The organism is Candidatus Fonsibacter ubiquis, from assembly GCF_002688585.1.
Lineage (GTDB): Bacteria > Pseudomonadota > Alphaproteobacteria > Pelagibacterales > Pelagibacteraceae > Fontibacterium > Fontibacterium commune.
This window is the reverse complement of the sequence record NZ_CP024034.1, coordinates 57672-169505: the sequence shown is the minus strand read 5'-3', so window position 1 is coordinate 169505 and position 111834 is coordinate 57672. Positions and strand designations below refer to the sequence as shown.

Annotated in this window: 135 protein-coding genes and 1 riboswitch (2 of these 136 running past the window's edge); of the genes, 53 read left to right on the top strand and 82 right to left on the bottom strand. The window is 30.9% G+C overall.

The genetic code is table 11. The annotated features are described in order from the left end of the window. The 4 genes in view from prmC to CR143_RS00935 are tightly spaced (at most 6 nt apart) and all read right to left on the bottom strand, a layout consistent with a single transcriptional unit that may run on beyond the window. Nucleotides 1-651, bottom strand: the 5' portion of a protein-coding gene (prmC, locus tag CR143_RS00950) for a peptide chain release factor N(5)-glutamine methyltransferase (protein WP_099339987.1). 198 nt of this gene lie to the left of the window's left edge; 651 of the gene's 849 nt are visible here — the first part of the coding sequence; its start codon is at nt 649-651; its stop codon lies beyond the left edge, outside the window. 4 nt (nt 652-655) lie between these two features. Beyond that, nucleotides 656-1732 (bottom strand): peptide chain release factor 1, encoded by a 1077-nt coding sequence (gene prfA, locus CR143_RS00945; RefSeq protein WP_099339986.1) that lies wholly within the window; start codon nt 1730-1732, stop codon nt 656-658. Nucleotides 1733-1738: 6 nt separating this feature from the next. Beyond that, on the bottom strand, nt 1739-2845 hold the full coding sequence (gene ispG / locus CR143_RS00940) for a flavodoxin-dependent (E)-4-hydroxy-3-methylbut-2-enyl-diphosphate synthase (protein WP_099339985.1): 1107 nt from the start codon (nt 2843-2845) through the stop codon (nt 1739-1741). Between the two features lie 5 nt (nt 2846-2850). Beyond that, entirely contained in the window at nt 2851-4062 is a 1212-nt protein-coding gene (locus tag CR143_RS00935) for an aspartate kinase (protein ID WP_099339984.1), read from the bottom strand. A 73-nt stretch (nt 4063-4135) separates the two neighbouring features. Between CR143_RS00935 and ubiG the strand changes: the two genes are divergently transcribed. Further along, the gene (ubiG, locus tag CR143_RS00930; protein WP_420886323.1) at nt 4136-4870 is read left to right on the top strand and encodes a bifunctional 2-polyprenyl-6-hydroxyphenol methylase/3-demethylubiquinol 3-O-methyltransferase UbiG; all 735 of its coding nucleotides are present in this window, start codon (nt 4136-4138) and stop codon (nt 4868-4870) included. Here ubiG and CR143_RS00925 read toward each other — a convergent pair. From CR143_RS00925 to CR143_RS00915, 3 genes are read right to left on the bottom strand one after another with little or no spacing between them, the layout of a single operon-like run. Continuing rightward, a complete protein-coding gene (locus tag CR143_RS00925; protein ID WP_099339982.1) occupies nt 4867-5301 on the bottom strand; it encodes a DUF1178 family protein in 435 nt (144 codons plus the stop codon). The two genes, ubiG and CR143_RS00925, sit on opposite strands and share 4 nt — an antisense overlap. Before the next feature lie 38 nt (nt 5302-5339). Continuing rightward, complete coding sequence (locus tag CR143_RS00920) at nt 5340-5897, bottom strand: DUF3833 domain-containing protein (RefSeq protein ID WP_099340991.1); 558 nt, start codon at nt 5895-5897, stop codon at nt 5340-5342. After that, nucleotides 5869-6279 (bottom strand): (deoxy)nucleoside triphosphate pyrophosphohydrolase, encoded by a 411-nt coding sequence (locus tag CR143_RS00915; protein WP_099339981.1) that lies wholly within the window; start codon nt 6277-6279, stop codon nt 5869-5871. The genes CR143_RS00920 and CR143_RS00915 overlap by 29 nt, the downstream gene beginning before the upstream one ends. Before the next feature lie 73 nt (nt 6280-6352). Here CR143_RS00915 and CR143_RS00910 point away from each other — a divergent pair, with 73 nt between their 5' ends. After that, on the top strand, nt 6353-7453 hold the full coding sequence (locus CR143_RS00910; protein WP_099339980.1) for an alkene reductase: 1101 nt from the start codon (nt 6353-6355) through the stop codon (nt 7451-7453). 4 nt (nt 7454-7457) lie between these two features. Here the strand turns inward: CR143_RS00910 and CR143_RS00905 are convergent, their stop codons facing one another. Then, the gene (locus CR143_RS00905) at nt 7458-8342 is read right to left on the bottom strand and encodes a cation diffusion facilitator family transporter (protein WP_099339979.1); all 885 of its coding nucleotides are present in this window, start codon (nt 8340-8342) and stop codon (nt 7458-7460) included. Nucleotides 8343-8441: 99 nt separating this feature from the next. Here CR143_RS00905 and CR143_RS00900 point away from each other — a divergent pair, with 99 nt between their 5' ends. Next, nucleotides 8442-8864, top strand: a complete 423-nt coding sequence (locus CR143_RS00900; protein ID WP_099339978.1) for a DUF4149 domain-containing protein — start codon at nt 8442-8444, stop codon at nt 8862-8864. Here CR143_RS00900 and CR143_RS00895 read toward each other — a convergent pair. From CR143_RS00895 to CR143_RS00880, 4 genes are all read right to left on the bottom strand, one after another. Then, nucleotides 8861-10309 carry a sodium:solute symporter family transporter gene (locus CR143_RS00895; protein ID WP_099339977.1) on the bottom strand — a complete coding sequence of 483 codons (1449 nt, stop codon included), beginning with the start codon at nt 10307-10309 and terminating at the stop codon, nt 8861-8863. The genes CR143_RS00900 and CR143_RS00895 overlap by 4 nt on opposite strands. Next, a riboswitch (TPP riboswitch) is annotated at nt 10296-10386 on the bottom strand. It overlaps the preceding gene by 14 nt. Before the next feature lie 70 nt (nt 10387-10456). Then, complete coding sequence (locus CR143_RS00890; protein WP_099339976.1) at nt 10457-11173, bottom strand: TorF family putative porin; 717 nt, start codon at nt 11171-11173, stop codon at nt 10457-10459. Nucleotides 11174-11296: 123 nt separating this feature from the next. Next, entirely contained in the window at nt 11297-12040 is a 744-nt protein-coding gene (locus CR143_RS00885) for a TorF family putative porin (RefSeq protein ID WP_099339975.1), read from the bottom strand. A 148-nt stretch (nt 12041-12188) separates the two neighbouring features. Next, the gene (locus CR143_RS00880) at nt 12189-12647 is read right to left on the bottom strand and encodes an Lrp/AsnC family transcriptional regulator (protein WP_099339974.1); all 459 of its coding nucleotides are present in this window, start codon (nt 12645-12647) and stop codon (nt 12189-12191) included. A 159-nt stretch (nt 12648-12806) separates the two neighbouring features. Here CR143_RS00880 and CR143_RS00875 point away from each other — a divergent pair, with 159 nt between their 5' ends. From CR143_RS00875 to CR143_RS00855, 5 genes are all read left to right on the top strand, one after another. Continuing rightward, entirely contained in the window at nt 12807-13724 is a 918-nt protein-coding gene (locus CR143_RS00875) for a sulfurtransferase (RefSeq protein ID WP_099339973.1), read from the top strand. Between the two features lie 114 nt (nt 13725-13838). Beyond that, entirely contained in the window at nt 13839-15023 is a 1185-nt protein-coding gene (locus CR143_RS00870; RefSeq protein WP_099339972.1) for a YeeE/YedE family protein, read from the top strand. 8 nt (nt 15024-15031) lie between these two features. After that, nucleotides 15032-16012 carry a cysteine synthase A gene (locus tag CR143_RS00865; RefSeq protein ID WP_099339971.1) on the top strand — a complete coding sequence of 327 codons (981 nt, stop codon included), beginning with the start codon at nt 15032-15034 and terminating at the stop codon, nt 16010-16012. After that, entirely contained in the window at nt 16009-17142 is a 1134-nt protein-coding gene (gene metX, locus CR143_RS00860; protein ID WP_099339970.1) for a homoserine O-acetyltransferase MetX, read from the top strand. The genes CR143_RS00865 and metX overlap by 4 nt, the downstream gene beginning before the upstream one ends. A gap of 5 nt (nt 17143-17147) precedes the next feature. Further along, nucleotides 17148-17549: an OsmC family protein gene (locus tag CR143_RS00855; protein WP_099339969.1), complete on the top strand. Its 402-nt coding sequence runs from the start codon at nt 17148-17150 to the stop codon at nt 17547-17549. A 40-nt stretch (nt 17550-17589) separates the two neighbouring features. Here the strand turns inward: CR143_RS00855 and CR143_RS00850 are convergent, their stop codons facing one another. Beyond that, the gene (locus CR143_RS00850) at nt 17590-18423 is read right to left on the bottom strand and encodes a glycosyltransferase family 2 protein (protein ID WP_099339968.1); all 834 of its coding nucleotides are present in this window, start codon (nt 18421-18423) and stop codon (nt 17590-17592) included. Between the two features lie 41 nt (nt 18424-18464). Continuing rightward, nucleotides 18465-19769, bottom strand: coding sequence for an O-acetylhomoserine aminocarboxypropyltransferase/cysteine synthase family protein (locus CR143_RS00845; RefSeq protein ID WP_099339967.1), 1305 nt, complete (start codon nt 19767-19769; stop codon nt 18465-18467). Nucleotides 19770-19943: 174 nt separating this feature from the next. Between CR143_RS00845 and CR143_RS00840 the strand changes: the two genes are divergently transcribed. From CR143_RS00840 to CR143_RS00825, 4 genes are all read left to right on the top strand, one after another. Beyond that, a complete protein-coding gene (locus CR143_RS00840; RefSeq protein ID WP_099339966.1) occupies nt 19944-20273 on the top strand; it encodes a hypothetical protein in 330 nt (109 codons plus the stop codon). Nucleotides 20274-20449: 176 nt separating this feature from the next. After that, complete coding sequence (locus tag CR143_RS00835; protein WP_099339965.1) at nt 20450-20755, top strand: DUF1476 domain-containing protein; 306 nt, start codon at nt 20450-20452, stop codon at nt 20753-20755. A gap of 6 nt (nt 20756-20761) precedes the next feature. Next, nucleotides 20762-22060, top strand: coding sequence for an NAD(P)H-dependent oxidoreductase (locus tag CR143_RS00830; RefSeq protein ID WP_099339964.1), 1299 nt, complete (start codon nt 20762-20764; stop codon nt 22058-22060). Further along, entirely contained in the window at nt 22053-22808 is a 756-nt protein-coding gene (locus tag CR143_RS00825; protein ID WP_099339963.1) for an LOG family protein, read from the top strand. The genes CR143_RS00830 and CR143_RS00825 overlap by 8 nt, the downstream gene beginning before the upstream one ends. Here the strand turns inward: CR143_RS00825 and CR143_RS00820 are convergent. Beyond that, on the bottom strand, nt 22805-23749 hold the full coding sequence (locus CR143_RS00820; RefSeq protein WP_099339962.1) for a 2-hydroxyacid dehydrogenase: 945 nt from the start codon (nt 23747-23749) through the stop codon (nt 22805-22807). The two genes, CR143_RS00825 and CR143_RS00820, sit on opposite strands and share 4 nt — an antisense overlap. Before the next feature lie 64 nt (nt 23750-23813). Here CR143_RS00820 and CR143_RS00815 point away from each other — a divergent pair, with 64 nt between their 5' ends. Genes CR143_RS00815 through CR143_RS00805 form a run of 3 tightly spaced genes read left to right on the top strand, consistent with a single transcriptional unit; the run spans nt 23814 to nt 26807 of the window. After that, nucleotides 23814-24950 carry an MBL fold metallo-hydrolase gene (locus tag CR143_RS00815; RefSeq protein WP_099339961.1) on the top strand — a complete coding sequence of 379 codons (1137 nt, stop codon included), beginning with the start codon at nt 23814-23816 and terminating at the stop codon, nt 24948-24950. A 43-nt stretch (nt 24951-24993) separates the two neighbouring features. Beyond that, a complete protein-coding gene (gene rlmN, locus CR143_RS00810; RefSeq protein ID WP_099339960.1) occupies nt 24994-26061 on the top strand; it encodes a dual-specificity RNA methyltransferase RlmN in 1068 nt (355 codons plus the stop codon). Between the two features lie 11 nt (nt 26062-26072). Further along, nucleotides 26073-26807: an FkbM family methyltransferase gene (locus tag CR143_RS00805; protein ID WP_099339959.1), complete on the top strand. Its 735-nt coding sequence runs from the start codon at nt 26073-26075 to the stop codon at nt 26805-26807. Nucleotides 26808-26813: 6 nt separating this feature from the next. On the opposite strand, the gene CR143_RS00800 is transcribed toward CR143_RS00805, so the two are convergent. Beyond that, nucleotides 26814-27104 (bottom strand): TIGR02300 family protein, encoded by a 291-nt coding sequence (locus CR143_RS00800; RefSeq protein WP_099339958.1) that lies wholly within the window; start codon nt 27102-27104, stop codon nt 26814-26816. A gap of 92 nt (nt 27105-27196) precedes the next feature. On the opposite strand from CR143_RS00800, the gene aroA reads away from it, so the two are divergent. From aroA to CR143_RS00750, 10 genes are read left to right on the top strand one after another with little or no spacing between them, the layout of a single operon-like run. Then, entirely contained in the window at nt 27197-28495 is a 1299-nt protein-coding gene (gene aroA, locus CR143_RS00795; RefSeq protein WP_099339957.1) for a 3-phosphoshikimate 1-carboxyvinyltransferase, read from the top strand. Continuing rightward, the gene (gene cmk, locus CR143_RS00790) at nt 28492-29178 is read left to right on the top strand and encodes a (d)CMP kinase (RefSeq protein WP_099339956.1); all 687 of its coding nucleotides are present in this window, start codon (nt 28492-28494) and stop codon (nt 29176-29178) included. The genes aroA and cmk overlap by 4 nt, the downstream gene beginning before the upstream one ends. Then, the gene (locus CR143_RS00785) at nt 29153-30883 is read left to right on the top strand and encodes a S1 RNA-binding domain-containing protein (RefSeq protein WP_099339955.1); all 1731 of its coding nucleotides are present in this window, start codon (nt 29153-29155) and stop codon (nt 30881-30883) included. Before cmk ends, CR143_RS00785 begins: the two co-directional genes overlap by 26 nt. A gap of 57 nt (nt 30884-30940) precedes the next feature. Next, nucleotides 30941-31276: an HU family DNA-binding protein gene (locus CR143_RS00780; RefSeq protein ID WP_099339954.1), complete on the top strand. Its 336-nt coding sequence runs from the start codon at nt 30941-30943 to the stop codon at nt 31274-31276. Further along, nucleotides 31276-31962 carry an orotidine-5'-phosphate decarboxylase gene (pyrF, locus tag CR143_RS00775; RefSeq protein WP_099339953.1) on the top strand — a complete coding sequence of 229 codons (687 nt, stop codon included), beginning with the start codon at nt 31276-31278 and terminating at the stop codon, nt 31960-31962. The genes CR143_RS00780 and pyrF overlap by 1 nt, the downstream gene beginning before the upstream one ends. Then, a complete protein-coding gene (locus tag CR143_RS00770; RefSeq protein ID WP_099339952.1) occupies nt 31963-32571 on the top strand; it encodes a phosphoribosylanthranilate isomerase in 609 nt (202 codons plus the stop codon). After that, complete coding sequence (trpB, locus tag CR143_RS00765) at nt 32568-33806, top strand: tryptophan synthase subunit beta (protein WP_099339951.1); 1239 nt, start codon at nt 32568-32570, stop codon at nt 33804-33806. Before CR143_RS00770 ends, trpB begins: the two co-directional genes overlap by 4 nt. Then, the gene (gene trpA, locus CR143_RS00760; protein ID WP_099339950.1) at nt 33799-34599 is read left to right on the top strand and encodes a tryptophan synthase subunit alpha; all 801 of its coding nucleotides are present in this window, start codon (nt 33799-33801) and stop codon (nt 34597-34599) included. The genes trpB and trpA overlap by 8 nt, the downstream gene beginning before the upstream one ends. Then, a complete protein-coding gene (locus CR143_RS00755) occupies nt 34596-35537 on the top strand; it encodes an acetyl-CoA carboxylase carboxyltransferase subunit beta (protein ID WP_099339949.1) in 942 nt (313 codons plus the stop codon). Before trpA ends, CR143_RS00755 begins: the two co-directional genes overlap by 4 nt. After that, nucleotides 35509-36768, top strand: coding sequence for a bifunctional folylpolyglutamate synthase/dihydrofolate synthase (locus CR143_RS00750; RefSeq protein WP_099339948.1), 1260 nt, complete (start codon nt 35509-35511; stop codon nt 36766-36768). Before CR143_RS00755 ends, CR143_RS00750 begins: the two co-directional genes overlap by 29 nt. On the opposite strand, the gene trxA is transcribed toward CR143_RS00750, so the two are convergent. From trxA to gloA, 9 genes are all read right to left on the bottom strand, one after another. After that, entirely contained in the window at nt 36765-37085 is a 321-nt protein-coding gene (gene trxA, locus CR143_RS00745; RefSeq protein ID WP_099339947.1) for a thioredoxin, read from the bottom strand. The genes CR143_RS00750 and trxA overlap by 4 nt on opposite strands. 90 nt (nt 37086-37175) lie before the next feature. Beyond that, nucleotides 37176-37769 carry a protein-methionine-sulfoxide reductase heme-binding subunit MsrQ gene (locus tag CR143_RS00740; RefSeq protein ID WP_099339946.1) on the bottom strand — a complete coding sequence of 198 codons (594 nt, stop codon included), beginning with the start codon at nt 37767-37769 and terminating at the stop codon, nt 37176-37178. 6 nt (nt 37770-37775) lie between these two features. Beyond that, nucleotides 37776-38741 (bottom strand): protein-methionine-sulfoxide reductase catalytic subunit MsrP, encoded by a 966-nt coding sequence (gene msrP / locus CR143_RS00735; protein ID WP_099339945.1) that lies wholly within the window; start codon nt 38739-38741, stop codon nt 37776-37778. Nucleotides 38742-38748: 7 nt separating this feature from the next. Further along, nucleotides 38749-40173 (bottom strand): exonuclease domain-containing protein, encoded by a 1425-nt coding sequence (locus tag CR143_RS00730; RefSeq protein ID WP_099339944.1) that lies wholly within the window; start codon nt 40171-40173, stop codon nt 38749-38751. After that, nucleotides 40170-41063, bottom strand: a complete 894-nt coding sequence (gene rmuC / locus CR143_RS00725; protein WP_099339943.1) for a DNA recombination protein RmuC — start codon at nt 41061-41063, stop codon at nt 40170-40172. Before rmuC ends, CR143_RS00730 begins: the two co-directional genes overlap by 4 nt. Before the next feature lie 112 nt (nt 41064-41175). Further along, complete coding sequence (locus CR143_RS00720) at nt 41176-41682, bottom strand: hypothetical protein (protein ID WP_099339942.1); 507 nt, start codon at nt 41680-41682, stop codon at nt 41176-41178. Continuing rightward, the gene (locus CR143_RS00715; RefSeq protein ID WP_204524608.1) at nt 41679-42257 is read right to left on the bottom strand and encodes a hypothetical protein; all 579 of its coding nucleotides are present in this window, start codon (nt 42255-42257) and stop codon (nt 41679-41681) included. The genes CR143_RS00720 and CR143_RS00715 overlap by 4 nt, the downstream gene beginning before the upstream one ends. A gap of 246 nt (nt 42258-42503) precedes the next feature. After that, nucleotides 42504-42887, bottom strand: a complete 384-nt coding sequence (locus CR143_RS00710) for a DUF3568 family protein (RefSeq protein WP_099339941.1) — start codon at nt 42885-42887, stop codon at nt 42504-42506. 9 nt (nt 42888-42896) lie between these two features. Then, nucleotides 42897-43397, bottom strand: coding sequence for a lactoylglutathione lyase (gene gloA, locus CR143_RS00705; protein ID WP_169696834.1), 501 nt, complete (start codon nt 43395-43397; stop codon nt 42897-42899). Nucleotides 43398-43503: 106 nt separating this feature from the next. Here gloA and CR143_RS00700 point away from each other — a divergent pair, with 106 nt between their 5' ends. Beyond that, nucleotides 43504-43791, top strand: coding sequence for a DUF1330 domain-containing protein (locus CR143_RS00700; protein WP_239923100.1), 288 nt, complete (start codon nt 43504-43506; stop codon nt 43789-43791). On the opposite strand, the gene CR143_RS00695 is transcribed toward CR143_RS00700, so the two are convergent. Both CR143_RS00695 and CR143_RS00690 read right to left on the bottom strand, forming a co-directional pair. Beyond that, nucleotides 43788-44147 (bottom strand): DUF2784 domain-containing protein, encoded by a 360-nt coding sequence (locus CR143_RS00695; RefSeq protein WP_099339938.1) that lies wholly within the window; start codon nt 44145-44147, stop codon nt 43788-43790. The genes CR143_RS00700 and CR143_RS00695 overlap by 4 nt on opposite strands. Nucleotides 44148-44175: 28 nt before the next feature. Then, nucleotides 44176-45060 (bottom strand): dienelactone hydrolase family protein, encoded by an 885-nt coding sequence (locus CR143_RS00690; RefSeq protein WP_099339937.1) that lies wholly within the window; start codon nt 45058-45060, stop codon nt 44176-44178. Between the two features lie 103 nt (nt 45061-45163). Here CR143_RS00690 and CR143_RS00685 point away from each other — a divergent pair, with 103 nt between their 5' ends. Then, entirely contained in the window at nt 45164-46105 is a 942-nt protein-coding gene (locus CR143_RS00685; protein WP_099339936.1) for a sodium-dependent bicarbonate transport family permease, read from the top strand. A gap of 25 nt (nt 46106-46130) precedes the next feature. Here CR143_RS00685 and CR143_RS00680 read toward each other — a convergent pair whose 3' ends face one another. The 4 genes from CR143_RS00680 to CR143_RS00665 all read right to left on the bottom strand — a co-directional run bounded on the left by CR143_RS00680 (nt 46131) and on the right by CR143_RS00665 (nt 47856). After that, nucleotides 46131-46661: a hypothetical protein gene (locus CR143_RS00680; protein WP_099339935.1), complete on the bottom strand. Its 531-nt coding sequence runs from the start codon at nt 46659-46661 to the stop codon at nt 46131-46133. A gap of 73 nt (nt 46662-46734) precedes the next feature. Next, nucleotides 46735-47151 (bottom strand): bactofilin family protein, encoded by a 417-nt coding sequence (locus CR143_RS00675; protein ID WP_099339934.1) that lies wholly within the window; start codon nt 47149-47151, stop codon nt 46735-46737. Between the two features lie 2 nt (nt 47152-47153). Next, nucleotides 47154-47486 carry a bactofilin family protein gene (locus tag CR143_RS00670; RefSeq protein ID WP_099339933.1) on the bottom strand — a complete coding sequence of 111 codons (333 nt, stop codon included), beginning with the start codon at nt 47484-47486 and terminating at the stop codon, nt 47154-47156. A 97-nt stretch (nt 47487-47583) separates the two neighbouring features. Beyond that, nucleotides 47584-47856: a hypothetical protein gene (locus tag CR143_RS00665; protein ID WP_099339932.1), complete on the bottom strand. Its 273-nt coding sequence runs from the start codon at nt 47854-47856 to the stop codon at nt 47584-47586. A gap of 37 nt (nt 47857-47893) precedes the next feature. On the opposite strand from CR143_RS00665, the gene CR143_RS00660 reads away from it, so the two are divergent. Beyond that, nucleotides 47894-48628, top strand: coding sequence for a ceramidase domain-containing protein (locus tag CR143_RS00660; RefSeq protein WP_099339931.1), 735 nt, complete (start codon nt 47894-47896; stop codon nt 48626-48628). Here the strand turns inward: CR143_RS00660 and CR143_RS00655 are convergent. The 4 genes from CR143_RS00655 to CR143_RS00640 form a co-directional block, all read right to left on the bottom strand. Next, a complete protein-coding gene (locus CR143_RS00655; protein ID WP_099339930.1) occupies nt 48625-49482 on the bottom strand; it encodes a DUF6279 family lipoprotein in 858 nt (285 codons plus the stop codon). The genes CR143_RS00660 and CR143_RS00655 overlap by 4 nt on opposite strands. Before the next feature lie 124 nt (nt 49483-49606). Continuing rightward, the gene (locus tag CR143_RS00650; protein ID WP_099339929.1) at nt 49607-51211 is read right to left on the bottom strand and encodes an MFS transporter; all 1605 of its coding nucleotides are present in this window, start codon (nt 51209-51211) and stop codon (nt 49607-49609) included. Between the two features lie 47 nt (nt 51212-51258). After that, complete coding sequence (locus tag CR143_RS00645) at nt 51259-51981, bottom strand: gamma-glutamylcyclotransferase family protein (RefSeq protein ID WP_239923099.1); 723 nt, start codon at nt 51979-51981, stop codon at nt 51259-51261. Nucleotides 51982-52038: 57 nt separating this feature from the next. Further along, nucleotides 52039-52773: a hypothetical protein gene (locus CR143_RS00640; RefSeq protein ID WP_099339928.1), complete on the bottom strand. Its 735-nt coding sequence runs from the start codon at nt 52771-52773 to the stop codon at nt 52039-52041. Nucleotides 52774-52943: 170 nt separating this feature from the next. Here CR143_RS00640 and CR143_RS00635 point away from each other — a divergent pair, with 170 nt between their 5' ends. From CR143_RS00635 to CR143_RS00625, 3 genes are read left to right on the top strand one after another with little or no spacing between them, the layout of a single operon-like run. Further along, nucleotides 52944-53852 (top strand): histone deacetylase family protein, encoded by a 909-nt coding sequence (locus tag CR143_RS00635; RefSeq protein WP_099339927.1) that lies wholly within the window; start codon nt 52944-52946, stop codon nt 53850-53852. Beyond that, nucleotides 53842-54987, top strand: coding sequence for an FAD-binding domain-containing protein (locus CR143_RS00630; protein ID WP_099339926.1), 1146 nt, complete (start codon nt 53842-53844; stop codon nt 54985-54987). Before CR143_RS00635 ends, CR143_RS00630 begins: the two co-directional genes overlap by 11 nt. Before the next feature lie 55 nt (nt 54988-55042). Continuing rightward, complete coding sequence (locus tag CR143_RS00625; protein ID WP_099339925.1) at nt 55043-55633, top strand: superoxide dismutase; 591 nt, start codon at nt 55043-55045, stop codon at nt 55631-55633. Nucleotide 55634: 1 nt separating this feature from the next. Here CR143_RS00625 and CR143_RS00620 read toward each other — a convergent pair whose 3' ends face one another. Both CR143_RS00620 and CR143_RS00615 read right to left on the bottom strand, forming a co-directional pair. Beyond that, nucleotides 55635-56708, bottom strand: coding sequence for a PQQ-dependent sugar dehydrogenase (locus CR143_RS00620; RefSeq protein WP_099339924.1), 1074 nt, complete (start codon nt 56706-56708; stop codon nt 55635-55637). Then, nucleotides 56705-56980, bottom strand: a complete 276-nt coding sequence (locus CR143_RS00615; protein WP_099339923.1) for a hypothetical protein — start codon at nt 56978-56980, stop codon at nt 56705-56707. Before CR143_RS00615 ends, CR143_RS00620 begins: the two co-directional genes overlap by 4 nt. Nucleotides 56981-57195: 215 nt before the next feature. Here CR143_RS00615 and CR143_RS00610 point away from each other — a divergent pair, with 215 nt between their 5' ends. Then, a complete protein-coding gene (locus CR143_RS00610) occupies nt 57196-57579 on the top strand; it encodes a phosphate-starvation-inducible protein PsiE (RefSeq protein ID WP_099339922.1) in 384 nt (127 codons plus the stop codon). Between the two features lie 56 nt (nt 57580-57635). Here CR143_RS00610 and CR143_RS00605 read toward each other — a convergent pair whose 3' ends face one another. Next, nucleotides 57636-58088 (bottom strand): Hsp20 family protein, encoded by a 453-nt coding sequence (locus tag CR143_RS00605; RefSeq protein ID WP_099339921.1) that lies wholly within the window; start codon nt 58086-58088, stop codon nt 57636-57638. A gap of 174 nt (nt 58089-58262) precedes the next feature. Between CR143_RS00605 and CR143_RS00600 the strand changes: the two genes are divergently transcribed. Further along, nucleotides 58263-58838 (top strand): FMN-dependent NADH-azoreductase, encoded by a 576-nt coding sequence (locus tag CR143_RS00600; protein WP_099339920.1) that lies wholly within the window; start codon nt 58263-58265, stop codon nt 58836-58838. 20 nt (nt 58839-58858) lie between these two features. Here CR143_RS00600 and CR143_RS00595 read toward each other — a convergent pair whose 3' ends face one another. The 11 genes from CR143_RS00595 to katG form a co-directional block, all read right to left on the bottom strand. Next, nucleotides 58859-60070 carry a SulP family inorganic anion transporter gene (locus CR143_RS00595; RefSeq protein ID WP_099339919.1) on the bottom strand — a complete coding sequence of 404 codons (1212 nt, stop codon included), beginning with the start codon at nt 60068-60070 and terminating at the stop codon, nt 58859-58861. 404 nt (nt 60071-60474) lie between these two features. After that, nucleotides 60475-61233, bottom strand: coding sequence for an SDR family NAD(P)-dependent oxidoreductase (locus tag CR143_RS00590; protein ID WP_099339918.1), 759 nt, complete (start codon nt 61231-61233; stop codon nt 60475-60477). After that, nucleotides 61230-61877 carry a tetratricopeptide repeat protein gene (locus CR143_RS00585; RefSeq protein ID WP_099339917.1) on the bottom strand — a complete coding sequence of 216 codons (648 nt, stop codon included), beginning with the start codon at nt 61875-61877 and terminating at the stop codon, nt 61230-61232. Before CR143_RS00585 ends, CR143_RS00590 begins: the two co-directional genes overlap by 4 nt. Further along, nucleotides 61877-62554, bottom strand: coding sequence for an iron-containing redox enzyme family protein (locus tag CR143_RS00580; RefSeq protein WP_099339916.1), 678 nt, complete (start codon nt 62552-62554; stop codon nt 61877-61879). The genes CR143_RS00585 and CR143_RS00580 overlap by 1 nt, the downstream gene beginning before the upstream one ends. 13 nt (nt 62555-62567) lie before the next feature. Next, nucleotides 62568-63971 (bottom strand): AMP-binding protein, encoded by a 1404-nt coding sequence (locus CR143_RS00575; RefSeq protein ID WP_099339915.1) that lies wholly within the window; start codon nt 63969-63971, stop codon nt 62568-62570. Further along, nucleotides 63943-64539, bottom strand: coding sequence for a thermostable hemolysin (locus tag CR143_RS00570; RefSeq protein WP_099339914.1), 597 nt, complete (start codon nt 64537-64539; stop codon nt 63943-63945). The genes CR143_RS00575 and CR143_RS00570 overlap by 29 nt, the downstream gene beginning before the upstream one ends. A gap of 46 nt (nt 64540-64585) precedes the next feature. Next, nucleotides 64586-65623 carry a sensor histidine kinase gene (locus CR143_RS00565; RefSeq protein ID WP_099339913.1) on the bottom strand — a complete coding sequence of 346 codons (1038 nt, stop codon included), beginning with the start codon at nt 65621-65623 and terminating at the stop codon, nt 64586-64588. After that, nucleotides 65620-66291 (bottom strand): response regulator transcription factor, encoded by a 672-nt coding sequence (locus CR143_RS00560; protein WP_099339912.1) that lies wholly within the window; start codon nt 66289-66291, stop codon nt 65620-65622. Before CR143_RS00560 ends, CR143_RS00565 begins: the two co-directional genes overlap by 4 nt. 55 nt (nt 66292-66346) lie before the next feature. Further along, on the bottom strand, nt 66347-66571 hold the full coding sequence (locus CR143_RS00555) for a DUF6552 family protein (RefSeq protein ID WP_099339911.1): 225 nt from the start codon (nt 66569-66571) through the stop codon (nt 66347-66349). Nucleotides 66572-66601: 30 nt separating this feature from the next. Continuing rightward, nucleotides 66602-66796: a hypothetical protein gene (locus tag CR143_RS00550; RefSeq protein WP_099340988.1), complete on the bottom strand. Its 195-nt coding sequence runs from the start codon at nt 66794-66796 to the stop codon at nt 66602-66604. A gap of 109 nt (nt 66797-66905) precedes the next feature. Next, a complete protein-coding gene (gene katG, locus CR143_RS00545) occupies nt 66906-69086 on the bottom strand; it encodes a catalase/peroxidase HPI (protein WP_099339910.1) in 2181 nt (726 codons plus the stop codon). Nucleotides 69087-69208: 122 nt separating this feature from the next. Here katG and CR143_RS00540 point away from each other — a divergent pair, with 122 nt between their 5' ends. Further along, on the top strand, nt 69209-69565 hold the full coding sequence (locus tag CR143_RS00540) for a thiol-disulfide oxidoreductase DCC family protein (protein WP_099339909.1): 357 nt from the start codon (nt 69209-69211) through the stop codon (nt 69563-69565). Here the strand turns inward: CR143_RS00540 and CR143_RS00535 are convergent. The 4 genes from CR143_RS00535 to CR143_RS00520 form a co-directional block, all read right to left on the bottom strand. After that, nucleotides 69562-70569: an asparaginase gene (locus CR143_RS00535; protein ID WP_099339908.1), complete on the bottom strand. Its 1008-nt coding sequence runs from the start codon at nt 70567-70569 to the stop codon at nt 69562-69564. The genes CR143_RS00540 and CR143_RS00535 overlap by 4 nt on opposite strands. 20 nt (nt 70570-70589) lie before the next feature. Further along, nucleotides 70590-70775 (bottom strand): PspC domain-containing protein, encoded by a 186-nt coding sequence (locus tag CR143_RS06445; RefSeq protein ID WP_420886328.1) that lies wholly within the window; start codon nt 70773-70775, stop codon nt 70590-70592. A 64-nt stretch (nt 70776-70839) separates the two neighbouring features. Continuing rightward, complete coding sequence (locus CR143_RS00525) at nt 70840-71760, bottom strand: ATP-grasp domain-containing protein (protein WP_099339906.1); 921 nt, start codon at nt 71758-71760, stop codon at nt 70840-70842. 36 nt (nt 71761-71796) lie between these two features. Continuing rightward, a complete protein-coding gene (locus CR143_RS00520; RefSeq protein ID WP_157780294.1) occupies nt 71797-72174 on the bottom strand; it encodes a thioredoxin family protein in 378 nt (125 codons plus the stop codon). Between the two features lie 212 nt (nt 72175-72386). Between CR143_RS00520 and pyk the strand changes: the two genes are divergently transcribed. From pyk to copM, 3 genes are read left to right on the top strand one after another with little or no spacing between them, the layout of a single operon-like run. Beyond that, nucleotides 72387-73799: a pyruvate kinase gene (gene pyk / locus CR143_RS00515; RefSeq protein WP_099339904.1), complete on the top strand. Its 1413-nt coding sequence runs from the start codon at nt 72387-72389 to the stop codon at nt 73797-73799. Continuing rightward, nucleotides 73799-73996, top strand: a complete 198-nt coding sequence (locus CR143_RS00510; protein WP_099339903.1) for a DUF2905 domain-containing protein — start codon at nt 73799-73801, stop codon at nt 73994-73996. The genes pyk and CR143_RS00510 overlap by 1 nt, the downstream gene beginning before the upstream one ends. A gap of 17 nt (nt 73997-74013) precedes the next feature. Beyond that, complete coding sequence (copM, locus tag CR143_RS00505) at nt 74014-74355, top strand: CopM family metallochaperone (protein WP_099339902.1); 342 nt, start codon at nt 74014-74016, stop codon at nt 74353-74355. 5 nt (nt 74356-74360) lie between these two features. Here copM and CR143_RS00500 read toward each other — a convergent pair whose 3' ends face one another. Together CR143_RS00500 and CR143_RS00495 are read right to left on the bottom strand one after the other, a co-directional pair. After that, a complete protein-coding gene (locus CR143_RS00500; RefSeq protein ID WP_099339901.1) occupies nt 74361-75437 on the bottom strand; it encodes an ATP-dependent 6-phosphofructokinase in 1077 nt (358 codons plus the stop codon). A 50-nt stretch (nt 75438-75487) separates the two neighbouring features. Continuing rightward, complete coding sequence (locus CR143_RS00495; protein WP_099339900.1) at nt 75488-75787, bottom strand: hypothetical protein; 300 nt, start codon at nt 75785-75787, stop codon at nt 75488-75490. A 236-nt stretch (nt 75788-76023) separates the two neighbouring features. On the opposite strand from CR143_RS00495, the gene CR143_RS00490 reads away from it, so the two are divergent. The 3 genes from CR143_RS00490 to CR143_RS00480 all read left to right on the top strand — a co-directional run bounded on the left by CR143_RS00490 (nt 76024) and on the right by CR143_RS00480 (nt 77869). Further along, complete coding sequence (locus CR143_RS00490) at nt 76024-76797, top strand: class I SAM-dependent DNA methyltransferase (protein ID WP_099339899.1); 774 nt, start codon at nt 76024-76026, stop codon at nt 76795-76797. Nucleotides 76798-76887: 90 nt separating this feature from the next. After that, entirely contained in the window at nt 76888-77376 is a 489-nt protein-coding gene (gene pal / locus CR143_RS00485) for a peptidoglycan-associated lipoprotein Pal (RefSeq protein ID WP_099339898.1), read from the top strand. A gap of 247 nt (nt 77377-77623) precedes the next feature. Continuing rightward, nucleotides 77624-77869: a hypothetical protein gene (locus CR143_RS00480; RefSeq protein ID WP_204524607.1), complete on the top strand. Its 246-nt coding sequence runs from the start codon at nt 77624-77626 to the stop codon at nt 77867-77869. Nucleotides 77870-77931: 62 nt separating this feature from the next. Here the strand turns inward: CR143_RS00480 and CR143_RS00475 are convergent, their stop codons facing one another. Both CR143_RS00475 and CR143_RS00470 read right to left on the bottom strand, forming a co-directional pair. Continuing rightward, entirely contained in the window at nt 77932-78942 is a 1011-nt protein-coding gene (locus CR143_RS00475) for a class I SAM-dependent methyltransferase (protein WP_099339897.1), read from the bottom strand. 57 nt (nt 78943-78999) lie between these two features. Beyond that, on the bottom strand, nt 79000-80226 hold the full coding sequence (locus tag CR143_RS00470; protein ID WP_099339896.1) for a cation:proton antiporter: 1227 nt from the start codon (nt 80224-80226) through the stop codon (nt 79000-79002). Nucleotides 80227-80374: 148 nt separating this feature from the next. On the opposite strand from CR143_RS00470, the gene CR143_RS00465 reads away from it, so the two are divergent. Then, nucleotides 80375-81121, top strand: a complete 747-nt coding sequence (locus CR143_RS00465) for a D-alanyl-D-alanine carboxypeptidase family protein (RefSeq protein WP_099340986.1) — start codon at nt 80375-80377, stop codon at nt 81119-81121. Nucleotides 81122-81130: 9 nt separating this feature from the next. Here CR143_RS00465 and CR143_RS00460 read toward each other — a convergent pair whose 3' ends face one another. After that, on the bottom strand, nt 81131-81508 hold the full coding sequence (locus CR143_RS00460) for a hypothetical protein (RefSeq protein WP_099339895.1): 378 nt from the start codon (nt 81506-81508) through the stop codon (nt 81131-81133). Then, a complete protein-coding gene (locus CR143_RS00455) occupies nt 81508-81882 on the bottom strand; it encodes a Fur family transcriptional regulator (RefSeq protein ID WP_099339894.1) in 375 nt (124 codons plus the stop codon). The genes CR143_RS00460 and CR143_RS00455 overlap by 1 nt, the downstream gene beginning before the upstream one ends. Nucleotides 81883-81977: 95 nt before the next feature. Between CR143_RS00455 and CR143_RS00450 the strand changes: the two genes are divergently transcribed. Together CR143_RS00450 and CR143_RS00445 are read left to right on the top strand one after the other, a co-directional pair. Further along, nucleotides 81978-82463: an arsenate reductase ArsC gene (locus CR143_RS00450; RefSeq protein ID WP_099339893.1), complete on the top strand. Its 486-nt coding sequence runs from the start codon at nt 81978-81980 to the stop codon at nt 82461-82463. Further along, entirely contained in the window at nt 82456-83100 is a 645-nt protein-coding gene (locus tag CR143_RS00445; protein ID WP_099339892.1) for an aquaporin, read from the top strand. Before CR143_RS00450 ends, CR143_RS00445 begins: the two co-directional genes overlap by 8 nt. Before the next feature lie 112 nt (nt 83101-83212). Here the strand turns inward: CR143_RS00445 and CR143_RS00440 are convergent, their stop codons facing one another. The 6 genes from CR143_RS00440 to CR143_RS00415 all read right to left on the bottom strand — a co-directional run bounded on the left by CR143_RS00440 (nt 83213) and on the right by CR143_RS00415 (nt 87170). Further along, nucleotides 83213-83407: a hypothetical protein gene (locus CR143_RS00440; protein ID WP_099339891.1), complete on the bottom strand. Its 195-nt coding sequence runs from the start codon at nt 83405-83407 to the stop codon at nt 83213-83215. 533 nt (nt 83408-83940) lie between these two features. Beyond that, entirely contained in the window at nt 83941-84456 is a 516-nt protein-coding gene (locus CR143_RS00435) for an SOUL family heme-binding protein (protein ID WP_204524606.1), read from the bottom strand. 49 nt (nt 84457-84505) lie between these two features. Continuing rightward, nucleotides 84506-85111, bottom strand: coding sequence for a YjbE family putative metal transport protein (locus CR143_RS00430; protein ID WP_099339889.1), 606 nt, complete (start codon nt 85109-85111; stop codon nt 84506-84508). A 10-nt stretch (nt 85112-85121) separates the two neighbouring features. Next, a complete protein-coding gene (locus CR143_RS00425) occupies nt 85122-85727 on the bottom strand; it encodes a YjbE family putative metal transport protein (RefSeq protein ID WP_099339888.1) in 606 nt (201 codons plus the stop codon). 28 nt (nt 85728-85755) lie between these two features. Further along, nucleotides 85756-86448: a formylglycine-generating enzyme family protein gene (locus CR143_RS00420; protein WP_099339887.1), complete on the bottom strand. Its 693-nt coding sequence runs from the start codon at nt 86446-86448 to the stop codon at nt 85756-85758. Further along, nucleotides 86448-87170 (bottom strand): SDR family NAD(P)-dependent oxidoreductase, encoded by a 723-nt coding sequence (locus tag CR143_RS00415; RefSeq protein ID WP_099339886.1) that lies wholly within the window; start codon nt 87168-87170, stop codon nt 86448-86450. Before CR143_RS00415 ends, CR143_RS00420 begins: the two co-directional genes overlap by 1 nt. Nucleotides 87171-87196: 26 nt before the next feature. On the opposite strand from CR143_RS00415, the gene CR143_RS00410 reads away from it, so the two are divergent. Continuing rightward, nucleotides 87197-87568, top strand: a complete 372-nt coding sequence (locus CR143_RS00410; RefSeq protein ID WP_099339885.1) for a hypothetical protein — start codon at nt 87197-87199, stop codon at nt 87566-87568. 3 nt (nt 87569-87571) lie between these two features. Here CR143_RS00410 and CR143_RS00405 read toward each other — a convergent pair whose 3' ends face one another. Genes CR143_RS00405 through CR143_RS00395 form a run of 3 tightly spaced genes read right to left on the bottom strand, consistent with a single transcriptional unit; the run spans nt 87572 to nt 90724 of the window. Next, on the bottom strand, nt 87572-89071 hold the full coding sequence (locus tag CR143_RS00405) for a cryptochrome/photolyase family protein (RefSeq protein ID WP_099339884.1): 1500 nt from the start codon (nt 89069-89071) through the stop codon (nt 87572-87574). 11 nt (nt 89072-89082) lie between these two features. Further along, nucleotides 89083-90360 carry a Y-family DNA polymerase gene (locus CR143_RS00400; protein WP_099339883.1) on the bottom strand — a complete coding sequence of 426 codons (1278 nt, stop codon included), beginning with the start codon at nt 90358-90360 and terminating at the stop codon, nt 89083-89085. Next, nucleotides 90347-90724, bottom strand: coding sequence for a LexA family protein (locus CR143_RS00395; protein WP_099339882.1), 378 nt, complete (start codon nt 90722-90724; stop codon nt 90347-90349). Before CR143_RS00395 ends, CR143_RS00400 begins: the two co-directional genes overlap by 14 nt. 138 nt (nt 90725-90862) lie before the next feature. Between CR143_RS00395 and CR143_RS00390 the strand changes: the two genes are divergently transcribed. From CR143_RS00390 to CR143_RS00380, 3 genes are read left to right on the top strand one after another with little or no spacing between them, the layout of a single operon-like run. Continuing rightward, on the top strand, nt 90863-91414 hold the full coding sequence (locus tag CR143_RS00390; RefSeq protein WP_099339881.1) for a YeeE/YedE thiosulfate transporter family protein: 552 nt from the start codon (nt 90863-90865) through the stop codon (nt 91412-91414). Nucleotides 91415-91416: 2 nt separating this feature from the next. Next, nucleotides 91417-91947, top strand: a complete 531-nt coding sequence (locus tag CR143_RS00385) for a YeeE/YedE thiosulfate transporter family protein (protein WP_017943663.1) — start codon at nt 91417-91419, stop codon at nt 91945-91947. Nucleotides 91948-91964: 17 nt separating this feature from the next. Continuing rightward, nucleotides 91965-92150, top strand: a complete 186-nt coding sequence (locus tag CR143_RS00380) for a YgaP family membrane protein (protein WP_099339880.1) — start codon at nt 91965-91967, stop codon at nt 92148-92150. A 35-nt stretch (nt 92151-92185) separates the two neighbouring features. Here CR143_RS00380 and aceA read toward each other — a convergent pair whose 3' ends face one another. Continuing rightward, entirely contained in the window at nt 92186-93460 is a 1275-nt protein-coding gene (gene aceA / locus CR143_RS00375) for an isocitrate lyase (protein WP_099339879.1), read from the bottom strand. Continuing rightward, a complete protein-coding gene (locus CR143_RS00370) occupies nt 93453-93689 on the bottom strand; it encodes a hypothetical protein (protein WP_099339878.1) in 237 nt (78 codons plus the stop codon). The genes aceA and CR143_RS00370 overlap by 8 nt, the downstream gene beginning before the upstream one ends. A 135-nt stretch (nt 93690-93824) precedes the next feature. On the opposite strand from CR143_RS00370, the gene CR143_RS00365 reads away from it, so the two are divergent. Beyond that, nucleotides 93825-95240, top strand: a complete 1416-nt coding sequence (locus CR143_RS00365; RefSeq protein WP_099339877.1) for a helix-turn-helix domain-containing protein — start codon at nt 93825-93827, stop codon at nt 95238-95240. Here CR143_RS00365 and CR143_RS00360 read toward each other — a convergent pair. The 5 genes from CR143_RS00360 to CR143_RS00340 all read right to left on the bottom strand — a co-directional run bounded on the left by CR143_RS00360 (nt 95230) and on the right by CR143_RS00340 (nt 99438). Beyond that, nucleotides 95230-96117, bottom strand: a complete 888-nt coding sequence (locus tag CR143_RS00360) for an alpha/beta hydrolase (RefSeq protein ID WP_099339876.1) — start codon at nt 96115-96117, stop codon at nt 95230-95232. The two genes, CR143_RS00365 and CR143_RS00360, sit on opposite strands and share 11 nt — an antisense overlap. A gap of 4 nt (nt 96118-96121) precedes the next feature. Further along, complete coding sequence (locus tag CR143_RS00355) at nt 96122-96871, bottom strand: enoyl-CoA hydratase/isomerase family protein (RefSeq protein ID WP_099339875.1); 750 nt, start codon at nt 96869-96871, stop codon at nt 96122-96124. Between the two features lie 6 nt (nt 96872-96877). After that, complete coding sequence (locus tag CR143_RS00350) at nt 96878-98074, bottom strand: acetyl-CoA C-acetyltransferase (protein WP_099339874.1); 1197 nt, start codon at nt 98072-98074, stop codon at nt 96878-96880. Nucleotides 98075-98109: 35 nt separating this feature from the next. Further along, entirely contained in the window at nt 98110-98832 is a 723-nt protein-coding gene (gene phbB, locus CR143_RS00345) for an acetoacetyl-CoA reductase (RefSeq protein WP_099339873.1), read from the bottom strand. Nucleotides 98833-98982: 150 nt separating this feature from the next. Next, on the bottom strand, nt 98983-99438 hold the full coding sequence (locus CR143_RS00340) for a phasin family protein (RefSeq protein WP_099339872.1): 456 nt from the start codon (nt 99436-99438) through the stop codon (nt 98983-98985). A 197-nt stretch (nt 99439-99635) separates the two neighbouring features. Here CR143_RS00340 and CR143_RS00335 point away from each other — a divergent pair, with 197 nt between their 5' ends. Both CR143_RS00335 and CR143_RS00330 read left to right on the top strand, forming a co-directional pair. Next, complete coding sequence (locus CR143_RS00335) at nt 99636-101501, top strand: PHA/PHB synthase family protein (protein WP_099339871.1); 1866 nt, start codon at nt 99636-99638, stop codon at nt 101499-101501. After that, nucleotides 101498-101980, top strand: a complete 483-nt coding sequence (locus CR143_RS00330) for a polyhydroxyalkanoate synthesis regulator DNA-binding domain-containing protein (protein ID WP_099339870.1) — start codon at nt 101498-101500, stop codon at nt 101978-101980. The genes CR143_RS00335 and CR143_RS00330 overlap by 4 nt, the downstream gene beginning before the upstream one ends. A 1-nt stretch (nt 101981) precedes the next feature. Here the strand turns inward: CR143_RS00330 and CR143_RS00325 are convergent, their stop codons facing one another. The 3 genes from CR143_RS00325 to CR143_RS00315 are packed head-to-tail and all read right to left on the bottom strand — an operon-like array spanning nt 101982 to nt 106154. Continuing rightward, nucleotides 101982-102944 carry an NAD(P)/FAD-dependent oxidoreductase gene (locus tag CR143_RS00325; protein WP_099339869.1) on the bottom strand — a complete coding sequence of 321 codons (963 nt, stop codon included), beginning with the start codon at nt 102942-102944 and terminating at the stop codon, nt 101982-101984. Nucleotides 102945-102988: 44 nt separating this feature from the next. Then, nucleotides 102989-105505, bottom strand: coding sequence for an ABC transporter permease (locus CR143_RS00320; RefSeq protein ID WP_099339868.1), 2517 nt, complete (start codon nt 105503-105505; stop codon nt 102989-102991). After that, nucleotides 105489-106154, bottom strand: coding sequence for an ABC transporter ATP-binding protein (locus tag CR143_RS00315; protein WP_099339867.1), 666 nt, complete (start codon nt 106152-106154; stop codon nt 105489-105491). Before CR143_RS00315 ends, CR143_RS00320 begins: the two co-directional genes overlap by 17 nt. Here CR143_RS00315 and CR143_RS00310 point away from each other — a divergent pair. Then, nucleotides 106153-106764 carry an arylesterase gene (locus CR143_RS00310; protein WP_099339866.1) on the top strand — a complete coding sequence of 204 codons (612 nt, stop codon included), beginning with the start codon at nt 106153-106155 and terminating at the stop codon, nt 106762-106764. The two genes, CR143_RS00315 and CR143_RS00310, sit on opposite strands and share 2 nt — an antisense overlap. Before the next feature lie 2 nt (nt 106765-106766). Here CR143_RS00310 and CR143_RS00305 read toward each other — a convergent pair whose 3' ends face one another. Then, on the bottom strand, nt 106767-108203 hold the full coding sequence (locus CR143_RS00305) for a protein adenylyltransferase SelO (protein ID WP_099339865.1): 1437 nt from the start codon (nt 108201-108203) through the stop codon (nt 106767-106769). Nucleotides 108204-108254: 51 nt separating this feature from the next. Here CR143_RS00305 and CR143_RS00300 point away from each other — a divergent pair, with 51 nt between their 5' ends. After that, nucleotides 108255-108875 carry a DsbA family oxidoreductase gene (locus tag CR143_RS00300; protein WP_099339864.1) on the top strand — a complete coding sequence of 207 codons (621 nt, stop codon included), beginning with the start codon at nt 108255-108257 and terminating at the stop codon, nt 108873-108875. Between the two features lie 18 nt (nt 108876-108893). On the opposite strand, the gene CR143_RS00295 is transcribed toward CR143_RS00300, so the two are convergent. From CR143_RS00295 to CR143_RS06355, 3 genes are all read right to left on the bottom strand, one after another. After that, on the bottom strand, nt 108894-109556 hold the full coding sequence (locus tag CR143_RS00295; RefSeq protein WP_204524604.1) for a 3'-5' exonuclease: 663 nt from the start codon (nt 109554-109556) through the stop codon (nt 108894-108896). 16 nt (nt 109557-109572) lie between these two features. Then, entirely contained in the window at nt 109573-111039 is a 1467-nt protein-coding gene (locus tag CR143_RS00290; protein WP_204524603.1) for a DUF294 nucleotidyltransferase-like domain-containing protein, read from the bottom strand. Nucleotides 111040-111191: 152 nt separating this feature from the next. Next, nucleotides 111192-111365 (bottom strand): hypothetical protein, encoded by a 174-nt coding sequence (locus tag CR143_RS06355; RefSeq protein ID WP_169696833.1) that lies wholly within the window; start codon nt 111363-111365, stop codon nt 111192-111194. Nucleotides 111366-111470: 105 nt separating this feature from the next. Between CR143_RS06355 and CR143_RS00285 the strand changes: the two genes are divergently transcribed. After that, on the top strand, nt 111471-111834 hold the 5' end (the start) of the coding sequence (locus tag CR143_RS00285) for a lipid A deacylase LpxR family protein (RefSeq protein ID WP_099339862.1). The gene runs 749 nt beyond the window's last position; the window shows 364 of its 1113 coding nt (coding positions 1-364); the start codon lies at nt 111471-111473; its stop codon lies beyond the right edge, outside the window.

Below are 111834 nucleotides of genomic sequence, written 5' to 3'. Positions count from 1 at the left end.
GACCCCGCCTTGTAAAGCAATTTTTGGTTCATAAAGCTTAATATCTAAATTTAAATTCTTTAATGAAACATCTGGTAAATATGGAGGGTTTGATACAATAATATCAAATTTTATATCAAATTTTATCTCTTCTAAATTAATGTTTTTAAACAATGCACGAGTGTTAACTTTTTGAGAGACAGAATTAATCTTTGCAATTGCAATTGCTTTTTTTGATTTATCTATTCCAATTCCTTTAGCTTTAATTAACTCTTTTAATAAAGATATTAAAATACATCCAGAACCTGTTCCTATGTCTAAAATATTTAAAAAAATTTTCTTATTATTTAAATGAGATAATATTAAATCGATTAACACCTCTGTTTCAGGTCTTGGTATTAGAACGGAGCGATCAACATAAAAATTTGTACTCCAAAATTCTTTATTATTAAGTATATAGGCAATGGGCTCTTTATTTACCCTTCTATTTATTAATTTCTGCAGTTCTTCAGTTTTATTATGTGAAAAATTTTCTTTTAATTTAGAATAAATACTTTCCCTTGGAATATTTATTAAATGTGAGACTAATATCTCAGAATCTAATCTAGAGTTTAAATTGTTACTTTTTTTTAACTCTTGTTCTGCAAAAGCTATTGCCTCATTAACTAACATAAATTTATATCTTTAAATTCTCTAGTTGCTCCTCTTGGAATTGAATTTGAATGGCATCAGATAATTCTTTAAATGCATCGCCAGCTAAAAAATCTGTTAACTTATAAAGCGTCATATTGATCCTATGATCCGTTACTCTTCCTTGTGGAAAATTATAAGTTCTAATTCTTTCAGATCTATCCCCTGTTCCAATCTGACTCTTTCTCGCCTTAGCTCTTTCACTTTCCTGCTCTGATCTTTGTAAATCGTAAAGTTTTGATCTTAAAATTTTTAAAGCTTTAGCTTTATTTTTATGTTGTGATTTTTCATCTTGTTGCGAGACAACTATTCCTGATGGAATATGCGTTACTCTAACTGCACTATCCGTTGTATTTACTGATTGTCCGCCTGGACCGCTCGATCTAAAAACATCTATCCTTAAATCCGCATCATTAATTTTCACATCAACTTCTTCAGCTTCTGGTAAAACTGCAACAGTTGCTGCTGACGTATGAATTCTTCCTTGCGTTTCTGTATCAGGAACTCGCTGGACTCTATGAACGCCTGACTCAAATTTTAGTTTTGAGAAAACATTTCGTCCTACGATAGATGCAATAATTTCTTTGTAACCACCCCCCTCGCTGTTTGATAAATTTATAATTTCAACTTTCCAACCATTTAACACTGCAACTTTTTGGTACATATTGAATAAATCAGCCGCAAATAAAGCAGCTTCCATACCGCCTGTTCCTGCTCTTATTTCAATAATAGCGTTCTTTTCATCTGCTTCATCTTTTGGAAGTAAGAAAACTTTTAATCTTTTTACACACTCTTCCTCTTGTTCCTTCAAATCCTTAAGTTCTTTTTCAGCCATTTCATAAAATTCTTTGTCCGTAGATTTATCCTCTAAAATATTTTTCGTACTCTTTAAGTCTTCTAAAACCTTTAAATAATTTTTGGCATAACTTATTATCTCATTAAGATTTGAGTATTCTTTTGAATTACTAACAAACTCATCTTTTTTAAGATCAGGCTTTGCTAAAATACTTTCTAGCTCATTGAATCGACTTACAATGTTCTCAACTTTATCTATGGGGATCATTTAAATTTAAAGGGCTTGATTTCTAATTTGCTCAGCTTTTTTTTCAACAAGACCTACAATGTGCTCAATAATTTTTTCACTTGGGACTTTATGATCTTGAAGGCCCGATAAGTAAATCATATTATTTCCCTTGCCTCCTCCCGTTAACCCAATATCTGTTTGTGATGCTTCACCTGGTCCATTTACAACACAGCCGATGATGGACAATGTTAAAGACTCTTTAATGTGTGACAACCTTTGCTCTAATATTTCAACTGTTTTAATAACCTCAAATGCTTGTCTTGCGCAAGATGGACAAGAAATTATTTTAACTCCTCGATTTTTTAAATTTAAACTTTTTAATATCTCAAGTCCTGCCTTAACTTCATTTACCGGATCTGATGAAAGTGAAATTCTAATTGTATCACCAATCCCTTCACTTAATAACATTCCAATTCCAATTGAAGACTTAATTGTTCCTGCAAAATAACTGCCAGCCTCTGTTATTCCAAGATGAAGTGGATAATCACATTTTTTTGAAAGCTGTCTGTAGGCATTAACGGCAAGGAAAATATCTGAAGCTTTAACGCTTATTTTAAAATTAAAAAAATCTAAGTCTTCTAAAATTTTAATATTACGATCTGCACTTTCAACTAATGCCTCAGGACATGGCTCTTTATATTTTTCCAATAAATCTTGCTCTATGGATCCACCATTAACCCCAATTCGAATTGAACAATTAAAATCCTTTGCCGCTTTAACAATTTCTTTTACTCGATCTTTTGATCCAATGTTTCCAGGATTTATTCTAAGACAACTTGCGCCTGCTTCTGCAGCCTCAATTGCCCTTTTATAATGAAAATGAATATCTGCAACGATTGGAACGTTTGCATGCTTTACAATCTCTTTTAATGCTTTTGTAGATTCCTCATCTGGGCAAGAAACTCTAACAATATCAGCTCCAGCTTCAGCAATTTGATTTATTTGTAAAATTGTCGCTTTTGCATCGGTTGTTAAAGTATTTGTCATGGATTGGACTGATATTGGAGCGTCACCACCAACATAAACGTTACCAACTTTAATTTTTTTTGTCTTTCTTCTTTTAATTTCCCTGAAAGGTCTAATGCTACTCATAAAATTTAATCTAAATCGAATGCAGTATGAATAGCAACCACAGCTTTTTGCGTTTGCGTTTCATCTATTAAAACAGAAATTTTAATTTCTGAAGTTGATATCACTAAAATATTTATATTTTGATCTGATAATGCTTTAAACATTTTAAAAGCAACACCTGGATGTGTAATCATTCCAGCTCCAACAATTGAAACTTTAGCAACCTTGTCATCAAAATTAATTTTTTCAAATTTTAAATTACTATTTTTTTTTATAAGATTTACTGATTTATCTAAATCTTCTCTTTTAATAGTAAATGTAACATCAGTTTTTTTATTATCAGCCGATACGTTTTGTACAATCATATCAACGCTAATATTATTCTCATACAAAGGCTTAAAAATACTCGCTGCAATTCCTGGTCTGTCCTCAACGCCAATTAAGGTTATTTTTGCATCATCTTTTGAATAGGCAACTCCAGTAATTACTTTATCGTATGAGATTTTATCATCACTTGTAATGCTTGTGCCTTTATTATTTGTAAAAGTTGAGCGCACATGAATTTCAACATCATTCATCATTCCTTGCTGTACAGAATTACTTTGCATAACTTTTGCTCCTAACGATGCCATCTCCAACATCTCTTCATAGGAAATTTTATCAATTTTTTTTGCTTTAGGATTAATAGCTGGGTTAGTTGTGTATACTCCATCTACATCTGTATAAATTTCACAATAATCAGCTCCAATACATTTTGCTAAAGCTACCGCTGAGGCATCAGATCCACCTCTGCCTAATGTTGAAAGCCTAAAATCTTTTGAAACTCCTTGAAATCCTGGAACCACGGGAGTCTCACCTTGCTGCAATGACTTGTTAAGTTTTGTAGTTTCTATTGAAACAATTCTTGAGTTAGAGTGAAAACCCTCTGTTACAATTGGAATCTGCCAGCTTAGCCATGATCTCGATTTAAGACCCATTTTTTTTAGGGCACCCGCAAATAAAGTCGATGTCACTTGCTCCCCTGTTGAAAGCAAAGCATCATATTCTTCAACATCAAAATTTTGATCTATTTCTTTTGATTTTTTTATTAAATCATTAGTAACACCTGACATTGCAGACACCACCACCACAACTTGATGACCTTCATCGACCTTACTTTTAATGAGTTTTGCGGCGTTCAAAATTCTTTCTATATTTGCAACCGACGTGCCACCAAACTTAACTACAATTTTACTCATGAAAGCTAATTAATATCTTAAAAATTTAGATTTATAATTACTCCTATGTTAAATATTTCGCAACAAAATGAACATAGATAATAAAAATAATCAAACGGCCGATCTTCAGGAAATAAATAAGTTCTCAAAAATGGCTTCTGAATGGTGGGATCCAAATGGAAAATTTGCGCCGCTTCATAAATTTAATCCTATTAGACAAGAATTTTTAGTTGATAAAATTAAAAATCATTTTGGAATATTACCGAATGGCTCTTATCCATTTAAAAACTTAAAATTATTAGACGTTGGATGTGGTGGTGGATTGATTGCAGAACCCATGACTAGACTTGGCGCAAAAGTAACTGGCATCGATGCCTCTGAAAAAAATATTAACGTTGCAAAATTTCATGCTGAACAAATGAATTTGAAAATTAATTATTTAGCAACAACTCCTGAAAATTTAAACGAGCAGTTTGATGTTATTTTATGTTTAGAAATTATTGAACACGTTGCAGATGTAGATTTATTTATTCAATCTTGCGCTAAATTATTAAAAAAAAATGGGATCATATTCTTTGCAACACTTAATAGAACAGCTAAATCATTTTTATTTGCAATTGTAGGGGCTGAATACATATTAAATTGGCTACCTAAAGGAACGCATGATTGGAATAAATTTTTAAAACCTAGTGAGATCATTTCAACAGCTTTGAAATATCAATTAGAATTCAAAGAAAAAATAGGTTTTAAGTTTAATATTTTTTCAAGGGAGTGGCAAAAAAGTAAAGATATGGATGTTAACTACGCAGTAAGTTTTAAAAAAAATTAAGCGTTTTCTTTTGGAACCCAAGGAATAGTTGCAACATCAATTCCTTCCTCTTGTAACTCTTTAGTTTCCTCTAACGTTGCATTACCATAAATATTTCTTTTCTGCTTTTTATCATAATGAATGGATCTAACTTCAGATACAAACTTATCACCAACATACTCAGCATTTTTTGCGACATAATCATTTAACTCTCTAATTTTACTTTTTACATTTTTTAAAAATTCTTTTTTTTGCTCAGTATCTTTTTGAGTTGCAGATGTTTTGGAAGTTGCAATGCTTGGGGCCATTATACTTTTTTTTACAGTTTTTGAGCTTCCGCAGACGTAGCAATTAATTAAATTCTTCTTTAGTAATTTTTCATATTCACTAGAATTTTGAAACCAACTTTCAAAAGTCTCACCGCATGAACATTCAAGATTATATTTAATCATATCTCTAATGTAGGTACGTTCGTGTTAATTTCAATATGTTAATTTTTATTGAAGAATAGAATTACTTTGCCCAAGGTAATTCCAAATTTAGACATGGTTGCAATATTCACTAAATAATTATTATCTTGTAAAAACATCCAATCATCAAAACTTACTTTATATTTACTGTTACCGATTTGGAGAGCAAAATCATACTTCCAGTTAAAAGCGTTGCCAGAAGTTGCCCCTGATGCAAGACCTATAACTCCATCTGCATACCCTTGATATTGATTGGTGCCAATTTTTTCTAACTTCCATTCACGGTATTCCTTAGTACCATCATCATAAATAAAATTTTCTTTCATCACTAAGTATTTTCCATCCCAAGTTCCATCAATATCTACTTTAAAACTTTTTTTAATGTTACCAAATCGATCTTCAAATACACCACGTGCTACAGTTTTTCCTTTAAAATATTCCTCTAGCTTAAATACAGGTTTATTATTTTGAAATTGTTCTAATTTCATAGATGAAGAACATTGTGTTACACTAAAAAAAACAAAAAATATAAATAATATTTTAAGATTTTTATTTAAAAATTTTGTAATAATTTTCATAAATTCTATCAAAAATAATCTGACTGCCTGGTAAATATTTAAACTGTTTAATATCTTTGCGATTTAACCAACGCAATTGTTGTTTTTCTTTAAGTTTAATCTTTCCTGTCCAAAATTCTACCAGATAAATCATCATTATAATTGCAGTATTTTTATAACGATGAGTAACAAGATCAATATTGTCCAAATTGTCTTTTTCTATTTTAATACCTATTTCCTCATATAGTTCTCTTACTGCACAATCCTCGAAAGACTCATGGGTTAACAATTTTCCTCCTGGCAATTCCCAATATCCACTTAAAAATTTACCCTTTGGTCTGCTAGTAATTAAAATCTTATTAGACTTTTTAAGCAAACAACATGAGACAAAAGTTTTTTTCATAAATATTTAATTATAACAAAATTGACATTCTTCACTATGCTACTTATATAACATTTCAATCTAACAAAAACATATGCCAACAATCTTTGATAATTTAAAAATAGGCAATCTAACACTTCCAAATAGAATTATTATGGCTCCGCTTACTCGGATGCGAAGTAAACAACCGGGTAATATTCCTTGGGAATTAAATGCAACTTATTATGCACAACGAGCATCGGCAGGATTTATTTTAACAGAAGCAACTCAAGTTTCTCAGCAGGGTCAGGGCTATCCTGGAACTCCTGGAATTCACAGCAAAGAACAAGTGCAAGGATGGAAGTTAGTAACTGATGCAGTTCATAAAAATGGTGGTCATATTTTTTTACAGTTGTGGCATGTGGGAAGAATTTCTCACTCATCTCATCAACCGAATAATAGTTTACCAGTTGCACCATCTGCGATAGCTGCGAAAAATTCTGGAACATTTACCGCAGATTGGAAACCAACTGCTATCTTAACTCCACGAGCATTAGAAGCATCTGAGCTTCCAGGAATTATTCAAGATTATGTAAATGCTGCAAAAAATGCAAAGGACGCTGGTTTTGATGGAGTGGAAGTTCACATGGCAAATGGATATTTACTTGATGAATTTTTGCAAGATGGAAGTAATAAAAGAACAGATGAATTTGGTGGTTCCATTCAAAATAGAGTTAAATTTCCAATGCAAGTATTAGATGCTGTTATTAATGTTTTTGGAAAAGATAGAGTTGGCGTGAGGCTTTCTCCCTATGGAACATTTAATGATATGAGCGACTCTAACCCTATTGAATTATTTACCTACGTTATTGATGAATTAAATCAAAAACAAATTGCATTTCTTGATATGATTGAACCTAGAGCAACTTCAGCTGGAGGTGGTGATGATGTAAATGAAAATGCGCCATCAACCACAAAATTATTTAGAAAAAAATTTAAAGGAATTTTTATCTCTGCTGGCGGCTATAAGACGGAAGATGCAAAAAAAGCAATTGAAACTGGCGAAGTAGATGCCGTGGCATTTGGTAGAATTTTCATTGCAAATCCAGATTTGCCAAAACGTATTAAAACGAATGCAGCTTTAAATCCCTATGACCGCTCAACATTTTATGGTGGTAATGAAAAAGGTTATACGGATTATCCAGCTCTAAGCTAAAATTTTAAACAGGATCAATGTGAGTCATTAGGTTTAAAACCCTAGAACTGCGCATCACTCTATTTCTTGCTTCAACTGCAATGGCATGGCCCTCTGCAACTGTCAGGTCACCTTTAACCTCAATATGAACATCTGCAATGATGCTATCTCCAACTTTTCTTGTTCTTAAATCATGGACATTTATAACTCCTGGAGTTTCTAAAATTATTTTTTTAATTCTTTCAACTTCATCAGTGTCAGCTGCCTTATCGGTTAAAGCATGGATGGCTTCATAACTAAAAGACCAGCCCATTTTTAAAATCATCACACCTACAATGATTGCGGCAATTAAATCAAAACTATGATAACCCAGTAAATTAAAAATAATTCCAATTGCAACAATTAAAGATGATGCAGCATCAGAACGAGCATGCCAAGCATTTGCCATAAGCAAACTTGATTTAGCTCTTTTTGCAATATTTAAAAGATAACGAAATAATAATTCTTTAACTGCTAAACAAATAATTGAAGCATATAAGGCTATGATATGAACTGTAGCAATTTCATCTGCACTATCAAGTTTTTTACCAGCACTCCAGATCATTGCGCTACCCACAAACAATAAAAGTAGACCCAAAAATAAACCTACAGCATTTTCATATCGATAATGACCATAATTGTGATCATCATCTGGGGGATTTAAAGATTTTTTGCTAGTAATTAAAACCAGCAAATCAGAAAACATATCAGCTAAAGTATGAAGTCCATCTGCAATCAGCCCTGAAGATTTAGAAAATAAACCTACAACAATTTGGAAAATAACTAAAAAAAAATTAACAATAACACTGGTCCAAGTGCTTTTATTTGCAACTTTTCTTTTTCTTACATAGTTGGATAAAGATTCAGACATGAGTAATGCAGTATAAAATATAGAATATTAATAAACTATTTTATTTATTTGATTAAATAAAGTTTGCTCTATAGGGTTTATTTTTAATTTAATATTTAAATGCCAACTTTCATCGACTATCTACTACTAACAATCATAACGATTTTTCCAGTTTTAAGCCTTGGTATAATGTTATTTTTTTCATTTGTAATTGCACCAACTGTTCATAAATTTTTACCGAAAATAGAATCTGGACCATATATTAGAAAAATCTTTCCTATTTATTATATTCTTAATGGATTTTTATCTTTAGGTTCTTTATTAGCAATTGCTTACCTTGGAGTTTTTAATGCAATCTTTTATGCAAATGGAGTTATTCTAGTTCTTTTTATATTTTCTTATTTTTATTTAATGCCAGCAATTAACAAACAAAAAATAAAAGATAATAGTAAATTTAAATTCTTACATGGAAGTTCTGTTGCAATAAATTTCATTCAAATAATCCTGCTCATATCAATTACATTTATTTTATTGGATTTTTAAAATTTTTTCACTCGTCGATAAATTATATCAAAGAACATTGGTGAAAAAGTTGCAAATAAGAAAGACCAAAATAATAAAGAATTAGTAAAAATTTCATTAAAATTACTTTTATCAAAAATAACTCCAATTAATAAAGACTTAGAAAAATCTATACTTGGAAAAAATAATAAACCTAAAGAAAGTCCAGTGATAATTAAAATAAATGACTGATTAGGATAAATTTTATTCTGATATAAACCTTTAAATATTACATAGACACATGCACAACAAAGAAGATCAGCTAGTAAAAATAAATAAAGAACACTTAATTGATAAAGAGCAATAACTAAGCATAAAATCGACAGAAGTATTAATATAATATTTGAAAGTTTTTTATCTTTTAAATATTTAAAATTAAAAAAATCTTTGCTGTGAACAATTGTAAGACTGGATATAGAGTTTAGCAAAGTATCAACGGTGCTAATCGTCAAACATAGGGAAAAGATAAGAACAATTAATGAAACAAAAATATCACTTTTGTTTAAAATAATAGAAAAGAAAGCAAGATCTTCATTAAATTTGAAACCATTCAATTTAGAAATACTCCCAGTCAAACCCAAGCTTAAAACAATTACAAAAATAATAACAAAAGAAATAAGTAAACTTTTAACTAAAACTTTATCATTTTTAGCTGCATACACCCTTTGCCAATTTCCTTGATGAAATAAATTTGTTGCAGCAACCGCTATAAAAAAAACAAAACCAAATTGAAAAGATGTTATTAAAGATTTGCTATCAAATTTAATAAAATTTTCCTCAAAAATATTAAGGTTTAGATTGTTATTATTTTGAAAAAAAAGTGCAAAAATTAAGTAAAAAAATAATAATAAAATTACAATAATTTGAATACCATCACTTCTAATAGTTGCTTTTAAACCGCCAAATAAAACATAAATTAACGTAAAAGATAAAATAATAGTTGCAGAAATCCAAACATCTAGACCAGAGATATAATAAATTAGTTTTGAAATTGCAGTGACTTCTGCGCATAAAAATATGAATAAATAAAAGATCATTAAAGAGAAAATTAATTTAAATAAATTTTTTCCAAATTTTTTTAAGACCAACTCAGTTAATGATCTGCCTTTAGGCAGCAATACTCTTAATTTTTTTCCAAAGAATATAAGAGCAATCATAGGAAATGCAGTCCCTAATGCATAACCAATAACAGAACCAAAGCCTCCCCAAGTTGCAGCTGTGGGCGGGCCAAATAATATCCAAGCACCAAGGGATGAGGCTATAAGAGTAGCACTTAAATTAAATACACCAACATTACGATTTGAAACTAAATAATTATTTAAGCTAACTTTTTTTCTAGAATAAAATATTCCAATAAATAAAAATAAAGTTGAAACAAAAACAACAACGCTTAAGGCTAGATTTAAACTTAAGAAACTATTTATCATTTTTCCCTAATTGAATTACCAATCCAGGTTTGAAGGGTCTAATCTCAGCCTCTTACGAAGCACCCCTAAAACTTAGTTAGAGAAATACTAAATCAGCATTTAGAGATTTACAATCCCTAAATACTGAATAGTAATAATATTATTTAATTAAAATACTTTCTTAGCTGTAAGAATTGCGTAATCTCTATTCCTGTCCAAACCTGACAGGGAACCCTCTCTATCAGCACTAATATATGATGCCGTAAAACCAACTCCTACTAGCTCCTTTGATAATGAAAGTGTAGTAGTTTTTGTTTCTTTATCCCATACTCCATAACTAGCAAAACCTTGAACTGGACCAAAATTATAGCCAGCATTAAATTCATAATAGTTTCTATCAACTTTTGAAGTTCCATTTTTTTGTCCATCAGTGTCATCAACGTAATAAGCCAAGCCAAAAGTGTAAGGTTGTTTATCAGGCGCTATAGTTAATTTACCGTAAAATTCAGCTGTAGCCTTTGTAGCTTTTGTGTCTGCGCCTGGATAAGTAAAAATACCATAACCTAAATCAAACGTTGCCGAACCAAAAGATTTTGTAATTCCAGCATAGTAGTCAATTTCTTTTCCACCAGCACCTGCTACGCTATCTTGTGCTCCAGTCCATGCCCCTAAATATAAGTTAAAGTCTCCTACTGGATGAGAGAGATCAGTTCCTACAAATGCGGATGTATTATCTTTATTTTGATCAATTCCTCTAAAAATATATTGGCTAGAAACACCGACATTGAAAGTTAATGTTCCTTTGCCAATTTTAACCTCTGCATTTACATCCTCTGCTAAAAAAATTGAACAAGCAAAAAGAGAAAGTAAAATTTTTTTTATCATTTTTTTAATTAATATTAAGTTAAACGAGAATTTTTTAGTAGTCCTTTTGATTTTTTTAAAATCCTATTTCAGTATTTAGAGACTTACAATCTCTAAATACTGAATATTAATAATGTTATTTAATTAAAATGTTTTTGATACGTTCAAAAAGAAATCTTTTGAAGTATTAACTGAAGTGGCTGCTATACTATTGTTTAGTTTTTTTGCATCAACAAGAGTAGCTCCAAAATTCATATCAAATAAAGACTTTGATATTGTGAGTGTACTAGTTTCGGTTTCACCCTTATATTCTCCATAGCTAGCAGAGACTGTAAACGCTGGAAAATTATAGGAAGCAGAAATTTCTTGATAATTTTTTCCTTTATCACTTACGGTTGCACTTGATTTTTGACCATCAGTATCATCTTGAAAATATGCAATCTGAATACTGTATGGGGCCTTATCAGGTGCAAATTTTAATTTGCCATAAAACTCTAAAAAATTAAGTGGGGATGTTCTTTTATCATTGCCTGGATATCTGTACTCTATAACTCCGACATCTACAGTAATAGCACCAAAAGATTTCGCAATACCGGCATAAATGTCTATTTCTTGATTTGTATTTGTGGTGCTATCAACTCCACCTGTTGAAGCAGCTGTCCAAGTTCCTATATATAAACCGATTGGAGTTGTAAGATCTGCACCAATATATGGAGAACCAGATCCTGAGTTTTGATCCATTCCTCTCCAAATATAATTAGTGTTATAACCAGCATTGAAACCTATTGTTCCTAAACTTCCTTTATCACCTAATTTTATTTCCGCATTAGCTACCTGCGAAATCAAAAGCACAGAAGCAAAAGAAGAAAGCGCAATTTTTTTAATCATTTTTTTTTCCTTAATTATTAAATTTATTTGTTAGAGTGATGATATGCTCTTTTTTTTATGACTTAAACATCTTATATCAAATATCAGTAATGTGTTGCTTGCATGACACGCTATGCGGTGAAAGCATTATGCGTTTCATGCATAATTACTAAACGTAATTTAATGGCAAGCTTGAGGTTTGTTTTATCTCTTCCATAGAGAAAGAAGTCGCAACTGAAAAAATATCTATTTGACTAGTAAGCTTTGTGTAAAATGTATTATATTCATCCATACTTGGGACTAGCACTTTTAGTAAGTAATCAATGCTTCCACTTAACCTATAAAACTCAACAACTTCAGGCATAGAGCTTAGGATGCTGATAAATTTCTTAGCCCATTCCATGTTATGTTGATTGGTTCTAATTGAAACAAAAGCTACAGTTTTTAGATTTAGCTTATTTCGATCTGCAACAGCTACCTTCTTCTTTATATACCCCTCTTTATATAACTTATTAATTCTGGCCCAACATGGGGTAGCAGAAAGGTTTACTTTCTTTGATAATTCAGCAATTGGGATATCTGCATCCTCTTGAAGTTGGGATAATATTTTTTTATCTATGTCATTCATACAATTTTATTCTAATTTAATTAACATATTTAAAATAAAATACTAGTTTTTATATTTAAAAAGTCAATTTTTAACTTATTTTTCTACAAATATTGAATTCTATAGAAATAAATACTAAATCAGCAGCACATTAAAAATTAATACAAAAGGAAATATAAAATGAAATTAATAAAAAAAGTTGTTCTACTTTGGGCTTTACTATTTGCAGCGCCAGCAATTGCGGCTCCAAGTAATTTTTTAGTAAGCACAGATTGGTTAGAAAAAAATCTTAACAATCCTAAACTTAAAATAATTGAAGTTAGTGTTGATACAGGAGTTTATGAAAGAGGTCATATTCAAGGTGCGGTAAATTTTAAATGGCATACTGATTTAGTGGATCCTGTAAAAAGAGATATCGCTAGCAAAGAAAATTTTGAAAAATTACTCCGACAGGCAGGCATTAACAATGACAGCACAATTATAATCTATGGTGATAGTAATAATTGGTTTGCTGCATGGGGTGCTTGGGTGTTTGATATTTACGGAGTAAAAAATGTTAAGTTGCTTGATGGTGGCAGAAAAAAATGGGAAGCAGAAAAAAGACCTTTAACTCCACTTGCAACTCAAGTTGCAGCTGGAAATATAAAAGTATCAGATGCTAACAACGCTTTACGTGCAAGATTAATTGACGTTGTTGCAGTTGCTAATAAAAAATCTGATACAGCATTAGTCGATATTAGATCTAATGATGAATTTACTGGAAAGATTTTTGCCCCAGCAGGTGTTCAAGAGTTAGCAATTAGAGCTGGTCATATTCCAGGAGCGGTAAACGTTCCTTGGGGACAAGCTGTTGCTGAAGATGGAACATTTAAATCAGCAGAAGAACTTAGAAAAGTTTACGCTGCAGTTGGTATTGATGGAAAAAAACCAATCATAACATATTGCAGAATTGGAGAACGTTCTAGCCATACTTGGTTCGCACTAAGTAAAATCCTAGGTTACAATGTTAGAAATTACGATGGTTCATGGACAGAATATGGAAACTCTGTTGGCAACCCTGTAATTAATACAGCTGGAACCGTGTGGGGTGGAAAATAATAACTAATAAGCGAATTAAATCGCTACTTGTTATCTTCAAAAAATAAAGTTAATTCACTCCCTTATGAAATAGCGGTACAATTTGTACCGCTATTTTTTTATTTTTAATCTAAAATGACAAAAACAAATTACCAGCTTAATAATAATATTCCTGCTTTTAAAAATTTTTTAGGAATAGTTGTAATACTTATTATTGCTTTCATTTTAAATGCTAAGATTGAAAATTTACAAGGAGGTACTGCCCTTTCATTATCATTATGGCTTGGAATTGCCTTTGGCGCAATTTTGCAAAAAAGTAGATTTTGTTTTTATTGTTTAAGTAGAGATTTTATTGAACTAAAAAATGCAAAAGGATTGCTTGGAATTATTGTTGCTCTTATAGTTGGAACACTAGGCTATCATTTAATATTTGGTGCTTTCCTTATTGATCCAGTATCACCACGACTTCCACCAAACGCACATATTGCCCCAGTTAGCTGGGTTTTAATATTAGGTTCATTTAGCTTTGGCCTTGGAATGGCCATTGCTGGATCTTGCATCAGCGCTCAACTTTATCGATTAGGTGAAGGGCTTTTGTCAGCATTTATTTCATTCTTTGGAATATTAATTGGATTTATTTTAGCTTTTTTAAGTTGGAATTTTCTTTATTTAAAAGCCATTCAACAAGCGCCTCTGATTTGGTTCCCACATTATTTTGGGTACAAAGGATCAATCATTTTGCAAATTATATTATTAATTTTCTTATCATTATTACTTTTAAAATTTCATAAAAAACAAAAAGCAGAAAGTACAATACAAAGATGGTGGCAAGTAAAGTGGCCAACTTATGTTGGTGGAATTTTAGTTGCACTAATTGCAACCATTGCATTCTTAAGAGTCTCTCCCTTAGGCGTTACTGCTGAGATTGGAAGTATAGCTAGAACAAGTGCTAACCATTTTAATATTTTACCAACGCGTCTTGAAGGCTTAGATACTTTGAGGGGATGTTTAACAATTATTAAAGAAACATTTTGGTCTAATAATGGTTTATTTATTTTTGGTTTAGTACTTGGATCATTTGCTCTTGCAACTTTCTCTGGTGATTTTAAAATTCAAATTCCAAAAATTAAAGAAAGTATTCGATCTTTGGTTGGTGGAATATTAATGGGCTTTGGGTCTATGATCGCGCTTGGTTGCACTGTTGGAACATTATTATCAGGAATTATGGCAGCTTCATTATCTGGCTGGATATTTCTAATTTTTTGTGGGTTAGGTTTATATTTAGGTTGGTTACTTAGAAAAAAATATAAATTAAATTAAAATTTAAAATGAACTCAACAAGTTTAATAGATAAAATTGGCAATACTCCTTTAATTTATTTAAAGAAAGCATCAGAGATTTCTGGATGTAAGATTTTTGGAAAAGCAGAATTTTTAAATCCTGGAGAATCTGTAAAGGATAGAGCTGCACTTTATATTTTAAATGATGCTATTAAAAATGGTAAATTAAAAAAAGGCGGGACGATTGTTGAAGGAACTGCTGGAAATACTGGAATTGGAATTGCAATAATTGCAAAAGAACTTGGTATTAAAACTGTGATTGTTATTCCTGAAACACAATCTAAAGAGAAAAAAGATACTTTAAGAAAATTAGGAGCTGAACTCATTGAAGTTCCAGCAGTCCCTTATGATAATCCAAATAATTATGTAAAATATGCAAAAAAGGTTGCAGATGACATTGGTGGGTATTGGGGAAATCAATTTGATAATACTATTAATCAATTTGCTCATATCGAAACAACTGCTGAAGAAATTTGGACACAAACTAATGGCGAAGTGGATGGATTTGTGTGCGCTTCAGGAACGGGCGGCACAATTTCTGGTGTTTCAATAGGTTTAAAAAAACATAATAAAAACATAAAAATTGCTGTGTCGGATCCATTAGGTTCTGCTCTTTATAGTCATTTTCAAACAGGAAAATTAATCATGAATGGCACTTCGATAACGGAAGGTATTGGAACATCAAGAATTACTAAGAATTATGAGGGCGCTTTGCTTGATGAGGCCTTTCAAATTAATGATACGGATGCTTTAAATATTGTATTTGATTTACTACATGATGATGGATTATGTCTTGGCAGTTCCTCTGGAATTAATGTTGCAGGCGCAATTGAACTTGGAAAAAAAATGGGTCCAAACAAAATTATAGTCACAATTTTATGTGATATTGGAACGCGTTATAGTAGCAAATTATTTAACCGTGAATTTTTAAAATCAAAAGGGCTACCGTGTCCAGATTGGATTAAATGATTATAGATAAAAGCAAAGTCAAAAATATAGACATTAAAAAACCACTAAGACTGGAGTCCGGTCAAACTTTAGATAATTTTACAATTGCCTATGAAACCTATGGAACTTTAAATGCAAATAAAGACAATGCAATTTTAGTATTTCATGCATTAAGTGGAGATCAGTTTGCAACTGGAACTAATCCAATTACTGGAAAAGATGGTTGGTGGGTTACTGCAATTGGTCCAAACAAAGCAGTTGATACAAATAAATATTTTATAATTTGTGCAAATGTTTTGGGAGGTTGCATGGGAACATCTGGTCCAACATCTATTAATCCAAAGACTAATGAACTTTATCAAAATACTTTTCCATTAGTGACCATAAGAGATATGGTTAATGCGCATGTCTTATTACTAGATCATTTACAAATTGAAAAAACTTTATGTGTATTAGGTGGCTCTATGGGTGGAATGCAAGTTTTACAATTTTGCTCATCTAATCCTGGAAGAACTTATTCTGCAATTCCAATTGCTTGTACTGCAAGTCATTCAGCACAAAATATTGCATTCAATGAACTATCACGCCAAGCAATTATGGCAGATCCTGAATGGTCCAATGGAGATTATTTAAAACTAAATAAAAATCCAAGAAAAGGATTGTCAGTGGCGCGTATGGCAGGTCATATTAGTTACTTGTCTGAAGAAGGATTACAAGAAAAATTTGGAAGAAAACTTCAAAAGACTGGTGACTTTAAATTTACTTTTGATGCTGACTTTCAAGTGGAGAGTTATTTAAAATATCAAGGCAATGCTTTTGTTGATCGCTTTGATGCTAATAGCTATTTATATTTAACACGCGCAATGGATTATTTCGATTTATACCGCGAAAATAATGGTGTGCTTGCAAACGCTTTTAAAGATACAAAAATTAAATTTTGTATAATTTCTTTCTCCACAGATTGGTTATATCCAACAGCTGAGAGTAAAAAAATTCTTATCGCACTCAACTCTATTGGTGCAGATGTCAGCTTTGTAGAAATTATAACAAATAACGGGCATGACTCTTTTCTTTTAGATGAAGCAGAATTTTTAAGAAGCGTTAAGGGATTTTTAGACTCTGCTTACGAGGAGTTTAAAGCATCTAAGTAACGACCATGAGTGATGTTAAAAAAGATAATACTGTTACTGTTTCTGAGGTGGGTCCTGGTCCTTTTGTTCAAAGCGTGACTGTAAGAGGCCATAAGCTTTTAGCAGATGAGCCATTATCTTTTCCTGAAGGGACTGACAAAGGCTTAAGTCCAAATGATTTTTTACTTTCCTCCCTTGGATCATGCACTTCAATTACTCTTAGAATGTATGCTCGTCTTAAAAAATTACCACTTGATAAAATTATCATCACATTAAATAGAAATGAGAGTGGTGATATCGATAGAAAAATTGAGCTTATTGGTAACTTAACGGATGAGCAAAAAAACCGATTATTTGAAATATCAAACAAATGTCCTATTCATAAAGCCTTAACAAATACCGTTAAAATTAATTCTAAATTAGTATAAAAAATTTTAGCAACTATTCGAGTAATTAATTATTGTTGTTTTATTTTATAAAAATTCTTTGTAATAATGATTTAAATAAGTAATAAAAATAAAAAAAATCTTTTTTTATTGATCTTCGAGTTTCAAACTTTTTTCCAGTTTCTAAATAATATTTTCTAACAATAAGAGGTGATAATCCCCATTTTTTAATAAATGTATTTCTTCCTTTATTAAGTTTTAAACCTTCCTTTTTTCGTGTTGTTACTGAACCAAAATGATAAACTTTAAAACTTCCTAAACACTTAAAATATCTAACACCTTCATTCCACAATTTTAATACTAAATCAGGATCAGAACCATCACCTGGATTAAACTCTTCACTAAAACCTAGTACTTTATTCCATAAATCTTTATGGATTAAATGTGGGGATAAGTGATTAGCATTACAATCTTGAAAATTAAGATTTTTATAATTACTTAGAAGTTTTTTTTCGTCAAAATTTATAAAACTATCACCACAATCAAATTTAATATGAGCACCATTAACCCCTATTTCTACAGCGTGAATATAAAAAAAATTATGTCCTATATTCTCAAGTTCTTTTTTTAATCCTAAGTCCCATTCTGGTAAAAAATACATATCGTCATGCGCATAAAGAATGTAATTTGTTGTTACATTTTTTGCAGCTATATTAACGGCGCTGCAAAGACCTATATTCAGATTTGTGTATGTAAATTTTAAATTATTTTCTTTTACAAATTCAAGAGTTCCATCATCACTAGAGTTAACGTGAATAATTATTTCATTATTTAATGCAGAATTTTTTTTTAGACTAGCCAAACATATTTTTAAAAAGTTTATATTATTGAAAGTAGGTATTATTATTGAAAACATGATTTTTTTAAACTTTTGAACTTATTAAAAAATATTACTTATTAACTTATATTTTTTAATGCTTGTTCAATGTCAGCCAAAATATCATCTGGATGTTCAATTCCAATTGATAATCTTACATATCCTGGCGTCACTCCTGCTTTTAATTGCTCTTCAGAAGAAAGTTGTGAATGGGTAGTTGAAGCTGGATGAATTGCAAGACTTCTTGCATCTCCAATATTTGCAACATGATATAAAAGTTTTAATGCATTAATAAATTTTTTACCTGCATCAATTCCACCTTTTAATTCAAGTCCACACAATGCCCCAAATCCACCGGATAAATATTTTTTCGCACGATTTCCAATTTCACCAGCATGTAAACTTGGATAAATTACTTTTTGAACTTTACTGTGTTTAGTTAAGTATGAGACAACTTTTTCTGCATTAGAACAATGTTGCTTCATACGTAACGCTAAAGTTTCTAATCCTTGAATAATTTGCCATGCATTAAAAGGTGATAAAGGAGCTCCCAAATCTCTAAGTAACACAACTCGCGCTCTTATAATAAATGGAATGTTAGCTCCTGTTAATTGAGGAACAACCTCGCCCCACACCGCTCCTCCATAAGATGGATCTGGTTCATTATAAAAGGGTTGTCTTTTTTTATTTGCAGTCCAATTAAAATTTCCACCATCAACAATAATTCCCCCAATTGAATTTCCATGACCGCCAATAAACTTTGTTAAAGAATGCATCACAATTGCAGCACCATGTTCTAAAGGTTTGCAAATGATAGGTGATGCTGTGTTATCCATAATTAATGGAATTCCAAATTTTTTACCAATTTCAGCAACCTCTTTTATTGGAAAAATTCTAAGATAAGGATTTGGACAAGTTTCACCATAATATCCTCTCGTCTTATCATCTGTTAGTTTTTCAAAATTTTTTGGATCAATTGGATCTGCAAAACGAACTTCGATCCCTTGATCTTTTAAAGTATTTTTAAATAAATTTACCGTCCCACCATATAAATCTGTAGAAGCTACAATATTGTCTCCTGCTTTACATAAATTTTGAATGCAGAATGCTGATGCGGCCTGCCCTGATCCAACTGCTAAAGCTGCAACACCGCCTTCTAAAGCAGCTACTCTTTTTTCAAGAACATCTACCGTTGGATTCATAATCCTTGTGTAAATGTTTCCAAATTCTTTTAAGGCAAATAAATTTGCTGCATGATCAGTGTTATTAAATTGATAACTAGTTGTTTGATAAATTGGTACAGCAACCGAAGTTGTGGTTGCATCACTTCTATAATCTCCCCCATGTAAACCAATAGTTTCTGGATGTTTACTAGATGTAGTCATTTATTTTTATTTATTAAAAAATTATTTTTTCTGTAATTTATATAATTGTTAATTCAGTTCAATAACGCGCTGGTTGTTAAAACTTAAAATAAATGACTTAATTTAAGGAGGTTTACAACATAATTAAGCCTCACATATTTAAGAAATATATGAAAACTAACCGAAAGAAAAATAATGAAAACACTGGGTAAAATTGTAATCACAACTCTGTTGCTAAGTATTGTTACATTAGCACAAGCTGACGATGACAGAAGAAAATATGGCCGCGATCATGATGAATACGAGCATCATAATTGGTACAAAAATGAAACTATTTCAAAAGCTGAATATTTAAAAAAATATGAAGAGATATTCGATAAAATGGATACTAATAAAGATAAGATCTTAACTAGAGATGAAAGAAAAATTTTCTGGGAATCTCAAGAAAAGAAATACAAAAATAAAAGTAGAGATGGTGAAAAAAGAGGTTATTGGGAATCTGACGATAACAAATATAAAAGATAATTAGAATTATCTTAAGATTACTTTTTTCTATAAAGCAAAATTAAAAGTACGATAATAACAACTAATAACGCTATAAAAATTAAAGGCATTTAGTTATTATATCGTACTTTTAATTAAATTTACAAATTAATATACGACCTCTTTATTCAACTCAAATTTAAGCTTATATTATCTTTATGAATAATTTTAAGGATAGAGAAAAATCTTTTGAAAAAAAATTTGCTAATGATCAGGAGACTGAATTCAAAATTAATGCAAAAAGGAACAAGCTTTTAGGAACTTGGGCTGCAAGTATTTTAAAATTAGATGAAGAACAAAAAAAAAATTATATTACTGAAGTTATAAAGTCAGATTTTCAAGAGGCGGGAGATGAAGATGTTTTTAAAAAAATAAAAAAAGATTTAGAGGGCAAAAGTATTCAAGATACTGAGATTAGAAAGAAAATGTCCGAATTTTTAGAGGCGGCAAAAAAAGAAATATAAATACAAATGTATTTATATTCTAAGCTTCAAAGTTTAAATAAAGATATTTCAATTTGTTTTATTGGATGTGGAAAATTTATTTCCATGTTTTTATCTCAATATAATCAATTACAAAAAATTAAAATTAGTACCATCGTTGATATTAATATTGAGAAAGCAAAATTAAATTGCACAAATAGCGGTCTTAGCCAAAAAACAATTGACTCTATAAATTTTACTAATTCTTTGGACGATGCATTAAAACAAAATATTGATATTTTTATTGAAGCAACAGGAGATCCAATAATTGGAACAGAGCACGCTGTTAAAATAATTAATAATAAAAAAAATATAATAATGGTGAATGTTGAAGCAGATGTTCTCTGTGGAAAGTATTTATCAGATCTAGCAAAAAAAAATAATGTAATCTACAGCATGGCCTATGGGGACCAGCCTGCACTGATTATGGAACAAATTGAATGGGCAAAATTAAATGGGTTCTTAGTTGTTGGCGCTGGTAAAGGAACCAAATACCATCCAAGTTTTGAATACTCTACCCCTGATACGGTTTGGAAAAATTATGGAATGACAGATGAACAAGCCAAAAAGGCTGGGATGAATCCTAAGATGTTTAACTCTTTTACAACGGGAGATAAATCCTCCATTGAAATGGCTGCAGTTGCTAATGCATCAGGTCTTCGCTGTCCAAATAATGGTTTAACTTATCCAGCTGTTGGCGTTTATGATATTGCAAATAAACTCATTCCAAAATCTGCTGGTGGAGTTTTGGATTATGAAGGTCAAGTTGAGGTTATTTCATCCATTGATGAAAATAAAAATAATATCGCCAATGATTTAAGGTGGGGCGTTTACATAGTAATTAAAGCACAAAATGAATATTCAAGAAATTGTTTTAAAGAATATGGAATGATTACGGATAAATCTGGAAATTATTCTGCTATTTGGCGACCGTACCATTATATTGGCCTTGAACTTGCTCAATCCATGTATGTGATCGCAATGGATAAACGAGCAACGGGACAGACGAATTATTTTAATGCAGATGTTGTTTGTGTTGCAAAAAAAGACATAAAAATTGGTGAAGTTTTAGATGGTGAAGGCGGATTTGCTGCAAGGGGTAGACTATTTACTGCTAAACGAAGTGTTAAAGAAAACCTTCTACCCTTAGGTCTTTCAAGTGGAGCAATTGCTAAAAAAAATATTAATAAGGATGAATTAATTAGTATGAATGATGTAGAAATTAATTGGAATAAAGAAGTATTAAAAGCAAGAGAATATCAAAAAAATTTAATAGTTAATGAATAAACCAAAAGAGGCTTTTAAAGATAAAAAATTTTTAGAAAGTCCTGAGGGAAGATCTATTAGAATTTTATCAGAATATGAAAAAGTAAAGTCAGTTTTTGAAATACATAAAATTATTGATACGATAACTTTTTTTGGCAGTGCTAGAGTTAAATCAAAAGAAGATAATAATAATTTAGCTGATGAAAATACAGAATGTTATGAACAAGCAAGAGCGCTAGCGTTTAAATTTACAAAGTGGGCAAATGAATATTCAAAAGATCACAACCGTTTTGTAATTGCAACAGGAGGTGGCCCTGGAATAATGGAAGCTGCTAATCGTGGTGCTTTGGAAGCGGGTGGAAAAAGTATTGGACTTGGTATTAAATTACCTGAGGAACAAAAAAATAATAAATATATCACCCCAGAATTAAGTTTGCAGTTTTATTATTTTTTTATGAGAAAATTTTTTCTTGTTCAACCTGCAAAAGCAACTGTTATGTTCCCAGGTGGATTTGGCACCTTAGATGAATTAACTGAAATTTTAACATTGAAACAAACTGAAAAAATTCAAAAACCAATGCCCATTGTTTTAATTGGTAAAAAATTTTGGAATACCACATTAAATTTTAATTATTTACTAGAGAGAAATATGATTAAAAAAGAAGATTTAAATCTTTTTCTTGTTACTGATCATATTGAACAGGCTTTTGATTTTGTATCTTGTGTTTTGAGAGATCACTGCGTGGATAATCCAGAAAAGATTATTTAATATCCTCTTTGTAAATCAACAGATTTTGGAATTTTTTTCTTTAACTTAAATAATCTAAGATTTTTAGCTACAATATCGGAAGCACTTTCAAAGTCAGTATTTGCAGAAATATGAGGAAGAATTGTAACCTTTTTATGTTTCCATAAAATACTTGTTTTAGGTAATGGCTCTTGTTCAAAGACATCTAAGACTGCATGTTTAATATTTCCAGAATTTAAATGTTTAACTAAATCTTTCTCATTAATAATTGCGCCTCTTGCAAAATTAACAATGCACGCACCTTTTTTTAAAAAAGATAAAGTTTTATAATTTAATAAATATTTAGTCTTATCTGTTAAAGGAATGAGACTAACTAAAATATCAGTCTGTCCTAACATTTTCTTAAGTCCAAAATGTCCTGTAAATGATTTTACTTTTTTAATATTCTTTTTACTTCCACTCCAGCCGCAAACCTTAAAGCCATTTTCTATCAATTTTTTAGCTGCTGCTTTGCCAAGTTCACCTAAACCTATAAAGCTGACAACTTTTTTAGAAGGCTTTATATAATCTAATTCAATCCAAGCTTTTTTACCTTGCTGTACCCGATAAGAATACATGTCGCGGTGAAGATATAATACCCATGATAACACAGCCTCAGCCATTGTGCGGTTCATCTCAGGATCAACAAGTCTTACAATCTTAACCCCGCTCCCTTTAAAAGTTTGAACTAATTTTTCAACTCCAACCCAAATACTTTGTACCCATTTTAAATTTACTAATTTTTCAACCTCACTTGGGTTTGGATTTGCAACCACTGCTACCTTAACTTTTGAATATTCAGATTTTTTAAGATCAGAAAACTTTACAATTCTAGCTCCTTTAAGTTTTTTTTTTAATACCTTTACCCACTTATCAATTTCAGATTTTTCAAGTTTGGCTACGAATGGAACGATTGATTTCATTGATAATATTTATTTAATATAATTGACAACAAAATAACATAAAATTAGTTTACAAACTCTACCTATGGACGTCTTTAATAATAAACGAAATTTCTTCAGATTTATAAAAGACAAATCCTATTCTGCATTATTAATGTTTCTTGCAAGCTGTACCTCCGTTCCAGTTACAAACCGGGATGGTAAAAAAACTGAGGATACAAGTACAGTATTTAAAACTGAAGAGTCTTATATTAGACCCTATCACCACTTGCCCGATGGAACCTTCAGAAATCCTGAAGGAAGCGTTGAACAATTAGATTATGAATTTCCTTGGTTTAAGTTCAATAAGGAGCGGCAAAAAATAAAAGTTAAAATTCCTGAAGAACATGTTGTGCCAAAAGAAAATGTACTCAGTGAATTAACTGCACTTGAAAATGAAGATACTGTTACTTGGATTGGGCATACAACTTTTTTAATTCGCTTAGGTGGCAAAACTATAATTACTGATCCGTTCTTTTCTCCCAATGCAGGTCCGCTTGCTTTCGGTCCAAGAAGATACATTGATCCTGCCATAAAATTATCAGAACTTCCAAAAATTGATTTATTACTGCTCACTCATAATCATTATGATCACCTAGACACTGAAGCTACAAAAAATTTTCCACATAAAAAAGCAGCAGTATTATGTCCATTAAAACTTTCAAAATTTTATAAAGATTTTCGTTTTAAAGATGTTACAGAAATGGATTGGTATCAAGAAAAGCAGTTGGAAGATTTAAAAATAACTTTTCTTCCAGCTATCCACTGGTCTAGACGCGAAGTATTTGATCGTAATCGAACATTGTGGGGAAGCTTTTTAATTGAATATCAACGAAAGAAAATTTTATTCTGCTGCGATACAGCAACAGGTGAAGTTTATAAAAAACTAGGCAAAGAATATGGACCAATTGATATAGTGTTTGTAAATATCGGCGCATATGAGCCGGTTGATATTATGAAATACTCCCATGCTAATCCTGCAGAAGCTTTGGATATTGCAAAAAACTTAAAAGCAAAAAAAGTAATCGGCACGCATTGGGGAACTATTTTAATGTCCTTAGAGGACCCCTTTGAACCTCCAACTAAATTTTTAGTAAATGCTAAAAACTATGGCTATCAAGAAAAAGATGCCATTCTTTTTAAAATCGGTGAAACTAAAACGATAAAACAGATTTTAAGTTAAAATTTCAAAGTAATTTAAAAAATTTCTAGTAAAACTAACGGTCATGAGTTTAAAAAACTTCTTTGATTTTAATCTGCAAACTTTAAAGCAGTTTTTAACTACTGATTTAAATATCGAGGAAAAAAAAACATCTATGCGTGCTAAACAACTTTGGCAAGCCGTGTATAAAAAAGGACTTTCAGAGTTTAATCATTTAACAAATTTACCCATTGAGCTTAGAGGAGAATTATCCTCAAACATTTCTTTAGAAAAACCAAAAATTGCAAATACACAAAAATCATCGGATGGGACTATCAAATGGCTAATTCAATTATTAGATGGAAATAAAGTAGAATGTGTTTTTATTCCTGAAAAAACCAGAGGAACCCTTTGTATTTCTTCACAAGTTGGCTGCACTCTAAACTGTAGGTTTTGTCATACCGGAACTCAAAGATTGGTAAAAAATTTAAATTTTTCTGAAATTGTTAATCAAGTAATGATTGCTAAAGAACAATTAAATGACTGGCAGGAACAAAAAATAATTACCAACATTGTATTAATGGGAATGGGTGAGCCTTTTTATAACTATGACAATGTTAAAATGGCTGTTGAAATTTTAAAAGATAAGGACGGTCTTAATTATGGATCTAAAAAAATAACCGTATCAACCGCTGGAATTGCAGATAAAATTCCGCAAGCTGCGAGAGAAATTAGAACTTATTTAGCATTATCTTTACATGCACCCACTGATGAAATTCGTGAATTAATTATGCCAATTAATAAAAAATTTAAAATTAAAGATCTTATAGAACAATGCAAATATTATGCAAAAACTGTAAATGAAAAGATTACCTTGGAATACGTTATGTTAAGAGGCATTAACGATAGTAAAGAATGTGCAAAACAACTTACAAAAATAATGGCCCAGTTTCCTTGTAAAGTTAATTTAATCGAATTTAATCCGTGGCCTGGAGTTAATTATATGCCAACTGAAAGAAAAGAGATGGAAAGTTTTTCTAAAATTATTCAAGACGCAGGTTATGTTTCAACAATTAGAAGATCACGCGGACAAGACATTTTAGGAGCTTGTGGTCAACTTAGAACTGAAAGTCAAAAAAGAAAGTTTAACTAATAAGCTCACAAATGTTTAAAAAAAGGTTCTTTTTGTCTTTAGCCATAAAAAATAAAATATTATATAAAATTTACCTATACTACAATTTATATATTAGAAACTTTAGATATATTTATCAGAAAAGCTATTCTCAGTTTAGTGACGATATTTTTATTGAAAAATTTTTTAAAAAAAAAAAACTAGGTAATTATATTGATATTGGCTGCAATCATCCTTTTAAGCTTAATAATACTTACCTTCTTTATAAAAAGGGATGGAGCGGTCTAAATATAGATCTTATGAGGATTAATATCGATTTATTTGATATTTGGAGACCAAGAGATATAAATATATGCTCTGCAATATCTAATAAAAACAAAATCGGAATAGTTTACATTCCAAATAATAATATTCTAAGTACGGAAATATCTATTCATAAGAATTATTCTGATATGATAAAAAAATATCATAAAAATTCTTATATTAAAAAAAAAATAAAAATTTTTACTTTTGAAAAAATTATCAAAAATTTTAAAATTAATTTAAAACAATTCGATTTTTTAAAAATCGATATTGAAGGAGAGGATTATAAAGTATTAAAAAATATTAACTTAAGAAAATATAACCCTGAATTAATATGTATAGAAAATGGTATAGGAAAAAATATAAACCAAAATAACATTGATAAATATCTGAAATCTTTAAGATATAAATTAATATTTAAAAGTCCTATAAACCTATTTTTTAAGAAATTGAATAAAAAATAATACTTTCTAATTTTCTTGTTCTTTTTCTAAAGTTTCTTCGATCTCTTTTTGATCATCTAAAGAAATAACCATTTCTTCAGTTTGATCTTCTTTCGCTACAAAATCTTCTCCATCTGCTATTGCATCTGGATCAATTTCTTTTTTCTTATCTACTGGTTTTGCAGCTACAAGTTTTGCAAATTTATCTTCGTAGGTTTGAACTTTTCCACAAGGACAAAGGATTGGGTTTTTATTAAAATCGTAAAATTTTTTACCACACTCACAAAGTCTTTTAGTTCCCCAGTTTTTTTTATCCAATGTAGCCTCTAAATATTGTTAAATTTGATCGATTAATTTTTGCTTGTATATAAAGTTTAATGTAATTATCAACTTAATAAAAAATCAGCAAAATGGATAAAAAATTGCCAAAATTTGTCGGAACTATCAATATCCCAGGCGATAAATCTATTTCACATCGGGCACTCATCATTGGCTCACAAGCAACAGGAATTGTTAAAGTTACAAATCTTTTAGAGTCTGCGGATGTTTTTAGCACCATGAATGCTTTAAGAAAATTTGGTGTAGATATAATTAAGCGAGGAAAAGATTATTATGTTTATGGTTTAGTGGTTGGCGGACTTAAAGAATATAATGGCACCATTAATTGTGGAAATAGCGGAACCACAGCTAGATTGCTAATGGGATTGCTTTCAACATATCCAATCACAATAAATTTTACAGGGGATAAGTCTTTATCCAAAAGACCTATGGGTAGAGTGATTAATTTACTTAGAGAATTTGGTGCAAATGCGCTGCCAGAAAATAAAAATACCATGCCTTTTAAATTTTTAGGCTCTTACGTTGGATTGCAAAATGATCAAAAATTAAATGTGCCAAGTGCACAGTTAAAATCGGCTTGGTGTTTAGCAGCATTAAATACAAAAGGAATTTCAACTTTAGAAGAGCGTTTTGAAACCCGTGATCACACTGAAATCATGCTCAAATATTTAAATGCTAATATTAAAATCAAAAAATCAAAAAATAAAAAAATTATTTCAATCTTTGGTAAAACGCCAATTGATGCAAAGGATATTTCTGTTCCAGGAGATATCTCCTCTGCAGCTTTTATGATCATACTTGCGTTAATTTCTAAAAATTCAAAGGTTATTATTAAAAATGTTTTACTCAACCCAACCCGAACTGGAATTTTAGATGTGCTTAAGAAAATGAAAGCTAAGATAAAAATTAAAAATAAAAAAATAATTTGTGGTGAATTGGTTGGTGATATTGAGGCAAAAAGTTCTAATTTAAAAGCAGCTATAGTTCCTGAAAAAATGGCACCACGTTTAATTGATGAATACCCTATTCTTTTCATTGCTGCATGTTTTGCAAAAGGAACTTCACAATTTAAAGGTATAGAAGAACTTCGAGTAAAAGAATCCGATAGAATTCAATCAATGGAACTAGGTCTTAAACCACTAGGTGTTAAGATTAGCTCTACAAAAAATTCTGTAAAAATTACAGGAACAAATTCCTTTAAACTTAATAAAAAAATTAAAATTGATGCAAAAGGCGATCATCGAATTGCCATGTCCTTCTACATTCTTTCCCAAGTTTTAAATAAACCTTTTAAAATTAAAGATTTTAATTATGTAAAAACAAGTTTTCCAAGTTTTACAAAAACCATTAACAAAATTAAAAAAAATTGAAAAACAAAGTAGATCGATTACGTGTTGCAATTGATGGACCAGCGGCTTCTGGTAAAAACACTTTAGCTAAACAAATTGCAAAAAAATACAAACTACTCCATTTAGATTCTGGAAAACTTTATAGATACTTTGCTTTACAAGTTTATCAGAGTAAAGATCAAAAGGTTAATTATAAAAAATTAAAACAAGCACTTAAGAAATTAACTCTTAAAAAGTTAAAAGATAAAAGACTAACAACAGAACCAATTACAAAAATTGCATCTATTATCTCGAAGAAGAAAAGAATAAGACAAATGCTGAAAAAAGTTCAGCATAACCTTGCTTATAATCCACCAAAAAAATTCAAAGGCTCTATTTTAGATGGACGAGATATAGGAACCGTGATTATTCCAGATGCTCATGTGAAAGTTTATCTAACAGCAAGTTTAAATGTGAGAGCGGTGCGTAGATTTAAAGAGTATAAAAAATTAGGAATTAACACGACCTTAAGCAAAGTGAAGAGTGATATTAAAAGAAGAGATTACGAAGACACTCATCGTAAGATTTCTAGCTTAAAACCAGCAAAAGATGCTGTATTGCTAGATAGTTCTTTTTATAATACAAAAGCCGCCTTTGTCGAAATAGACGAAGTGATAAGGAATAAAATTAAACTACTGAATGCAACAAAACATAAAAGCCTATAACGAAGACTCATCGAACAACGAATTCGCCTCATTACTTCAGCAAGATCTAGATAAGAGAGTTACCGCAGAAAGTTCATTAGTGAACGGTATCGTCTCAAGAATTGAAGAAAAAATTGTACTCATCGATGTTGGCTTAAAATCTGAAGGTGTAATTAATAAGAGTGAACTTACAAGTGAAGAACTTGAAACATTAAAAGTTGGAGACGAGCTTGAAGTATTTATTGAACGATTAGAGTCTAAACACGGTGAAGTTATTTTATCTCGTGAAAAAGCAAAACGAGTAAAATCTTGGAACAGAATTCAAAAAGCCTTTGACGACCAAACAAAAGTTACTGGTACAATTAAAAGTAGTGTTAAGGGCGGATTTGCCTGCGAGATATTTGGAATTCAAGCATTCGTTCCATCATCACAACTTGCAGACTCTCCTATTCGAAACCCAAATGACTTTATTAATAAACCGTTAGAATTTTTAATCATTAAGATCGACAATATTAGAATGAACGTGATCGCATCACGAAGAGTTTTATTAGAAGAGTCTAAAAATATGAGCAAGGATGAAGTACTTGCTAAATTTAAAGTGGGTGATGTGGTTAAAGGAAAAATTAAAGCTATCCAATCATATGGTGCATTCGTATCCGTTGAGTCTTTAGATTGTCTACTCCACACATCAGAGATTTCTCATCTTAGAGTTTCATCCCCTGAAGAAATTTTCACAGTAGGTGAAGAAGTAACAGCGCAGATTTTAGAAATAGATAATACACAAAAAAGAATGTCGCTTTCAATTAAAGCGATGACGCCTGATCCATATATTGGTATTGAAAATAAATTTAAAGTAGGTGAAGTTTATGAAGTTAAAATTTCTAAATTAACTGACTTTGGTGCCTTTGCTGAGCTAGATGCAGGAATTGCAGGATTAATTCACACCTCTGAAATCAAACACTTAAATAAAAATGTAAATCCTCGAACAGTATTTAAAGTGGGTGATGTGGTAAAAGTTAAATTAAAAGAGTTAGATTTAGAGAAAAAGAAACTGGTTCTGTCTTATAAAGATACTCAAGAAAATCCAATTGAAGATTTCAAAAAACGTTATCCAATTAATTCAGTCGTTGAAGCGAAAATTGTAAATAAAAAAGAATTTGGTATTTTCTTAAATACTGGAGATTCTGAAATTGATGTCTTCATTCATTATAAACAATTAGATTATTCTGAGAGTTCAGAGGCTTTAAATAATTACAAAAAAGGTGACACTGTAAAGTTTAAAATCATTGATATTAAAGATGATAAAGTAAATGGATCAGTTAGAGCTCTGTTAGATGATCCGTTTGATGTATTTAAAGGTAAGAAAAAAGGTGACATTGTTACTGCAAAAGTAGCTGAAATCTTAGACTCTTATATTAGAGTGAATGTGGGTGAGAAACGTTTCCCAGTCATTATTAAAAGAGCAGAAATTGCAGTTGAAAAGGCAGATCAGAGAACAAATCGTTTTGCAGTGGGTGATGCTTTAGATGCAATGATCGTACACTTAGATGAAAAAGAAAGAAAAGTAGAATTATCTGTTAAAAAATTAGAAGAACAACAAACAAAAGAAGCGATTAAGAAATACAAAAACGTCGACTCTGGTGCTGCCCTTGCAGATATCCTAGGGCCTGCCCTTACTGCTGAGAAAAAGCCTAAAAAGTCTAAAAAAGATAAAGTAGAAGAATAATCTCCACAACTATAAAAAGATTGTAAGTTCAATCACTTACCCATAAAAATAGGGTTAATGAAAAGATCTACCCTCATTCAAGATCTAGCCATCCGATACAAATATTTAAATCATGCTCAAGTGGAGCGAATGGTTGAATTGGTATTTAAACATTTAGGCAACCAACTTGCACAGGGTCAAAGAATAGAACTTAGATCTATGGGATCTTGGCATGTTAAAACTAGAAAACCTAGAGAAGCAAGAAACCCTAGAACTGGCGAGAAAGTTCAAGTTGGAATAAAGAAAAGTATCGCATTTAGAATGGCAAAAGATCTAAAATTTAGAATTAACTCAAATCGTACACCTGAAGAAATAGATAAAATAATTGAAGATATGTACGACGGAAAAATTTAATGAAAAAACAACCCATCTTTGTTGCGGTTGATACAAACAACCACAAGCGCGCAAGTGAAATTATTAATGCAACAAAAAATTATATTTATGGCGCTAAATTCGGCCTTGAGTTTTTCTGCTCTAAAGGTGGCCGTGAGGCTGTAAAAAAATTTAAAAATAAAAATGTAAAAATATTTCTAGATTTAAAATTAAAAGATATTCCAAACACTGTTTATAAGGCAATCAAAAGCTTAAGAGATATAAGTCCTGATTATCTAACCATTCATGCAAGTGGCGGATTAGAAATGATGAAGGCTGCAAAAAAAGCGCAATCTGAGACTAATAAAAAAATGAAAATATTAGCAGTGACCATTTTAACCTCGCTTACTAATAAAGATTTAAAACAAATGGGATCAAACACACCTATTCAAACACAAGTACAAAAACTTGCACAAACTGCAAGACTTGCAAAAATTCACGGTATTGTCTGTTCCGCTCATGAAATAACAAAGGTGAAAAAAGTTTCAAAAAATTTTGAAATAGTAGTGCCTGGAATTCGAATATCTAACAAAGTCCAAGATCAAAAACGTGTGATGAGCCCAAAACAAGCGCTAAAACTTGGTGCAACCCATCTAGTCATTGGTAGGGACATTACTAAAGGAAATCCTAAAACTAACATTAAAAAAGTTTTAAACGCTTTAATTTAAATGCAAACAATAGTTAAGATTTGTGGCATGACCGATGCTGCAAGCATCCAAACTGCAATTGATCATAAAGTTGATTATTTAGGCTTTGTCTTTTATGAAAAATCACCAAGAAACTTAACTCCAAAACAAGCAACTAAACTTGTAAAAAATATTCCAAGTCATATTAATAAAGTTGCAGTAATCGTAAATGAAACTAATCAATTTATTGAATATATTCAAAAAGATTTTGATTATCTTCAGCTACATGGAGATGAGAATTTGAAAAGAGTTAAAGAGTTAAAAAAAAAATATAATAAAAAGATTATCAAAGCCATTAAAGTCACCGATGAAAGTAGTGCAAAAACATTTAAAGAATTTGAAGATGAAGTGGATATGTTTCTATTTGATAGTCCGGCTATGGAGAAAAGTGCAAAATTTGACTGGAAGATTTTAAAAAATCTTAAAATAACAAAACCTTATTTAGTTGCAGGTTCAATTAATATTAATAATCTGGACGAGGTTTTAAAGTATAAGCCTTATGGTATTGATATTTCAGGAGGAGTTGAAAAAAGTAGAGGAATTAAAAGTAATAAAAAAATTATTGAATTTTTAGATAAAGTTAAATCATGATTAGAATACAAAAGAGAAAACCCATCATCGATCAGCACGATAAAAACTATTTATATGCTGGTAAATTTGGTGGAAATTTTGTTCCAGAAACCCTTAAAAAACCCATTGAAGATCTTACCAAGCTTTTTAATAAACTTAGAAAAGATAAAAAATTTATTAAAGAACGGGATTATTATTTTAAAAATTACGTAGGTACACCTACTTCATTTATAAAACTTTACAACACATCCCATCAATTAGGTGGCGCACAGATTTATGCAAAGGTTGTAAGCGAAGCTAATGGTGGAGCGCATAAAATTTATAATGCCATCGTTCATGCATTAATTTGTAAACACGCAGGTAAAAAATATATCATTGGTGACACTGGTGCAGGATATGCTGGAAAAATGCTTTCCATGGCTGCAAAAAAATTTGGTCTAAAATGTAAGATATTTATGGGCACCAAAGATATGGCAAGGCAAAAACCAAATTGTGATGCCATTCGTGCAAATGGTGCTGAAATAATTCCAGTAGATTCTGGCAGCAAAACATTGGTGGATGCAGTTTCAGAATGTATGCGCTACTGGGTTTCAAATTGTGACACGACGCACATGTGTGTTGGCTCAACAGTTGGACCAAATATATTTGTTAAAATTTGTGCTTGGAGTACGGCTCAAATTTCAAGGGAACTTATTGTTCAGTTGAAAGAGGAATTTGGAAAAATTCCAAAGAAATTAAAATTAATTAATTGTGTAGGCGGTGGCTCTTCTGCAATTGGCTTTTGGAATTCCTTTATGGATTATAATAAAAAACAAGTTGAATTTATTGGAGTTGAAGCGGGCGGACCTAAGAGTAGTAAACTGCATGCTGCGCCTTTAACTAATAAATCTAAGATTGGAATTTTACATGGCGCTGCACAATATGTAGTGCAAGATAAAGAAGGACAAATTAGTGAAACTGCATCCATTAGTGCAGGCCTTGATTATCCTGGCGTGTCACCTCTGCATTGTTTTTTAAAAGATGCAAAAAGAGCAAGATACACTGCTGTCTCAGATGAAGAGGCATTAGCTGCTTATCAACTCATTGCAAAGAATGAAAAAATAAGACCAAGTTTAGAACCATCACACGCCTTTGCTGTGGCTATCAAACTTGCGCCAAAGTTAAGTGAAGATACTATCATCGTTGTAAACTCTTGCGGTGATGCAAAAAAAGATGAATTAATTTTAACAAAGCGACTAGGAAAAGATCATGATTAACGAAAATATCACCCTAGCCTTTGAAAATTGTAAATTAGAAAAAAGACCTGCTCTGCTCACTTACATTGTTGCAGGTGATAGTAATAAAAAAATGACATTGGATATTTTAAAAGCAATTTCACCTTACGTTGATATTTGCGAAATTGGAATGCCCCACAACACTTCCGTTGCAGATGGAAAACAAATTCAAAACAGTTCGTATCGTGCTTTAAAAAATGGAACAAAATTAAATGATGTATTTGAAATTGTTAAAAACTTTAAAAAAGTAGAATCTGCAAAGCCTACGATCCTGATGGGCTATTTTAATCAGATCCTGCAATATGGTGAGAGTAAATTTTTAAATAAATGCAAAAACATAGGAGTAGATGGACTAATTGTGGTGGATCTACCCTTTCCAGAAAACAAAGAATTTGCAGATAAATGTAAAAAACATCACATGAATTTTATCCAATTACTTGCGCCTACAACATCAACTGAGCGAATGAAACAGATCATTAAACACTCCCACGACATGATTTATTATATTTCCATGCTATCAACGACAGGTGGAAAATTAAAAGTAACACCGAAACAAATATTAAAAAATTATTTTAAAATAAAAAAAATTAATAAAGATAAAAATATTGTAATAGGCTTTGGAATTACGGAGAAAACTATTCAATCCTTAAAACAAGCAGATGGTTTGGTGGTGGGCAGTCAATTATGTAAAGGAATTTCTGACTCTTTAAAGAAAAAGAGAAGTCCTGTTAAAACATTAACGAATTTAGTAAAATTGCTAAAATCTAAAATATGAACTGGATTACCGATAAATTTAAGCGCTTTAAGCCTAAAATAAAAAATCTATTTCGCGTTAAAATCGGCCCTGAGGGAAAATTATGGGAAAATTGTTCCTGTGGTGCGGTCTTATACAAACAGGATTTAAAGGATAATTTATATGTTTGTAATAAATGTAATAAACATCACCGCATCGAACCAAAAGAGCGATTTCAATTATTTTTTGATGAGGGGCAATATCAAGAAATCTCCCCTATGCTTCCTGCAATCGATGATCCTTTACTATTTACAGATTCTAAAACTTACGGACTTCGATTAAGACAAGCGCGTGAAGATACAGGTCAACATGACTCGGTAATGCTTGCAACGGGAAAAGTTAATAATGTTTACCTTGTTGCAGGCGCGATGAATTTTAATTTTATGGGCGGATCCGTTGGAAGAGCTGCAGGAGAAGCATTTGTTGCTGGAGCTGAATTTGCTTACACCAACAAACTTGCCTACGTTTTCTTTTCTTGTTCAGGTGGAATGCGAATGCAAGAATCTAATTTATCATTAATGCAAATGCCAAGAATGATTGCAGCTATCAATTCATTAAAACAAGAAAAACTTCCCTTCATCTCCGTTTGTTTAGATCCAACCACAGGCGGAACCACAGCATCCGTTGCACTACTTGGTGATATTAATATTGCAGAACCAAAAGCGCTCATTGCCTTTGCAGGAGCTAGAGTTATTAAAGAGACAGTTCGAGAGGAGTTGCCAGCTGAATTTCAAACGGCAGAATATTTAAAAGATAAAGGTCAAATTGATTTGGTGGTGCAAAGAAAAGATTTACCAAAAGTGATAAGTACTTTAATATTACAACTTACTAATAAAAATAAGGTCTTCTTAAGTGACTCAAGCCTCATCACCGATCAACAACAAAGCCCTCTTGGATCGATTACTCAGCCTCCATCCTAAAAAAATAGACCTATCTTTAGATAGAATTAAAGTTCTTTTACAAAAATTAAATAACCCGCAAGATGAATTAAAAAATGTCATCAATTGTGTGGGCACCAAAGGAAAAGGTTCCACATGTGCATTTTTAAAATCCATCCTCGAGCACCACAATAAAACAGTAAACCTTTATGTCTCTCCACATCTGCAAAGATTTAATGAGCGGATAATCTTAAAAGATAAAGAAATTAGCGATGAATTCCTTAATGAAGTCTTAACAACCACAATGAAAGCAATAGAAAAACATCAGTTATCTGTGACCTTTTTTGAAGCAACGACTACTGCAACTTATTTAGCATTTAAAAATAAACCTGCAGATTACACCATACTTGAATGTGGACTTGGCGGACGCCTTGATACAACGGCGGTAATTAATAAGCCCATTGCTCAAATAATAACTCCAATCAGTTATGATCATATGGAGTTTTTAGGAAATGCTTTAGAGAAAATTACAGCTGAAAAATGTGGAATTTTAAAACAACAAACACAAATTATAATATCAAAACAATCTTCATCCGTATTAAAGCAGATTGATAAAGAAACTGAAAATAATAATTCGCCAAGATTTATATTTGGTGAAGATTTTCAAGTGAGCAAAGAAAATGGCAGATTTATTTACCAAGATGATCAATCTTTATTTGATTTAGATTTACCAAATCTACAAGGCGATCATCAACTCATTAATGCGGGCACTGCCATTGCAGCAGCACAAAAGATATTAAAAAAACTTGATACTAATAAACTAAATCAAGCATTAAAAAATGTAAAACATCGAGCGCGCCTTGAAAAAATAACTAAGGGAAAATTATTAGATTACATTAATCCAAACAATCAACTTTATCTAGATGGTGCACACAATGAAGCTGCAGCAGAGGCTGTGAGTAAATTTTTAGAAACATTAAAGGGTAAAAAAATTTATATGATTTTAGGAATGCTAAATACCAAAGATGCTAAAGTGTTTTTAAAACATTTCACTTCAACGATTACTGCAATTAAAACTATTTCAATTCCAGAACAAGACAACTCACAAGATCCTAAAATTTTAGCAAAAGTTGCAAATGAATTTGGAATTAAAGCCACCCCTTCACAAGGCATCACTGAAGCACTTCATGAAATTGCAAATGAAGATTCAAATGCAATTATCCTGATCACTGGATCGTTATATTTAATGGGTGAAGTTTTAAATAAAAATTAAATCTTAGATAAAATCCAATCTTTAATTTGCTGCTTTGAAGAAGCGCCAACTTTCGTATCTACAACTTTGCCACCTTTAAATAATAACATTGTAGGAATTCCTCGCACACCAAAACGAGTTGGCGTATTAGGTTCATCATCAATGTTGTGAACACCAAATGAAACTTTATCAGCAAGTTCAACGGACAACTCTTCAAGCATAGGAGCTATCATTTTGCAGGGGCCACACCATTCCGCAGTAAAACGTTGTAGAAAAGGTTTTTCACTTTTTAATACGACTTGATCGAAGCTTTCATCGGTAACTTTTATGGTTGGCATAGAATCTCTTGAGTTGTTATAGGATGAACATAATAAGCATAATTTAATTGTCAACTACAGAGCTTAGATTTTCCACTTATTTTTTAACTATTATTTATTTTTTATAAATCTTTTTATCAATGGAATGCGGATAAATAGTAAGGACAAAATTATACCCGTATAAATGTACACAACTAAAAAATCTCTTTTTCCTTCCTTGTGCCAGAAGTAATGAATCACAGCTAAAATTGCGATTAAATATATGAATCGGTGCAGGATTTTCCACTTTCCCCCAAGTAAACGCATTGCTGCTTGATTTGAAGTTATTGCAAGTAAACTCATAATAAGAAGGGCAATAAATCCCATGGTAATAAATGGTCTTTTGATCACATCACTGATCATGGCTGTAAAATTAAAATCATGATCTAACCAATACCAAATGGTAAAATGCAAAAATCCATAAAAGAAAGTAAACAAACCTAAAGTTTTTCGAAGCTGCACCCACTGAGAAAAACCAGTGATCCAACTAAGTGGACTCATAGCAAGTGTTAAACATAAAAAAGTAATTGTCCAAGTGCCTGTTGAGCGAGTGATAAATTCAATGGGGTTAGCAGTTAAATCATCCAAGTATCCTAAAATAAATAATCTTAATAATGGAATTAACCCAAGCACAAAAACAATGCGCTTTGCCAAATTTATATTCATTATGAATTAATAAAATTTTCTAAGATCCATGCCTGCATAAAGCCCTGCAACATGTTCTCCATAACCATTAAACATTTCTGTTTTAATTTTAGATGAGAAAATATTTCGTCCATCAATTCGGCGTTCCGTTGATTGCGACCAACGCGGATGGCTGACATTTGGATTTACATTGGAATAAAAACCATATTCCATTGGGGCTGTTCGATGCCAACTAGTGACGGGTTCTTTATCGGTTAATCTTATTTTAACAATGGATTTTGCACTTTTAAATCCATACTTCCAAGGAATAACAATTCTAACAGGTGCACCATTTTGATTTGGCAAAACTTCTCCATAAATTCCAAAGGTTAAAAGTGTAAGTGGATTCATTGCTTCATCCAATCTAAGTCCTTCTAAATATGGCCAAGCAATAATAGATGAACTTAATCCTGGCATTTGCTTTGGATCTGCAAGGGTTACAAACTCAACATATTTTGCAGTACCTAATGGTTCAACTTTATTTAATAAATTTGATAATGAAAAACCATTCCAAGGAATAACCATTGACCACCCCTCAACACAACGCATTCGATAAACTCTCTCTTCCATAACAGAAAGTTTTATCAAACTATCAAAATCAAATACTTGAGGCTTTTGAACTAAGCCTTCAACGCTAACAGTCCAAGGTCGAGTAATTAAACTTTTACCATATCGAGCTGGATCATCCTTATCCATGCCAAATTCATAAAAATTATTGTAAGTTGTTGCATCTTTAAAAGATGTTTGTTTGTCATTTACTGAATATTTTTTATTAAATTTAGCTTTTAATTTTTTATTACTTTCACCCACTGCAAAGGCATCACTTTGTAGTGAAGAACTAAATCCTGCAGCTAAAGATCCAAGGGTTAAAATTTTAAGTAAATTTCGACGATTCTTAAATACTTCTTTTGGAGTAATGTCGGCACTTTTAATTTTAGGATCTTTAAATGTCATTTATCAACTAAGCACTCTCATATTTTTTTTGAATTTCTTCGATATATTCACTCAAATCATCAAGCATTGCTAAGGTTTTTTCATCCTTTAATTCCTCGTATTTCACACGCAAATCATCAATATCCTTAAAAGCCTTTGGAACGGTATTCCATTTTTCATCATTAGTACTTAAAATTTGCCCAGCAATAGCACGGTGAATTTTTTTATATTCATCTTTTCCTAAAACCTCAGGGTTTTCCTCATAAATTAATCTTTTTGCAAAATAAGAAAATCTTTCATCTGAAAATTTTTCGCTTAAATGTAATTTTCCTTTCCAATCGGATTTGTGAAAATCAGCCATCATTTTTTGATCCTCTGGTTTTGCAAAGCCACCTGCATAAATACTCTCCTCTGCCATAACTCCAATTTGTGAATCTAATGCTTCTTTCTCTTCAGCCTCTTCACTTAAAATTTTAGCAACTCTATCTTTAAATTCTTTATTAGATTGAATCATATTGGCCCGCTCTAATAATTTATCAGCTCCTAATTGTTTATATCCTTCAAAGTTTTTTGCATAACTTGGACTCATAATCACAGGATGCTTGTTATTTTTAACACTTCTAATTACTTTTGGACTTTTCTTTAATTCCTCCTTTAGCTGCGCGTATGGCATTTTTAAATATAAGCTGGGATCACTTTTTAAATCAAAACATTGTGGCCAGTTATACTTTGGATGAAAGCAAACAAAGGTGACTACAAAGGGACGAGCTTTGCCATAAAAGTATTCATTCACGCAAAATATTTTTTCTTTTTCAACAATGGAATTCACTTCAGTCTTGCTCGTAGTCATCAAACTTGCTTTCCAAACGGATGGTGCTTTATCTTTAATAATTTTTGCAATCTCAACTGTTGCCATCACATCTGATAAAGCGGTGTGTGCTTGATCATGTTTGATGCCATTCATCTCTGTTAATTCTGCAAGTTTAAATACTGCATTTCCTTTATCGCTCATTGGAGTTTTAATGCAATTTGGGTAATACAAATGTGCGGTTCGAATAAGACCTAAAATATCACCACGTTTATTACCAGAATACTGAGTAAGATAAGGTTCGTTCAAAGTTTTAAATAAACTCTTTCTCAAGAACTCTTCATCAAAAGAAATTGAATTATATCCAACAAACACTGCAGGCGACCATTTTGAAAATTGCTCGTGCATTTGTGAAATCATTCCATAATGAGATAAATTTGTTTTGCGAAGAATTTGTGGTGTAGTGTTATTTACAATTAATGCGTAAGGCTCAGGTACGAGACCTGGCTTTAGTGAACATCTAATATTAAGTGGATCTGCTAGAACTTGAAAATCATCGTTTACTAAAATAGCACCAACTTCGATAATTTGATCCCACGAGCTTGATCTACCACTTGTCTCAAAGTCGTAAAATACATAGTTCATTTAGTAATCTCATCCTTAGATTCTAATTCTTGAATCTTTTCTGCTCTGCTTTGAATTTTATCTGCTGAAACTTTAATGCCTCTAAATTGCTCACTAACTTGATTAAATCTATTCTCAACATCAGCAACCCGCTCTACTAAGCGGCCAATATCTTTGCCAATTATACCAATCTCCTTAATGACTACTTGCGCTTTTTTACTCATCTCAGAGTCTTTTAAAAACATTCGCAAGGTATTTAATAATCCCCAAAGTAATGAAGGAGATACTATTAAAACATTCTTCTCTAATCCTTTTGCAACTAAATTACCCTCACTAATCTCACGGTAAACTGCCTCAGATCTAATAAACATGATGGCATGGGGAGTAGTTTCACCACTTATGATGTAGTCATTTGAAATTTTCTTAATGTTATTTAAAACATCATCTTCAAATAACTTTCTATATCTTTTAATTTCTTCATCCGTCTTAGAAGCTCGCAAATTCTTAAAGTTATCTAAAACAAACTTAGAATCGATGCCAATTTTTTGTGAGTCTTCTCCTAAATCAATTAAACAATCTACTCTCTTATTGTTACTTAAAGTGTGTTGAAATTTTAAATACTGCGAAGGTAGTCTATCTTTTAATAATTTTTCAAGTTCCATCTCAGAAAAAGCACCACGTTCTTGTCTATCATTCAACATACCTTCAAAGCTTTTAAAGGTATTATCAATTGAAACTTGTGTACTAGATATATTTTTAGTGGCTTCCTCTACTTTAGAAAAACGCACTAACAAATCTGCAAGCTGTGAGCTTAATAAATTATTATCCCCACCACTCTTGCCTTTAAAAAAATTATAAGCAACAAATGAAACTACAATTCCACAAGTAATTAATATTACTATTTCAGTCATAAAAATTTAGGAAAAGGATAAAGTAAGATTAAGGACACTCACTAAATACAGCTTCCCATTACAAAGTTCGCCTTATTAGTAAGTATCACTTTAATCTGATTCTCTAAAATCCTCAATAATATTCCCTTTTTGGCTTTTCAAATCTCCAAGCCTGCGTATAACCAAGCTTATTTTTGTAATAAGGCTCATGAGCATTTACCCACCCACCATATATTGACCAATCTTTTTGAGGTTTCACAAAGTTAATTTTAACTTCATTCTTTTTTAACTTTGCTCTAGCCTTTTCAAGTTCAGCTTTTCTCTGAGCATCTCTCATTTTCTGATATTCATCTAGCTCACTATATGAAGTTTTTTCGTTAACTTCTTCTGGCTTAGATGTTTCTGATGCTAAAGTTTTTCCGGTTATTGATTTATACAAAGCAGGATTTTCTTTTTTTATATGCTCACCATTTTCTTTTAAAAATTTAGAACATTCCTCTTTTATAAGTGTATTAAAAAATGCATTTGTAAAAGTTGGCTTTGTTTTAATACGGTACATGCTTTTGTACCTTGGATTTGATAAAAAAAGCCTTTTATTACGTGCATAATAACTGATTTTGGAAGGATGAATTTTTTTCATTTTTTACCTCCCTTTCTTCTTTTTTTTTGAGTTCTAAAAAGAAGATCCTCATACATCTGACTTCTACTAATCAACCTTCCCTCAATTGTATTAAGCTTTAACAAAGCGCTTCCAGCATTGGAATCTTTTGTAAAGGCAACACCTATTAAAGATTGATTTTTATTAACTGAATTTTGATGATTTTTAGTAAACGTATTTCCTAAAATCTTATCTGAAAATTTAGGTTTGCTACTATCTGCATCAAATTCTAAAATTTCATTACCAAAAATTCCAGTTTCAATTGAAGTTACTCTGCGAAGTTTCCATTTAATTTCTACGATTTTAATGAAAATCTCCTCTTCATAAGCTCCGACTGGCTCATATATTTTCAGCATACTTTCTTTAAAAGCATTAAACTCTTCAAGATTTTCGCCGATAATTACCAAACGCTCTGCTGTTAAAGCATGCGTGATGGCATTACCTGACACTTTCTGTTTGCCTTCAAAAGTTACAGGGCCTGTACTCTTTTTAGCATTTTCTCTGTTTGCTCTGATTTTTCGATCAGAAACTACTTTTAACTTACGTATAGTCTTCATCTTTGCTCCTTCTTAATAAATTATTAATTTTCTCAACACGCAGCAAAATGCTTTGTGCTGAAACACAAAATTTTAAATTGAAATGCCCACCAGTAATGGCTTTATTTAAGGGAGCGTAGTTTTAAAGACTTACGAAACTTGAGAGCTAAAAGCTCGCAGGAATTAATCCTGAATTATTAATTTATTATAAAAATCTAAAGTTGTCAACCACTAGTAGTATTTAAATTTACTTAAACTTACTTGTAATTATTTTTTAAGTTCTTTAGCTATTTCGAGATGAATTTCATCTGCCCATTCTTTAGCAAAGATATTTGTTTCAAGCTTTCTTTTTGAAACGGCTTCAACCGTTGTTATGCTCTCAGTTTGTTTTTTTAAAAAGATAGATATAATTTCACCATAACTTGTAAAAGTAAGTGAAGTTTCTGCAAAAATAGTGCCTTGGTTTTTATCTTGTTTAGCTACATTTAATTTTAAATTTGAAAGTGCTTTAACTGATGCATCCCATGTTTTATTGAATGGAGCTTGATAGGAAACTTTCTTGCCTTGCCCTTCTACCTTTTGCGCATCACTTAAAGTATTGCAACCAACAAGGAAAGAAAAACAGATTGAAATTATTAAAGCACGAGTCATTTCTAATCTTTAAACAATTTCAATCCAATATCCATCGGGATCCTTAATAAAAGCAATGTTGCTCATCTTGCCCTCTGATGGTTTTTTTTGAAATACTACCCCCATTTTTTCAAAGCGTTCGCAGGCTTTTTGAACATCAGGAACGCGAAAAGCAATATGACCAAAGCCTCGTGGCTCGCTATTGCCATGATGATAGGAAAAATTATCATCACTTTCCGTTCCATAATTATGAGTCAGCTCTAAAATTGATTTTTGAGCAAGAACCCAACTTCTTCTTTCATCATCAGTTTGTGGAATATCCTTAACTTCATTTTCATCAAAGCTTCCAAGAAAATATAGAGAAAATTTAGCAGCAGGAAAATCAATTTTGCGTAAAAGTTTCATACCCATGACACGGGTGTAAAAATCCACAGACTTAACAGGATCTTTCACACGAAGCATGGTGTGATTTAATCTATATTTTATTGTTTCCTGATCTGGATTTTTACAATTTCCTTCAACTTCAATCATAATTTTTCCTATTTATTATTCACTTTATGGATTTTAGGATTTTAGACTTTAAAACTTAAATAAATATAATTAAAGTATAAACTAACAAAAAGGGTTGGAGTAGATAATGTTTGGCTATGCAATTTTTAATATCAATGTAACTAATCCCGAAGATTATAAAGAATATCTCCAAAAGGTTGTGCCCATTACAGAAAAGTTTGGTGGCAAATATATTGTACGCGGTGGAACTACAACAAAAATTGAAGGATCATTTCCTCATCCAAGAACAGTAGTCATACAATTTCCAAGTTACCAAAAAGCTTTAGAGTGGTACAATAGTGAGGAATATAAACCCATCCGCGAGATTAGATTTAAGAATGCAAAATCCATTGGCCTAATCATCGAAGGTGCTTAGAATTTTTTTCTCTTAATAATAAACCCATAAATTATTCCATTGATAATCAGCAAAGCAATTGCAAGGCTGATTTGGATCTCTTTTGTTAGGTTGATTGGATAAATAATTGCATAAAGATAGTTTTGAATAAAAGAGGTTGAATAGGATGCAAGATTTGCTTTAGTTAAAAAATAATTCTCAATATATGTAAGCGGACAAATACTTTGGGTTAATTCCACATAAACTCCATAAAGAAATGCTGGAATATGAAAATATAATATCCAAGGTTTAATAAAGAATAAAAGAGCACCAAAGATTACAAATAAAATAAATAAAAAATGGATGATGAGCGTAAGAGTTGCTAGGAATTCATACATTTACTTAAAGAGTACTTAATTAAATAATTTAAGCTAAGTATTTTTTAAAAAAATCCATTGATCTTTTCCAAGATAATTCTGCAGCAGCTTTATCGTATCTTGGCGTGGTATCGTTATGAAAAGCATGATTTACGCCTTTATAATAATGAATAATATAATTTTTCTTATTTTCTTTTAGACTAGTCTCAAAATCTGGCCAGCCTTTATTAATTCTCTCATCAAACTCTGCATAGTGAAGCATTAGGGGAGATTGAATTTTTGGCACATCTTTAAGATCTGCTTGTGGACCATAATAAGAAACGGCTGCTGATATATTTTTAAAGTTTACGGCAAGCTGATTTACCATCCCGCCACCATAACAAAAACCAACGGTGCCAATTTTTGACTTATAATTTTTTTCTAAATATTCAATTCCTGCAAAAAAATCTTGTTTTAATTTTTCCTGATCCAGTGATGCCTGCATTTCTCTGCCCTGATCATCATTGCCAGGGTATCCCCCTTTTGCAGATAAACCATCTGGAGCAAATGCGATAAAGTTTTCTTTAGCCAGTCTTCGTGCAACATCCATAATGTAAGGGTTTAATCCGCGATTTTCATGAACTAATAAAATTACTGGAGTTTTTTCATTACTGTTAATTGGTTTGACCACATAACTTTTAATCGGACCATGACCTTTTAAAGATTGATATGTGATTGTAGTTATTTGAAGACTTTTGTCATTTGGATCCACTTGATTAGCGTAGGAATATTTTGGCGTTAATATTTCAAGGACTGCAACTGCACTTATGCCAAGTACAAACGTTTGAACTTTATCTAGAAATTCTCTTTTAGTAATTTTACCGTGTGCATATTGGTCATATAGGTTAATTACTTCCTTATTATTCTTTATGTTATTTATCTCTTTTGCAGTCATGGTTTCTAATAATAGCTAATTTTAATAAAATTAATATTTATAAATTTAAAATCACGACAAATAAGAAGAATATGATAATAGAACTGACAAAAAATTAAAATAAATGCAAAATATACTAGATCCTGCAATTTTATTTTTTATCTTTGGTGTTTTTGCAGGTGCTGTTCGATCTAATTTAGAAATTCCTCCAGCAATTACAAAATTTTTATCTTTATATCTGTTAATGGCTCTGGGTTTAAAGGGTGGATTTGCTTTACAAAAATCAGGATTAACAATTGATATTGCAAAAACCTTATCCATTGCGGTAATGCTTGCAATTATAGTTCCAATACTTGGTTACTTTTTTCTTAAAAAAAAATTAAATAATTATGATGCAGCTGCAATTGCTGCAACCTATGGCTCGGTAAGTGCGGTTACTTTTATTACCGCAAGTCAATTTTTAGATCTAAATCAAATTTCTTATGGCGGTCATATGGCAGCTGCCATGGCATTAATGGAATCTCCTGCAATTATCCTTGCAGTCTTTTTAGCAAATGCTGCAAAATCAAATAAAAAAGGAAGTTCATTAAACTTGTTGCACAAATCTTTCACCGACGGTGCACAGTTACTTTTAATTGGCGCTATGATCGTTGGTCTTTTTGCAGGATCTACGGGAGAGAGAATAATGGCGCCTTTTTCAATTGATTTATTTAAAGGAATGCTTGCATTTTTCTTACTGGATATGGGATTGATGGTTGCTAAAAATTTTAAACAAGTTTTAAACAAACCTATCTATGTTTTAGTGTATGGAATATTTGCACCACCCGTTCATGCTTTATTAGCTTTAATTATTTGCAAAATTGCTGGAGTAGATTTGGGAGAAACTATTTTATTAATGGTTTTATCAGCAAGTGCTTCTTATATTGCAGTGCCAGCTGCATTAAAATACGCACTACCACAAGCTAATCCATCGCTTTATTTTGGAATGTCTTTAGGGCTTACTTTTCCAATAAATATTATAATTGGAATCCCGCTTTATACATTTATTGCTAAATTATTTTTTTAGAAAAATAATATTTTATAAAAACTTTTTAAGATTTTTTATTCTCATCATCAGTCTTTGGATCTGATGAACTTTGTGATTGTGGCTCTGCGTTAGGAGTTGGTGGTTGATATTTAAATTTATCTGTGTCTTGTTGTAAACTTTGTTTCAATTCATCGCTGGTGTAAATTTTTGCATCTGTAGTTTGACTTTTTTTCCTAAAATAAAAATAAGCAGCTGTGGCTCCTAAGGTTAGAAAACCTAAAATATAATAAAGAAGATTAGACTGATTAGATTTTTGCTCTGGTGAACTGACTGTTTTAACAGGCTCTGGTTTTGCAGATTCTGATTTTACAGTTTCTTTCTTTGCAAGTTCTTTAGTAGGCTGTTGTTTTGCAGGATCTACATTAACTTTTTTTGCAGCTTTTTTCTTCTTAGGTTTTGCCTTTGGCTTTACTGCTTTATTTGTATCAATTGTTGTTGAAACAGATTTTATTTCTTGCGGAGCTTTAGTTTCAACGGGTGCATTCACCGTTGCAATTGTAATAATGCCAAGGGCAACTAAAGCTTCAATAACCATAGTTCTTCTTTATAGAAGTTCTTTTTTTATTAAAGAAAATTTCACAATTATTAACTTTAAACTCTAAATTGTATTAAGAAGCTCTTTGATTGTGTTCTAAATATCTAATTTTGTCTGAATCAAACTTTTTATTTTTATCTTTTTTAGCCTTTTGCACATGGCCTAAAATATCAGCACCCTCATTAACACTTAAATTTTCTTCAAACCTTAAATCTCCACGTACCACCCCTTTTTCACCCACATGAATATTCAATGAACTCGTGTTGCCAAGCATGCAGCCTAAGATTTCAACTCGTTCAGCATTAACGTGTCCTGTTACTTTTCCAGTTTCTAATATTCTCAAAATTTTAGCTGAGATATTTCCTTTCACTTTTCCTGCAATCTCAATTTCACCTTTGCAATGAATTTCACCCTCAAAACTTGCGCCTTCCCCTAAGTGCGAAAAGCCATCAATACGATTATCGATCTTTTTATTTGAGGAAAAAAACATAATTATTCTTTATTTAAATTAGAAATTCTTTTTCTAGTTTGCGCAGTAATTTCTAATTGCGCACCTTCATCCACAGATAAATTTTTATGAGATAATTTACCTCGAACTTTTGCAAAACTTGTTAGATGAATTTTATCAGAATTTAAATCACCTACCACATTGCCATTTACTTCAATGTTCACACTTGCGTTTAAATTGCCATTGATAGTGCCTCGATCTTTAACAATAATCTCTTCTGCGGTGATGTTGCCAATAAAGGTTCCATCCAATGTAATGCTATCTTTTTGAGACAAAGTCCCTTTTAAAATCGTGTCGTTTAAAATAACCGATGGCATAATTTAAAAAGCTGATTTAATTACAAAAATTGTAACAACACAAGATCTGAATCAATCTTGATTTTATTGACTAAAGAGATGGTTGCTTAAAATTTATTTATTTTGAATTTAATTTAATCAGATACTGAGTTAAAAAAATAGAGCCTAAAATTATCACATAAACAATAATTAAAAATAAAGTTTCTAAAAATCCATAAGTGAAAAATGAATAAATAAGACAAGCTGTATTTATTCCTAAAATTAAAGCAGCAGATAAAAGATAAGGACTAGTCATATTAAAGTCCGTATTATCCGTCATCTTTTTATAAAAGATTGGTAGCAACGAAGTAAGTATTGCAAGAACTGTTGTGACAATCATTTCTAAATTCATAAGATTTTTATTATATAAAACTATATGATCATTTCAAATGAGCAAATCTGAAATAAGTTTTCTTAGTGGCTTAATTATTTTACTTATCCTTGCTATATTTTTACCCAGCATCCAACAAGATCAAAATTACCACAACTTTGCAGATCAGAGAGCATTGTTTGGAGTTAATAATGCCTTTGATACTTTATCTAATCTTGCATTTATTATCGTTGGCATTTTAGGCTTATTTAATTTTTATAATAATAAGTTTATTAAAATATCAAATTCATTTTCAGTTATCTTAAATCTATTCTTTATCTCAATTATTTTAACAGGATTAGGAAGTGGCTATTACCATCTAAGTCCAAATGATTTCACCCTTGTCTTTGACCGACTTGCCTTAACCTTAGTCTTCACTTTTATACTTGCAATGCTTGCAAGCATTAGAATATCTGAACGATCTGGATTTCACACTTTAGCTGAACTTATTATCCTAGCGCCTCTTACCGTTTTAATTTGGAATTATAACGGCAATCTTACTCCCTATGCTGTTTTTCAGTTTGGAGGAATTATACTCATTCTATTAACTTTGTTATTAACCAAAGCACAAAAGCAAAGTCCGTGTTTTGCTTCATTAATTATTCTTTATGGTTTTGCAAAGGTTACAGAATTTTATGATGTGGAAATTTTTAAGCTTTCACAAAATCTCATCTCAGGACACACCTTAAAACATCTTATTGGCGCAATTGCCGTTTTAATTTTTATCTCACCGTTAAAGGTTAAAAAAATTTAAGGTTTGATTAAACTTTCAAAATCTTTTTTAAAACCATTTAACTTTTGTGCAGCTTTTTTGCGTTGCTCTAAACTCATGTTGTTATGAAGTTCTGATAATTGCGAGCAGCCATCCTGTAACATTTTTTCACTGTAAGCTTCATATTTTTTATCAGGAGATTTTTGATTTCGGTCCCACACCGTCTTTAAAGTTGGATAAGGTTTAGCTCCCGATTGGACTAGTTTTACAGCACTCAAAGCATCAAGATGTCTTCGTTTTCTCTCTGGTAATACCTGCTCCACATTAAACAAGCTTTTTTCTAAGCGTTTTGCAAGAGCATCCTTTTGACTTTTACTAAGTGTTCCATAGAACATTTCAGCTCGATCTATTGAGCGCTCTAGTCTTTTTTTGTTAATAATCTCACCCTTTTCACCCTTTGAAAAATTTTCAACAAATTCTTTATCTCTTTCATCTTGATACTTATTCCAATTTTGAATTTGCACTGGGGTTAGGGTTTCAGCAATTGGAATGAGGGCTGGAATTAATTTTTCAACGGCCTCATTAGTAAATGTTCTAATCACCTCAACTTCTTTACAAAATTGAGCGGGGGTTAAATCTTGTAAAACTAATTTTTCCCACTCCTCTAATTTGACAACATAGCGAGGTAAATGATTGGCGCGATGCCATTCCAACCAAGAGTCAAGAACTGGTCGAACTTTTTGGCTTTGTTCGTCTGCTAAATCAAAAATAGAATTTAATTCAAGTAACGTCAAAAAAGGCAAACGATTATAACCCGCGGTTATAATGCTACAGCCACTTATGATTATAAAAATTAAAACGATAAAAATTTTTTTAAAAAATTGGCTAACGAACATAATTCAATACAAATCTGCTAATCATTTTTTTAAAAATCAATTGATAGAGTAATACTATATGCTGTTTTACCATAATCAAAACTTAAAACTAAATTTCATTAAAATATTAAAGTCTAAAATATTATTATTCTAAAGTTTTAAACTTTGATTTTTGAATAAACCAAACGGTGAGGATGGGAATGATTAAGGTTAATAAAGTCACTACAATGAGTAAAATACCAAGTTCAGAGTAATCTGCTTTTGATTGAATAACTCCACTTATTTTATCTTTTACCTCTCGAGTGATAGTAAAAATCTCATTTAGATATTTAGTTCCAAGTGAATTTGCAGATAAAGCAAGGTTGGTAAAGGATGCAAAGACTGCAAAGAAAGTTGCCTTTAAATGGCTTGGCGCATTTTTTGCAATCCAAGCTAACATTGGAATCATCGCAACCTGACCTAGGGGAGATTCAATTGCTGTATTAATGATTGCAATAAATCTTGCATCCACCACACCGCCTGTAACTGAAGCTGTCCAAAGGTGAAGACCATAATACATTCCAACACTTGGTAAAAATAATACCGATCCTAAAATGGATAAAATCACTACGATTTTTGCGATTGAATTGTTTGCCATAAAGGATCTTAGAAAAATAATTCCAAGTAAGGTTAAGACAGATGCAATTAAAGAAATTGCAGATAAAAATTGTTCATCAAATTTTAACACATCAATTTCAAACCAAGTCAGCCCAGGGCCAGGTCCAGGCATTGCACGAAAGATGAAAATAATAATGGCTGTGCCAACGATGGTGTAACTTAAATGTTTTGGCATCTCTTTCATAAGTTTGTTCATTAAAAAAATAACAATGGACATTGATCCGATGAAAACAATTTCTTGAGCAAAGGGAACCTTGAGTGAGCCAATGGTTAGTGTGAAAATAACAAATGCTAAAGAGCCTCCTAAAATCCACCAGTTTACCTTGGTTGGATTTAGATTTTCAGGAAGGGTTTTATTAAGTTGTTTGAATAAGGCTTGTTGTTTTTGTTTTAAATAAAAAGATAAAAATACACCAAGGACAGAAATAAAAGGGATAATTAGAGCGTATAAATAAACGGAGGCATACAAAGATACTTTTTCTTCCTGACTTAGACCTTGCGAATTACTAAAAATTATAATGTTAGCAAGGGCTACAAGAATGGTGCCAGAAATAATTGCAAATCTGCCAAGGGTTTGAATGGTTGTGTGCATGACTTTAATTTCATCCATTGAATAATTTTTTCCCTTTTCATTAAAATTTGGAACCGCCTCAACGGTCATTGCATCTGCAACAACATCTTGAATGACATAGCCGATGGGAGATAAAATCACGCTGATTACAAACCAAGTCTCAATTGAAAAATACCCTGCCATGAATTTGGTATGAGCAATCAGTCCGTACATAATTAAAATACTTAAACCAATTAAACCTGCACCCAAAAAAACTAAATAATTTTTCCTGCTCCAAATTAAATCTACCAAATGACCAAGGGGCATTTTTAAAACCCAAGGGATTCCTGCCCAAAATCCAAGACTTGCAAGAAAGGCTGCGGATAAATTTAAATAATCTTTAACAAAAAATGTTCCAACAATTCCAGTAAGCCCTGAAACGCCTGCGGCCACATAAATCATTAACGGGGGCAAATAACTAAGTCGAAACTGCCTGCCAAGATCAATGAAGGTTACTTTAAAAAAATTAATAATGCCGCCCATAGAAAAAGAGATTGTATAGAGGATTAAAAAATTTTACCAAAAATAATTTAATCAATGGGATGATTATAATAATGGCTAAAATATTGAGAAAGTAATTGATCAATTTTTACAGCATTTTTTATTGCAAAGGGTCTACGCGCATGTAAGCGATCATTCACCCATTGCTCTGACCAATCAGAGGTGAGTTGTACACAATCTTTTGCAAATCCTTGCAGTTTAAATTCTTCCTCCGTTTGTAAACAACCATTGATAAAAATATCTACATACGATTGCGCAATGGGGTGAGTTGCGGAGGGTTTTTTTAAGCGATCTGGAGTTGCAGCATAGATCCAAAAATTTGCATCTTTGCTATTAACTTTTCTTCCATAAAAATCTAAATTTTTTTCATCAACTTTTATTCTACAATAACTTCTCTCGCGCTGATCAGTTTTTAATAAATTTTCAATGTTCACGGAGTAAAAAATTGCATTAAGTTTTGCATCTTTTTTTTCAATCAAAGTTAAGAAAGTAGTCTTGTAATTTCCTCCATTTTGTCCCCATGTCCTTTGAAAACCCTTCACCAACACTGGTTCCACTCGATGAGCCTGTGGATTAGTGATCATTCTAGACTCTCTTTCCATTAATGAACCATAGCCAATAATATAATTTTTAGAATTTTTAGCAGGGGTTAAGTTACAATCCTTTAAAGATGCTTGTGCATGCGGGAGTAGTAAAAATAAAAAACTAAAAAATAAAATAAAGAAATTAGCGAAAGTATTTAATCGAAGCATAGATTGAATTGTTTATATATTTTTCAATATATATTTTCACTAATTTATTAGATACTTCTAAACGTTTAAGGGAGTCTTTAACCAGTAATTATCAATCTCATTCAATTTGAGAGGATCAAATTTTTTGATCACCTTCCAATATTTACCTGAAGGAACCATGTAAGCTAACTTTTTTTCAATTCGTAAGACTTTTTTAACTACCTGCAGATCTAATTGAAATTTACTTTTTTTCACAAAATTTAAAATATTTTGTTTTTTGTTAAATTTTTCAATTGCTAGTTTTGGAAATAATAATCTCGACTGATTTTGTTTAGATAAATTTACAATGGTACAGTGATTTAATTTAGCAACCGCTAAGAGACGAGCAGATTTTGCTTCTAAAGATTGTAATGTAATATCTTCTCGAAGTGGATCGGCTTTGCCATTACCATAAAAGTGACTTTGATTTTCAGAATAGATCATATCGCAACCAAGATAAGCAATCACATCAGGTTTTAATATCCCAAGCGCCCAATATCCTGCAGTAAAAGCCATAGTGCCTCCTGCATACACAAAGCCACCAAACTTATTTTGAATAGGAACATAATCTTTTGCGGTAATTATTTTCTTTTTCACATGAAAATTTTTAGGCTGGCGCTGAGTTGGAAAATCTTCAGGATAAATCGCATAATCCAAATCCTGTCTCAATTTCCAAGCATTATTAATTGCAACAGAGCTACTAAATAAAGAAAGATCTAATGAATTAATTCTGACCGCATCTGGAGCGCTGCCGACAATCAAAACCACATTCATTGTAATAAATTTTTAAGGGAAAATTTTAAATATTTATTATGAGTAACATAATAAACCTAAGCTGTACTGCTTTTAAAATCTATTACTTATGTTAGTTTTGCTGCGACTTAATGTGTGCTTATAAAATTTTAATTCCTATTATGTTAAAATGAATTTAAAAAAATTTTAAAATGCTGCCGATCATAAATCACCCAGATTATGTTGCTCAAATTGGCGATGATCATAAATTCCCAATTAAAAAGTTTGGTGAATTATTTAAACTTCTTAAAGAAGATGAAATTATCAAAGAGAATAATTTACATATTCCAGGTCCCGTATCCGATGCTGATTTAGCAAGGGTGCATACATTAGATTATATTAATAAGATTAAAAATTTGTCCTTAAGTAAAGATGAGGAGCGAAAATTAGGTTTTCCAATAGTTCCAAGTGTCAGACAACGATCATTTGTTGCAACGGGCGGAACGGTTTTAGCGGCACAGCTTGCACTAAAGCATAAACTTGCCTGTAATACTGCAGGTGGATCGCACCATGCCTTTGCAGATTCTGGCAATGGTTACTGTGTATTTAATGATGTGGCGGTTGCTGCTGAAAAACTTATTGCTGAAAATAATATTAAAAATATTCTCATCTATGATTTAGATGTTCACCAAGGCGATGGTACTGCAAAAATATTTCAGAATAATGAGAAAGTATTTACCGTAAGTATTCACTCAAAGAAAAATTATCCCTTAAATAAACAGGTGAGTAATTTAGATATCGAATTAGATGAGGGAATTAAGGATGATGAATATTTAGAAGTTGTTAATCAAAGTTTACAAAAAATTAACTCTTCATCATTTGATTTTGTCTTTTATGTAGCAGGTGTTGATATTCACGAAGATGATCGAATTGGAAAATTTAAAGTCAGTGCTGAGGGAATTAAAAAAAGAGATGAATTAGTGATTAAACATTTTTTTGATAAAAAAATTCCTTTATGTGGAGTTTTAGGAGGTGGATATAATAGAGATTTTAACCAACTAGTTTATCTTCATTCCATTCTGCATAGAACCTGTCACTCTTTATTAACTTATGAATCTTAGAGAACAAGGAATAGCAAAGCTTAAAGAATTTTCTGAAAATCATTTAAGCAATTATGCAAAAAGTAGAAACTTTGATTATGGTCCAAGTAAACGGGACAATGTCAGTAATCTTTCAAAATATATAACTCATAGAATTATTGATGAACAAGAAGTAATTCAAACAGCTCATTCAAAATTTGCTTACATTAAAATTGAAAAATTTATTCAAGAAGTGTTCTGGCGAACTTATTGGAAGGGTTGGTTGGAAATGCGCCCAAGGGTTTGGACAACTTACATTGAAGATTTAAAACAATTAGAAAAACAAAAGGACAGTGTTGAATATCAACAGGCAATCAGTGGAAAAACATCCATTGAGTGTTTTAATGACTGGGCGAATGAACTTATAAAATACAATTATCTGCATAATCATGCACGAATGTGGTTTGCAAGTATTTGGATCTTTACTTTAAAACTCCCTTGGCAATTAGGAGCAGATTTTTTTTTAAAACATTTACTTGATGGAGATGCTGCATCAAATACTTTAAGCTGGCGCTGGGTTGCGGGATTGCAAACAAAGGGTAAAAACTATTTAGCAACAAAATTTAATATCAATACATTTTCTGCAAAAAAATATGAGGTTCTTAAATTAAACGATCAAGCAAGTCCTCTATTTGAGACAACGAGTTTTGAAATTCAACCATTACATTTTGATAAAGTTGAAAATGAGAACTCATTATTTCTCCTTCACAATCTAGACTCAAACTTTTTACAGAAATTTCAAAACAAATATAATCATTTTGCCTTGTTAGATTTTAACTCCATATTAGAGAGTAAAAATTATAGTAAACAAGTTTTAGATTTTAAATCTTCCATTAATGAAGAGTTAATTGACCAACTTAAAAGTAATTTTAACTCTGATTTAGTTGTGAAAAATAAAGAGGATCTTTTAAAAATAGTAAAAGATAAAAATATTAAAAATATCATCACTCCCTATATTAATTGCGGTTATGAAAATGACTTTATGAATGAAATTAAGAAAAAAATTAAAATAACCTATTTAGCAAGGGATTATGACCAGTTTTGCTACCCCTTTGCGACAAAAGGTTTTTTTGGCTTTAAAGAACAGATTCCTAAAATTTTAAGTAAAATTTTGTAAATAAAATTGAAAGTTTATTTTTTTTAATTTTACTATACAATCAAAGGATAAATTTATGTTTACATTACCAAGTCTTAATTACGCAAAAAATGCACTAGATCCTGCAATGAGTGTGGAGACCTTAGATTTACACCATAGCAAGCATCACCAAACGTATGTCACTAATTTAAATAATTTAATTAAAGGGACCACCCTTGAAAATGAAAGTCTTGAAAATATTATAAAAAAAACTGCAAATGATCCAAGCAAAGCTGGAATCTTTAATAATGCCGGACAACATTACAATCACATTTTATTCTGGCAATGTATGCGTCCAAGCGGTGGTGGCAAGATGCCAGGAAAATTAGAGAAAAAAATTATTGAAACTTTTGGTACTGTTGAAAAATTTAAAGAAGACTTTATTCAAGCAGGCGTTACTCAATTTGGCTCTGGTTGGGCTTGGCTTTCTTTAAAAGGTGATCAGTTAGTTATTAGTAAAACTGCAAATGGTTCAAATCCGTTGGTTGATAATTTAAAACCAATTTTTGGCTGCGATGTTTGGGAACATGCATATTATGTAGATTATAGAAATCGAAGACCCGATTATCTTAAAGCCTTTGTTGAAAAATTAGCAAACTGGGAATTTGTAGAGTCTCAATTAAGTTAGATTATTTCTTTAATACCGAAAGTGCACCTGCTCCATTGGAGAGAATATAAATTTTTCCATCCTCTGCAATTTTTAAATCCCGAATTCGATCTAATTTTCCCTTTAAAATTATAACTTCTTTTCCAACTTCATTCTCATTTATAAATTCAAGTTTTCGAATACTTTCATCTTTTAAAGAGGTCATTAAAATATGACCATTCCACTCTTTAAATTCATCACCCTTATAAATTTGTACCGCACTTACTGCGATAGATGGACTCCAAGTATATAATGGTTTGGTAAAACGAGAATCCCATTGATCGGTCTCGCCACATTTTGTTCCTGAATAATTAACCCCGCCCCAACACCAAATTTGCCAACCATAATTTTCACCAAATTTAACCTCACCAAAAAAATCACCACCCTTTGCACCATGATTTGAAATATAAATTTTTCCATTAAAGGGTGACAAGGTCATGCCTTGTGGATTTCTAATTCCGATTTGATAAATCTCTGCTAGCCAATCATTTTTACCCTTAAACTTTGGATTATCCTTTGGGGAAGATCCATCAAGATTAATTCTAATCATTTTACCAACATGGGTCTTTGGATCTTGAGCAATATTTCCATTTCCACGCTCGCCTGCACTTGCATAAATCATATTATCTTTAATGACTAATCGACAGCCAAAATGATAACCGCTATTGATAGGTGGATTTGCTTGAAAAATATTTTTAAAATTTAAATTATCCTTTACAAAACTTGCCTTTGCAATACTGGTACTTGTTTTACCCCCTCTTCGATCTTCCGTGTAACAAATAAAAATATCATTGTTGTGTTTAATAATATCAAGCAGTCCACCTTGACCATCCACTTTATAGTTTAAATTATGTTTAATTTTTCTAACTTCTTTGCTTTTAATATTTGCAAATACAATTTCACCATCTTTTTCAGTAATTAAAACCTCATCTTTATTAATAAAGGTTAAACTCCAAGGATCTTTAAGATCTAAAATTTTCTCAATTTTAAAATTTTGCGCATATGCTGACTGCGTTAAAATAAAAAAAACAGATAATATGTTTAAAAATTTTTTCACTTTTTTCTCCTGTGTACAATATAAACTAACGGCATGCCTACAAAGAAGGTATAAAGAGCGCCCTTAAAACCACTGCCAAAAAATATTTCTAAAATATTCTTTAATGGATTTTTTATTGTGAAAGTTAAAAAAGCCTCAGATTGAGTTAATTGTGCACTTAACAGCCAATCAATAATTAAAATTGGAAAACCAATAAATAAAAAAATAACAACCACACCAGAGATAATACAAGCGGTGAGATAAAATAAACTATCGATTAAAGCTTGTTTCACTCCGTTTAGATTCCGCCAAAAAAATGCAAATAAGTAATTAAGGCTACAAAAAAACTAACCACGAGCCACATTTTTTCAAGACCAATGGCCATGAGAAAGCCTATGGAAAATACTAATAAGATGATTACTACAAGTGGTGTCATTTTAATTTTTTATTATTTACTATCATCTATTCATTTTTGAAAGTGATAAAATAATGATACTATTTAAATACAATGGTTGCCTTTTTTAGAAAATTACAACTCGTCTTTGCATCGGTAATTCTAGTTGCAACTTCCATCGCTTTTATTCTTGAAATTGCCCATATGGTTGAAATTCGAGATGTAAATTTACCAGATTTATTATTATTATTTATTTATTTAGAAGTAATTGGAATGGTCACTAGTTATTGGCGAACACAAACTATTCGTCTGACCTATCCATTATTTATTGCAATCACCGCTCTATCGCGATTAATTATTTTACAAAAAAAAGATATTGATCCATCCACGCTTGTTTATGAAGCGGGCGCAATCTTACTTCTTGCTATTGCCATTGTAATTTTAAAATTTAGAAGATCTAAATTTCTTGGCACCAAATTAGATCAAGACGAACTTTAATCTTAAAAATTAAACCTTAGGTAGAGGCTAATTTTAGCCCCTACCCATCTATAGATTTAATTTATTTCTATTGTTCTTGGTTTTTTAGACTCAGGAATAATTCTCTCTAAAGAGATCTTCAATAAACCATCTTTTAGTTCAGCACCTTTGATTTCTGTGTCATCGGATACTGTAAAAGTTTTGCTGAAGTATCTTTTAGAAATTCCTCGATGGATTATTTCATTTTTTCCATCTTTTTCTTCAGTCTTGTTTTGCTTTACTGATTTGATCTTTAAAAGACCATCTGCATACTCAATGCTGATGTCTTTTTTTGAAAAACCAGCTAGAGCTAATTCAATATCGTAGGTGAAGTCACCTGTTTTAACGATATTGTAATAAGGATAGTTATCCAATGATTCAAAGCCATCATTTTCAAACATCTTCTCAAAACTATCGAACATATTCTCAAATCCAACTGAAACGGGTTTCAGCTGATTAAAGATAGATAGGTTTCCATTTAGTTTACTCATTTTATTTTCTCCTTTGTTAAGCGAGTGTTAGGTAAGTCCCATAAGGCAACTTACGAAATACATTTAGGAATAGCTTTTGAATTTTAAATGGTTGAAAAAATTTATTTTTTAACCCCTTGAAAATTTATTATGGATTACCATATCCAAACTTTAAATATCTTGTAATTAATAATCATGAAAATTTATCATATCGATTCTAGCGCAAGAAAAGCTGAATCTGTTTCAAAATCCCTTGCAAAACTATTAGTTGAAAAGATAAAAAAACCTGAAGACACTGTAACTTATCGAGATGTGTCTTCCGGACTTCCCTTTGTGTCAGGGATTAAGGGAGCTGGATTTATTATTCCAGAAAATGAACGAACAGAAGCTGATAAAAAATTATTTAAGATATCCGATGAATTAGTAAAAGAATTTAAAAGTTGTGACACTCTTGTTATTTCAGCGCCCATTTATAACTTTGGCGTACCTGCTTGTCTTAAGGCTTGGTTTGATTTAATCGCTCGAAATGGCGAGACCTTTCAATATACCGATCAAGGTCCTGTTGGTACAGTTACCAATATTAAAAAAGCATATTTGCTTATTGTTTCTGGCGGTGTGCCGGTTGATAGTAATATGGATTTTTGCACCCCGTGGTTAAAACAAGGACTTGGTTTCTTAGGAGTTAAAAATTTTGAAGTGATTGCAGCAGATGGTTTAAGCCGAGATCCACAAAAAGTTGAAAAGGTTAAAGAAAAAATTAATTCTCTTTAAAAATTTAAAATATTTTTTAATTAAGCTTTTTTAATAAATTTAAATAAATAATAAAAAATCACACCCACAAACACTGAAAAGATCAAATTAGTGAAAATAGTTAAGAACATCACAATAAATTTAGTATAAATTTCAACCTGATTTTTTCCCTTAAGATCTTTTAAAAATTCCCAATCGACAATATCAATTCCGGTCTTAATTAAAATTGCTGCCAAAATAGTCAGTGGAATAACTTTAACCAATGGAGCAAAAATAAATATTATGAGAATGAGTGTAATAGAGTGAATAATTCCAGACATAGGCGTTTTGCCGCCAGTTTTAAGATTAACCACTGTTCGCATTGCAGCTCCTGTTGCAGCTAATGCACTAAATAAACCTGCAACAAAATTTCCAATACCCTGACCAATAATTTCTTTATTAGGAAGATGCTTTGTAAGGGCAATTCGATCATGAACAACTGCTGTAAGTAAACTGTCTATAACCCCAACTAATGCAAGGGCAATGGAGTAAAAAATAACGGTTGGAAACTGTGCTGGGGTTGGCAAAGACAAATTAAATGATGGAAAACCATTTGGAATTTCTCCTATTAAATCTTGTTTAGAGAAAAAAAGATAAGACAAAATAGATCCTATAACTAGGGCAATGATTGATGAGGGTATGATTTTATTAATTTTTTTTGAGACAAAAAAAAGAATAAGCAGTCCAATGGATCCTATTAGCAGTGCTTGACCATTTACATCTGCAATATTTTCTAAATTTGCAAGTGCACTAATAACCTGTGGTTTTGCACCAAGACCAAATAAAATTGTAAGCTGAAGTGAAATAATGATTAATCCAACCCCCGACATAAAGCCTGAGCAAACACAGTAGGGAATTTTATTAATTAAATTTCCAAGTCTAAATACTCCAATTAATATTTGAATAATTCCAGAAAAAGTTACGCAAAAAAAAACAATTTCAGGCTGATCTTTAAATTCTAAAAAAGCAGCTGCAATGATTACAACCATAGGGCCTGTTGGTCCTGAAATCTGGCCTGGGGTTCCACCAAATAATGCAGCTAAAAATCCAACAATGATTGAACTATAAATTCCAGCAAGGGGCCCAAGTCCAGAAACTGCTCCCCAAGCAAGACCCAACGGCAAAGCGATGATGCCTGCGGTAACACCACCATAAATATCTCCCTTGATGAATTTGTGATCAAAGCCGTGAAATATTTTAAATGAATTAGCCATTTTAATTTTTTAATAACACACCTTGTTTACTATTAATTTGATTTAATAAAAGATTTTTATTTAGGATTTAAATTTATTATTTATTTAATAAATTTATAAATAAAGGCGAAAGAGCAATTAATACTAAAATGATAACAACCGTCTTTGGTCGTTTCATCAAATAATCGATGGCTTTAAATAAATCTTTCTTAATCATAAGTTTAACTATTCCACGGATGATCGGAATTCGATTAAAATTTATATTTGTTAATTGCCTTTTTAACAATATCTGCTTTTAATTTTCCTTGTTCAGCCATTACACTAGATTAACTAGTGGATAAAAAAATGGAATATATATTTATCAGCTAAATAAAAAGCAAAACCTGCTGCCGCACCATATAAAATATATAAATACCATTCATTTTTCATATCCTAGGTATACGCTTATTTAAATTTTCATCAATAAGCGATGGAAAAAATTTTTGTACAAATAAAAAAATTCTTTCTATAGTTTTTGGATAAATTCGATAAATGCCCTTATCAATAGAATAAAGTATATGTTCAGCCACAGCTCTAGGTTCATCAATATTCATTTTGAAATATTTTCCAATATTCATAGTCTTTTCAAGTCCAGGTGTCTTTGTTGCTCTTGGTGCAACATAAAATATTTTAATTCCTGTATGAAGATATTCTCTACGCAATGAGTCAGTAAAGCCTTTGATTGCAAATTTAGAGGAAGAATAAATGCTAAACAAAGGATGGGCAATATCCCCAAACAAAGATCCAATATTTACAATCATGCCTTTACTTTCAATTATTTTTTCAAGAAATGCTCGGGTTAGATAAAAAACAGATAGCACATTAGTTTTAAATAAATGATTAATTTCATCTTGTTCAGTATCTAAAAATTTTTTGGCAATTGAAATTCCTGCATTATTGAAAAGTGCATCAATATGATTAAATTTAATTAATATTTTTTTCACTATCATATCCAAGGCTGAGATATCCGAAAGATCAGCTACAAAAGTATGAATATGATCTGAATTAATTCTTTTTAAATCAGCTAGTTTCTTTTCATCCCTTCCTATTGCTAAAATATTATTGTGTTGTGCTAAAATTTGTACAAGTTCTAAACCTATTCCTGAGGTTGCCCCGGTAATAATAATATTTTTACCTTGGATCATTTAAGCTTTTCTTGAGCTTTTAAAATCAATTTTTCAATATCAGCCCTTCTTCCTTTATCCGCTAACTCTCTCCCAACTCTTGGCTTTGCATTACTTGCAATGATTAGACGATCTAAGGCTTCCTTATATAATTTTTCTTCAAACAAATATGATGCATAAAAATAATTACTATCAATTCCGTTTGGATTAAGTTGAATAGATTTTGTAAGAAAAGTTTTAGCAAGATCTTTGTCACCAAAACCTATTGGAAATGGTGGTACTTGATAATACAAAGTTCCAAGGGTTGTATAAATTGATCCATCAAGAACTTTGTCATTTATTTCTAAACCTGTATGCAAAAGTTCTTTAGCCTTTCTTGCCTTCGCTAGTGCCTTAACCACATTAATTTTATAAAAACCTGCCTCAGTGCTTAAGATAATTCCAGCCCACGCATAAAGTTCTGCTGATTTCTTATTTTCCTCTGTCCATTGAACAGCTTTTTCAGCTAATTTTTCCATCTGTTCTTCTTTTTCATCTATAGATTTTGATGAATACATAATCCGGTCCCACTCACTTTGTAAAATTTGAAAGTTTTTTTCTTGAGCGGAAACTGGCAGCTTAAATAAAAATAAAATTGAGATTAAATAGATTATAAATTTTTTCATTAAGCTGCCTCTTTTAACTGATGATATTTATTGTAAATTTCATCAAACATATTGCCCCATAAATAATAAATCATTTTAGCTGTGTCGATAATCTGATCCTGAATTGTTTTATCTTGAATTTTATTCACTAAATTTTTATAAAAATCTAAGTGGCTAATATCTAATTTGCCGTGAGACAAAAGATATGAGAAACCTTTTTTAGTATTTATATTTAATGATTTTGCAATGGCCTCCGCACTTTCAGTTGCAATATTTACAGATGTTCCTTCAAGCACAAAGACCATTCCTAACAATGATTGTGGGGATACAGTATCAATAGTGTTGTACATGTAAGAAATCATAGAACGAACTGGATAATCTCCATTTCCTTGTCTAACCTTTTCTTTATCACCTCCCATAAAAGCAATATCATTTAAAATCCACTCTTCGTGTCCCGTTTCCTCCTCCACATACTCCTCAAAGACATGAACAATTGGATTATGTTTCTCATTTATTTTAGCAATAGCGTGCTTTAATAAGGGACAAGTATATCGAACGTGATGGTAGGCCTGCTCTAAATATTGAACATAAAGTTTCTTTGAAGCCCCCTCTTTTAAAACAGTGCTCACAATCTTTCTGTTAAAAAACCTTTTTCTATCAGCATCGGTTTCTTTGGTTAATCGATCAAAAAAAGTCATAGCGTTCCTTTCGTTATTGTTGGTTTAAAAAAATTTCAGCAATTTTTTTTCTGTCTATTTTTCCATTAATATTTAAGAAAAATTCTTTAGGAATTTCTTTTGGATTTCTAAAATAAATTTTTTCTGGGTAAGCATAATCTGGAAGAATGGATTTTAATTTATTTCTTAATTGCTTACCTAAAGCTTTGTCGTTAACAGCTAAAACCATACAGTGTTGGCCTTTTTGATTTAAAAAACTATAAGCATTAGTTTTTATTTTTTCACTAATCATTGACTCAAGCCAATTTGGATCAACATTTCTTCCATTATTAAGGGCAATAACATCATCTTTTCTTCCGTGAATGTATAAAAATCCATCAGAGTCTACTGAGCCAATGTCACCTGTATAAATTTTTCCAACGTGAGGTTTGCTGTTGCAATATCCTTCCATAATAGAGGGTGAGGACACAACAACTTCATCGTTTTCAATATTTACTTCAATACCTGGCAAAGGTTTTCCAACACTTCCAAAGCGTTTAGTATTTTTGCAATTCAAGGAAACCACTGAACAAGTCTCCGATAATCCATAACCTTCATACACAGGTAAATTTAATCGATCTGCCGCAATTAAAATTTCCTTTGAGGTTTTAGAGCCACCAATAGTGATAGCTTTAAGAAATTTTAAATCTAAATTTTTATCTAATTGATTTATAAAATTCTCAAGTAATAAAGGAGTAAGACAAGTCATAGATGGTTTATAGTTATGAATGTGTGAAAAAATATTTTGAGGCTTTATAAAAATATCTTTTGAAAAATCTGGGTTAAATATAGTTTGTGCACCATTAAAAATAACACAATGAATCGAGGCGATTTGTTCAAGCAAAGTTGAGATCGGAAGAATAGACAAATATCTATCTGCCTCACTCACAGAGAGAGTTTCCGTTAGATTTTTTATAATAAAATTTATTTGTTGTTCGGTTTGAATTACACCCTTGGGAGTGCCTGTGGTACCAGAAGTGTAAATAATTCTTCTGTGTATCCCTGATTGAACTGGAATAAATGAAGTTTGCGCTGGCTGTAAATAATTTACAGTATTGTGAAATAGATTTTTAATTCTACTAAAATTTTCTTCATCAGTATAAATATAATCTATCTGTGCATCACTTATAATTTTTTTAATTAACTCATCTTTAAAAAATCTTGGGATTGGAACTAAGTTATTTTCTGTAAAAGATAAACCACAGTCAGCTGCTGCAAAGTTAATATCGTTATTGCCAAATAACCCAATATTTTTTTTAGTGTCATGATGCTTTAATCGATAAGCCTCAACTCTTTTTGCAAAATCTTTAACAGTAGTTTCCTTTGAAAATTCTTTAAAAAGAACTTTGTTAGGTTTTTGTTGATGAAGTTTACTGAGCGATTGAAGAGATATTAACATACTCTAGTTGTTCTTTAAATTTTTTAAATAAAATCGAAAATTGTACATTTGGTGTTTCTGCTAAACAAACATGAGGATCTGAATCATAATAACGACCCCAATCCTCTGGATTTGATATGTTCTTTACTTCTGCCTTTGTAAGTACCGTTAATTTAAGACCCATCATTAATAAAAAATTTCTAAGCATCATAGTGCCTGAAAAAATTACATACTTAACTTGATGTTCAAACATATATCGATGAAGTTCTTTAACAAATTTAATTGAAGCAATTGGATTGCTTGTGGTTAAATTTACAATTTCAAAAATTTTAAAATTTTCCTTATCTAATTTAATTCTTTGAATAATTTTTCTAATATTTTCTTTAAGATAAATTTGTGAAAATAATCCATCTTTCTCAGTTCTAATTCCGCAACATGCGGTTATTTCTTGTTGTTGATTAACAAGGGCAACAAGAATGTTTGGAAACTTTTTTATATTTGCAGAAAAATTCTTTTTGTATTTTTCTATTATAAAACTTTCAGCTTTCGCTCTAAGGGAATGGAATTGGTTTATAATTTCAAATTTCATTCCAAAGATTTAATCTCTGAAACTTACAAAAAAATTACAAATTCTATTAAATTTTATTGAATTTTAGCTTAAATAAGATTTCTCCATCCACTAATAATGTACGAATTGTCGCATTATGTGCATCGATGATCCTTTTGACGATTGATAATCCAAGACCTGATCCGTTGTAACTGTTTTTGTCATAACGCCAAAATTTTTTAAATAAGTTTTGCGTTAAAATTTTAGTTTGAACGCCCGATTTAAGAGTATTAATAATTTCAACATTTCCACTTTCATAAAGATTTATTTTGATTATTGAATTGTCAGGACTATTTTGCGCAGCATTATCTAATAAATTCCTAAAACACATCAATAAATAATCATAAGTGCCATTTATGGTTATATTTTTTTTAGAACCCTCGATTTTAAATTCAATATTTCTCTTTGGAAAAATTTTGTAAGATTGTTTGATTACATCATTTAATAGATCAACTAAATTTACACTCTCATTTTTTTGAACTTTAAAATTTTCAACCTGAGAAAGCCTAAATAACTGTGCCGAAACGTTTTCTAATAATTTTAAATCTTCTTTAAGTTCATATTTTTTTTTACTATCAGGTAAACTTTCGATATTTGCATTTAGAATTGTTATTGGCGTATTAAGTTCATGGGATGCATTCTTAATAAATTCATTTTTTTGATCGATATCTTGTTTTATTCTTTTCAGTGTCTCATTTAATGAGTTTATTAATGGCAAAATTTCTTTTGGTATTGTAGTAGCATCATATCGAATAACTGGGTCTTCAAGATTTATATTAGAAAATTTTTTTGAAATACTATTAATTTCTTCCATGGATTTTTTTATAGTCCAATAAACAACAAAAATTAAAATTAAGACTGATAAAATTAAAATCCAAAATACATGCTCAAAACTTTCAGATAAAATAATATCAATTGCCTTATCTAAGTCAGGGTTTTTATCTTTAGCAATATCATCAATAAATCCTAAACTTACAATTCCTCCAGACATTAATAATACGAATACTCCAACGATGGAGGTTCGAATGACAAGTTTTTTAATAATTGAGTATGATTTTTCTTTCATATTAAAATTAATTTATATCCAATTCCCCTTGAATTTTTTATTTCAATATTTGCTTTAGTTTTTTTTAAAATTTTTCTTAGACGGTGAATGGAAACTTCAATAGCATTTGATGATAAATCCTTATCAATGCCATAATTTTTATCTTGAATTTCATTAAGTGTAACTAATTTATTCAATTTTTGTAAAAGAGTTTTTAAAATTAATGCTTCGCGTTTTGCCATTTTTACAGGTTGATTTAAAATTTTAATTTCAAGTGTATCTAAATTAAAATCAATATTTCCAACATTAGTAATTTGATTAACTTGTGTTTGTGGTCTTCTTAAAATGCTACGCATTCTTGCGACCAATTCCTCATGCTGAAAAGGCTTTGTGACATAATCATCAGCTCCAATTTCTAATCCCTTAATTTTGCTAGAAATTAATGCATTTGCAGTTAAAATTAAGACAGGCAAATACTGCTTTCGATCTCTAACTTTTTGTAGAAATTGAATTCCATCTCCATCAGGAAGATTAAGATCCAATAACATTAAATCGTATTTAAAATTTTTAAGACACTCATCTGCTTCTTCCAAATTCAAAGCAATATCTGTTATAAAATTATCTTTTTTTAAATTCTGCTGAATAAGAGGTCCGAGACGTTTATTATCTTCAACTAATAAAACTTTCATATGACTTAATAGAAAAGTTTAATTACTAAAAAATTACCAAAAGTATTTATTCAAATTAAATAATTACTTTTGCAAAACCTAATAAAAATAATGGAATTTGTATTCCAAAATTCACCATTAATGCCCTGTCATTATTAATGTATCCTGCAAATGTCCAACCGATCGCACCAAGGCCATGAATGAATATATTCATAGGATAATTATTTAAATTAGTCAGTAATATTCCTGTTAATACAAAACCTGTACTAATCCATTTTAAATACTTTTTTGCAAAGTCCATATATCTCCTAAGGTTAAATTCTTCTTTTTTCTACCAATGCCTCACAACATTCGCCATGATAAATAAACAAGTGATCACATGAATTACAATCCAAAATGTTTTTAGATACAAAGCAATTCGAGCTTCGCGTAAGGTTAAAATAGGTACATCGGGTTTATCGCTATCAGTACTGCCCATTAAATGTCCAGTTGCTCTTGCCCAGATTCTCTCTAAACTTTTTAACATGTCTTTCATCCTTTCATTTTTTATTTTGCTTTTATGAAAAACTTATAACTTTTTCTCAAAGTTATATACTGAGAAAATTAAGCAGATTATTTAGCGGATATTTAAATAATTAATTTAATGTTGGCAGATCTGCATTCATGATCTTTGTCCACACTTCAACAAAGTCTTTGATGAATTTTTCTTTATTATCATCTTGTGCGTAAACTTCTGCGTAAGAGCGAAGAATAGAATTTGATCCTAAAACTAAATCCACTCGAGTTGCAGTAAATTTGACTTTATTATTTTTTCTCTCGATGATGTCGTAGCTGTTTTTACCCGTTGGCTTCCAAGAATATTTCATATCAGTTAAATGTACAAAAAAGTCATTGGTTAATGCCCCTACTTTATCGGTAAACACCCCGTGTTTTGAATTTTCAAAATTAGCACCTAACACTCGCATACCACCAATTAAACAAACCATCTCTTTTGCAGTCAGACCTAATAAATTTGCTCGCTCTAATAATAATTCCTCAGGCATTACTGAAAAATCGCCTTTAACATAATTTCTAAATCCATCGTGACGCGGCTCTAAAACTTTTAAAGAATCTTTATGAGTTTTTTCTTCAATGGCATCGCCTCTTCCTGATCTAAATGGAACTTTTGCCTTTGATCCTGCTTTTTTAATTGCTTTTTCAAGGCCAACATTTCCTGCAAGGACAATGGTATCTGCAATGGTAGCACCCGTTTTTTTTGCAATAGCTTCTAAAACTTTTAATGTTTTTGCTAATCTTTGAGGTTCATTTGCATCCCAATTTTTCATTGGAGCAAAACGAATTCGTGCTCCATTTGCTCCACCTCGTTTATCAGTTCTTCGGTAAGTTCTTGCACTATCCCAAGCAATAACGATTAAATCGCTCACACTTAAACTTGTAGCTGCAATCATTTTTTTAACTTTTTCTACGTTATATTTTTTCTTTGGAGCTGGCACATTGTTTTGCCAAGCTAAATCTTCCTTAGGTGCCCAAGGGCCAATGTAATTATCACGATTGCCCATGGTTCTATGGGTTAATTTAAACCAAGCTCGCGCAAAGGAGTCTTCAAAGAATTTTGGATCTTTATAAAATTGTTCTGAAATTTTTCTATATTTTGGATCCATAGCCATTGCCATATCCGCATCGGTAAACATGATTCTTGCTTTCTTTTTAGGATCAGCAAGGTCCACTGGTTTTTTCTCTTCTTCAAGACCAATGGGTTCCCACTGCCAAGCACCTGCAGGACTTTTTTTGCTCTCCCACTTATAATTTAGTAAAAGATCTAAATATTGATGATCCCATTTATCAGGATTTGTCGTCCACGCACCTTCTAAGCCTGAGGTAATTTGATTAGCCCCTGTTCCATTTTCTTGATTCCAACCAAAACCTTGTTCATGAATTTCTGCAGCAGCAGGTTCTTTTCCTAATTTTGTAGGATCACCATTGCCGTGTGCTCGTCCGATAGAATGTCCACCAATTGTAAGTGCTGCGGTCTCAACATCATTCATTCCCATTCTACCAAATGTCTCTCGCACATCCATTGCTGTTCGCAGTGGATCAGGGATACCTTCTACTCCTTGTGGATTAACGTACACTAATTGAAAGTGTGATGCTGCAAGGGGAGCTTCTAATGATGAACGATCCTGTGGATCTGCATATCTATCAACGGCTAATGGAACTGTCTCTTTTCCCCAGTACACATCCTTTTCAGGTTCCCAAATATCTTCTCGTCCAAAAGAAAAACCAAAAGTTTTAAAACCTGCATGTTCATATGCCATCGTTCCTGCAAGACACATTAAATCTGACCAACTTAATTTATTTCCATATTTTTTCTTTATTGGCCAAAGAAGTCTTCGCGCTTTATCTAAGTTTGTATTATCTGGCCAAGAGTCTTGTGGAGAAAATCTGTGTGAGCCAACATTAGGACGACCATCAAATTCACGGTACGTTCCAACTTGGTGCCAGGTTAATCTAACCATTAATCCAGAATAAGTTCCAAGATCTGCTGGCCACCATTCTTGGCTGTCAGTCATTAATTTTAGTAAATCTTTTTTTAACGCTTTAAAATTTAATTTTTTAACTTCTTTTCTATAATTAAAACCAGGAAGTGGATTAGTTTTAGTATCGTGTTGATGTAAAATATCTAAATTAATACTGTTTGGCCAAAGTCTTGATGTGTTTGATTCACCAGCTTTGGTAATTCCACCGTGCATCACCGGGCATTTTGCTGAACCGTTTTTTCCTGAACCGTTTGTTTTTTTAAAAGTATCTGTTCTCATAATTATTTTTTAAAAGGAGCAGACTCATATCAAATAAAAATTAGAAAGTTAAGTAAACAATAGATTATTTCTACTTTAGGTTTAGTTGGTTTGTTGTAAAATGACGCAGATAAATCTCTCGGATGCAGATTATAAAAATTTATTACAATCAATCATGCGCTATTTGTAATAGTGAAATAAATTTTTATAAAAAAAAAATAAAAAATCCTTTATTTGAATGGGTTAACATTCATAACAATATTAAAGCTTACATTGAGACTAAAAAAACTAAGGATCAATTAATGCGAAGAATGCATGCTTTAGTTCATGGCCAATTATATCAAGGTGCTAAAGTTTTTTTAATTATTTGGGAAGAAATTGATTATCTTAGAATTTTAGCAAAAATATTAAGCAATCCAATTATTTACCCACTTTTCTTTATTATTTACGAAATAATTGCTCTGCCTTTATATTTAAAAAATAAATATTTAAATCGTTAATTATTTTCAAGCCAATACATTTTACCACTTCTTTTACCTGCAGAATTCATAATCGGCTGGGTAATTAATTTTTTAATTTCTTCATTATCTAAAATTTTTAAATCCTTTAGTAATCCTGCAATTGCAATTTCAGCAGCTTTCATATTGCCATCTTTAATCTTTACAACAACTACCATTTTTTCATCTGGAATAATTGCAGAAAAAACTCCATCTGCACCATTTTTAACCAAGACTCTTTTCTTGCTACTTTTTGTCAAAATAGAATTCACACTTTCAGAGCCACCAAATAAAACAGGATATTTCACGCAGCACTCAAAAACTTTTATTGCTGCCTTTTTATCAATTCCCTCTAATTTTGCAGGATCTGCAAATTTAGTTAATGCATAGGCAAATCTTTCTAAAGGTAAACTTGGTGCAGGTAATCCACAACCATCAATTCCAATATGATTAATTTTAGTCTCTGATAATTTTTCTAAATTTTGAATAAATAATTTTTGCACAGGATGTTTTGGATCTTGGTAATTTAATTTTTTAAATTTTTCATGAATACAAATGGATAATTGTCCGCAGTGTTTGCCTGAACAATTATGATACAATTTAGATTTTCGTCCCTCATGACGCAAAATATAATCTTTTCTTTTTGGACTAAGTGGCCAAGCAGAGCCTAAAGTTAAATCTTCCTCATCTAGCCCTAACTCTTTTAACCATAATTTTACCATGTCCACATGAACTGTTTCTGCATGATGAGAAGATGTTGCAAGGGCAATTTGTTCATCTTTTAATTTTAACCCCTTATCTGTACCTGTGGTGATAATCCCAAAGGCTTGGATGGGTTTTAGTGCTGATCTTGGAAATATTTCAGTTTTTGTATCACCCCATTGTTTAATTATTCGGTAATTAGAATCTATGGCAATGGCTATGCCTTGGTGAATATTTTCAATAACTTCACCTCGAGTTGCAGCAACTAAATCAACGTACTTATTATTTAAAGACTCATCACTCATAATTAAAAATTAAAAAAAACTTAACGATTAAAGGTAGGACGAGGTTTAAAAACCATCCAGCAGATAATGTAAATAAGAATGGTCACGCCATAAAATAAAGCGCCAATGATGAAAGCGAATCTAAGCCCCCATTTACTAAATCCTAACTTATGTGCCATCCCCGCACAAACTCCTGCAAAGAATTTATCATCACTACTGCGATACATATTATTATCTTTGTCGACCATAATTTATTTTATATAAATTATTTACAACTTTTCAAATCTAAAATTATAATTTTTTAAGTTCAGCTTTTAAAAATTCTGCAATTCTTAACATACCAAATTGGCCCGCTTTTTTTTCAGCAACGGAGTTATAATTAGTATTTGTATTTACATCGTAGGTATAAGCATTACCTTGTTTATCAAGCATATATTCAATGCCTGCAACCTCAATATGATTGGCTTTTAAAAATTTTTCATAATTTGCAACGAGCGGATTTTGATAATTTTTTACAATCATAAACTTATTTCCATCAGGATTTGTTGGACAAAATTGTTCTTCAATATTGCAAGCATCTGCAGGACATAATTCAAAGCTATCACTTGCATCCACTTGCACAGCGTAAAAAAATTTTGAATCAATAAATTCTACACGTGTTACAACTTTTGGATTAGCCTCAATGTATTCTTGTAAAATTGTAATTCCGTCGACAGATTCTTCAAACTGATCTCCTTGTACATACTTTGTAAGTTCTGCTTTGTTTTGAAATAATTTAACACCAAGACCTCGTCCAGCTCGATTATGTTTAGTGATAAAGGGTTTAGTAAAATGATCGGCTGCTGATAAAATACTCTCTTTTCCTGAACAAAAAATAGATTTTGGCGTTTTAATATTATGCTCGTTTAATTTTTTATATTGTAAAGATTTGCTAATCTCTAAGGATAAAGCGCTTTCATTATTAATAATTCTTCTTTTATGAGATGAGAGCCAATTTAAAATCACGGCTGTATATTCTGGGGCAAACCGATGTCCTCTTGAATGAGATGATGCACTCATTCGATTATAAAAAACTCCCTCTGGTGGATTAGATGCAGTATTTAAATTAACCTTCGCCATATGCCAGTCTTCAAAGGGCACTGACAATTTTTGTAAGTTTTCTTTAAGCGGTAAAGTCCACTCATCATTTTCGTGAATGATATATGCTTTCATAATTTATTTTTTTGTAATTTATTGATGTAATTTAAATTAAGAAGCTTTTTTTAATAATTTCTTAATTAAATTTTCCTCCGTATCTCCTAAGGATCGTCCTTGTTCTTTGCCTTCTTTAAATACAATAATTGCACTTTGTCTTGAAACTTTTAAGGTTTTTAAAAGATCTTTGCTGGTGTCAAAATCCACATTAAAAAAAGTGAAATTTTTAAACTCTGGAGATTTCATCAGTGAATTTAAAACAGGATCCTGTGCTGCACAAGTGTAACACCATTTTGCATGAACATGGAGAACTATGGGTTTACCCTCTTTAATTAATTTATCAAATTCTACTTGTGAGTAAGGTTTGCCTGCAGCAAATAAAGCAGACTGCAAAAAGAATAAGCTGAAGATTATTTTTATAAAAGTTTTCATTAAAAACATCTTAGTTGAATTATTTAAAATCTAAAGATTTTAAAATCGACCACGTGGAAAATTATAAATAATAATAACCAGAACGACTACTAACATAACAAGTTGAATGAGCTCTGGCTGGGTTAAATTCATAACTTTTAACTATCAACGAAGCAAATATATCATAATCATCTAACAATTGCCAAAAAGGTATTTTATAATCATTTCAATTAATGGACAAAAAAGCAAAAATTTTAGCAACACTTGGTCCTTCAATATTTAAGAAAAATATAATTAATCAATTAATTCGCTCAGGCGTTGATGGTTTTAGAATTAATTTTAGTCATAATTTAACGGGAATTGAAAAGATTGTTAAAATTATAAGAGACTGCGAAAAAATAAATAAAAAGCACATCGCCATTGTTGCAGATCTTCAAGGAATAAAACTTCGAATTGGTAAAATTTTAGAAAATCAAGTGTCTTTAAAAAAAGGAGATATTTTTAATTTTGATTTAAATAAAAAAATTGGAAGTCAAAATCGAGTTTATCTTCCCTACCCTGAAATTTTTAAAAAAATAAAAAAAAGTAATAAAATCCTCATTGATGATGGAAAATTTGTCTTTAAAATTAAACAGCTTTCCAAAAACTCTATCGAAACTATTTGTCAAAATGATTGCATCATTAAAAACTTTAAAAGTATTCATATTCCAGGACTTGAGGTTGATTTTGATAATTTAACTGCAAAGGATAAACGAGATATTCAAATTGCAAAAAAACTAAATTGCAATTGGATTGCGTTATCTTATGTAAAAAATTCTAAGATTATTAAAGAAACACGAAAATTAATTTCAACGGATATGGGCATTATTGCAAAGGTTGAAAACAAAAGTGCACTTAAAAATATAAAAGATATTATCCAAACTTCAGATGCCATCATGGTAGCTAGAGGAGATCTTGCCGTTGAAATTGGCGCGAATGAAGTGCCACACGTTCAATTGGATATTGTTAAAAAATGTTCTGAACTTGGTAAACCTGTGATCATCGCAACACAGATGTTAGAAAGTATGATTTTAGATAATAAGCCAACGCGCGCTGAAATTAATGATGTGGGCACCGCTATCTTTCAAGGGGCAGATGTGGTGATGTTATCTGCTGAAACTGCGGTTGGAAAATATCCTCTCCAAGCTGTGCAAGCCATGAAAAAAACCATTGTTTCAACTGAAAAATACAAAAAAGAAAATATAAGTTTATTTAAAAGCAAAACTAAAATTAACAATGAACCTGTCAGAGCCATTGCCCTTGCTATAAAAGATATTGCTTACAATATTAAAGTTGAAGCCATCATTGCATTTTCAGTCACAGGAAATACGGCACGATTAGTTTCAGCAATAAGGCCTTCTGCAAAAATTATAACTATTTCGCCAAATATTAATATCTCAAGACAATTATCATTACTGTGGGGTATTACTTCCATTACTAATATTGATGCTAAAAACTGGAGACAGATGATGAAAATTTCAAAGGAAATTACTAAATCTAGAAAATTAACTAAAGTTGGTGGTTATGCAATTATCACCGCGGGTCTTCCCTTTGGAAAATCTAAAATGACTAATATGATCAGATTATATCAATTAGGTAAGAACTAATGCAAAAAGCACTTATCATCATTGGCATCTTAATATTACTTATTGGTTTATTTTGGCCACTTGCAAAAGAACTTCCTTTTGGCAGATTGCCAGGTGATATTAGCGTAAAGGGTGAGAAATATTCTTTTTACTTTCCAATTGTCACTTGTATCGTAATTTCAATAATTGTTTCATTGTTCTTTAAATTTTTTAAATAGTCATTTATAATTAATTTATGAAAAAAATATTACTAACACTTTCAATCATTCTTCTTTCAACCGTATTTGCTTTATCTTCCATGCATCAAGGAGGTCATCAAAATCATGGTGATGTTCCATTTAAAAAATCTATGGATAAAATGCATAAGGATATGATGATGAAATCGTCAGGAAATATTGATGTCGATTTTTTAAAAGGCATGATCCCTCATCATCAAGGGGCCATTGATATGTCTGAGGAATTAATTAAAAAAACTAAAGATCCTGAGCTAAAAGCTCTTGCACAAAAAATTATAAAAGATCAAAAAGCTGAAATAAAACAAATGCAAGATTTGTTGAAAAAGAAGCAAAAAAAATAACTTTACTAGGTCGTTCCTATATAAATCCCAAGAGCAAAAGCGGTATCCACTAACCCTTCATTTTGATCAACGACTTTATAAGTGTTCACTGCATCATCAATTGCAACATCCACCACATGTCTATTCTGCCAAGCAACCATTCGATTAAATTTGCCTCTTGCTAGTAAATCAACGGCATGAACACCAAAAGCACTTGCTAAAATTCTATCATTTGCAGTAGGTCGTGCTCCTCGTTGTGCATGGCCTAATGTGGTTACTCTACATTCAATGTCAGATTTTTTCATAATTTGCTCAGCTAAATAATCGCCAATTCCACCAAGTCGCTTTTCTCCATCTGCGTATTTGACCATATATGTTTCACCCTGTTCTGTTTTTACAGCTTCAGCCACAACAATAAGAGAGTGATGAATATTATGTTTCTTCATTTCATTTAATTTCTTTATTATTCCATCAATGGTGTAAGGAAGTTCAGGAATTAAAATCACATCCGCTCCTCCTGCAATTCCAGTATTAAGTGCAATATGGCCCGCATCTCTGCCCATCACTTGTAAAATCATCGCTCGCCTGTGACTTGCTGCAGTTGCTTGTAAATTATCTAACGCTTCCGTTGCAACGGCAACAGCTGTATTAAAACCAATGGAGTTTTCTGTTGCACCCACATCATTATCAATGGTCTTTGGAATGAAGACCATATTTAATTTTCCCTGATCTGCTAATTGTTTAAAAATTTTCATACTACCATCACCCCCAATTACGATGAGACCATCAAGTTTTAACAAGTGATAACCTTCAATTACTTGTTTTGATAAATTTGAGTATTTTCCATCTTCGCCCTTAAAATGAAAAGGATCGCCTTTGTTAGTGGTGCCAAGAAAAGTTCCTCCTTCTCTAAATAAGGCGCCACTTACCATTTGATAATTGAGTTCTACAAAATTAACAGGTCTTTGAATAAGACCTAGTGTGCCATCTTTAATACCCAACACTTCCATGTTGTATTTTTTTGCCCGGTAAAAGATGGAGCGCATGGCAGCATTTAAACCTGCACAATCGCCGCCTGAGGTTAAAATACCAATTCTTTTCATAAAATGATCTTATACGAAAATCAAATTAAGACTTACAAATACTTATAAAATCAATCCCAACACGTGGAGACAAAACCAGTTACGATATTTTTATTGTCGATTGTAAATTTTCTCTGACAATCAAATACTTTGCCCTTAATTTCATACACATGCACGGTTTGGTTATTTTCAGTTAAAATTTGAGTCGGTTTTCCAAAGGTTTGACTTAAATTGAATGAAGGTTTGCTTAAAAAAGTTGAAAGATAAGCATTTTCTTTATCAGCCTTTTTTGCAGCTTTTTCAGATACTGCTGCACAAGAGCTAATAAAAAAAGTTAAAATAAAAATAAAAAATATTTTTTTTAAAAACATAAATTTAATTTTAAGAAAAAATTATCAAAATCATTAAAGCACTAAATATTAAAATTACAATTTGTTTTTCGGTCATATCAAATGTCTTATTGTAAATTTTTTTTAGCAATAAATGTCTAACTTTCTGGTTGAAATATAAAATCAGAGGTTGAAATAGACGTATTTAAAACAAGTCTCATTTTTTTAATTAAAAAAAAATTTTTTACAGTTTAAAAATTTTATGTTCTATTAAACTAATGAAAAAAAAATATCATATTAGTTTTCCAAAAGAACACGCAGATCATCTAAATCAAGATGAAGCTTATTTTTTTTATTGGGATGATGAAAACAATGAAAAGAAAAAATTAAGATTTCATGATTATAATGAAATTTATAAAATAGAGGGCTTATATGAACAATTATTTTATGACCGTCTTAAATGTGCTTCTCCTGTAAAAATATCCTCCCTTTTAAAAAACGCTCTAAGCCAATCAGATAAAAATTTATCTGAATTAAGAATCTTAGACTTGGGAGCGGGTAACGGTGTGGTTGGCTTTGAGTTAAAAAAATATGGAATTTCAAGACTTATTGGAGTGGATATTCTGCCTGAAGCAAAAGAAGCTACTTTAAGAGATCGACCTGGAACTTACGATAATTATTACGTTTGTGATTTTCAAAATTTAGATAAAAAAACTGCGGAAAATATTGCAGAATGGAGATGCAATTGCTTAATTAGTGTTGCTGCGCTTGGTTTTGGAGATATTCCTCCAAATGCGTTTGTTAATGCCTTTAATATTATTGAGTCTCAGGGTTGGGTTGGATTTAATATTAAAGAAACTTTTTTAGATAAAAAAGATAATTCAGGTTTTTCAAAAACTATTCAAGAAATTATATTCTCGGAGTTTTTAGATATTTATAACTTAGAAAGATATCAGCACCGCCTTTCAATTGAAGGGGCTCCTATCTATTATTATGCAATTATTGGAAAAAAAATTAACGACATTCCAAAAAATTTTTTAACATATAATTAGGTTATGAAAAATTTAACTTTCTGGTTGAAATATAAAATCAGAGGTTGCAATAGACATATTTTGAACAAATTTCATTGAGAAGGTTTTATAATGATCAAAAATATAAAAATTATTTCAATACTTGCACTCTTATTTTTTACTGCAAGTTGTGCAACGCAAAATCAAGTGCAAAAACCTGCAAGTCCAATAAGTGAAATCGAAAATGATGTTTATACTGGAAAAGACAGAATTAAATTTTTAGCAGATGGTATTCCAGATCGAATTTTCTTTGCAACAAATAAGTCTGATATTACCACACGAGGATCAGAAACTTTGCTTAAACAAGTGACTTACTTAAAGGCAAACCCTAGTTTCAATATTGTATTAGAAGGTCATGCTGATGAAAGAGGAACTAGAGAATATAACTTAGCGCTTGGTGAAAAAAGAGCAAATGCTGTAAGAGATTTTTTAATGGTGAATGGAATTGCCTCACAAAGAATAAAAGTTCTCAGCTACGGAAAAGAAAGACCTGCAAACCCAGCATCCAATCCACTGGCTTGGTCACAAAACAGAAGAACCGTTACAGTTAAAGTTAACTAAAACTTAACAACTTAAATATCGTCCATGGCAAAACGCCAGAGCAAAAAACTCACACCTAAACGTAATGTATTTTTAACGGTTAGATTTATAGTGCTATTTGTTATAGCCATCATTGCCCTTACGATTATTGGCAGTTATTTGATGCGATTTATTGACTGGTTTTTTACCACTTTAATCTTTTTCTAAAATTTATTGATTTTTTTAATAAAAAGGCGCAATTTCTCGAAAATTAACAAATAAAAAACACATGAAAAAACTAATGGTAATGATTGTTGGAATGTTTTTAATATCTTCAACAGCATTTGCAAAAATGTGTCCAAAATTATGGGCGCAGTTTGATACTGATGTAAAAACTACAAAAGCTTCTGCAGCAGATGTTACAAAAGCTAAAGCTTTAAGAGCTGAAGGCGAAAAATTACATAAAGCCGGAACTCATGATAAGTCCGAAAAAGCGTTAAAAGATGCTTTAAAACTTATCGGATCTAAAGTTTAATCCCTTTTTCATATTTCAAAGCGGACATCAATTATCGTCCGCTTTGGAATTTAAATCTACTCTCAATAATCCAAAATTATTAATTCTAAGTGAAACTCTAATAGAGCTAAAGTCACAGATAATTTCTTATAAAAATTATCTAAAATTTTTTTAGGTGAGCGAATAAATAAAATTAAAAAAAATTCGCGAGTATATTGATAACATTTCTTAAAAAATCTTTTATAAGGACGGGAAGTTGTGTAGTGATTTGTTAAACTTTGATTGTTAAATTTATCAATAAGTCTTTGATAATTCTCAACCATCGTTAACTTCATCTTTGCATTTGGTTGCCTTACTTTTTTTGCAACAAAAGTGGTGACTCCCTCATTTAAATCTAAAATTTCAAAACCAGACTTGAATAATATGGCTCTTAATGTTGCAGAGTTAAAATTATAGATATGCGCATAATGAAATTGGGTAAAAGGAGAATGTCCAAAAAACTCAATATTAGGAACTGAAATAGAAAGTATTCCCTCTTCTTTTAAAATTTTATTTATAAAACTTAAACAGAATAAAGGATCGGGCAAGTGTTCAAGAACATCTTGTAAATTTACCACATCAAAGGATTTCTCTTTTATTTCTGCATGATGATAAGTTTTATTAATAACTGGCAAATCTAAATACTTTTTTGAATAATCCGCATAGCCATTATTAGGCTCAATTCCTTTTGCATCGAAACCTGATTTAATTGCCATATAAAGAAACTCTCCACTACCAGAGCCAATATCTAATAAAGTCTTTTGATGAGGCTTTAAATATTTCTTAATATATTTTACGCGACTAATAGCATGTGGACCATAACGAAAAGTGTGCTTTAATTTAGGTCTAGTTGTTGATTTATAATTCTTTCGATATTCATGCTCGTAGAACTTATTTAATTCCAATTGATTAGGAATTGGATAGGAATGAATTAAACCACATCCCGTACAAATTACAGTAGTTAATTTATTAAAATCTCTACTTATTTTTGAAATAACTTTTCTTTCAAAAGTTAAACAAATTGGACAATTAATTTCTGATTTAAAAATGGTCATTTTTAAAATTAATTATCTATAAATAAAGACTTAATTCAGGCAGGAATTTAAAAATATTTAATAAAAATATCGTCTTTTTTTCTCATACCATTCTAAAAAAGGTCTGCTTAATTTAAAGAGCGTTGGGTTAAGTGCGATACTAATAAAAGCACCAACTAAAATTAAATTATAAGCATTTTTTGAAATTAATTTAAATTGCAATCCCATACTTGCCAAAATAAAAGAAAACTCTCCAATCTGTGCAAGACCACAGCCAATTACTAAAGCAGTTTTAAATGGATATTTAAAGAGAACACAAAGAACGGTGGTTGCAAATAATTTTACAACCACAATAATGATTGCAATGATCAAAACTTTATAAGGATAAAGAATGATAATTAAGGGATTAAACAACATTCCAATACTGACAAAAAATAAAACTGAAAATAAATCACGAAGTGGCAAAGAGTCTAATTCTGCACGCTTTGAATACTCTGTTTCTTTAAAAATAGTACCTGCAAAAAAAGCACCTAAGGCCATGGATACTTCAAAAAATTTTGCTGAAAAAAAAGAAATACTCACCGCTGCGCTGACAATAGCAAGGGTGAATAATTCTCGCGATTCTGTTCTAACAATGGCTTTTAAAATTTTAGGTAAAATTTTTCTTCCTAAAAATAACATTAAAAAAATAAATATAATAATTTTAAGCAGCGCTAATAATGCTGGCATTAAATCTTCGGTGAATGTCTGCTCCATGATTTCAGGCCTTGGTTTTATAAAAACTTGAAAAATAACTGGTAAAAAGACTAGTACTAAGATCATAATAATATCTTCAACCACTAAGCGGCCAATTGAAAATTTACCAATATCTGTTGTCACTAAATCTCTTTTTTCTAAAGCACGAACAAGCACTACCGTTGAGGAGACTGATAAACAAAGTCCTAAAATTACCCCTCCCATCACAGAGTATCCCCAGTAATGTACACTGATAATGGCGCTAATGAGGGTGATGATAAAAATATTTAAGATAGCTGTTGGAATTGCAGTTTTTTTTAATCGATCTAAATCATTTAAACTAAAGTGCAAACCCACTCCAAACATTAGCAAGACGACGCCAATTTCAGCGAGTTGATTTGCAAGTTGTTGATCACCAACATATCCTGGAGCGAAGGGGCCTATGAAAAATCCTGCAAATAAATAACCAACTAAAGTTGGAATTTTAAAATAATTAGCAAGGTAACCAAAAAATAAGGCCAGTCCAAATCCAGTTGCAAGAAGTGCAATTAAATTTACACTTTGATCCATATTTTTTTAATCGATAAAATTAATTTATTATTAATTTTTTAATAAATTATCTTAGTCTTGTAGAAATATCTCTTTAAAAAGTAAGCTTTTGAGCGAGTTTTGTTAGCAAGGGTTTCTTTAAGGGCAAATTAATGTAAGAACCTCAATGATGAAGAAAAGTTTTATCATCTTCTTTATAGTTGTATTGTTTTTATCCTTAGCTGCTGAGGCTAAAAAACCATCCAATCATCAAAAAAGAAAACCTGCGGTGAGCGCAAAGAGCTGGGTGGTTGCAGATGATAATGGCAGAATTATTAAAAGTTCAAATGCTAATGATCTGCGAAGTATTGCAAGTATTACAAAATTAATGACTGCCATGGTGGTGCTTGATGCTAATCAAGACTTAGATGAAAAGATAAATGGTATTTCAAGAAGACAACACCTACGCCTTGCACTCATTCGCTCTAGCAATCAATCCTCGGATTTATTGTGCGAAACTTATCCAGGCGGATATGAGGCTTGTGTGGAAGCTATGAATATTAAGGCAAGAAGACTTGGCATGAAAGATACGTCTTTTGTAGATGCCTCAGGTTTAAATGATGACAATGTTTCAACCTCAAGTAGTTTAGTTAAGTTAGTTCTTGCTGCTCAAAATTACCCAGTTATTGTCAAATCCTCACAAACCCCCTCAATGCGTATAAAATTAGAAGAAGGTTACTATTCTGTAAAAAATACCAATCCATTAGTTAAAAATGGAAAATTTATTGTAAGCAAGACGGGTTACATTCGCGCCGCTGGTGGCTGCATTGCTTTACTTACAGAGACAAATAAAGGCAAAAGGGTTGTGGTTGTTTTAGGAAGTAAAAATACCCATACTCGAATTCCAGAGGTCAGATACTTAGTTAGAAATTTTTAAATTATAAAATTAGTGATTGTGATCTTTAAGATCTTTTTTAATATCATCATGATCACCAACCACAATATGATGTTTAGATTTCACAACATATTTTTCAAGAACTGGAATTAATAGTAAAGGCGTTAAACCTCCTAAAAATATTCCAAGCGTTGCTGGACGAATATCTGGATCAAAAAGGGATGCAATTAGATCTGCAATAACATGTGCAAATATTGCACCAACAATACCTGCGATATATCCGTTTGAAACAATTTTTAATAATCTGTTAATGCTCCATCCTGTATAATATCCAATAATAATAAGACCTGCGTGAATGACACCAAAAATATAACCTCTAAATAAAACTTTATCTTGAAAAAAAGGAATACTTTCTAATAAATGCTCCATTAATTACATCCTTTGCAAGTTGATGAAACTTCCATTTGAAAATTTTGAAATTGAAAATTAGCTTTTGTTTTAAGATTAGATAATAATTTACTAAAAGAGTTCACTTCTAATTCTTCTGTTTTTCCACAGTCCTTGCAAATCACTAAAACAGGATTGTGCTTATGATCATGCTCACCCTCTTTGCACAATAAAAAGCTTTTGTTTTGATTAGATTTGTGAATTTTTCCTTGGTTTTGTAAATTTTTAAGAGAGCGATAAACAGACATAGGTTGGATCTTTTTCATTTTTTGAACTTTACTTAAGATCTCATAAGCGGTGAGGGATTTTGTATTATTCTTAATAATATCAAGTACTAAATCATCATTATGCTTCATATGTTATGTTATAACATAACAAATAAATATACTGCAAGTATTATTCTTTATTTTTATTGTCATAGAAGTTTAATAAATCTGAGATAAAATTAATTATGATCAATGTTTTATTTCTCTGCACGCACAATTCTGCCCGATCTATTATTGCTGAAATTTTATTAAACACGTTAGGGCGAGGTAAGTTTACAGGATTTAGTGCAGGCTCATCTCCTAAAACCGAAATTAACCCTATTGCAAAAGAGATTGCAGCTGAGATGCGCTATGATAATAAAAAACTATATTCTAAAAGTTGGGACGAATTTTCAAAACCAAACTCGCCAAAAATGCATGTTATTATTACTGTTTGTGATAGTGCTGCAAAGGAAGTCTGCCCTATTTGGCCAGGCCATCCTTTACAAGTTCATTGGGGATTTAAAGATCCATCGGCTGGGGGTGGAGATCAAGTTGAAAAACGGAAGGCATTTGATGAGTTAGTTAAAAATTTAAAACCCAAGATAGAAAGGCTTGTAAGATTACCTATTGCAACTATGGATACGGTTAATTTAAAATTTAAACTTAGAGAAATTTACCACAATGATTAATAATAAATATTTTGCTGAATTTATAGGCACCGCCCTACTTATCATGGTCATTACGGGTTCTGGAATTATGGGTTACGACTTATCAAGGGGTAACTCTGGAATTGCTTTATTAATTAATTCCATTGCAACCGGAATTGCTCTTTTTATTCTTATTACTATTTTTATAAATATTTCAGGTGCTCATTTTAACCCGCTTGTAACGTTGATGTTTTGGGCCGATGGCGAGGTTAGCAATGAAATATTAATTAAATATTTTCTCAGTCAACTGATGGGCGCCTTACTTGGAATTATCATTGCCCATTTAATTTTTTATTTACCTATCATTCAATTTTCAACAAAGATCAGATCAGGTTACACCTTTTGGATCAGTGAATTTATCTCAACGATCATATTACTTTTTGTCATTAAACATTTCTCAAACACTAATAAAAATCTCATACCGCTAATGGTCGCGCTTTTAGTTGCAACAGGTTATTTATTTACTTCATCTACTTTTTTTGTAAATCCAGTGTTAACAGTTGCTAGAAGTTTTACCGATACTTTTGTTGGAATTTATTCAACGGATGTAATTGGCTTTGTAATAGCGCAGTTATTTGCTGCTTTAGTGTTTGTGTATTTTTTTAAGAAAAAATATTAAAATTATCTACGCTTTAGACATGCCTATAGCTTAGTCTAATATAAAGGGAATTATAGGAGATGCTTGGCTATAGGATTTTCATTAACTTGGCTTTCGCCAAGTTAATAAAACTTTAAATTTCTGACTTTGGTCTTGTGATATGACCAACTACTTTACCGGCATTCACGCCGTTTTTAATTTTGTAACCTGTTGTACCATTTCCATAAGTATCAACGGACTTCATGTTACGATTTAAATTATCAATATTTTTTTCTTTTTGTTTATTTTCAAAATTCTTAGCTATCAAACCTTTTGATCCTTCTAGCATTTTAACTCCTTTGTTTTGTGTTTAACTTACTGACTTGCGAATCTTGCATATCAGTTATGCTTATAATGCAATATTTTTGTATCCTTGTCAATATCCTTTAAAAATAGGGCAAAAAGGGACCTTTGGTCCCTTTTATCAGGTTATAAAAACCGGAAAATTTATTTGATTTTTTGAACCTTTTTTTGATTAAGCAAAGGTTCTTAAGCTTACTCTATGAAATAACGTTACCGTCAATTCATGTAAAAGGTAGGTGTATGTTCATTTGCCTCCTTGTAGATAAATATGATCCTTATATTTAAAAAAGCAAATTTGTCTGCCCACATTCAAGGATAAGAAATAAATATTTAAAATCATAAATTTAGCATCAATTGTGGCAAAGCTTATTTTGACTGATTTGATAAGCCGTTGATTTTAATAGCTTGAAATTGAGATAGTAACTTTAAAAAAAATATAAAAGTAAAAACAGTATTTTATGATGCTTTAATTATTTTTTTTTACGAGTATTATACTGTGATCTTTTTAAAAAAAATCCCCTAACCTGCTAACTTAAACATCACTTCGTTTCTTTTTAAAAACCAAGGTGTCCAAGGTGCATTATAACCTGCATAAATTGCAGGCTCTTCAATTTTAATTCCTTTTTCTTTTATATAATTTCTAAGTTTTGTTTCATTTTCTTGAATATTACCATCGCTAAATAAACCTGAAAAAGTAATTGCAATAACTTTTAAATTTAAATTATTTTTTATTTGAATATTTGCATTGTCAGGTTGAGGAACATTTTTAAGATCAAATTTTTTAGGAACCACAAAAGAAATGCTCCATTTATTATTCCCTGTACTTTTCTGCATCACTGGTATTGTCATAGAAATACTTTCTTTATTTTTATTTTCACCACTAATATATTTAAATAAAGATCTAAATCCTTTTCCGATTGCTTCTTTTCTATCTCCTTCCATTTCGATGGATGCAGTTAAGAAATTTTTATATTGTCTAATCTCAATGTCACTTTCTTTTTTAAGGACAATATAATCAGGTTCTTCATTTGCCATAGAGGTTGTGATTAAAATTAATAAAGAGAAAAATATTCTCCCTATCCATTTAAAAAAATAATTTAAAGTCATCTCTAATTAAATCAACAGCCACCCAAAGAATAGATAAAATTCCAAGCCAACCCACCCATTTATGTTCTTTTAAATAAGTTGAAATGGCATTGGCAAGGGTGATCATCATAATGATTGAAAGTGTTAGACCAAAAATAAGTAATGTATAATTAGATTTTGCAGCACCTGCTACCGCAATCACGTTATCAAAACTAATGGTTAAATCTGCAACAATAATTGTTAAAATTGCGCTCCAATAATTTTTTTTATCGGTTTCTTTAATCAGCTGAGATTTTTTTATTTTTACTTGTTCAATTGGATTATCTTTTAAAATATCACCGTATAGTTTGTAAGCGATATAAAATAATAAAATTCCACCAAAGGTTCGTACCCCTTTGTATTGGAGAAAATAGGCAACAAAAACTGCAAATAATATTCTAAATAATACTGCAAGGGTTGTGCCAATGATTAAAACTTTTTGCCGAATTTTAGGATCAAATTGAGAGGCAACTAGACCAATGACGATGGCATTGTCCGCAGATAAAATCATATCAATTAATATGATCTTTATGGTCAGCCTTAAATCATCAGCGAAAAATTCCATGGAGTTATTGCTATAACAACAACTTAATATCGTCCCAAATTAAGTCTGCAGCAACCCAAAGGATAGAAAGCAAACCTAACCAGCCAATCCACTTATGTTTTTTTATATAAACTGAAATGGCATTGGCAAGGGTAACCATTAAAATAATTGCAAGGGCTAGACCAAATATTAATAAGCCATAGTTAGTTCCTGCAGCGCCTGCAACGGCAATTACATTGTCAAAACTTAAAGTGATATCTGCAATTACAACGGTGGTAATAGCTTTACGGTAATTTTTTCTCTCTTCTTCTTTAACTTGGTATTTATTTAATTCAGCACTTTGGTCTTTTTTCTCTTTTAAAATGTCCACATACAATTTGTACGCCACCCAAAATAATAAAATTCCTCCAATTGTTCGAATACCTTGAAACTGCATGAGGTAGGCGGTCATTGCAGAAAAAAGAATTCTAAAGACAACAGCTAGAGCTGTTCCAATGATTAAAACTTTTTTTCTAATTTCTGGATCAAATTGAGACGCAGCCATCCCAATAATCACTGCGTTATCCGCTGATAACACGAGATCAATTAAAATGATTTGGATGGTAATCCTAATTTCTTCTGAAAAAAATTCTGTCAATTTGAGTGGCTATATAATGTAATTGTGGCTATTTTTCAAACGCGCATCGAAAACCAACATAAATCGCATAAAAATCTGCTGGTTTAAATTGAGCTCCATTCTTAGTTGTATTACTTGAACTGTACCACCATGAAGAACCTGCAGTTAATGCAGAGTTATCTTTTCTATCTTTGGTCCATTCCCAAACATTTCCACCCATTGCAACTAAACCATTGATTCCCTCTGGCAATTTTAAAACGTCATAATGTTTTTTATAAGAGAGAAGATCGGTGGAGTTCATTTTCTCAGCTTTATCTCCACTTGGATAAGAATACGTTTTATTTTTCTCAAATACTTTTGAATCTAAAACTTGTGTGTAGGCTGCAGTTGACCATTCTGCAAAGGTTGGCAATCTGCCATTAATAAATTTACAATATTGTTCAGCTTCAAAATAACTAACGTGTACCGCAGGTTCGGTTAAGCTATCAGGATTTTTGCCGTAAGGAGTTTTGTAATTCCAATTCTTTCTTTTCTCCCAGCCAACACCATATTCATAGCCAAATCCTTGTTTTTCAGCCTCTGTTTTAAAATTAGTTTTGTTTGCAAAATTTGAAAATTCAGCAATTGTTACTTCATATTTTTGGATGAAAAAATTATTTATTTTTACCTTAGGATTTTCAAAGGCATAGGTTTTAATTGGAAATAAAAGAAAAATAAAAATTATTTTTAGTAAAACTTTCATTATGTTTCTAAATTATTTTTTCCTCCATCCACATGGATGATTTGGCCGGTGATCCAGCTACTATTAGATGATAATAAAAACTTTGCAGTTTCAGCTAAATCTTCAGGCTTTCCAACTCTTTTCATTGCATGTTTAAGAGGTATTTGTTCTGCAATTCTTGCGTTATCTAAAATAGGTTTTGCCATTTTGGATTGGGTAATACTTGGCGCAATACAGTTTATTCTAATTTTTGGTGCAAATTCTGCAGCTAAAGAAGTGGTTAATCCTTGAATGGCCCCTTTTGCAGTTGAGATTACTGAGTGCATATTAAAGCCTCGATCCACTGCAACCGTTGAAAATAAAACAATTGATCCATTACTTTCAGTAAGTTGCTTTTGTAATTTTCTTATAAAATGAATGGCTCCACTTACATTTAAGTTAAAAGTGTTAATGAAATCCTCTTCTTTTGTAGTTTGAAATGATTTCAAAACAATAGAGCCTACACAATAAGCAAGTCCTGAAATTTTTTCATTTTCAATATCTTTTAAACTTTCCTCAACACTTTGCAGATTTGTTACATCTGAACAAACCGAGTATTTAAAATTAGTTTCTGCTGATAATTTAGTTAACTCTGCTTCATTTCTTGCAATTAAGTGGCATTGGATATTGTCATTAGCATAAGATCTTGCAAGAGCTGATCCTGTATAACCAGTTGCGCCAATAATTACTATTTTGCCACTCATTAAATCAGTGTATATGCAATTTCATTATGTTTAAAGATTTTACTAAATGGATGAGCGATAGTGCGACGGTTTTGTTTGATGATACAAAAAATGATTTGCGAGCTTTACCTAAAACCGTAAGACTGCAAATTTTAATTGTTTTAAGTGCCCTTTGGTCCACTGCTTTTAGTGTGTGGGTTTTCACCGTTCCCATGTTTGTTTATGGTTGGCTTGGTATGTTTTTAGGCCATTTACTTTTGATTTTCGTTGCTTATTACACATTTAAACAATTTCAAGATATTAGAAGATTTAGAACAGATCCTAATTACCACACCCCTACTCGATCAAGACAAAATCTTTGGATTAATGGCAAACAAACGAAATTACCAAAGGATGATCCGGGCGGAGAACACGAGTAATTATTAATTAGTATTTCTTTTAATAAAATCTTCAGCTGCAGAATAAATTCTTTTCTTCTTTTCTTTATCCATCTTTTCTAAAATTTTAACCATCATGGATAATCTATAATTTTTTCCAAAAAATACCTTGTGCCTTTCAATAAACTTCCAGTACAATCCATCTAAAGTATCGCACCATTCACCTCGTTTAAAATCACTCATCTTAAGTAGATAACTTGAGGCACAAATGTAGGGTTTAGTTGCAAAAATTCCCCCATCACTAAATAAACCCATTCCATAAACGTTAGGCGCCATGACCCAGTCTGAAGAGTCTACGTACATTTCCATAAACCATCGATAAACCGATTTAGGATCGATTCCTGAAAGATTCATAATGTTTGCAACCACCATCAATCTCTCGATGTGATGTGACCAGCCATATTTGATGCAGTTTTTAATGGTGTGATCCAAGGGGTCAATTCCTGTGGTTCCATCATACCAACTTTTAGTTAATTTCTTATTGGATTTAAAAAAATTAGTATTTTCCAATTTGCTTTCATAATTTTGATAAATGCCTCGCATAAATTCACGCCAGCCAATAATCTGCCTCAAGTACCCCTCAAGACAATTTAGTTTTACTTTATTCGTTTTTGCATAGGCTAAGGTTTCACTCACGATTTGTTGTGGCGTCAAAAGTCCTAAATTAATTAACGGACTTAACATACTGTGAAATAGAATATGGGATTTGTGTGAAATGGCATCTTCAAAATCTCCAAATAAATTTAATTTATTTTTTAAAAAGTCAAAATATAAAGTTAAGGTATCTTTGCGGGTAGTTGGAAAATTAAAACTTTCAATTTCACCTGGATGATCTAGAAAATTTTTCTCTAAAAACTTTTTTACATTCTCAGTATGATTTGTTTGCTTAAAGGTGATGTGTTTTGGAATATTAACTTTGGGATCTAGTTTATTTCTATTATCCTCATCAAAACTCCATTTGCCTCCTAGCGGCTCGTTTTTACTCTTCATTAAAATATTAAATTTAATTCTTTGAATTTTATAAAAATTAGCCATGAATGGCTTTTTATTCGTTTGTAAATATTCTTTAAAATCACCACGGCTAGATAAAAACATGGGTGATTTTATAAAATTAAATTGAATTTTATTTTTGTTAAAAAAATTAATTAATTGTTTTTCAAAAAACTTATCTTCGACTTCAAATAAATCTACATGTTTAGTTTTAATTTTATTTATAAAGAATAAAATTTTATCTTCATAACTTTTTTTAAATAATTCGTGTTTGCAATCATAATAGGTAAGTGAAAAATCTGCCTTTTTTAATTCATCTGCATATGAACGCATGGCTGATAAAAAAAGTAATATCTTTTGACGGTGATGTTTGACGTAAGTACATAACTGATAATCTTCTGCCATCATGAAATGATGATCTTTAAAACTTTTTAAATGGATGGGTGAGAAAAGTTGATTGCCTAAAATGACAAAAGCTTTTGCTTTATGGATCATAGGAACAATAATTAATGTGCTCTAACCGTTGGGGCAAGTTTTATAAAGGAGGTGTCGATTTTAGATGAATAACGTCTATTCATTTTTGAGTTATTATTTAATCGTGCGGCTGCAACGGTAACCGCACCTCTGCCAAACTTACTATTTGTTTGATCAATAACTTTCATTAGGTGATCTAAATTTAAATTCTGATCAGAAAATAAATTTTTTTCATAGTGATCTTTAGGCTTTAAATCTGCAAAAATAACACCGGCTTTACTGTAAAAATAACCTTTAATATAAATATTTTCCAAAGCCTTTGCGCACACATTAGTCAGTTCTAAAGTGTTATTCGTTGCAATGGGTAAATCTATTTTTTGAACGCGCGATACATAATCTTTTTTAAATCGACTGGTTTTAATAAACACATAAACAGACTTTACAATTAAACCTTCCGATCTAATTCGCTCAGCCGCTGTCATGCAATGCATCACTACCGCTTCTTTTAAATCATTTAGTTCAGTAATGGTTTTACCAAAAGATCTAGATACGCAACAATTTTTCCTTGCTACATATTGAAAATTTAATGGAAAACAACATGTACCATTCAGTTCATGAATGGTTTTTAATACCACCACACTACTATTTTTTCTCACCCAATAATTATCTGCATATTTTAACTGATGGGCATTATGGAAATTATTGTTATTAAAAAATTTAGAAAGTTGTCTACCAATCCCCCACACTTCTTGTACAGGAAATGTTTTTAAAATTTCATCTACTTCATTTTTGTCTTTACTAATAAATTCCTCAACGCCTAATTTATTTTTCTTTGCTACGTGATTTGCAATTTTTGCAAGGGTTTTGGTATTTGCAGTTCCTATTGAAACTGGAATTCCAGTCCACTGCAAAACTACTTTTCTAATGTTTAAAATATATTCTTTAACATTATCCATTTTAATATTAGTTAAATCTAAGAATGCTTCATCAATGGAGTAAAATTCAATATCAGGTGAAAAATTTTTTAATATCTTCATCACCCGTCGTGACATATCTCCATACAATTCATAGTTTGATGAAAAGACTGAAACTTTATGTTTATCAATAAGTGGCTTTGCTTTAAAATAAGGCTCACCCATTTTAATTCCCGCCTGTTTTGCTTCCGTCGATCTTGAAATAATACAGCCATCATTATTAGATAACACCACCACAGGCTTTCTTCTCAAATCTGGTCGAAACAATCTCTCACAAGAAACATAAAAAGAATTACAATCGACTAAGGCGATAATTCTATTATTAATGGGCTGCATGAATAATATACGTTACAATTCCCCAAACATTCACATCTGAATTCTCACTAATTAAAATCTTCTCTGCTTTGTTTTTGATGTAAAAATTATTATTCTCTTTGATAATATTTTTAACTACTAATTCGTTATTAAAATTTATAATTGCAATACAATCGTTTTTTAAATTTAAACTTCGATCTACTACCAATAAATCTCCACTGGTGATTTTATGTTCAGTCATGGAGTTACCTTGTACGCGAATTAAAAAAGTTGCTGGAGGATTTTTTATTAACTCACTGTTTAAATCTATTTCATCTTGAACATAATCTGTGGCTGGCGATGGAAAGCCCGCTGATACTTTCTGCAATATTACTGGTATTTTCATAGTAAATATGTTCTTGTTTTGTTCTAAATACAAGATAAAGTAAAGTTAATAAATACAATTATTAAAATGCAGAAAAAATGTGCGCTAATTTTGCTCTTGGTAAAAGATACAAAAAAAGAGTAGTGCTTGAGCATCTTAATGGAAATGAAAATTCCAGAAGTTAAAGAAAAAAATAAAGGTTGGAATCCTTATGTGGCTGGAATTTGGCTTGGCTTACTTGCAATCGTATCTGTTTATTTAACAACAACTCTTTTAGGCAAAAGCACATACCTTGGTGCTTCAACAACATTTGTAAGAGCCGCTGGATTTTTATTTCAAACTATTGATCCTGAGCATGTGGCTGAAAATATTTATTATGCAAAAGAAAAAGTTAAATTAGATTGGCAATTTTTTGTAATCATTGGTGTGTTAATTGGAGCATTCATTTCATCAAAATTAGATAAAAGTTTTAAATTAGAACCTGTTCCTCCGGTATGGAAACAAAAATTTGGTGGCTCTGTTGTTAAAAGAGCAATCTTTTCTATTCTTGGCGGAATTGTTGCAATGATTGGTGCAAGACTTGCAGATGGCTGTCCAAGTGGACATGGTTTAAGTGGAATGATGCAACTTTCATTAAGTTCGTTTTTTGCAATGGCAATGTTTTTTGGATTTGGAATATTGGTTGCTAACTTTATTTACAAAAAATTATAATTATGACTATTGAACAAATTTTAGGACTTTTAACTGGTATCGCGTTTGGGTTCATATTACAGCGTGCTCGAGTATTACGTTATGAAAAACAAATCGGCGCGATGTTGCTTCAAGACATGACTATTTTAAAATTTATGTTGTCATCTATTCTTGTTGGAATGTGTGGAATTTTACTACTTCAAGATATGGGAATTATTACATTAGCTCATAAATCAATGAACTTTGGTGGTGTATTAATTGGTGGAGCTTTATTTGGAATTGGTTGGGCAATCATGGGATTTTGTCCTGGAACATCTGTTGGAGCAATTGGTGAAGGAAGATGGCATGCTATATTTGGTGCTTTAGGAATGATTATTGGCGCTGGAATTTATGCTGAGATTTATCCTTTCTTAAAAAATACAGTTTTATCTTGGTTGGATATGGGAAAAGTTGGAGTTGCTGATGTCCTTGGCGTTTCTCACTGGATGATTGCAATTATTTTTACTTTTGCAGTTTTGTTTTTGTTTAAGTGGTTTGAAAAAAAGAAACTTTAAATAACAAAGGAGATAACATGAAAGTAAATGTTGGAAATATAGATAGAATTATAAGAATTACTTCTGGAGTTGTTATTGTAACTTTTACGGCATTAGGAATGGTTAGTCCTTGGGGCTGGCTTGCAATTGGTTTAATTGTTAGCGGAATACTTAGAAATTGTACTCTTTATTCGTTACTTGGAATAAATACTTGTAAAAGGTAAGAGCCCGACGATTAATCGGGCCCTCAGTAAATTAACTAAAATTGTTCAGATTCTGTTGAACCACTCATTGCAGTGGTTGAAGTTTTTCCAGAACTTATAATTTGTGCGATGGTATCAAAGTAAGTTGTACCAACTTCTCGCTGATGTTTAACGGCAGTATAACCTTCTTTTTCAGCTTCAAATTCTTGTTGCTGAATTTTGGAATAAGCTGCCATTCCATCTTTTTTGTAACTTTGTGCAAATTTAAATACTGAATAATTTTGCACGTGAAAACCTGCAAGGGTAATAAATTGGAATTTATAACCCATCTCTCCTAATTTTTGTTGGAAAGTTTGCATTTCATTCTCTGTTAAATATTTCTTCCAGTTAAATGAAGGTGAGCAATTATAAGCAAGTAATTTACCAGGATATTTTTTATGAATTGCATCTGCAAATATTTTTGCTTCGTTTAAATCTGGTTTTGCAGTTTCGCACCAAATTAAATCGCAATAAGGTGCATAAGCAAGACCCCTTGAAATAGCCTGCTCAATTCCATCCTTAACATAATAAAAACCCTCACTGGATCTTTCGCCTGTTAAAAAAGGTTTATCATTCTCATCGCAATCACTGGTAATTAGTTTTGCAGCATTAGCGTCAGTTCTTGCAAGAATTACTAATGGAACATTCATTACTCTAGATGCAAGTCGTGCAGCTTTTAAATTTCTTATTGCATTTTGAGTTGGGATTAAAACTTTTCCTCCCATATGTCCGCATTTTTTTTCTGCAGCTAATTGATCTTCAAAATGAACTCCAGCGGCTCCTGCTTTTATAAATCTTTTAGTAAGTTCATAAACATTTAATGGACCACCAAAGCCTGCTTCTCCATCTGCAATAATTGGCATATGATAATCAACACTATTTTTTGGATCCATCTTCCCTTCCAATACTTCCATGTATTGAATTTGATCTGCACGCATTAAAGCGTTGATCATACTTTCAACTAATTTTGGTGCGCTATCATATGGATATAGACTTTGATCAGGATACATCTCGCCTGCTGAATTTGCATCCGCTGCAACTTGCCAGCCTGATAAATAAATGGCTTTTAAACCAGCCTTTGCATGTTGAACGGCATGGTTACCTGATAATCCTCCTAGAGTATTAATATACTTTTCTGTATTTAATAATTTCCAAAGTTTTTTAGATAAATTTTTTGAAACTGTGTATTCAACATTAAAAGTTCCACGAAGCTTTTCAACATCCTCCTCGGAGTAATTTGAAATTAAACTTTCTAATCTATTTTTAACTAGAGTATCGGTTGTATTAGGCATTATTAGATCCACCGTTATTATTTTGTTTAACCATGGATAATTTTGCCTCTAAATAATTAATAAAAGACTGGCCTGTTTTATAGACAGAGGATACGGCGTCTGTAAAAATTTTTTTCTCAAGATTATTCATAGCTTTTACATTGTCTGCGTAGCTATTAGTTTCATTGTAGCAATCATCGTTATATGAAACGCAGTTGCTTTCGATATTGTGTTTTTCTCTATGTGTCATAATTATCCTCTCTGGTTAATAAATTTACAATATTTACATTCGATTTAATTTCAAACATTAATGTTGAAAATGCTTGTAAATTTGTCACAAAAATTTTAAAATTATATTTACAATTTGAAAATTTTGTAAATTTTTATGAGCAAACAACTCGGTTTTAAGATCAAAACAGCGCGTAGAAAGCTAAATATTAGCCAAGGTGACCTTTCTAAAAAACTTGAAATTTCACCAAGTTATTTAAATCTTATTGAGTCTGGAAAAAGAAAAGTAAGTGCAGATTTACTTATTAAAGCATCTGAAATTTTAAATCTTGATCTTAAAAAATTATCAACGGACGATAATTTAAATTTGGTCCATGATTTACAAGAATTATTAAGTGATAATTTATTTGAAGATTTAGATATTACTAATTTAGAAGTTAAAGATTTAATAGAAACTAACCCATTAATCTCAAAAGCTCTTATTCGTTTAGGCGATGTTTATCGTAAAAAAAATTCTGAAATTTATGATAAACTTGAAGTTATTTCTGGTGAAAATGTAGCCAATCCTAAAGCCACATTTCCAGGTGAAGTCGTTTCAGACTTTTTGCAAGAGTATCAAAATTATTTTCCAAAATTAGAGGAATATGCAAATAAAATTTTTAATCAGGTAAATAGAAATTTAAGAACACGTCATGTTTTGTTAGTAGAATATTTAAAAAAACACCATAAAATTGAAGTCGTAGATGTTGTTCCAAAAAATGATGAATTTTTCTTAAAACGATACGTTCCTGAAAAAAAAACATTATATCTTTCTGATTACTTAACTTTAGACACTAAAAAAATTTACTGTGCTGCTCAAATTGTTCAAACCGAGGCTTTAGAATTAATTGAGGGTTATCTTAAAGATTATAACTTTCCATCTGATACAGCAAAAAAACTTACAACTATTTCTTTAATCAATTATACCGCCGCTGCGATTTTAATGCCTTATAAATTATTTTATGAAGAATGCAGAAAACATCGCTACGATTTAGAATTATTGCAGCATACTTTTTCAGTTTCCTTTGAGCAAGTTGCCCATCGCGTAACTTGTTTGCAAGATCCTAAAATGAAAGGAATACCTTTTCATATGTTAAGAACTGATATTGCCGGAAATATTTCAAAACGATTATCGTTATCCGGTATTCAAATTCCTCGTTATGGCGGAGCTTGTCCGCGATGGAATATTCACTCTGCATTTATGTTGCCAGGAAAAATTCACTGTGCGCTTTCTAAAATGCCGGATGGTGAAAAATACGTGTGCATTGCCCGAACTATTGAAAAAGGTATAGGTCGCCATGGAATCTATCGAAGCATTTTAAGTATTGGCCTAGGTTGTCAGGCAAAATATGCAAAAGATTTTATTTATGCGGATACTCTAAATATAAAAGATGAAAGTGCTGCAATTGCAATTGGAGTAAATTGTAGGACTTGTCCTAGAATGGACTGCCAGCAAAGAGCCTTTCCACCAATTAACAAAAATTTAGATATTAATTTAAATAACAGAGGCGCATCTGCCTACGTTAGTAATTAAAATTTGAATATTTTGATAAAAATTTAACAAGCTCTTGTAAGGTCTGTTTTGGTGCTTCCTCTGCAATAAAATGCTTACAATTAAAGTCTTTTCCTTCAACTTTTTTAGTTGTGTATTTTTGCCAAACTTTTAAGGGCTTAAATTTTTTACCCACTCTACCATTTTTGCCCCATAATACTTGTAAGGGAATATTTAATTTTTTATTTAAATCTTTTTTATCGTGAACTAAATCGATAGTTGCTCCTGCTCGATAATCCTCACAACTTGAATGTATTCTTTTATAATCTTTAAAATATTTTAAATAATATTTTTCAACGCCTTTAAAATTAAATCCACCCGACCATTTTTTAAGACAATAATTAAGCCAGGTTTTTGGATCTTTGCTGATAAAATTTTCTGGAATAAATTTTGGCTGAATTAAAAAGAACCAATGAAAATAATTTGTAGCAAAGTCTTGATCCGTTGCATTATACATATCTAAGGTTGGACAAATATCCATCACACTTAAAGCTATAACTTTATCTCGGTAATCCCTTGCAAGTCTATGAGCAACACGTCCGCCTCGGTCATGGCCTCCAAGTAAAAATTTTGAATAACCAATTTTATCCATTAACTGCACCATGTCTTTTGCCATTTCTCTTTTTGAATAATTAATATGTTTATCATCACCTTTGATCACAAAACTTTGTCCATAACCTCTAAGATCTGGAAGTATGACTGTAAAATCTTTTGCAAGTTCATCTGCTATTTTATTCCACATATAATGATTTTGTGGATAGCCGTGCAATAATAATAATGGCGGACCAAAACCACCAATACGATAAAAAATTCTACCCTTATTTACTTTTTGGAATTTTTTTTCAAAACTTTTAAACAAGAAACTATTTCCACTCAGGTTTTATTTTTTCAAAGAAACTTTTTATTCCTATTTTTTTATTTTCACTATCAAGTAATTTATAAAAAGTTTGTCTTTCATCTTTCAATGAAGCATCTTTATTTATTAATCTTTTAATCTCAACTAAACTTGAGAGGGGTTTTTCTGAAATTGATTTTAATATTTTATGAGAACCTGCTTTAAATTCATCTGCTTTTAAAACAACACTAACAAAGCCAATATTTTGTGCTTGTTGAGCAGTGATCATTTCTGCGGTCATACATAGATAATTGGCATTATATTTACCTGCAGATCGTTTTAATCTTTGTGTGCCACCAATGCCTGGTATTAAGCCTAAATTAATTTCAGGTTGTGAAAACTTTGCATTTTCTGATGCAATAATAAAATCGCAAATGAGTGCAAGTTCCATTCCCCCTCCCAATGCATAACCCTCTACCAATGCAATAACGGGTTTTTTAATATTGTAAATTTCATCAAAGGCATCAAATAATTTTTTCTCTGCTGCTGTATTTTTAGTTAAAGAATCTAATTCTTTAATATCAGCCCCTGGTGAAAATAATTTTTGATTACCCTCAATTGCAATACATTTAATAGCATTGTCTTGATCAAAGTTTGTAAGAGCCTGCAGGATCTCCTTGGAAGTTTCAATATTTAGCGAATTTTTATCGGCAACTCTATCGATTTGAACAAAGCCAACGGCTTGCTCAGCTCTTACTTTAATATTCTTAAAATCCATTAAGAATTATTTATGATCAATAAAATTACGTTCAATACACATCGCAATTCCCATTCCGCCGCCAATACAAAGAGTAGCAAGTCCTCTTTTAGAATGAGTTTTGATCATCTCATGAATTAAAGTTACTAAAATTCTAGCACCCGATGCACCGATTGGATGACCGATTGCAATCGCTCCACCGTTTACATTCACTTTATCAATGGTCCAGCCCATTTCTTTATTCACCGCAATAGCTTGCGCTGCAAATGCCTCATTTGCTTCGATTAAATCTAATTCATCTTCACCCCAGCCTGCTTTTTTAAGTGCAAGACGTGAAGCTGGTATTGGGCCTGTTCCCATAATCGATGGATCAACACCACATACCGCCCATGAAACAATTTTAGCAAGGGGTTCAATACTATGTTGTTTTGCAGTTTTGCCAGACATTAAACTTACTACTGCAGCACCATCGTTTAATCCTGATGCGTTTCCAGCAGTTACCGTTCCATCTTTTTTAAATGCAGGTTTTAATGCTTCTAATTTTTCAATTGTTGTTCCATCTTTTGGATATTCATCTTTATCAAAGATAACATCTTGTTTTTTAACTTTTACAGTTACAGGAACAATTTCGTCCTTAAATTTTTTACCTTTTATTGCATCAATTGCTTTTCTTTGTGAAGCTGCTGCAAAAGCATCTTGATCTTTTCTAGTAATTTGAAATTTTTGTGCAACGTTTTCTGCTGTTACACCCATGTGATATTGATTGTAAACATCCATCAATCCATCAACGATCATTGAGTCCTGTAATTTAGTGTCACCCAACTTCACACCATTTCTTAGATTAATAAAGTGTGGAGCATTGCTCATGCTCTCTTGTCCACCTGCGATAACAATATTAGCATCACCGCATTTAATTGAATTATAACCAAAGGCAACGGAAGCAAGTCCGGAGCCACATAATTGATTAATCGTCGTTGCAGTTTTCTCAACAGGTATTCCTGCATGGATTGCAGCTTGTCGAGCAGGATTTTGTCCAACACCTGCAGCTAAAATTTGACCCATGTAAACTGTATCAACTTGATCAGGTTTAATTTCTGATTTTTCTAAAGCTTTTTTTATTACTTCAGCGCCTAATTGCGGAGCCGTGAGAGAAGAAAGAGAGCCACCAAAGGACCCAACTGCCGTTCGTACTGCACTTGTTATTACAACATCATTATCATTCATTTTTATTATTTCTCCCTTTCGTTTAAATTTGGTTATTACTGCATGTACTGGCCACCATTTATTGAAAAAGTAGCGCCGGTAATGAAGCCTGCTTTATCACTTACTAAATAACTTGCCAAGGCAGCAATTTCATCAGGCTCTGCAAGTCTGCCCACAGGAATTTGACCTACAATTCCTTTTAAAATTGTTGGATCAATTTTTTTAACCATATCTGTTCCCACATATCCTGGGGCAATTACATTTACAGTTATTCCCTTGTTCGCATTTTCCAATGCCAGCGCCTTTGAAAATCCAATTATTCCAGCTTTAGCAGCTGAATAATTTGTCTGACCCACTTGTCCTTTTAAACCATTAATAGAACTAATAGAGACAATTCTTCCAAATCCTTTAGCTCGCATTTTTTCAATTACATTTCGGCAGATATTAAAAAGTGAATTTAAATTCGTATTGATGACTGAATTCCATTCTTCAGGATTCATTTTATGTAAAAAACGGTCTTTAGTAATTCCAGCGTTATTGATAACAACTTCTATGTCACCGTATTTTTTTTCAACTTCAGCAACTGCAGATTTACAACTTTCAAAATAAGATACATCTGATTTTATAACTTCAATACCGCTTTGTTTTGAATATGCTTGTGCGGACTCTTCTTTGCCCACATAGGTAGATACTACCCTAAAACCCTCATCTTTTAATTTTTTAGCAATAGCAGCACCAATTCCTCTTGTTCCGCCTGTGACTAGTGCAACTTTAGACATTTGAAAAGGGCTAAAATGTTAATTTTTTAAAAATTATACTTGAGTAAATTTTAAATTACTAGTTAGATTTTGATTTAATTTAGAGAGATTTGGCTAAAAATAAGGGGAGATTTAGCCAAATACTCTCTAATTTTCTGAGTTAAAAACTAATTAGTTTTTAACAGAAGCTTTTTTACCTTCTTCTTCAATTACTTTTTTGATTTCTGTTAAACCTTCTAAAAGTCTTTTGTTAAGAATTTCGAAAGATTCTTTTGCAGTTTTTTCTGCAATTTTAGAGAAATCATTAGCAATATTTTGAGCTTCAACGATTGATTCTTGGATCAATTCAATTGACTTACCAGCTGATTGCTGAGGATTTCCCTTAGCTAATTCAGATGTTGCGTCTTTTGCACTAGAAATAGCTTTGTTTAGTACTTCTATTTGCTTTTTAGCAAGTGCATTGTAGCCTTCAAATAATACTTTAGATGCGTTAGCAAAAGTTTCTAAAGTTTTCTTTTGAGCATTGATTAAACTCTCAGAATTACCATCTACTGTTGGCATTTTAAGAGCAGATAACATCTTTTGAAAATCAAAGAATTCAAAAGGATTGTTTATATTTGTCATCATAGTTTACTCCTTTAATTATTTAATGAGTTATATTTATGTTGCAGTGCAATATAATTCAAGTGTAAAAATGAATAATTATGTTAAATTACTGTTTTTATTGATTTTTTTCTTTTGCAATCGCAATATATAAATATTGCGCTAGCACATATAGGTTATTACTCTTACGATAATTATTAAGCTATTATCAAAATCATAAAATGACAAAAAAAGAGAAAGATAAAGGACCAGATAAGATTAACTTTGAAGATTTAAGCAGTGTCTTTGAAAACAATCTAAAGATTTACAATCAATATGTAGATTCATTTAAAAATTTAGGTTCTAGTCAAAATAATTTTCCAACATTTCCCTTTAACAATCAAAGTAGCAATAATTTCACCATGAGTGATTTATCTAATTTGATTGCTCCGACGATGAATAAAATGATGGAGTCATTTAAAAATTTCTCAACTGAAATCCAACAGAATCCAAATGTATATTTTGACAGTCTTAATAAATGGGTTTCACAAATTGCTAATTTAAATTTTTATTTTGTAACTCGTGCCTCAGGTGGAATGGCAAATCCGGTGATCTTTGAAGAAAAATCTGACAGAAGATTTTCAAATGAAGAATGGAAGACTAATCTTTTTTTTGATTTTATAAAACAGTTTTACTTAATAAGCGCAAATTTCATGAACAACTTGATTGAAAATATTGAGTTTAAAAATCCAAAAGATAAACGCATCATGCAATTTTATTTAAAACAACTAAATAGCGCTTTATCGCCTTCTAACTTTGCATTTACTAATCCTGAAGTGTTGAAAAAAACGGTGGATGAAAAAGGAAATAATTTAGCTAAGGGCTATGAAAATTATAAAAAAGATTTTGAAAAGCATCCAAACAAACTTTTTATTCAGCAATCCAAAGCAGGTGAATTTGAAATTGGTAAAAATTTAGCGACAACAAAAGGTAAAGTTATTTTCAAAAATAATCTTTTTGAACTAATTCAATATGATTATGCTACCGACCAACAATATGCAAAACCTATGCTCGTTATTCCTCCATTTATTAATAAGTACTACATAATGGATTTGAACGAAAAAAAATCCATGATGAAATATTTAGTTGATAAAAAATTTAATACTTTTTTAATCTCTTGGAAAAATCCTGACGCAAGTTCAAGAAATATTTCTTTTAAAGAATATATTGAAGATGGAGTATTAGAGGCATTAAGAGTTGTTTGTGAAAAAACAGGCTCTAATAGTGCAAACATTGCTTCCTACTGTGTTGGTGGAACTCTTGCTTCTTTAGCTCTTGCCTATCTAAAAGTTGTCCCAAATAAATATAAAATTACGAGCGCAACATACTTTGCAAGTTTAATTGACTTTGAAGATCCGGGTGAACTTGGAATATTTATTACAGAGGAACAGATAGCAAGTATTGAAAATCAGATGAAAAAAACTGGTTACTTCGATGGCAAAGATATGGCTGCAGCTTTTAACTTTTTAAGGCCGGTAGATTTATATTGGAATTACGTTGTAAATAACTACTTACTTGGCAATGAGCCAACCGCATTCGACATGTTGCATTGGAACTCAGACTCCACTCGTCTTCCTGAAAAAATGCACTCAGAATATTTACGCTGCATGTATTTAAATAATTTAGTTGTGAAAAATAAATATAAGATTGGGGATGTAGAAATTGATTTATCTAAAATAGATACGCCAATCTTCTCCGTTGCAACAACTGAAGACCATATCGCTCCTTGGCGATCGGTTTATCAAGGTCTTAATGCCTACAATTCACATATTAATTTTGTACTAGCAAATTCAGGTCATATCGCTGGTATTATTCAAGGAACAGAAAATAAGCCAGGCAAACTTCATTTTTACACAAAAAAATTTGAAAAAGGGAAAACGCAAGACGAATGGTTCAATAGCGCTAACAAGGTAGATGGTTCCTGGTGGCCAGTTTGGGTTTCATGGCTTGCAGTTAATTCTGGTCAATTAAAAAAGTCCTCTGAACTTAATGCAAAAAACTTTGAAGTGCTATATGAAGCACCTGGTCAATACGTAAAACAGTCATGATTGAAATTAAAAAATATTCAAACCGAAGATTATATAATACCGAGACAAGCGCTTATATTACATTAGATGATATTGTGACTTTGATTAAAAAAGAATTAGATTTTAAAGTTACAGATGTTGATACGCAAAATGATATTACATCGACTATTTTGACACAAATAATTTTAGAAAAAGAAAACGCAGGAATTAATCTAATTCCAGCTCATATCCTAAAACAAATCATTTTATTTAATGAAAATAAAAAAAGTAACATGATGTTTGATTTTTTAACAAATACAATGAATGCAGCAAATACTAGTAATTTTTTTACAAAAAGTTTTCCAAATTTTACTGATTTTAATTTTTTTAACTTTGGACAAAAAACCGATAATAAAAACTCCGCACCACCTGCTGCTAATGATGACAAAAACATTGACGATTTAATGACGCAAATTGATAAATTAAAAAAAGAAGTTCAGGAAATTAAAAATCAAAAATAATTTAAATTAAATTTACAAGGTGTTTTGCATTAATAAAAGCGCTTTCTGCATTTCCTCCTGAAAACCAATCACCACAAATTCCAAGTCTTAAATCCTTATCCCAATAACACTTAGCGGTATCCAAATTGATACTGTAGGCATAAAGCCAGCCATGAATGTCTGAATAGTGAATATTATCTTTTTTAATATCTATTTTTAATTTCACAGAAAAACTCCTTAACATCTCATCAATTAAACTTGGCTTGTTATTTCGATACTCATAAATATTTTTAATTGCATATTTTAAGGATGATTGAATTGTCCATAATTCTAAATCCTTATTGATCAAACTCTTCTTCTTTGTATTTTCATTAGCCGCAAATCCTAAAACATCGTCATTTTCGAAACTAATTGCACTTAAATTAAGGTTCAAACTTTTATTAAATGCTACCATCAATGTTAAGTTAGGTTGCATATTATAATTAAGTTTTAAAAAATAATTATCAGTAAACTTTTTTGTTAAATTATAGGCCTGCTGATAAGGGGCTGTGATGATTACAGTTTTATAATTTTCTTGAGTATTATCTTTAAAATTTAATAAAAAAAAATCATTTTTTTTTTCAAGACTTTTTAACTCTTTATTTACAAAAACTTTTTTATCTTTAAATAAATTTTTAACTAATAAATTATTCCCATTTTCATTAATTATTCTTTCTTTATTTAAATCATCTTTGAGCTGATCGTTTTGAAATATTTTAAAATTTCCTTGCCAAACAGTGTGGTCACCTAAGAACTTTTTAAATTCATTATTTTCACTCTTGATATATTGAAGTCCATGATCAAATAGGCCAACATTATCAACTCTTCGAGTGGAACAGCGACCGCCTACACCTCTGGACTTTTCATAAAAATCTAAATCGTTCTTTAAAAAATATCCAATGGTAGCAGCTGAAAATCCTGTGCCAATAATTGCAATGTCTTTCATTAATAATTGAGATTATTAAATTATATTAAAAGTTACGAGTAAAATTACTCATTACGCACTAACGGATACACTTTGGGACTTAAAAATTTATAATTATTAATCAATATTAAAATAATTGTGATGATCCCAATAAATAATAATACCACCGATGAATTGATAATTTCTAAACTCCAACTTAGTCTAAAAATGGTTTCAATAACAAAATAAGAAACAAACACTGAAAAAAAAGCGGCAATAAAAATAATTGATAAAAATGTAATTAAAAATTCTATAATACTAGCAAGCATTAAATTTTTTGAATTGATTCCAAGAATTTTAAAAATTAAATTTTGATAAACACTTAATCTTGCTTGTACAATCACTGCGGAGGAAATTACCATTAATCCAATGATGACTGCAATTGAAGATATAATGATTACAGCAATAAATATTTTATTTATAATTTCTGTAACTTTACCAAGATAATTTGAGACTTTAATTGTGGAGATATTTTTAAATTTTTGTAAAAAAGCTCCTTCTTTGAAATCTGGTAAATTTTTAAATTTAGCGGTTGCTATATATTCATGTGGAATATTTTGTGCAAAACTTGGATTAATTAGCATGACAAAATTGATTGATAAATCACGATAATCAACCTTTCTAAGATTTATAACTTTACCCTCAATTTCCCTTCCGTAAATTTTTAAAGTTAAACTGTCATTTATTTTAATGTTCAAATCTTTTGCAACTTTTGCATCTAAAGAAATTTGCAAACTCTTACTATTTTCATCAAACCAGTTACCTTCTAAAATTGGATTATCTTTTGGAGCAGTTTTAGACCAAGATATTCTTCGATCTCTTTCAAGAACCCAAAAAGAGTCGTTGTTCTGCTTAATATAAGTTAGTGGATCTTTGTTATTTATTTTTATTAAGGAAGCAGAAACAATAGGCATTGTCTCAATTACTGAATTTTTATCATTATTTTTTAAATATTTTACAAATTCATCTTTTTCTGAGTTTTGAATGCTAACAAAAAAATAATCTGGTGCTATTTCAGGAATTGATTTTTGGACTTCCTTCTTAAAATTATATCCAATTAAAGTTAGAGATAATAACAAAGTAACTCCTAACCCTAACGATAAAACTGTAATTGGGAATATTGTTTTAGGATTGGTAATATTTTTAACTGCCAAACGGAGAGGTAAAAATTTAATAAGATTTATCTTTCTTAAGTAAAAAATTATTAACTTTGATAGTCCGTATAAAGTAAGGCAAATAATAAAAAAAACTAAAAAGTACATAACTGTATAAAAGGGTTTTTTACTATCAAAAGCGAAAAGTAAGATGAGAGAAATAATTGCTAATATAATTAAAGAAATATTTTTCTTAGTAAAATAAAATTCGCAAGGTTGAAATACATTTCTAAAAAGGCTTGTTGGCTTAATTTGTTGAATGGCTGATATGGTAGGTAAACAAAAAATACTTACTACTAAAAAGCCGCTTAAAAATACTTTAATAAAATTTTTAAGTATAAATTCGCTTTGAACGACAATCCCTAAGGTTTTAACAAGATAAACATTAACCAATGGCACGCTCAGAACAGCAAAAAAATAGGCTAATAAACTGATTATGGTTAATAAAATAAATATTTCAAAATAAAATATTTTTTTTATTGTAGCGGTGGTAAAACCAAGAGACTTCATAATCGCAATACTTATATTTTTTTGATTGATAAAAGAGATTAATGTATTTGCGATCCCTATTCCTGCAATCAACATTGCACTGATAGAGACTAGCGATAAAAATTGAGAAAAATTATCAATTAATTTTTTTAAATTATTAGAAGAATTTTCTGGATATCGAACGCTGTATGATGGATAATTTTTTGTAAGATTTTCTAATTCTTGTTTAAAATTAATATTATCATTGTTTAATTTTACTCGGTATTCATAGTTTATAAAGCTACCTAAGGTATTAATATTTAAATTTAAAAATGAATTGTTGCTAACCACCGCAAAATCACCAAATAATAATGCTCTTCCTAAGTCAGGAACGCTTTCTACATAGCCTACGACCTTAAAAGCTGTTTGTTTTATAAAAACGGTATCATTAACTTTTAATTTTAAAGTCTCGAAAATCTTTTTGTTAACAACAATACTATTTTTAGTCGTTTGTAATAACGTCAGTGCATTGTCTGGGAAAGATTGAACACTTCCATAAAGTGGATACTTTTGATCAATTGCTTTTAAACGAATAAAAAAAGTTTTAGCATCTGACTTTGTTGAATTGGCAAGCATTGTACTAAATTCAACAGTTGAGGAAATTGTTCCAAATTTTTCAATTTTTTTTAAATATTGATCATCAACTTTTTCATTTCTTGTATTAATTTCAAAATCTCCGCCCAGTAATATTTTTGCATTAGCATTTAATTCTTTTTTTAAAGAATACTCTAAACTTAAAATAACACTTAAAACAAAAAGACTTATGAAAATAGTAAAAATGATTGTTGAGATTTTTTTATAACTTCTAGTTAAATCTCGAATTGCATATTTAAAATCTTGAAAATTAAATAATTTTTCCATCTTTGATTTCAATAATTTTATCGCATTCCTTAGCTATGGATTGATCGTGGGTAACTAAGATAAGGCTAGAATTATTTCGTTTACTATATTTAAACAATAAATTGATAATAAGTTTAGAATTTTCACTATCTAAATTGCCACTCGGCTCATCAGCTAAAATAAGTTTTGGACTTAAAATAATAGAGCGTGCTATCGCAACTCTCTGCTGCTCTCCTCCTGAAAGTTGACTTGGAAAGTGATTTAATCGATCTTTTAAACCAAATTGCTCCAGTAACTCTGATGATTTTTTTTGAGCATTTTCAATTTTATTAATCTCAAGCACTAAAGAGACATTCTCCAAGGCAGTGTAATTTGGGATCAAATAAAAGGATTGAAATACAATACCAATTTTTCTTTTTCTTAAATCTGCTAACTCATCTTCTGAATAAGTACTAATATCTTGATCTTCAAAAATTATTTTTCCAGAGGTTGCCTTTTCAAGTCCTGCAATCAACATAATCAGACTTGTTTTTCCAGATCCACTTTTTCCAACTACCGCAACATTTTCGCCACTATTTATTTTTAAATTAACCCCTTTAATGACTTCAACTAAACTATTTTCTGTTTTGTAATTTAAATAAATATCTTGTAACTCTAATAAACTTTTCATGAAAAAAATTTTTATTATAATTTTTTATCTCATCTTCATATTTAAATCTGAGGCTTTTGCAAGAACGCGAATTATACTATTTGGAGATAGTTTGATGGCAGGTTATGGGCTAACTAAACCTGATCATTTATCAGAGGCGCTAAAATTTGAGTTAAAAAATTTAAATATTGAAAGCGAAATTATAAATGGAAGTGTCAGCGGCGATACTACTAAAGGTGGGCTTAATCGTATTGGCTGGACATTGGAGGAAAAAGCTAATCTTGTAATTCTAGGACTTGGTGCCAATGATATGTTACGCGGAATTGACCCTAATGAAATCAAAGGAAATTTAAATCAAATCATCTTAAAAATTAAAGCTAAAAATATCCCCATTATCCTTGCGGGTTTTATTGCGCCAGAAAGTTATGGCAAAAATTATAAAGAAAAATTTGATAATATTTATCCCTCTTTAGCAAAAGAACATAATTTAATTCTAATGCCTTTTTTGCTTCAGGATGTTGCGTTAAATCCAAAATTAAACCTAGAGGATGGCAAACATCCAAATCGAGATGGGGTTAAGGTAATAGCTAAAAATCTTACACCTTACTTAGTAAAGCAATTTAAAAAATAAATTTAAGTCCCGCAGAAAGTTTTATATTTCTTATCTGTTTCATGAGCAGGCTGTTGATATAATGTTAAGTCACTTCGCTCTGTATATGGATCCTTGAGAGCATTTAGAAGATTATTTAAAGATACTAAATTTCCTTTATGCGCTTCTTTTAAACTTTCCTCTACTTTATGATTTCTTGGAATAACAACAGGATTAACATTTCTCATCAAAGTTAAAACCTCTTCATGACTTCTATTTTGTTTATCAATTCTAATTTTCCATTTAGCATGAAAATTTTTCAAAGCTTCATTATTAATTTTATCATTCATTAAATCTCTAAAAGTATTTGTATAATCTAAATTATTTTTTTCCATAGTATCTAATAATTCTTGTATTAAAATTACATCATCAGCTTCATCTGTAATTAATCCTAATTTCTTCTTCATCATTTTATGAAATTTTTTTTCATATTTTTCTTTAAACGAGTGAATAATTTCTTCACCCACATCTATTGCTTTATTTTGATCTTCATCAAGAAGAGGAAGTATAGCATCGGCAAGTCGAGCTAAATTCCATTGTGCAATAGAGGGCTGATTGCCAAATGCATATCGACCATGATGATCGATAGAACTAAAAACAGTTTTAGGATTATAATAATCCATAAATGCACACGGTCCAAAATCGATGCTTTCGCCAGAAATTGCCATGTTATCAGTATTCATGACACCATGAATAAAACCAACTCGCATCCAATCTGTAATTAAATCTATTTGTTTTTCTAAGACTAATTTTAAAAATTCTGGAGCCTGTTTATCTAAATCTTTTATTTCAGGATAATGACGTTCTATTGAATACTGTAAAAGTTTTTTAAGAGTTGGAATATCTCGTTTAATTGCAACATATTCAAAAGTACCAACACGAATGTGACTCTCTGCAACTCTTGTTAAAATTGCACCTGGCAAAACTGTTTCTCTCATCACATTCTCACCAGTGGTTGCAACGGCAAGACTTCGGGTTGTTTTGATATTTAAATGATACATGGCCTCACTAATAATATATTCGCGTAACATCGGGCCAAGAGCTGCTTTGCCATCTCCGCCTCTTGAATAAGGCGTTCTTCCTGAACCTTTAAATTGAATATCGTATCTTTGCTTCGTTGGAGTAATATGTTCACCTAATACAATTGCTCGTCCATCACCCAAAATAACTAAATGTCCAAACTGATGACCGGCGTAAGCTTGAGCTAAAGGATCTGACCCTTCTGGAATATCATTTCCTGTAAATAATCTTGCTAATTGATTATTATTTAATGAAGAAAAATTTAATCCAAGTTGCTGAGCAAGAGAATGATTAATAATGATAATATTTGGATTTTTTACTGTAGTTGGTAAAACTTTTGAAATCAACTGCTTTGGCAATAACGTGTAGCTATTATCAAAATTCCAACCAATATTTTTCATTTAATATTTAATGTGTCTAGTTTGTAAATTTTTATATTATAAATTGATAACATGAAAATTACGATCTTCTTAGACACAATTTGTGGCTGGTGCTACATTGGTCATAATAGATTATTTAAAGCTTTAGCAGAGTTTAAAGATAAAAAATTCGAAGTTCATTATGCCCCCTTTTTACTAAATCCTAATATGCCTTTATCAGGCATGAAAAGATCTGATTACTTAGAAAAAAAATTTGGTAGCAAAGATAATGCTCAACCAATGTATGATAATATGACCGAACAGGCTACTCTAGAGGGTTTAAATTTTAATTTAAAAAAAATAAAAATTACACCTAGTACAGTTCTTTCACATATATTAATTGATCTTTCAAAGGACTTAAAAGAGCAAAAGTTTATTGTTGAAAATATTTTTAGAAATTATTTTATTGATGGTTGTGACATTGGAAATATAGAAAATCTAATGTCGATTGGCATTAAAAATGGCCTAAATAAACAAATAATTGAAAAAGCTTTTAAAAGTAAAAAAAATATAGATGATATTTTAAAAAAAAATCAGAACGCATATTCTTTAGGGATTTCGGGAGTTCCTGTTATCGCATTGAATGATCAGATCGTTATTCAGGGTGCCGAAAGTACAAAATCAATTATAAGTAAAATTAAAAAAAATAATTAAATTTTAAAAAACTTATTTTTAGTGAATTTTATTAAAATCTTTCATTAGATAATGAATTTGTCTTCCTTGCTTACACAAATTAATTAAACCACCAATACTATGAATATTATTTCTATTTTTTGCAGTATTTAATAAAAATAAAAATAATCTTGCTGTGATAATTGCATCTCCTAATGCACTATGCCTAACTTGATCAAATGTTTTAATTCTAAAATGATTGCATAAAAAAGATAATTCATAACTTTCAAGACTCGGATAAAGACCAGCAGTTAGAAGTATTGTATCAATATTTGCAATTTTCTTTATGGTAATAGCCAAGGGAGACTTGGCAGCATTTTTTTTTATAAAACCAATATCAAAATCAATATTATGCCCAACTAAAATAGTATTTTTAATAAAATCATTAATTTTTTTTTCTATTTGGTAAATATTAGGTTTGTCTTTTACTTTATCTTCTGTGATGTAATGAATATTTCTTGAAGCAAATGGAATATCCCTTTCAGGGTTCACTAATTCATCTAAAGTTTGCTCCTCTGACAACTGGTAATTATTAATTTTAATTGCTCCAACCGATACAATTTTATGACCCTCATTTACATTTAGTCCAGTTGTTTCTGTATCCAAGACTGTAAAAATAGTCTGGTCAATAGTCTGCTCTTGCAAAGCTTTTCTATTTTCCAAAAATGATCGTATTCGATTAAAGATATTCTTCACTGATATCAGCCTTTGCTATGGTTTTTAGTTCATTTATTTTTTTTAAATATATTTTTAAAAGTTCTTTTTCTCTTAAAAGTAAATTTTTAGGATTAATAAAATTTTTTATTGGTAAGCCTTGTTTAGCAAGAGAAACCTGATTTTTTAATAAGATATAGGTTAAAAAACGATGACCACTTTCTATAAAATCTCTTTCATGATCATCAAAGACTTTGAGTTGATTTAATTCTTCTATTCTAGCAAGAGTATTAGCTCTATTGACCCTATTTTTAATAGAATAGATCCTAACTGTTTCAACTAAAGGTAATGTGCCTGCTCCTTTTAAATCCAATAACCCTTTATTTTCTGGATCTTTTTTTTCTAAAATAAAATTATTAAAAAAAGTTAATCCCGCTTGCCTATTTTCTTCATTTTTAAACAAAAATTTTAAAACCTTTTTATTAATTAACTTATCAAAAATAAAAGCTCGCAACTCATCAGCAAGTTCTGGTTTTCCAAAAACAGACCTAAAATCATAAAGCATATCTACATATATTAAATTTTGTTCACTTAAATTTTCAACCCAGCTTTGAACTTGATTTTTCCATTCCGGTAAGCTTTTTCTCCACATTGGATTTGTTGCCATTAAATTACCTTTGCAAAAGGGAATGCCTGCATCATCTAATGATTTTGTAAAATGTTTTGCGAGTTCTTCAAAATATAAATCTACTTTTTTTGGATCTTCTTTTTCACTTTTTTCATAAATAATTCCATTATCTTGATCGGGAGATAAAAAACTCTCCATTCTACCTCCTGAACCCATAACTAAAACAGTGTAATCCGGTATATGTTCAATAATATTTTTAGCATTCACATTTCGCTCGGCGATCCTAATAGATCTTCTAAAAATAACGTTATTCAAAAAACTCAATAAATAACAAATATCTAACGAAGAAGTATTTTCATCTAATAAACGGTCTGCAATATCAATTTGTTGTTTTTTAATTTTTACTAGGGATGAAGAGTCATATTCATCAAATGTCATTTGATCAATTTGATTAGTGACGTTTCCAAGTTCTGCGTACAGAGCTTTGTTAGCGTGAATAATTCCAACAACTTGGGAAGTCATATTAATAACAGGTAAATGACGTAAATTATTTTTTCTCATCTTTCCTACCGCATGGAAAAGAAGGTCATCTTCATACACAAAAATAACTGGAGAAGTCATAACTTCAGATATTTTTTTATTGGGTTCAGATAAAAAAGTTACTTTTCTAACTATGTCTTGCTCAGTAATAATTCCAAAAAGTTTATTTTCTTTTTTGACTAAAATAACGGATTTTTTTTGTTGTTGTAATTTTTTAATTGCCTCAGCGATTGAAATATTAGAGTTTAAATAAAGATAATCATCTGACATATAGTCAGATATTTTTTTTGTGAACAATTCAACACTATTGGATCTATTAGGCATTTAGCCTTTATATATAGCGGATTTTTCTTATTTAAAAAAATAACTTAAGTTAAAAGTTGTTTAAAAAAATCATCTAAGAAAAAGCTTTTTAAACGCTTGTAATCAAGCTTTTTTATTTAAAAATGCCAATTCTTCGTTTGAATAAGGAGCCATTATAGCCCGTATGTAAATAAAAATATTCCAACAGGTAGAGTCAATACTGCAGCAACTAGAGCTACAACACCCATAACTGTTAGCATCTCTTCCGCAGTTTGTTGAGAAATAGATAAAGTTGGGAAGCTCCTGTTTCCATTTACCATTTTTATTTTTTTATTTTGTGTTTTCATAACTTTTAAATAGACAACAAATGTAATATTTTTTTGAACTATTTGTGTCTTAATTGTGAATAATGTATTAAAATTTTTTTTACAAAAATAAATACTAAGTTTTTAATGCAACGATCGCTCTTTTTTTTATTATTCATCGTATTTTCGACACCGTCATTTGCAAATTGTAAAGATGATGAACAAGTCAGCTTTAGAGGCTATAATATTAGAATAGAAAACGACTATTTTAATAACGAAGACTCTAATTACACTAGTGGTGTCATTTTATCTGGAGTCACGCATGATCTTAATGGAGACGTAAAAAGTGAATGTTTACCAGTGATAAGCCGCCTGCATAGTAATCTTTTATCATTTATCGATAATGACTTACTTAAGAAAAAAGTCGGATTTTCTAAAAATATTTATTTTGTAGGCTCTCAAAAGATGTACACACCTCAAGATGATAAAACTAAAACTATTATCAAAGATG

Coding starts and splice junctions, on each gene's coding strand:
- prfA (WP_099339986.1), bottom strand. CDS start 1,732: ATGATCCCCATAGATAAAGTTGAGAACATTGTAAGTCGATTCAATGAG.
- ispG (WP_099339985.1), bottom strand. CDS start 2,845: ATGAGTAGCATTAGACCTTTCAGGGAAATTAAAAGAAGAAAGACAAAA.
- CR143_RS00935 (WP_099339984.1), bottom strand. CDS start 4,062: ATGAGTAAAATTGTAGTTAAGTTTGGTGGCACGTCGGTTGCAAATATA.
- CR143_RS00925 (WP_099339982.1), bottom strand. CDS start 5,301: ATGATTAAATATAATCTTGAATGTTCATGCGGTGAGACTTTTGAAAGT.
- CR143_RS00920 (WP_099340991.1), bottom strand. CDS start 5,897: ATGAAAATTATTACAAAATTTTTAAATAAAAATCTTAAAATATTATTT.
- CR143_RS00915 (WP_099339981.1), bottom strand. CDS start 6,279: ATGAAAAAAACTTTTGTCTCATGTTGTTTGCTTAAAAAGTCTAATAAG.
- CR143_RS00910 (WP_099339980.1), top strand. CDS start 6,353: ATGCCAACAATCTTTGATAATTTAAAAATAGGCAATCTAACACTTCCA.
- CR143_RS00905 (WP_099339979.1), bottom strand. CDS start 8,342: ATGTCTGAATCTTTATCCAACTATGTAAGAAAAAGAAAAGTTGCAAAT.
- CR143_RS00900 (WP_099339978.1), top strand. CDS start 8,442: ATGCCAACTTTCATCGACTATCTACTACTAACAATCATAACGATTTTT.
- CR143_RS00895 (WP_099339977.1), bottom strand. CDS start 10,309: ATGATAAATAGTTTCTTAAGTTTAAATCTAGCCTTAAGCGTTGTTGTT.
- CR143_RS00890 (WP_099339976.1), bottom strand. CDS start 11,173: ATGATAAAAAAAATTTTACTTTCTCTTTTTGCTTGTTCAATTTTTTTA.
- CR143_RS00885 (WP_099339975.1), bottom strand. CDS start 12,040: ATGATTAAAAAAATTGCGCTTTCTTCTTTTGCTTCTGTGCTTTTGATT.
- CR143_RS00880 (WP_099339974.1), bottom strand. CDS start 12,647: ATGAATGACATAGATAAAAAAATATTATCCCAACTTCAAGAGGATGCA.
- CR143_RS00875 (WP_099339973.1), top strand. CDS start 12,807: ATGAAATTAATAAAAAAAGTTGTTCTACTTTGGGCTTTACTATTTGCA.
- CR143_RS00870 (WP_099339972.1), top strand. CDS start 13,839: ATGACAAAAACAAATTACCAGCTTAATAATAATATTCCTGCTTTTAAA.
- CR143_RS00865 (WP_099339971.1), top strand. CDS start 15,032: ATGAACTCAACAAGTTTAATAGATAAAATTGGCAATACTCCTTTAATT.
- metX (WP_099339970.1), top strand. CDS start 16,009: ATGATTATAGATAAAAGCAAAGTCAAAAATATAGACATTAAAAAACCA.
- CR143_RS00855 (WP_099339969.1), top strand. CDS start 17,148: ATGAGTGATGTTAAAAAAGATAATACTGTTACTGTTTCTGAGGTGGGT.
- CR143_RS00850 (WP_099339968.1), bottom strand. CDS start 18,423: ATGTTTTCAATAATAATACCTACTTTCAATAATATAAACTTTTTAAAA.
- CR143_RS00845 (WP_099339967.1), bottom strand. CDS start 19,769: ATGACTACATCTAGTAAACATCCAGAAACTATTGGTTTACATGGGGGA.
- CR143_RS00840 (WP_099339966.1), top strand. CDS start 19,944: ATGAAAACACTGGGTAAAATTGTAATCACAACTCTGTTGCTAAGTATT.
- CR143_RS00835 (WP_099339965.1), top strand. CDS start 20,450: ATGAATAATTTTAAGGATAGAGAAAAATCTTTTGAAAAAAAATTTGCT.
- CR143_RS00830 (WP_099339964.1), top strand. CDS start 20,762: ATGTATTTATATTCTAAGCTTCAAAGTTTAAATAAAGATATTTCAATT.
- CR143_RS00825 (WP_099339963.1), top strand. CDS start 22,053: ATGAATAAACCAAAAGAGGCTTTTAAAGATAAAAAATTTTTAGAAAGT.
- CR143_RS00820 (WP_099339962.1), bottom strand. CDS start 23,749: ATGAAATCAATCGTTCCATTCGTAGCCAAACTTGAAAAATCTGAAATT.
- CR143_RS00815 (WP_099339961.1), top strand. CDS start 23,814: ATGGACGTCTTTAATAATAAACGAAATTTCTTCAGATTTATAAAAGAC.
- rlmN (WP_099339960.1), top strand. CDS start 24,994: ATGAGTTTAAAAAACTTCTTTGATTTTAATCTGCAAACTTTAAAGCAG.
- CR143_RS00805 (WP_099339959.1), top strand. CDS start 26,073: ATGTTTAAAAAAAGGTTCTTTTTGTCTTTAGCCATAAAAAATAAAATA.
- aroA (WP_099339957.1), top strand. CDS start 27,197: ATGGATAAAAAATTGCCAAAATTTGTCGGAACTATCAATATCCCAGGC.
- CR143_RS00785 (WP_099339955.1), top strand. CDS start 29,153: ATGCAACAAAACATAAAAGCCTATAACGAAGACTCATCGAACAACGAA.
- CR143_RS00780 (WP_099339954.1), top strand. CDS start 30,941: ATGAAAAGATCTACCCTCATTCAAGATCTAGCCATCCGATACAAATAT.
- pyrF (WP_099339953.1), top strand. CDS start 31,276: ATGAAAAAACAACCCATCTTTGTTGCGGTTGATACAAACAACCACAAG.
- CR143_RS00770 (WP_099339952.1), top strand. CDS start 31,963: ATGCAAACAATAGTTAAGATTTGTGGCATGACCGATGCTGCAAGCATC.
- trpB (WP_099339951.1), top strand. CDS start 32,568: ATGATTAGAATACAAAAGAGAAAACCCATCATCGATCAGCACGATAAA.
- trpA (WP_099339950.1), top strand. CDS start 33,799: ATGATTAACGAAAATATCACCCTAGCCTTTGAAAATTGTAAATTAGAA.
- CR143_RS00755 (WP_099339949.1), top strand. CDS start 34,596: ATGAACTGGATTACCGATAAATTTAAGCGCTTTAAGCCTAAAATAAAA.
- trxA (WP_099339947.1), bottom strand. CDS start 37,085: ATGCCAACCATAAAAGTTACCGATGAAAGCTTCGATCAAGTCGTATTA.
- CR143_RS00740 (WP_099339946.1), bottom strand. CDS start 37,769: ATGAATATAAATTTGGCAAAGCGCATTGTTTTTGTGCTTGGGTTAATT.
- msrP (WP_099339945.1), bottom strand. CDS start 38,741: ATGACATTTAAAGATCCTAAAATTAAAAGTGCCGACATTACTCCAAAA.
- CR143_RS00730 (WP_099339944.1), bottom strand. CDS start 40,173: ATGAACTATGTATTTTACGACTTTGAGACAAGTGGTAGATCAAGCTCG.
- rmuC (WP_099339943.1), bottom strand. CDS start 41,063: ATGACTGAAATAGTAATATTAATTACTTGTGGAATTGTAGTTTCATTT.
- CR143_RS00720 (WP_099339942.1), bottom strand. CDS start 41,682: ATGAAAAAAATTCATCCTTCCAAAATCAGTTATTATGCACGTAATAAA.
- CR143_RS00715 (WP_204524608.1), bottom strand. CDS start 42,257: ATGAAGACTATACGTAAGTTAAAAGTAGTTTCTGATCGAAAAATCAGA.
- CR143_RS00710 (WP_099339941.1), bottom strand. CDS start 42,887: ATGACTCGTGCTTTAATAATTTCAATCTGTTTTTCTTTCCTTGTTGGT.
- gloA (WP_169696834.1), bottom strand. CDS start 43,397: ATGATTGAAGTTGAAGGAAATTGTAAAAATCCAGATCAGGAAACAATA.
- CR143_RS00700 (WP_239923100.1), top strand. CDS start 43,504: ATGTTTGGCTATGCAATTTTTAATATCAATGTAACTAATCCCGAAGAT.
- CR143_RS00695 (WP_099339938.1), bottom strand. CDS start 44,147: ATGTATGAATTCCTAGCAACTCTTACGCTCATCATCCATTTTTTATTT.
- CR143_RS00690 (WP_099339937.1), bottom strand. CDS start 45,060: ATGACTGCAAAAGAGATAAATAACATAAAGAATAATAAGGAAGTAATT.
- CR143_RS00685 (WP_099339936.1), top strand. CDS start 45,164: ATGCAAAATATACTAGATCCTGCAATTTTATTTTTTATCTTTGGTGTT.
- CR143_RS00680 (WP_099339935.1), bottom strand. CDS start 46,661: ATGGTTATTGAAGCTTTAGTTGCCCTTGGCATTATTACAATTGCAACG.
- CR143_RS00675 (WP_099339934.1), bottom strand. CDS start 47,151: ATGTTTTTTTCCTCAAATAAAAAGATCGATAATCGTATTGATGGCTTT.
- CR143_RS00670 (WP_099339933.1), bottom strand. CDS start 47,486: ATGCCATCGGTTATTTTAAACGACACGATTTTAAAAGGGACTTTGTCT.
- CR143_RS00665 (WP_099339932.1), bottom strand. CDS start 47,856: ATGAATTTAGAAATGATTGTCACAACAGTTCTTGCAATACTTACTTCG.
- CR143_RS00660 (WP_099339931.1), top strand. CDS start 47,894: ATGAGCAAATCTGAAATAAGTTTTCTTAGTGGCTTAATTATTTTACTT.
- CR143_RS00655 (WP_099339930.1), bottom strand. CDS start 49,482: ATGTTCGTTAGCCAATTTTTTAAAAAAATTTTTATCGTTTTAATTTTT.
- CR143_RS00650 (WP_099339929.1), bottom strand. CDS start 51,211: ATGGGCGGCATTATTAATTTTTTTAAAGTAACCTTCATTGATCTTGGC.
- CR143_RS00645 (WP_239923099.1), bottom strand. CDS start 51,981: ATGCTTCGATTAAATACTTTCGCTAATTTCTTTATTTTATTTTTTAGT.
- CR143_RS00640 (WP_099339928.1), bottom strand. CDS start 52,773: ATGAATGTGGTTTTGATTGTCGGCAGCGCTCCAGATGCGGTCAGAATT.
- CR143_RS00635 (WP_099339927.1), top strand. CDS start 52,944: ATGCTGCCGATCATAAATCACCCAGATTATGTTGCTCAAATTGGCGAT.
- CR143_RS00630 (WP_099339926.1), top strand. CDS start 53,842: ATGAATCTTAGAGAACAAGGAATAGCAAAGCTTAAAGAATTTTCTGAA.
- CR143_RS00625 (WP_099339925.1), top strand. CDS start 55,043: ATGTTTACATTACCAAGTCTTAATTACGCAAAAAATGCACTAGATCCT.
- CR143_RS00610 (WP_099339922.1), top strand. CDS start 57,196: ATGGTTGCCTTTTTTAGAAAATTACAACTCGTCTTTGCATCGGTAATT.
- CR143_RS00605 (WP_099339921.1), bottom strand. CDS start 58,088: ATGAGTAAACTAAATGGAAACCTATCTATCTTTAATCAGCTGAAACCC.
- CR143_RS00600 (WP_099339920.1), top strand. CDS start 58,263: ATGAAAATTTATCATATCGATTCTAGCGCAAGAAAAGCTGAATCTGTT.
- CR143_RS00595 (WP_099339919.1), bottom strand. CDS start 60,070: ATGGCTAATTCATTTAAAATATTTCACGGCTTTGATCACAAATTCATC.
- CR143_RS00590 (WP_099339918.1), bottom strand. CDS start 61,233: ATGATCCAAGGTAAAAATATTATTATTACCGGGGCAACCTCAGGAATA.
- CR143_RS00585 (WP_099339917.1), bottom strand. CDS start 61,877: ATGAAAAAATTTATAATCTATTTAATCTCAATTTTATTTTTATTTAAG.
- CR143_RS00580 (WP_099339916.1), bottom strand. CDS start 62,554: ATGACTTTTTTTGATCGATTAACCAAAGAAACCGATGCTGATAGAAAA.
- CR143_RS00575 (WP_099339915.1), bottom strand. CDS start 63,971: ATGTTAATATCTCTTCAATCGCTCAGTAAACTTCATCAACAAAAACCT.
- CR143_RS00570 (WP_099339914.1), bottom strand. CDS start 64,539: ATGAAATTTGAAATTATAAACCAATTCCATTCCCTTAGAGCGAAAGCT.
- CR143_RS00565 (WP_099339913.1), bottom strand. CDS start 65,623: ATGAAAGAAAAATCATACTCAATTATTAAAAAACTTGTCATTCGAACC.
- CR143_RS00560 (WP_099339912.1), bottom strand. CDS start 66,291: ATGAAAGTTTTATTAGTTGAAGATAATAAACGTCTCGGACCTCTTATT.
- CR143_RS00555 (WP_099339911.1), bottom strand. CDS start 66,571: ATGGACTTTGCAAAAAAGTATTTAAAATGGATTAGTACAGGTTTTGTA.
- CR143_RS00550 (WP_099340988.1), bottom strand. CDS start 66,796: ATGTTAAAAAGTTTAGAGAGAATCTGGGCAAGAGCAACTGGACATTTA.
- katG (WP_099339910.1), bottom strand. CDS start 69,086: ATGAGAACAGATACTTTTAAAAAAACAAACGGTTCAGGAAAAAACGGT.
- CR143_RS00540 (WP_099339909.1), top strand. CDS start 69,209: ATGCAGATTATAAAAATTTATTACAATCAATCATGCGCTATTTGTAAT.
- CR143_RS00535 (WP_099339908.1), bottom strand. CDS start 70,569: ATGAGTGATGAGTCTTTAAATAATAAGTACGTTGATTTAGTTGCTGCA.
- CR143_RS06445 (WP_420886328.1), bottom strand. CDS start 70,775: ATGTATCGCAGTAGTGATGATAAATTCTTTGCAGGAGTTTGTGCGGGG.
- CR143_RS00525 (WP_099339906.1), bottom strand. CDS start 71,760: ATGAAAGCATATATCATTCACGAAAATGATGAGTGGACTTTACCGCTT.
- CR143_RS00520 (WP_157780294.1), bottom strand. CDS start 72,174: ATGAAAACTTTTATAAAAATAATCTTCAGCTTATTCTTTTTGCAGTCT.
- pyk (WP_099339904.1), top strand. CDS start 72,387: ATGGACAAAAAAGCAAAAATTTTAGCAACACTTGGTCCTTCAATATTT.
- CR143_RS00510 (WP_099339903.1), top strand. CDS start 73,799: ATGCAAAAAGCACTTATCATCATTGGCATCTTAATATTACTTATTGGT.
- copM (WP_099339902.1), top strand. CDS start 74,014: ATGAAAAAAATATTACTAACACTTTCAATCATTCTTCTTTCAACCGTA.
- CR143_RS00500 (WP_099339901.1), bottom strand. CDS start 75,437: ATGAAAAGAATTGGTATTTTAACCTCAGGCGGCGATTGTGCAGGTTTA.
- CR143_RS00495 (WP_099339900.1), bottom strand. CDS start 75,787: ATGTTTTTAAAAAAAATATTTTTTATTTTTATTTTAACTTTTTTTATT.
- CR143_RS00490 (WP_099339899.1), top strand. CDS start 76,024: ATGAAAAAAAAATATCATATTAGTTTTCCAAAAGAACACGCAGATCAT.
- pal (WP_099339898.1), top strand. CDS start 76,888: ATGATCAAAAATATAAAAATTATTTCAATACTTGCACTCTTATTTTTT.
- CR143_RS00480 (WP_204524607.1), top strand. CDS start 77,624: ATGAAAAAACTAATGGTAATGATTGTTGGAATGTTTTTAATATCTTCA.
- CR143_RS00475 (WP_099339897.1), bottom strand. CDS start 78,942: ATGACCATTTTTAAATCAGAAATTAATTGTCCAATTTGTTTAACTTTT.
- CR143_RS00470 (WP_099339896.1), bottom strand. CDS start 80,226: ATGGATCAAAGTGTAAATTTAATTGCACTTCTTGCAACTGGATTTGGA.
- CR143_RS00465 (WP_099340986.1), top strand. CDS start 80,375: ATGAAGAAAAGTTTTATCATCTTCTTTATAGTTGTATTGTTTTTATCC.
- CR143_RS00460 (WP_099339895.1), bottom strand. CDS start 81,508: ATGGAGCATTTATTAGAAAGTATTCCTTTTTTTCAAGATAAAGTTTTA.
- CR143_RS00455 (WP_099339894.1), bottom strand. CDS start 81,882: ATGAAGCATAATGATGATTTAGTACTTGATATTATTAAGAATAATACA.
- CR143_RS00450 (WP_099339893.1), top strand. CDS start 81,978: ATGATCAATGTTTTATTTCTCTGCACGCACAATTCTGCCCGATCTATT.
- CR143_RS00445 (WP_099339892.1), top strand. CDS start 82,456: ATGATTAATAATAAATATTTTGCTGAATTTATAGGCACCGCCCTACTT.
- CR143_RS00440 (WP_099339891.1), bottom strand. CDS start 83,407: ATGCTAGAAGGATCAAAAGGTTTGATAGCTAAGAATTTTGAAAATAAA.
- CR143_RS00435 (WP_204524606.1), bottom strand. CDS start 84,456: ATGGCAAATGAAGAACCTGATTATATTGTCCTTAAAAAAGAAAGTGAC.
- CR143_RS00430 (WP_099339889.1), bottom strand. CDS start 85,111: ATGGAATTTTTCGCTGATGATTTAAGGCTGACCATAAAGATCATATTA.
- CR143_RS00420 (WP_099339887.1), bottom strand. CDS start 86,448: ATGAAAGTTTTACTAAAAATAATTTTTATTTTTCTTTTATTTCCAATT.
- CR143_RS00415 (WP_099339886.1), bottom strand. CDS start 87,170: ATGAGTGGCAAAATAGTAATTATTGGCGCAACTGGTTATACAGGATCA.
- CR143_RS00410 (WP_099339885.1), top strand. CDS start 87,197: ATGTTTAAAGATTTTACTAAATGGATGAGCGATAGTGCGACGGTTTTG.
- CR143_RS00405 (WP_099339884.1), bottom strand. CDS start 89,071: ATGATCCATAAAGCAAAAGCTTTTGTCATTTTAGGCAATCAACTTTTC.
- CR143_RS00400 (WP_099339883.1), bottom strand. CDS start 90,360: ATGCAGCCCATTAATAATAGAATTATCGCCTTAGTCGATTGTAATTCT.
- CR143_RS00395 (WP_099339882.1), bottom strand. CDS start 90,724: ATGAAAATACCAGTAATATTGCAGAAAGTATCAGCGGGCTTTCCATCG.
- CR143_RS00390 (WP_099339881.1), top strand. CDS start 90,863: ATGGAAATGAAAATTCCAGAAGTTAAAGAAAAAAATAAAGGTTGGAAT.
- CR143_RS00385 (WP_017943663.1), top strand. CDS start 91,417: ATGACTATTGAACAAATTTTAGGACTTTTAACTGGTATCGCGTTTGGG.
- CR143_RS00380 (WP_099339880.1), top strand. CDS start 91,965: ATGAAAGTAAATGTTGGAAATATAGATAGAATTATAAGAATTACTTCT.
- aceA (WP_099339879.1), bottom strand. CDS start 93,460: ATGCCTAATACAACCGATACTCTAGTTAAAAATAGATTAGAAAGTTTA.
- CR143_RS00370 (WP_099339878.1), bottom strand. CDS start 93,689: ATGACACATAGAGAAAAACACAATATCGAAAGCAACTGCGTTTCATAT.
- CR143_RS00365 (WP_099339877.1), top strand. CDS start 93,825: ATGAGCAAACAACTCGGTTTTAAGATCAAAACAGCGCGTAGAAAGCTA.
- CR143_RS00355 (WP_099339875.1), bottom strand. CDS start 96,871: ATGGATTTTAAGAATATTAAAGTAAGAGCTGAGCAAGCCGTTGGCTTT.
- CR143_RS00350 (WP_099339874.1), bottom strand. CDS start 98,074: ATGAATGATAATGATGTTGTAATAACAAGTGCAGTACGAACGGCAGTT.
- phbB (WP_099339873.1), bottom strand. CDS start 98,832: ATGTCTAAAGTTGCACTAGTCACAGGCGGAACAAGAGGAATTGGTGCT.
- CR143_RS00340 (WP_099339872.1), bottom strand. CDS start 99,438: ATGATGACAAATATAAACAATCCTTTTGAATTCTTTGATTTTCAAAAG.
- CR143_RS00335 (WP_099339871.1), top strand. CDS start 99,636: ATGACAAAAAAAGAGAAAGATAAAGGACCAGATAAGATTAACTTTGAA.
- CR143_RS00330 (WP_099339870.1), top strand. CDS start 101,498: ATGATTGAAATTAAAAAATATTCAAACCGAAGATTATATAATACCGAG.
- CR143_RS00325 (WP_099339869.1), bottom strand. CDS start 102,944: ATGAAAGACATTGCAATTATTGGCACAGGATTTTCAGCTGCTACCATT.
- CR143_RS00320 (WP_099339868.1), bottom strand. CDS start 105,505: ATGGAAAAATTATTTAATTTTCAAGATTTTAAATATGCAATTCGAGAT.
- CR143_RS00310 (WP_099339866.1), top strand. CDS start 106,153: ATGAAAAAAATTTTTATTATAATTTTTTATCTCATCTTCATATTTAAA.
- CR143_RS00315 (WP_099339867.1), bottom strand. CDS start 106,154: ATGAAAAGTTTATTAGAGTTACAAGATATTTATTTAAATTACAAAACA.
- CR143_RS00305 (WP_099339865.1), bottom strand. CDS start 108,203: ATGAAAAATATTGGTTGGAATTTTGATAATAGCTACACGTTATTGCCA.
- CR143_RS00300 (WP_099339864.1), top strand. CDS start 108,255: ATGAAAATTACGATCTTCTTAGACACAATTTGTGGCTGGTGCTACATT.
- CR143_RS00290 (WP_204524603.1), bottom strand. CDS start 111,039: ATGCCTAATAGATCCAATAGTGTTGAATTGTTCACAAAAAAAATATCT.
- CR143_RS06355 (WP_169696833.1), bottom strand. CDS start 111,365: ATGAAAACACAAAATAAAAAAATAAAAATGGTAAATGGAAACAGGAGC.